The sequence below is a fragment of the Demequina sp. NBRC 110057 genome (assembly GCF_002090175.1).
Taxonomy (GTDB): domain Bacteria; phylum Actinomycetota; class Actinomycetes; order Actinomycetales; family Demequinaceae; genus Demequina.
Genome location: NZ_BBRN01000005.1, coordinates 394,073 through 509,415, shown reverse-complemented (window position 1 = coordinate 509,415; position 115,343 = coordinate 394,073). Strand labels below are relative to the sequence as shown.

The window sequence follows — 115,343 nt, the reverse complement described above, 5'->3', positions numbered from 1 at the left end:
ACGTGGTCACCGCCATCGACGAGGCAGGGAACGAGTCGGAGGCCTCGAACGAGGCCTCGGCCCTCATCGGTCTCGACACCGAGGCTCCCGCCGCACCCGCGGGTCTCGCGGGCGAGGCCGGCGACGACCTCGTCGAGCTGACCTGGGATGCGGTCACCGCCACGGACCTCGCCGGCTACCGCGTGTACCGCTCGCTCGAGACGGGGGCTCACACGGGAGATGTGGTCGTGTCGGGTGACGCGCTGCTGACCGAACCGTCCTACGAGGACACCGCTGTCGAGAACAACACCACGTACTTCTACCAGGTGGTCGCCGTCGACCACGCGGGGAACGAGTCAGTCCCGTCAACCGAGGTTGTCGTCACCCCGCGTGTGCCCAACACCACTGACATCAGCGTCGACTTCACCGAGACGAACGGTGTCCCCGTCGCGGGCTACGTGGCCGACTGGGGTCAGCCCTACGGCGCCCGGACCGGGGCCAACCAGGGCTCGGGCCTGACCTACGGCTGGGTCGACGCCGACGGCCACGAGCTGTCACTCGTGGGCAACGGTCGCGACCGTGCTCGGGCTGGCATCGACGCTCGCCTCGACTCGATGATCCACATGCAGTACGGCGACGTGGATGCCGGCAACGGCACCAACGGCGTGAAGACGCCGGGTGCGTGGGAGATCGCGGTGCCCGAGGGCCTCTACGAGGTGACATTCGCCGTGGGCGACCAGATGGGCTCGACCTCGTACGACTCGGTCCACACCGTGAACGTTGAGGGATCGGTTGCCATCGACTCCTTCCAGGCCACGGCTGCCAAGGAGTACGAGACGTACACGGCAACCGTGGGCGTCTGGGACGGCAAGCTCACGCTCGACGCGCTCGGCGGCTTCAACACCAAGCTTGCCTACGTGGACATCGAGGGTGTCGAGTTCGACCGCCCGCACATCGACGCGGTCAACCCACTGAACCGCGCCACCGACGCCGACATCACGGCAGGCGTCGCGGCAACCTTCGCCCGCGTCCACGCCGGTGGCGGCGTCGACGACACGACGATGCCCGGCAACGTGAAGGTCTACAACGCCGCGACCGGCGCCGAGATCCCCGGATCGGTCAACACCTCTGGCGGAAACGACACGATCAACTTCGACCCCAACGGCGAGTTCGCGCCCAACACCACCTACCGCTTCGTCGTGGGATCCGGGGTGAAGGACCTGTTCGGAAACTCGTTCGTGCCGTTCGAGTCCATCTTCACCACCGGCGCCGGCGTCATCGTGGGAGGCGACGAGTTCACCCCGCTCACCAATGTCGCCTTCGAGAAGGTCCAGATCACCCTCCCGGGGGTCAACAAGTATTGGGCGTCCTTCTCCTTCGGCCCCGATGACCGCCTCTATGGCACCACGATCGGCCAGGGCATCTGGCGCTTCGACGTGGACGAGGAGACGGGTGCCCTGTCGAACATGACGAGCCTGGGCTACCAGGGCTACGCGATGATCGGCCTCCTGTGGGACGAGTCCGCCACCGCCGACGACCTGAAGGTCTGGGTGACCAAGACCTCCGCCAACGTGGGCAATGAGCAGTCTCAGTTCATCAGCGCGATCAGCCTGCTGACCGGGCCCAACCTGCAGAACGAGAAGAAGGTCTTCACCGGCCTTCCCCGTTCGCAGTCCGACCACCTGACGAACTCGATGGTCTACGGGCCGAACGACGACATCTACGTCCTCCAGGGCTCCAACCAGGCCGCGGGCGACCTCGACAACTCGTGGGGTCAGCGTGGTGAGCAGCTGCTTACCGCGGCACTGCTCCACTTCGACCCCGACCACGCGCGCATCCAGGCGGCCATCACCGACCCGGAGGGTGACAACCCGCAGCTGGTCCAGACCGCTCCGTCGGGCAACGCCGCGGAGAACACGGCGAATGGCTACAACGCCGCGAACCCCTACAACCCGTGGGCCGCGAACGCGCCGCTGAAGATCTACGCAACCGGTATCCGCAACGCCTACGACCTCGTGTACCACTCCAACGGACACATCTACGTGGCGACCAACGGCACCGCGGGCGGTGGAAACAGCCCCGGCGTCAACTACAACGCGAGCACGGGCAAGTTCACCCGCGTCGCCGCCACCGGCATTCCGGGCTACAGCACGGTCAACGGCCAGGACGTCACCGCGGCGTGCGAGGCTCGCATGGACCGTGACCCCAGCTACGTGCCTCGGTCGGTGCCCGCCATCAGCAACCACCCGACCCAGCGCGACCACCTGTACGACGTGGTCGAGGGCGGCTACTACGGCCACCCGAACCCGACCCGCTGTGAGTTCGTGCTCCACGAGGGCAACGACCCCGCCAACCCGCCGCAGTGGGCCGGGCAGGGCGGCTCGAAGTACCCGTCCGGCACGCTGCCTGAGTCGCACTACAAGGGCGTCGCGTACGACTTCGAGTACAACAAGAGCCCCAACGGCACGCTCGAGTACAAGAGCAAGACCTTCGGCGGTCAGCTCGAGCACCGCATCGTCGTGGTGCGCTTCTCGAACAACAACGACCTGATCTTCCTGCAGGCCGACCCCACCACCGGAGAGATCCTGGGTGGTCAGACCGAGGTGGGCATCACCGGTGTGGCGAACAGCACCATCGGCGGCGTGGGCGGATTCAACGATCCTCTGGAGATCGTCGAGGACACCCGTAACGGCAACCTCTACATCAACCAGTACGACCGCAGCGGGTCGAACCAGGCCCTGTACCTGTTGAGGGTGCCCGCGAGCCAGCAGGCCGCCAAGGTGTCCACCAACAAGGACGAGCTGGTGTTCTCGGCCGTGACGAGCAACGGCGCGCTGGTCGACTCCACGGCCGCCCACCGCACCGATGCCGAGACGATCACGGTGACCAACCAGTCCACCGAGACGCAGCCGTTGTCCGCGACGATCAGCGGCGCCAACGCCGCCGAGTTCGCGGTCCAGGGCACCGTGCCCGCGACCCTCGCTCCGGGAGCATCGGCCACCTTCACGGTGCGCTTCACCCCGGGCACGACGGGCGGCCAGCGGACCGCGCAGCTCGTGGTCGCCGGCGGACAGTCCACCGTCACGGTGCCGCTTCACGGCCTCGCCATGGTCGGCATCCAGGGTGGCTACGAGCCGACGCTCGACCAGGTCCTCGGCACCCTCGGCTACGAGGTCAACGTCGGCTGGACCAACCTCGCCGGTGGCATGGACCCGGCGGCGAAGGGCGACGAGGTCCTCGAGCCGCTGTTCGTGAAGTCGGGCACCGGCCCGGTCACCTGGAAGCCGCTTGCGCAGTACGCGCCCGCGGACACGGTGAGCTTCGGCTGGTACACCGGTGACGGGGCGGCCGCGCAGCGCAACGGCCTGGGAGCCATGGACGGTACCAAGGGCGCCGGCTACCAGTCGCTGCTGCCGCCCGCGACGTCGGGCTCGACGCTGTCGTTCGACCCCGGCACGGGTGAGTTCGGCTTCTACTACTACTCGCCCTACTTCAACCGCTATGGCTTCACCGAGGACCGCCTCAACTCGCCTGCGGCGAGCGCGCACCGCGCCCGCATCTACCAGGCGGAGAACCGCAACGGCGTGAAGATCGCGAACACCTACATCCTCGCCTTCGAAGACGCGGACAACGGCGACTACCAGGACTACGTCTTCCTGGTCACCGGGGTGAAGCCCGTCACGGACACCGGCTCGGGAAGCGACGCCATTCGCGTCGACTTCACCACCGCCGCCGGCGATCTCGCTCCTGGCTACATCCGTGACTACGGCCAGGCCTTCGGCCCGCGCACCGGCGCCGACCAGGGTTCCGGCCTCACCTACGGTTGGAAGGACGTCACCACCGAGGACGACCTCGACATCTCGGTGGGTGGCACCACCCCCGGTAACGGCCGCGACCGTGGCACCAGCCAGAGCGACATGCGACTCGACAGCATCATGCACATGCAGCCCGAGTCGATCCCGGCCACGTTCAACGGCACCAAGGCTGACGCTTACTGGGAGATCCAGGTCCCCAACGGTGAGTACTCCGTCACGGTGGGAGCTGGAGACCCCGCGGTCAACAGCGACCCGGAGTCGCACGTGATTAACGCCGAGGGCGTGAACGTCATCGCGGCCTTCACCCCCACCGGTGTGGCGGGATCCGACACTCATCACCGGATCGCGACGAGGACGGTGGAGGTCACCGACGGTCACCTCACCATCGACGCCAACGGCGGTGTGAACACCAAGATCGGCTTCATCGACATCGTTCCGCTGGAGGTCACCGACCCCGGCGACGACGACCCGTCGGATGGCGCCCAGGTGAAGATCAACTTCCAGCCCGCCTCGGCCCCCGTGCCGGACGGCTGGACCGCCGAGACCGGCGGCGCCTTCTCCACCGAACGTGGTTACGGCTGGTTCAACGCCGCCAATGCCCAGCCCGTGGAGCGCAGCGCCGCCACCCGGTACCGCACCGCTGCAGTGGGCGGCATCGCCTACCCCACCGACGAGCGCCTCAAGACCTACGCGTTCATCGACAACTCCACGCAGCCGTCGTACACGAGCGGCTACTGGGAGTACGTGCTCCCGAATGGGACCTACGACGTCGCGGTCTCGGTCGGCGACGCGAACTACACCGACTCGACCCACGGCGTTCTGGTGGAGGGCCAGCCCATCATCAACGGCTTCGTGCCCACGACGGCGACGCCTTTCCAGACCGGGGTGCGCACCGTCACGGTCACCGATGGCCGCCTGACGGTGACGAACTCCGGCGACAACACCAAGATCAACTGGATCTCGATCGAGGGTGACGAGCTCGACCCGAGTGAGCCCACCACCACCGCGCAGTTCAGCTTCCGTCCCTCGACGGCGGCCGTTCCCGCGGGATGGACGGCGGACACCGGTGCGGCGTACAGCGCGCTGACCGGTCACGGCTGGCTCGTGAACGGCGCGCCGTACGACCGCTCCGCGATGACCCGCCTGCGCACCGCGCCGGCCTCGGACCCGCTGCGCCAGGGCCTGATCCTGATGCAGAACGTCACGACCACCGGATCGACCATCACGGACGGCACGGTGGGAACGTGGGAGTACGCGGTCGCGAACGGCACGTACACGGTCACCGCGTCCGTGGGTGACGGCGAGTACACCGACTCCGTGCACGGGCTCTCGGCCGAGGGCGAGCCGCTCGTCACCAACTTCACGCCGACGACCGGCACGCCGTTCACGAACGGCTCGGCGGAGGTCACCGTCACCGACGGCAAGCTGACGCTGGTGCCGACCGGCGTCAACACCAAGCTCAACTGGGTCACGGTGACCGGAACGGCGCTGAGCGCGCCGAGCGTGGTGGTGTCGGTCAACGGTGCCGGCGTCGACGACACCTACGAGGGTGGTGCCGCAACGGTGTCGGCCTCTGCGCTTGCCGCGAGCGACGCCTCCATCGAGTCGTTTACCTACTCGATCGACGGCGCGACCCCGGTCGACTACGACGAGCCCTTCGTTCTCGAGGCGGCGGGCGAGTACGAGGTCGAGTTCGTGGCGACCGACACCGAGGGGCGCGAGACCGTGAGGACCATCGCCTTCACGGTCCTCAACATCGGCGGCACCCTGACGTTCACCAACACTCAGATCCCGCACGAGACCGGCGGCGCACCGCTGCCCGGCCTGTACGACGATGTGGTGACACTGCACCGCATGAACAGCGGCACCACCAACGCCGCCGGCGACCTGCTGTACCGCTCGTACGACTCGGCGGTCGTGAACCTGACGAACACCGGAACCAAGGACCTGCGCATCACCAGCATGACCTTGGGCGGCGCTCAGGCCGGGCAGTTCGAGATCGTCAACGGGCCCGCCCTTCCCCTCGTGATCGAGCCGGGTGACACGGAGCCGCTGACCGTCAAGTTCATCGCGACCACCGGAAGCAAGGGCATCCGCACCGCAACCGTGACCCTCGCCTCGAGCGACACCACGAGCGCGAACAAGGTCATCCAGCTCCGCGGCGGGTACATGACGGCGCCCGAGGGCAACAACGAGCTCTCGCTCGAGCAGATCTTCCAGTTGTTCGGAAGCGCCACCACCTCCGGATCCGCGGGACTCGGCCTCGGCAACGGGTCGGAGATCCCCGGGGCCCCGATGGACGGCGACGAGATCCGCTCGGGCCTGTGGACCAAGCTCGACTCCTCCAAGCCCGTCCGCGCCGTGCAGCTGGCGGCGTTCCACGGCCAGGGGGGTGGCGAGAACTTCACCGCCGGCAACCTGTCCGCCTCCATGACCGGGCTCGACGCGCAGTCCATCTACCCCAAGACGGGTGGCGGCGGGCTGGTGCAGATCAACGGCACCCCGAACACCACCACCTTCGCGCTGAGCGCGAGTGGCAAGGCCACCAACCGCACCGACTACATGGCGGTGAAGATGTGGCCGGTCAAGGACGCCGAGGGCAACTCCATCCCCGGTGCCTGGTTCATGGGTCACGACTACGTGAGCTCGGGCGGCGGCCCCACCACGGGCGGCGGTTGCGGCAACGGAGCCACCAACTGTGACTTCCAGGACAACGTGTACCTGTACACGAACATCGTTCCCGTCGGCTCGTCGGACACCACGGCTCCGGCGGCGCCCGCGGCTCCCACCGGAACGGCGAACGCGACCGGGGTGAACCTCACCTGGGCCGCCTCTACCGACGCCGACCTCATCGGCTACCGGATCCAGCGCTCCACCTCGGCGACAGGTACCTTCACCACCGTGAGTGGTACGGGCATCGTCACCGCGACGACCTTCCGTGACACCACGGCGCCGCCGGCGACGTCGACCTACTACCGCGTGGTGGCTGTCGACGCGAGCGGCAATGCGACGCCTGGTGCCTCCGCGGTGGTCGACACGTCGTCGATCGAGGCGCCTCCCATCCGCATCAACGCGGGCGGTCCCACGGTCACGACCGGCGGAGCTACCTGGGTCGCCGACACCCCGTACCTGACCGGCTCGGGAACCAAGACGTACTCGAACGCCTCGGTCACGCAGATTGCCGGGACCACCGACGACGTGTTGTACCTCACGGAGCGCAGCACCAACGCCGACATGGGGACCATCAACTACGCGATTCCGGTCTCCGGAACGGGCAACTACCAGGTGACCCTCCACTTCGCGGAGATCTACTGGGGCGCCACCAACGGCGGTGCAGGCGGCACCGGCAAGCGCGTCTTCTCGGTGAACTTCGAGGGCGGGCCGACGGAGATCAGCAACCTGGACATCAACGCCCAGGTGTCGCCGATGACGGCCTACAAGACGCTCAACGAGGTGTGGGTCACCGACGGCACCCTGAACATCGCGCTGACCGCGTCGGTGAACCAGCCGAAGGTTTCCGCGATCGAGGTCATCAAGGCATCCTCGGGCACCACCACGCCGGTGGCGAACAACTTCACCTACACGACCATCGCGAACCAGCAGTACACGGTCTCCGAGGCGCAGGGCGAGATGGTGGGCGGCGCGCTCTACCAGTTCGGCGGCTTCGACTCCCAGGCGGGGGGCTTTACGCCCACCTCGCGGTCGTACAAGTACACGGTGGGCACCAACACCTGGTCGACCATCGCTCCGCTCCCGTTCCTGGCGGGTAACGGTGCGGCCGGAACTGGTGTCACCCACGCGGGCATCGCGACCGACGGTGAGGACATTTACCTCGCCGGCGGCTACATCTCGCAGACCGGGACATCGGGCCAGACCTTCGGCACCGTCGAGGTTTACAAGTACGACGTCTCGGCGAACTCATACTCGAGGCTTCCGAACCTTCCGCAGGTGCGGGCCTCGGGCGCGCTGGAGTACCTGGGCGGCAAGCTGCACTTCGTCTCGGGCACCAACCTCGCCCGCACCACTGAGCCCGTGGATCACTGGACGCTCGACCTCGCGGGAGGCGCGACGTCGTGGGTCTCCGCGGCACCGCTCCCCGAGGGGCGCAACCACCCTGGGTCCGCTGTCATCGGCGGGAAGCTCTACATCATCGGCGGCCAGACGGGGCACGACGGCCCGTCGGTCGCTCATGACGACGTCTTTATCTACGACCCCGCCACCAACGCGTGGTCCTCCTCGACCCCGATGCCTTACGCGGTCAACCACCACACCAGCTCGACCATCGTCCTCGACGGCCGCATCGTCGTCATCGGTGGCAAGCTCAACCACACCACCGACACGGCCATCGTGCAGGCGTTCAACCCGACGACCGCGACGTGGACCCAGCTGACGAGCATGCCCGCGCCTCGCTCCTCGGGCGTCGGCGGTGCGACGAGCAACGGCTTCATCTACACCGGCGGCGGCCCCGCCGGCGGCTGGCGGGCCACCGCCGTCGTCTAAGGTGCGTCGCCCCCCTGACGGCCGGCCGGTGCGGTCTACTCGCCGCCGATGACGTTCGTCGTGAGTTCCGCGACGGCGGCGTGGCCCTCAGCGGTGAGCCCGCCATCGGCGCCCACCAGGCCGGGGTGGGAGTCGATCTCGTCGCCAAGGTCGACGTAGATGGCGTCCACCGCGGCGGCGGCCTGCTCGACGGCGTCGTCCAGCACGGACACCGCGGCATCGGTCCCGAGCGCGAGGCCTGTGACGGCGTAGATGGTGGCGTCAGGGAAGGTCGAGCGCGCCTCGAGGTACGTCGCGCTCACCGCCGCGCGGATCTCGCCGGGAGTCGCGCCAAGGTCGTCGACGCCGCCGGAGACGACCACCACGTCGGGCTCGTCGGCCACCAGCGCCGGCAGTTGCTCCCGGTACGTCGCCATGCACACGCCCCGCTGGGTGTAGCCGGAGCCCTCGCAGCCCGCGTTGACCTCGGTCCAGCCCTGCGCATCGGACACCGCGTCTACCCATGACGGGGCCCCAGTGGGGGAGACGGCGGTCGCGGCGTCGCCGACAAAGACCGCGGTCGGGGGCTCCGGAGAGCATGCCGACAGCGACGATGCTGCTGCCATCGCCGCCACAAGAATCGCCACGCGCCTCATGTCACCCCTCAGTGACCAGTCTGTCCCCCTGAGTATCGGCAAGGGAAGGGGCGCGCCGCAGTTTTTTCTGTCGCCGATGCGGTGGCGGGCCGTTGTCCCCATCCTCCGTCCGCCCGTGTCGGTGCACGCGGGTAGGTTGGTCCGCATGACGGGCTTCTTCGTGGTGTTCGAGGGCGGCGATGGTGTGGGCAAGACCACGCAGATCGACCTGCTCGCGGCGCACCTGCGCGCGGCCGACCGGGACGTGACGGTCACCCGTGAGCCGGGCGGCACCGACCTCGGAGTCGAGCTCCGCCAGGCGGTGATGCACGGCAACCACGTCGCCCCCCGCGCGGAGGCGCTGCTGTACGCGGCCGACCGCGCTCACCACATCGCCACCAAGGTGCGGCCGGCGCTCGAGGCCGGCGGCATGGTCATCCAGGACCGCTACGTCGACTCCTCCGTGGTCTACCAGGGGGGAGCCCGCGGGCTCGGGGACGAGGTAGAGCGCATCTCGCGCTGGGCCACCGAGGGCCTGACCCCCCACCTCACCGTGGTGCTCGACATGGAGCCGCGCGCCGAACGCCTCAATCGCGACCTCGACCGCGTCGAACGCGAGACGGCGGCGCACCAGGCCCTGATCCGTCAGGCCTTCCTCGACCGCGCCGCCCTCGATCCCGGCCGCTACGCCGTGATCGACGCCGCCCGTTCCCGCCAGGAGGTTGCGGCCGATGTCGTGGCGGCCGTGGCCGCCTCGGTCGCCGAGGCCGGTCTCCCGCCCGTGCCGACGGCCCCGGCAGGCATCGAGCCGTGGGGGACGCCGTGAGCGTCTGGGACGAGCTTGTCGGCCAGCAGGAGTCCATCGCTCCGCTGCGCGCCGCCGCCGAGCGGCCCGAGGCGATGACACACGCGTGGCTCGTCACCGGTCCGCCCGGCTCGGGTCGGTCGGTCGCCGCGCGCGCCTTCGCCGCCGCACTGCAGTGCCTCGACCAGGGGTGCGGTCAGTGCCGCGCCTGCACCACGTCGCTGTCGGGCGTGCACGCGGACGTCACGGTGCTGGCCACGGAGAAGGTCGTCGTCGGGATCGACGAGGTGCGCGATCTCGTGGCGACGGCGCAGACCAGCCCCTCGGAGGGTCGCTGGCGCGTCATCATCGTGGAGGACGCCGACCGCATGGCCGAGCGCACCACCAACCTGCTGCTTAAGTCCATCGAGGAGCCTCCAGCGCGCACGGTGTGGGTGCTGTGCGCCCCGTCGGCGAACGACGTCCTGGTCACGATCCGCTCGCGCTCCCGCCACGTGGGCCTCAGGGTGCCCGACCCCGAGGACGTCGCACGCCTGCTCGTGGACCGCGACGGGATCGAGCCGGGCCTCGCGCGCGAGTGCGCGTACGCCGCGCAGAGCCACATCGGCGTCGCGCGCCGCCTCGCGCGGGACCCCGATGCCCGGGCCAGGCGCGAGCAGATCCTCGCCCTGGCGACCGAGATCAGGGGAGTGGGCGACGCCGTGCTCGCCGCAGCGGACCTCGTGGCCGTCGCGGAGGAGGACGCCAAGGCCGCCACCGAGGAGCGGGACGTCGCCGAGCGCAACGAGCTGCTGCGCACCCTCGGCGCCGACGACGGCGGAAGGCTTCCGCCCGCGCTGCGCAGCCAGGTCAAGCAGCTCGAGGAGGACCAGAAGCGTCGCGCCACCCGTCACAAGCGCGACGTCCTCGACCGCGCGCTCCTCGACCTCATGAGCCTGTACCGGGACGTCGCCGTGGTGCAGGTGGGGGCCGGCCAGCCGCTCGTGAACGAGTCGCACCGCGGGCACATCGAGCAGCTCGCGGCGCGCACCGCGCTCGCGGATACGCTGCGCTGCCTCGACGCGCTCGGCGAGGCGCGCAAGCGCCTGTCGGGCAACGTCGCGCCCATCCTCGCCATGGAGGCGATGGCCCTCGCGCTGCGTCCCCGGACCGCGGCCTAAGCGATGTGGGCGGCGCCGCGTAGGCTGGCCGCCATGAGATCCCCCCTCCGCGCCGCCGCCCTGCTCGCGGCGGGCGCCCTGCTGCTGTCCGCGTGCGTGCCAGACAAGACGCAGGTAAGCCCCACGGACGGCGTGTCGGACACGGGGGAGCCCACCGCATCGGCCACACCGAGTGACGGCGGCGAGGCCGCCGGCGTCTACGGCCAGCAGATCGACTGGAGCACCTGCGGCGAGCTCGAGTGCGCGACCATCCAGGTGCCGCTCGACTGGGACGAGCCCGATGGTGACACCGTCGACCTGGCGATCAACCGGTACCCGGCGGCGGACCAGGACTCGCGCATCGGCTCGCTGCTGATCAACCCCGGCGGCCCCGGCGGGTCCGGGCTGGACTTCACCGAGTCCTTCGTGACGACGGCGGGCGACGACCTGCTCGACTCGTACGACGTGGTCGGCTTCGACCCGCGCGGCGTGGGGGAGTCGACCCCCGTGGAGTGCGGCTCCGACGCCACCATCGACGACTACTACATGGCCGATGTCGTGATCGAGAGCCAGGACGACGTCGACGCTGAGGTGGCGCGCACCCAGGACTTCGCGGCCGGGTGCGAGGACGCGACCGGCGACTTCCTGACGGAGGTCGACACGGTGAGCGCCGCACGGGACATGGACCTGCTGCGCTCGCTGCTGGGTGACGAAGAGCTGTACTACATGGGCTTCTCGTACGGCACGCAGCTGGGGGCGACCTACGCCGAGCTGTACCCGGAGAACGTGGGGCGCATGGTGCTCGACGGCGCGCTGGACCTCACGCTGAGCGACGAGGACCTCACGCTGGGCCAGGCGGGTGGCTTTGAGAACGCGTACCGCAACTACCTCACGTGGTGCATCGCGCAAGGCGACTGTCCCCTCGGCGACACCGTCGAGGAGGGGCTCGAGGAGACCACTGCACTGCTCGACCGGGCGCTCGAGGAGCCGTTCTATACGGCGCAGACGTATGACCTCAACCGCAACCTGCTGCTGTACGGGATCATCGTGACGCTGTACTCGGAGGAGTCCTGGGGCTTCCTCACGCAGGGGTTCGAGGAGCTCGAGCAGCAGAGCACCGGCGCGATCATGTATCAGCTGGCGAACTTCTACTTCGACCGCGAGCCGTCGTCGGACAGCTACAGCGCCAACTCCACGTGGGCATTCACGGCGATCAACTGCGCCGATAGCGTGGACCGCGAGGCGACCACGTACGCGGACATCGAGGACTTCACCGCCGAGGCCGAGGAGGTGTCGCCCACGTTCGGTTGGTGGTTCGCCTCCGGCACCGGCTGCGACGGCTGGCCCGAGTCCGATGCCCAGACGGTGACGAGCCTCGACGAGGCCGCCGCCGGCGCTGCCGACAAGATCGTCGTGGTCGGCACGACCAACGACCCCGCCACCCCGTACGCGTGGGCGGAGGCGATGGCCGACCAGCTGGGCGCCCCGCTCCTGACCTACGAGGGCGAGGGCCACACCGCCTACGGCCGCTCCAACGCGTGCATCGTGGACAACGTCGACGGCTTCATGGTGGACGGCAACCTGCCGGATTCGGGAACTCGCTGCTGACCCGCTATCATGGTGGACCGCACCTCCTCGCGGGGGTGCACGCCGCCTTAGCTCAGTCGGCAGAGCGATTCACTCGTAATGAATAGGTCAAGGGTTCGATTCCCTTAGGCGGCTCGAAAAAGCCCCCGGTCACCGTCAGGTGCCCGGGGGCTTCGTCGTTGTCGAGTTCGCTACTCGGCTACGCGGGGCGTCGCTCTATGCTCTTGCCGTGATCCTCGGTGGCGCTGAAGTGCGCGTCTGGCGCGTGCAGTGGTGGGTCAGGCTTGTGCTGATCGCCTTCTGGGCGCTCATGGCCTGCCAGCTCTACTGGGACTACGGCTTCGTAGCCGCCGGCGAGATGGACCCAGCCGAGATCCGCGATGGTTGGTTGTTCGTCGTCGCCTTCGCGTTGGCGATCTGGGCGCTCACGTTCCGTCCGTATATCGCAGTTGAGCCGGACCGGGTGATCATCCAAGGCGCGCTCCGCCGCCGGGTGTTCGCGAAGACCGCGCTCGTCGAGGTGGCTCCGACCGCATGGGGCCTCCGCTTCGTGGACTCCGTGGGGTTGAGCTTCACGAGTTTCATCTGCCAGGACACGGGGGCGCGCAACGCGCCGCGGTGGCGCGATGTTGCGGAGGCGGCGCTTGGCGAGCGACCCGCACCTCGGCGCGGGCTGGACCCGCTCCCCAGCGTGTTTGCCGACGCTGCGTTCCGTGCGCGCCTTCTGGATGTGTCGTCCGATCTCGAGGAGACCAGCCTCGAAGAGGACGCCTCGGTCTGGCGCATGCGCCGCACCGCCACCGGGACCGCGCTGGAGCTCGAGGACTGGAGTGGGATGATCCTCGTCACCTTCGGAGACGGAGACCATGTGATCGAGGCGGTGGATGACGTCGAGCTGGCTCGACTGCTGGCGGCTTTCGGACGCGGTGAGCTCATGGCACGGTACTGGCGCTGGGGTGTGTTGAGCGGGTGCTTCCTCGTCGACGCGGAGGGATGGTCGCCACAAGCCTCGCGCAGCGAGACACGGTTCGACCGTTGGATTGAGCGCCGCCCGGCCTACAAGGTCGAGTCGGTGCCTGTTCGGTAGAGGCGTGCCGCAGTGCGATCAGGGCAGGAGATCGAGCATCTGGGGGTGGGGCTTCATGGCGTGGATGACGAGCTCGTCCCCCGCATCGAATGTCAGGACCACGATCTCGAGCAGGCGACACTGTGTGTCGAAGCCAAGGCGCAACTGCCGCGCGGGTGACTCGTCGTCGAGGTCCTCGATCCGGATTGACCACTCGGCCGCGCGGATGGCGTTTTCGGCAGTGATGCCGTGCTTGAGCGCGGACGGATGGGCTTCCACGCGTCGAGGGCGGTCAAAGCCTCGCGGATCAGATCCGCCCGCGTCTCTTGCTCGCGTGAGGCCTTCGCGTCGAGCGCGGCAAGCTCGTCTGGTGTCAACCGCAGCGCGATCACTTGCGAGGCCTCCGCACCGCGGCCGGGGCGGCCGCGGTCGCGCCTCTTGAGCGCGTCGACGTCGTAGCCGCGTTCCACCTCGGCGGCCCACGCCTCGATCTGCGCCTCCGTCACGGGAGCGCCAGTGACGGTCTCGTTGTCGGCCATGCGAAGATCGGCACACGAGAATTGAGCGGAGGCAAGTGGGCGAGGGTCCACTTGCCCGCCACTGACTCAGGAGTCGACGCGTGATGCATTCCAGGCATATGAACTGCCTCGAGCGACAACCGGTTCTCCGTGTGGCTCGGTGTTCCAAGGCCCTTGTCATGAATAGGTCAAGGGTCCGATTCCCTTAGGCGGCTCGAAAAAGCCCCCGGGGCTTCGTCGTTGTCGTGTGCGTCCTGCTAGTGGCGGCCGCGTGCTTCACCGCACTCAGCGACTCCCCGGGGCACGATAGCCTTCGCTAGGCTCGCTCCGGGGGGACTCGATGACCGAGCAGACGACCGCAGAAGACATCCAGCCGCGGACGGACCAGCCACGTCGGCAGTGGTGGCGTGCGCCGGCGGCCGTGGTCGCGGCCTTCGCGATCCTGTGGGGAGCGGCCTCGCTCACCACAGGTGGGTTCATTCTTTGGGGATTCGGCGGAATCGTCGGGCTGCCGCTCATTGCCGGTGCCCTCGTGGGCGCCGCGGCCCTGCTCGTCGTGGTCGGTGTGGCTCTCACGGGTCAGCGACGCATCGGCGGCAGCGTGGTCGCTGTCGGAGCGATGGCGGTGATGCTCGCGGCGGCAGTCACGCATTTTGGCGAGATCCCGATGCTGTGGTGGGCAACGGGCGGCGTCGACCTGGTCTATCCGCTCGTCGCCGCAGGCGCCGCGCTCGTATGGGGCGCCTGCGTCGGCGGGTGGCCGATGCGCGCCGCGGGTATCGCCGCGGGCCTCGCCATGGTGGTGGTCGCCGGCGCGGTCTTCGATATACGCGAGGAGCCCGATCCCGAGACCCTGCCGCCCACCAAGGAGGAGGCCCTCGCGAGGTACCTGGAGGAGCAGGCGGCGAACTGGTCCACCGACGTGCCGGGGGCGACCCTCGCGCAGGCCTCGGTCTACAACGGTCCGACCTCTGTCATCGTCACCGCCGAGGGTGGCGTGGTGGTGGTAAGGCAGGACTTCGACCCTCCCTCCGAGGAAAATGCGGACCGTTACCCGTGCTGGATGATCGCGGATCCGAACCCCGGCATCGTGGACCCGCACGACGGCAACAACACCCTGACGGCCGAGGACTACTCCGCGACCTGCGCCGTCGATGACGATGGAGCGCACCGCATCGACGGGCTGGGGTACAGCCGTCGCGAGGGCAGCGGATACCTCATCGTGACGTCGGAGTACGCGGACGTGGTGCACACATACGACGACGGGACCGTGTCCCCGGCGGGTGCGAAGCACGCGGGAACGCCGGACGAGGTCGCGGCTGTCCTGGAGGGGCTGCGGCCCATCAATGACGAGGAGCTGCGGCGCCTGTTCGAGGAGAACTGGGCCTTCTACGAAGCGAACCCCGAGCGGTGACGCGCGACCAGCCTTATTCGGCCACGCGCGCGCGGCGCCCGCCGAACTCCACCACGTCGCCGACGACGAGCTGGCGGCCGCGGCGCAGGTCCTCCTCGCCGTTCACGGTCACCTCGCCGTCGCGGATGCGCTCCTTGGCGATGCCGCCGGAATCCACCAGGCCCGCGAGCTGCAGGAACTGCCCCAGGCGGATACCCTCGCCACCGATGGAGACGTCGTCAATCGATCCAGAATTCGCCATGACCGCATGCTAACGGCGCGGCGCACCCTTCCGCCGCGCGGCGAGTCCGTGCCACGATGCGTCTGACGGGCACGGCGCCCGCGCGGAGGTGAGCCATGGACACCCGTTACGACCCCGGAGCCCTGACGCGCGCGAGCGCCGTCAGGGTCGCGGAATCCAACAAGGCCGGCACCTGGGACGCGGTGGAGGCCCTCGCGGTCCTCGCGATCTCCGCCCAGGGGACGCCCGATGCGGCGGTGCTGCTCGAGCGTGCGGCCGCCACCGCCGAGAAACTCAAGGCGGGCTCGTGGGAGTCGGTGCGAGCGCTCGCCTGGCTGTCCCGGGCGCAGACGGAGCTGCGGGGCTAGAGGCGCGCCAGGAACGCGAGCACGCGCTCCGTCATGAGCCCGGCCGCGTCCGGATCGAAGTCCGGCAGCGAGGAGTCGGCGAACAGGTGCTGGGTGCCCGGGTAGACAAACAACTCGGCGTCGGCCACCGCCGACGCGAGTTCACGCGCCGCGGGAAGGTCCTCGTCGAAGAACTCGTCGCCCTCCTTGCCGTGAATCTGCACGGGCACGCCCGCGGGCCACGCCTCCGAGTACTCGGCCACCGGCATGCACGAGTACAAGAGGAGCGCCCCGGCGGCGGGCCGGGTCTGCGCCAGCTCCTGCGCGATGGTGACGCCAAACGAGAAGCCGGCGTAGACGACGGGCCCGGCCGCGGCATCGGCCGCATGCCTGCCGCGATCGCGCACGGCCTCCAGCCCCACCTCGCGGGCGTAGCCGAAGCCCTCCTCGAGGGAGCCGAACACCCGGCCCTCGAACAGGTCGGGAGTCTCGACGCGGTGGCCCGCGGCGCGCAGGTCGTCGGCAAACGCGACGACGCCGTCGGTGAGGCCCTGGATGTGGTGGAAGAGGAGGACGCTTGCCATGCGGCCATCGTCGCCTCCCTCCCCACGCGGCGCAACCGCACGTACGCTGGCAGCATGAGCATCGGCCGCTCCCTCACCCGCACCGCGAAGACACTCGCCGCGACGCGCCACCCCGCCGGCTATCACGGCGCGTACCAGGGCGGACGGGGCTTCTTCGAGGGCTGGTACGTGAAGCTCGTGTCGGCGGACCGCGGCGCGCGGATCGCGGTCATCCCCGGCATCTTCCTGGGCGGCAAGGGCGGCGCCGACGAGGCCTTCGTGCAGGTCCTCGACGGTGTGACCGGCGAGTCCTGGTACGAGCAGTTCCCGGCCCCCGAGTTCCTGGCGGACTCGCGCCGCTTCGACGTAGCCATCGGCCGCCAGCGGTTCGGCGAGAGGGGCATCGACGTGGACCTCGCGGCCTCTGGCCTCGCCGGACGCGTCGACTTTACGAGCCCGCTGGACCCCTGGCCCGTGACCCTCGCCGAGCCGGGAATCATGGGGCGGTTCGGGTGGATGCCGGTCATGGAGTGCTATCACGGGCTGCTGTCGTTCGGCCACGAGCTCGCCGGCACCCTCACGCTCGGCGGTCGCGAGATGGACTTCACCGGCGGGAGCGGCTACCTCGAGAAGGACTGGGGCCGCGCCTTCCCCTCCGCGTACGTGTGGGCGCAAAGCAACCACTTCACGACGCCCGGCATGAGCCTGTCGGCCTCGATCGCGATCATCCCGTGGGGGCGCACGCGGTTCCGCGGGTTCATCGTGGGGCTACGCGTTCCCGATGCCGGGGGCGGGCCGGGCGAGCTACACCGCTTCGCGACCTACACCGGCGCCGAGTCCACCGCGCTCGAGATCGGCGACGAGACGGTGACGTGGAGCCTGCGCTCGCGGGACGGCGCGACGCTCAGCCTCGTCGCCGAGCGTCGCCGCGGCGGGCTGCTCCACGCGCCCGTCCGCACGCAGATGCATCGGCGGGTCGAGGAGACCCTCGACGCGCGTATTCACGTGCGGCTGGCCGATGCCGAGGGCAGGGTGATCGTCGAGGACACCGGCGAGGCGGCCGGGCTTGAGGTGCACGGCGAGCTGGCCAGGCTCGTCGCCATGCGCGGGCGGCGCTAGCACCGCCGGCGGGGCTACGCGGTAGTCGCCAGCTCGTGCAGGGCGTCGAGGTACTCGTCCGTCATCTCGGGGCACACCACGACGGCAAGTCCGGCGCCGGCCGCCGCGGGGGAGGCGGGGTCCGTACGCGAGGCGTCCGAGGCATCGGCCACCGCTGCAATTAGGTCCGCGCGCGTGCCCTCGGTGAGCGCGCGGCACATGTCGCGCGCAAAGTCGCGAGCGTCGTCGGAGCCGTAGCGCAGGAACGCGCCGCGCCTCACTGCCTCGGAGGAGTCCTCGCCGATGCTCGCGGGATCGTCGAGCGTGGCGGTGAGTGTGGCCTCGTCCTCGGAAACCTCGGGGGAAACCTCGAACGGCGCGTCGAGCTGCCAGCCCAGTTCCGTCTCGGCGACGGTCGACAGGGCCACGGCGGTGTCCTGGCTTCCCACCCGCTCGTGGAAGCTGCGGCCGATGTCCCCGGTGATGATCGCGGTGATCTCGCCCTGCGTCGCGGCGACGGTGGCCCAGAAGGCCCCCGACGGGCTCGAGGTGGCGGCCACGGGAGCGGTGGCCGGGCTCGAGGCGGAGGCCTGCGAGGTGTCCGCGTCCCCTCCCGCGGCGGTGCAGCCGGCGCACAGAAGTGCGGAGGCAAGCAGGGCGGGAAGAAGGCGTCGCATCGAGGTCCTTTCGGTCAGGGGCGTGTGATCAGGCACGCCTCGATGCGTCGGTGAGCGTCCATCGTCACATGGGCGGGCCGACTGCCAGGCCGTTTTCGGCATCGGCCGGGTTGCGGTTGCGTCACATTTCGGACACGGACCGGGACCAAGCGCCCGGGTTTGGGACCGGTCCCAATGGCATGGTGGAATGACACGTCGGACCCGAAGGAGGGCCCGCCCCCGCGCGGGGCCGCCCTCCGGGGCCGGCTTCGCGCCCGGCATACCCGAACCCCGGACGCCCGTGCGCGCCCCTGTACGAAAGGAAGGCAGCATGAGCGCCCCCACCTCATCGACCGCCTCCGCCACCCCGTCATCGTCGACGCTCGGAGCCTCGCTCAAGCGCGCCGTCTTCTGGAACTACGGCGGCCTGTACTTCTTCTACTTCGCCATCTGGCAGATCTTCTTCTCGTTCCACGGCCTGTGGTTCGACGAGAAGGGGATGAGCGGCAGCGACATCGGCCTCATCAACACCGTGATGGCCGTCACCGCCCTGTGCCTCCAGCCCCTGTACGGCTACCTTCAGGACCGCCTGGGGCTGAAGAAGCACCTTTTCTCGTTCGTCGTCCTGTGCGGCGCGATGGTCGGGCCGTTCTTCGCGTTCGCGTTCCCCCCGCTGATGGACTGGAACATGACCGGCGCCGCCGTCGTGGGCGGAATGTTCATGGCACTCGTGCTGCTCGCCGGCGTCTCCGTCGTCGAGGCTTACAACGAGCGCGCCTCCCGCGCCAACCACTTCGAGTACGGCCACGCGCGCCTGTTCGGCTCCATCGCCGGTGGAACCATCACCCTTGTCGCCGGCTGGATGTGGGCCAACGTCAACCCGGACAGCATCTGGTGGGCTGCCTCGTTCTGCGCGATCGTGCTCGGCGTCCTGCTCTTCGTCGCCAAGGTGCCGGAGGGTGCCAAGGACGCCGCGGCATCGGCCGACGGCCCCAGCGGCACCACCATCACCAAGGCGACCATCATGCGCCTGGTGACCGACCGTAGCTTCATCGGCTTCGTGGTGCTGATGTTCGGCACGGCGGCGCTGTATGACGTGTTCGACCAGCAGTTCTCGATCTACTTCGCGCAGCACGTCTCGCACGGCAACCCCGAGCAGCTGTTCTCCTACGTGGTGACCATCCAAATCTTCTCCGAGGCCGTGGTGATGCTGTTCGCGCCGTGGTTCATCAACAAGATCGGCGCCAAGCGCGGCCTGCAGTTGTTCGCCGCGATCCTCGTGGTGCGCGTCCTGGGCTCGGCCCTCGTCACCACCACCGAGGCGCTCATCGCCTGGAGGCTGCTGGCCGCCATCGAGATGCCGCTGATGCTCGTGTCCGTCATGAAGTACATCACCCGCGTCTTCGACGTGAGGATCTCCGCGACGGCCTACATGCTGGGCTTCGGAGTCGCGAAGTCGCTCGGTGTCGCGGCGTTCTCGCTGCCCTTCGGTGCGGCCTATGACTCGATCGGGTTCTCCAACACCTACCTGGTGATGACCGGCGTGATCGTGGTCGTGACCGTCATCGCGAGCTTCCTGATGCGCAACGACTTCGGACTGCGTGCCCCCGGGGAGGATGGCGAGATCGACCCGGCCGACGACTCCATGGCGGAGATCGACCCCGGCCTGAAGTCGGTCGCGGAGTCCACGCTGCGCCACTAACCCCTCGCACCCGTGCCGCGCCCGGCACGTCGCATCGATGGCGAGCGACGTTCCGGGCGCGGCGCTTGTGTGTCTGGGGTGGGTTGGGCTGGGCTGGGTGATCCGCGCGCCCTGGCTGCCCACTGCGGCGCACGCGCATGCGGGAACGCGCCCTGGCTGCCCGCTGCCGCACGCCCTCTGACCGGGCGTCTCAGTGGACGCTGAGGGCGCGATTGCGGGCGTGCGTGCATCATGGTGGGCGCTCGGGGTGCACAGTCGGTGCTCAGTCCGCCGGCCCACCCGCCCCACCCGCCCCACCCGGCCCGCCCGGCCCGCCCTCCGCACATCCTGGGACCCAGGTCACTTGGAAGTGAGGGTCCTGGTCGGTTAGGCTTTACAACGTTAGAAAAGTGGCGTCGCCGGCCAACCCGGCCGCGCGCGACCCGTGAGACTGAGGCAGCCATGACGAACCCGAGCATCCCGAGCCCCATCGTGCTGCAGCGCGCCGACCCGTGCGTCCTGCGCGTGGACGACCAGTACTACTTCACGGGATCGCACCCGCTGTACGACCGCATCGTGCTGCGCCGCGCCTCGAGCCTCGAGGACCTGCAGGCCGCCGACGAGGTCACCATCTGGACCAAGCATGAGGCCGGCCCGCAGTCGCACCTCATCTGGGCCCCCGAGATTCACCGCGTCAATGGCGCCTGGTACATCTACTACGCAGCCGCCCCCAACGGCGCGCCCAGCGCAGACGAGCCCGGCACCGCCGAGACCTTCAACCACCGCGTCTACTGCCTCGAGTGCACCGACGCCGACCCGCTCACGGGTACCTGGGTCGAGCGCGGCCAGGTCGACACCGGCTGGGAGTCGTTCGCGCTGGACGCCACCAGCTTTGTCCACGGCGGCGAGCAGTACCTGGTGTGGGCGCAGCAGGACCTCGCGATCGAGGGCAACTCCAACCTGTACATCGCCCGCATGGAGAACCCGTGGACGCTCGGCACCCCCGCGGTGCTGCTCACGCGCCCCGAGTTCGACTGGGAGTGCCAGGTCTTCTCCGTCAACGAGGGTGCCTCGGTGCTCATCCGCGACGGCCGCATCTTCCTCACCTACTCGGCCTCCGGCACGGGGATCGAGTACGCGATGGGCCTGCTCACGGCATCGGCCGATGCCGACCTCCTGGACCCCGCGTCCTGGCAGAAGTCGCCCGAGCCGGTCTTCACCTCGGACCCCTCGGTCGGCATCTACGGCCCGGGCCACAACTCGTTCACCGAGGACGCCGACGGCAACACCGTGCTCGTCTACCACGCCCGCACCTACACGACCATCGTGGGTGACCCGTTGTGGGAGCCCAACCGTCAGGCGTGCGCGCAGGTGCTGCCGTTCGTCGACGGCGAGCCCCAGTGGGGAACGCCCGCCCCGCTCCAGCGCCCGGCGCCCACGGCGACGGACGTGCTGCCGGCATCGGGCCTCCCGGAGGGTGACGCCGCGGCCTGATCGCGGACCGTTGAGCCCACGCTTGGGACGTATGTGACGGGTGGGGCTCCTGGGGGAACCGCACCCGTCACTCATGTCACATCAGCACCAGGCGTGGGCCACACGGACGCCCGCGCCACGCTCCCCTCGATGTGAACCAGTGCGCCCGGCGACACGCCGTCTCGGACGGCCGATGCGGTGGCCGGCCCGGCGTGTCGGGCCCGGATCCGGTTCACAGTGACTGGGGCAGAGGGCCAGGCAGGGCAGGGGGAGCTACGCCCCGAACGGGTCCGCCGTCATCGTGTACTTGGTCTGCAGGTACTCGTGGATGCCCTCGGCGCCGCCCTCGCGGCCCAGCCCGGACATCTTCCAGCCGCCGAAGGGCGCCGACGCGTTCGACACCACCCCCACGTTGAGTCCCATCATCCCGGTCTCGAGCGCCTCGATCATGCGCTGGCCGCGCGCCAGGGACCGCGTGTAGACGTAGGACACCAGGCCGTACTCGGTGTCGTTGGCCAGCGCGACCGCCTGGTCCTCCGTGTCGAACGTGGTGATGGCGAGCACGGGGCCAAAGATCTCCTCACGCATGAGGTCCGCGTCGGCGGGCACGTCCGCGAGGACGGTGGGCTCGAAGAACGTGCCCGGCCCCTCGATGCGCGACCCTCCGGTGAGAAGGCTGGCGCCGCGGTCCACGGCATCGGCCACCAGGGAGGCGGCCTTGTCGACGGCCTTGGCGTCGATGAGGGGGCCGATGCTCACGCCGTCTTCAGTACCCCGCCCGACCTTCATCTCGCGCACGCGCGCGGTCACCCGCTCAGCGAACTCCTCGGCGACGGACGAGTGCACGATGAACCTGTTGGCCGCCGTGCACGCCTGGCCGATGTTGCGGAACTTGGCCGCGATCGCGCCGTCCACGGCATCGTCGAGCGAGGCGTCGTCGAACACCACGAACGGCGCGTTGCCGCCCAGCTCCATCGACGTGCGCAGCACCCCGTCCGCGGCCTGCTGCATGAGCCTCACTCCCACGCCGGTGGAGCCCGTGAACGACAGCTTGCGCAGGCGCGGGTCCTCGAGGATGGGCGTGGAGACCTTCGACGACGACGCCGTGGTCAGCACGTTCACGACGCCCGCCGGGACCCCGGCCTCCTCGAGTAGCGCCGCGAAGGCGAGCGTGGTGAGCGGGGTGAGCGAGGCGGGCTTGATGATGACGGTGCAGCCGGCGGCGAGCGCGGGAGCGATCTTGCGGGTGGCCATCGCGAGCGGGAAGTTCCACGGCGTGATGAGGAAGCACGGGCCCACGGCGTGCTGCGACACGATGGTGCGGCCGGTGCCCTCGGGGTTGGCTCCGTAGCGGCCGGAGATGCGGGCGGCCTCCTCGGAGAACCAGCGCAGGAACTCGCCGCCGTACTTCACCTCGCCGCGCCCCTCGGCGAGCGGCTTGCCCATCTCGAGGGTCATCAGCAGCGCGAAGTCGTCGGCACGCTCGGTGAGCAGGTCGAAGGCCCGGCGCAGGATCTCGCCGCGTTCCCTGGCGGGGGTGCGGGACCAGGCCGGGAACGCATCGGCCGCGGCATCCATCGCCGCGCGCGCGTCATCGGCGGTGGCCGATGCGATGGTCGCCAGCCGCTCTCCCGTCGCCGGGTCCTCGACGTCCAGGGTGGCGCCGTCGGAGGCGTCGCGCCACTGGCCGCCAATGAGCAGCCCGGTGGGGACGGAGGCGATGAGGGTGGACTCGTCGGTCATGTCAGCTCCTTCGCTGGGGAGTCGAGGATGGGTCACGTGAGGCGTCAACGGTGAGCGGGTGCGGATCCATCCGCGCCCCCGCCCCCGCTCGCTGGCGCAAATGGGGACATTTGCGGCTCGAAAGGGCCGTTGGTGCCGCAAATGTCCCCATTTGCGCCACTGCGGGAGGGGGAGGGGGAGGCGGACGGAAAAGTTGACAGCGCCGTGAGCACGGCGAGGAGCGGGAGGAGTCGCACGCCGGGGGATCGCCCCGGCGGGAGTGCGCGACCCTGCGCGCTCACGGCGCTGCCGTGGGGGCGTCGAGCACGGCCATGAGGTCGCACTGCACCAGGCAGCCCCCGTCGAGTGAGGCGTGCATGGCCTGCCGCGCGGGCCGGCTCGACGAGTCGGGAAACATGGCGAGCCACTCACGGTTGAGGGCCTCGCGGTCGCGGTAGTCGGCGAGCCAGAACGTCATCTTCACGATGTCGTCCGTGGACCCGCCGGCGGCCGCCATGAGCGCGCGCACGTGACCGAACACCGCCGTCATCTGCGCGTCCAACCCCTGCGGCATCTCGCCGGACGCGGACCGCCCGGTGAGCACTCCCGAGCACAGCAGCGAGCCGATGCGCGAGGCGGCGGGGATGGGGTTGGCGTGCGAGAAGCCGGGCAGGTCGACGCTCACGCGGCGCGCCACGTCAGTCCTCCGTCACGGTGTCGTCGACCACCGTGTTCTCGATGAATCCGAGGCCCTCGACCTCGGCGCGCACCACGTCGCCCGGCTTCAGCCAGTTCTGGGTGGGGGCGCCGATGCCGGCGGGGGTGCCGGTCGCGATGATGTCGCCCGGCATGAGGGTCATGACGGTGGTGAGCTCGGCGATCTGGGCGCGGATGTCGTAGATCATGTCGTCGGTGCGGGCGCGCTGGCGCTCCTCGCCGTTGACGGACAGCGACAGCTCGAGGGCGTGGGGGTCCGGAACCTCGTCGGCCGTCGTGAGCCACGGGCCGACGGGTCCGTGGGTGTCGAACGACTTGCCGAGCGTGAAGGTGGGGGAGCGCTTGGCCAGCCAGTCGCGCACCGACACGTCGTTGGCGACCATGTAGCCGGCGACGACGCCCAGGGCATCGGCCTCGCTCACGTGACGGCACTCGCGGCCGATGACCACGGCGAGCTCCACCTCGTAGTCCAGCGCCGTCGACACCCGCGGGCGGACCACCTCGTCGAACGGCCCGGTGAGGCAGGACACCTGCTTGTTGAACCACAGCTGGTTGTCGGGGATGGGGATGCCGGCCTGGCGGGCCTCCTCGGCGTGGGCGGCGTAGTTCATGCCGATGCCGAGGTACTTCTGCGGGTCGTCGATGGGGGCGAGCAGGGTCACCGAAGACACGGGGCGGGACTCCCCGCGCGCCGCCTCGATCGAGGAGCGCAGCGCCTTGAGCCGCGGCAGGATGGCGCGCAGCGAGGTGCCGACGCCGGGCACGGCGGACACGTTGGTGATGCGGTCGCCGTCGACGCGGCCGATGCGGATGGGGCCGTCGCCGATGCGGTAGCGGGCAAGCTTCATGGGTTCAGTTCTCCTGGGTTGCGGGGGTGTGGGACTCGGAGGCGAGCTTCCCCCACACCTCTTCGCCGATGGGGGTCATCTGGAACGACAGGAACCGCCACCGGCCGTCGTCGTCGCGGCGCACCACCTGGGTGACCTGGCCGTTGACGGTGCGCTCCGTGCCGTCGGGGTTGCGCAGGCGGTTGGTGAGCGGGCCGGTCACGACGGCGACGTCGCCGATGACGCGGATCAGCAGCTCGCCGCGGGTCATGTCGAGGTAGGGGCTGCGCGTGAGCGCGTGCTCGATGAGCTGCTCCTTGGTGTGGGTCAGGCCGGGCGCATGAATGTGAATCAGCGCCTCGTCGTAGATGTCCCGCAGCGCTGCCTCGTCGAGGTGGAGCAGGGCCTGGCGGCGACGCTCCTCGAGCGCGAGGATCTCCCCGCGCGTCGCGTCGTCGGCGATGGTGACGTGGGTCATATGACTCCCTCGTAGCTTCCTCCGTCGAGGTGAAGGTTCTGGCCGGAGATGTAGCCGGCGCGCTCGGAGCACAGGAACGCGCACGCGTCCCCCAGCTCCTCGGGCCGGCCCAGGCGGCGCGCGGCGACGGTTCCCGCGATCCGCTCGTAGGCCTTGTCGACGCTGATCCCCTCGTGGCGCGCGCGGCGCTGGGCCATGAACGCGATCCGGGGCGTGTCGATCTTCTCGGGCAGCAGGTTGTTGACGGTCACGCCGTCGGCGGCGATCTCCTTGGAGATCGCCTTCGCCGCGGCGGTGAGCGCCGCCCGCGCCGACGCCGACAGGCCCATGTCAGGCGCGGGTGACGTCACCATCGCGGACGTGATGTTGACGATGCGCCCCCAGCGGCGTGCGCGCATGCCGGGCAGGTACGCCCGCATCAGCTCGATCGCCGGCACCAGGTTGGCATCGGCGGCGGCGTGGAGCGACGGCGCGTCCCACTCCTCGTAGCCGCCAGGGTGGGGGCCGGCGTTGTTGGTGACAAGGATGTCGGCCTCGGGCACGGCGGCCAGGATCGCCGCGCGCCCGGCGGTGGTGGTGAGGTCGCCCACCACCCACGCGACGGAAGCGTCGGGGACCGCGGCGACCACAGCATCGGCCGCACGGGAGAGCCGCCCCTCGTCACGCCCGTTGAGCGTGACGAGGGTGCCCTCGCGTGCGAGGGATACCGCGCACGCGAGGCCGAGGCCCTGCGAGGACGCCGCCACCATCGCGCGCCGTCCCCTGATCCCAAGGTCCATGACGTCCTTCCTACCGGCTCACGCGCTCGCGGGCTGGGTGGGGTGGGGCGATCCGGCGGGACGGAAGAAGCGCGCGTCCTCGCCGTCGAGCTCCCAGGTGCGGAAGCCGGTGGGCTCGCCTGCCTCGAAGCCGGGGCGGGGCTGGCCCACCATGGCGTGGTACTTCGAGAAAATCTCGTCGGCCTCCTCGAGGGGGAGGACGTCCTCGATGTCGGTGAACGGCTGGCAGTCGGTGCGGTCGCCCACCATGCGGCGAATGACCTCGTAGCCCTCGCCGCGGTGTGCCATCACCATGCCGTTGACGCGCGGCAGGCGCTCGTCCTGGAACTCCTTCAGGGCGGCGTCCACGTCGAGGATCGAGTTCAGCTTCTCGGCGATCACGCCGCCGTCCACGATCGCCTGGCAGGCGCCGTTGCCGCCGCGGGGGTACATCGCGTGCGCGGCGTCGCCGATCAGCACCACTCGGCCGTCGATCCAGTTCTCCAGCGGGTCGTGACGGATCAGCGGGAAGAGGTAGACCTCGCGGTTGTTGCGGAGCATCTCCTGGACGTCGAGGAAGGGGATCTTCACGGAGTCGAACAGCGGCACGATCTCGTCGACGTCGCCCGTGGCATTCCAGTCCTCGACCGTCTGGTCGCGCTCGCGCTCCACCACCCAGTTGACGAGGGTCTTGCCGGTGCCCTCGAAGTTCTCGGCGATGGGGTAGACAATCATCGACGCGATCTGCGGGGCCCCGATGTGCAGGATGGTGTGCCCGTCCGCGTACGGCTCCATGAGGGTGGTGCCGCGGTACATCGTGATGCCCGAGTAGTGCGGCTCGGCCTGCGTGGGGTGCATCTGCTTGCGGGCCAGCGACTTGATGCCGTCGGCGGCGATGAGCACGTCGGCGCGCTGGGTCTCGGTGGTGCCGTCCGCGAGGCGCAGGTCGAACTCGACGCCGCCGTCCACGTTGCGGTACCCGAGGAAGCGCGCGCCCTGCCGGACGGTGTCGGCGCCCATGCGCTCCACGACCTTGTCGAACAGCAGCATCTGCAGGTAGCCGCGGTGCACAAAGCGCTGCTCGTGCACGTAGCCCATGTGGACACCGCACAGCTCGGCGTAGATCTCCTGGCCGTGGTTGTTGTAGAAGATCGAGTGCTTGGCGTCGACGGAGATGTCCTTGAACTCGTCGTAGATGCCGAGCTCGATGAGTTCCTTGGTGCCGTACACCTTGACGTCGATGCCGACGCCGAGCGGGCGCAGCTCCTCGACGGTCTCGTAGATGCGCGGGCGGAAGCCCTTCTGGTGCAGGCGCAGGGCCGTGGCCAGTCCTGCGGGGCCAGCTCCGATGATGGCGATGTCCAGCATGGTTGTCCTTTCCGGGGATGAGATGCGGCCGATGCGACGGCCGGCTGACGTGGGTGGCGCGCCTACGGCGTCGCGACGAGCTCCGTGAGGAAGCGGTCCGCGGCGGCGCGGGCCCGGGCGGCGCTGACCGGGTGATACGCGATGACGTCGGGGTGGGGCGAGTGCGCGGCGCCGGGGCTGGTGAAGGCGTGGACGGTGTCCGCGTACAGATCGAGTTCCCAGTACAGGCCGGCGGCGCTCAGCGCTGTGGTGAGCGCGTCGCGCTGGGCTGCGGTCGCCATGGGGTCGTCGGCGCCGGTGGCGACGAGGACCTTGGCGCTGCTCGCGTAGTCCTCCCAGCCCTCGGCGAGGAGGTCGAGCCCGGCGTGGATGGCGATGGCGCCCACGAGGTCGCCCCCGGTGCGCAGGTGCTCGAGCACCCCGGAGCCTCCCACGCACCAGCCGATGGCGGCGACGTGCGTGGCGTCGGCCTCCGGCTGGGCCGTGAGGGCGGCCTGGGCGGCGCGGATGCGGCCCATCCAGTGCGTGCGGTCGGCGACGGCGGCGCCGATGAGCGGGCCGATCTCGTCCTCGGACCGGGGCTGCGTGCGGCCGCCCCAGACATCGGCAGCGAGCACGGCGAGGCCGTGGCTGTCCGCGAGGCGGCGGGCCTCGTCCTGCACCGCGGGGGTGAGTCCGAAGGCGTCGTGGATCAGCAGCAGCGCCGGCGCATCGGTGGCGCCGGCGGGGGCGGCGAGGAAGCCGCTCATGGCGGTTCCCTCGTGGGAGTAGTCGATATCGCGCTCGACGAGTGCGCCCATGCGTGTCTCCTCCGGGGAAAGAAGTCGCGGTCGCGCACCATCGCTCGACCTTGAGCCTGGCGATGAATGTAGCCCTAAATCGTATGCGATTTCAAGTGTGACGGTGAGGAAAGTGTGGCGACAGGGGTGAATCCTGCTGCCAGAAGGGGTTACAGTGAGCGCGGTGCACGTTCCGCGACGACGCGAGGAGGACAGCGAGGTGACGACACCCCCACTCCCCGTCAAATGGATCCACTTGGCTCGTTTAAGGGCCTTCGCGAGTCAGAATCGACCGCACCGGGCACCGCGGGTCGCCGCTCCCGCGCCGCGCACCCGCCGCCCCTTCGGCGGCGTGCACCCTGGGCGCTCACTCGCCCCGCCAGCCTGACCCCGGCATCGGCCGCCCCCGCGTCACCCGCGTGAGGCGCCGCACCCACCCGGCCGCAGCATCGGCCATCCAGGCGCGCCCGCGCGCGCCACACCCCACGTCAGAGCGAAAAACTTGGAGCGACCATGACCGTCGTCGACATCAACATCCACCACCTCCCCGAGGATCTGTTCGACAACGAGCAGACCCTGAACGGCTTCCTTTCGACCGCCCCGCGCGGGTTCGGCGAGATCGCCACCGTCAAGACCATGGAGGACGGGCGCCGCCAGCTCATCCTCGAGAAGCCCGCGGGCTACCAGAACCTCAACTACGTCGAGGGCGACTACAACGTCGACGCCAAGCTGGCCGCCATGGACGAGGCGGGCGTCGACTACGGCATCATGCGCGTGCCCGTGTGGCAGGAGTGGCTGCGCCTCGACACCTGCAAGGTGGTCAATGACAACGCGCACGAGATCGTGAAGCGCTCGGGCGGCCGCCTGTTCTCGACCGCGTGCGTCCCGCCGTGGGGCGGCAAGGAGAACATCGACGAGCTGAAGCGCTGCCTCGACAACGGCGCCGTGGCCGTTCAGCTCGCGTGCCACTACGGCCAGCTCTACCTCGACGACGAGGCCTTCGCCCCCTACCTCGACGCGATCAACGAGCTCAACGTGCCGGTGATCGTGCACCACACCCCGCTGCCCGTGGAGTGGCGCTCGGTCATCGACTACACGAACCTGCGGCGCGAGTACGGGCGCATCGTGGACCAGGCGACGGCCGTGGGGCGCGAGCTGTTCTCGGGAATGTTCGACCGCTGGCCCAACCTCAAGTTCACGCACACGATGTTCGGCGGCAACTGGTTCGCCAACACCGCGCTCATGACGCCGCATGCCACCCACAAGAAGGAGGCCATGCAGCGCCTCGACCCCACGGGCGGCGACGCGATCCGCAAGTACCTTGACGAGAACATCTTCTTCGACATGACCCACCCGCACTCGTGGGGCAAGGAGCAGGTGGAGGCGGCGATCCGCATTAACGGTGCCGACCACTTCATGTTCGGCTCGTCGTTCCCCGTCTTCTACTCGTGGATGAGCCAGGGCGTGGAGTTCCTCAAGAACGAGATCGAGGTCGACGACGAGACCCGCGAGAAGATCCTGTGGAAGAACGCCAAGGAGATGTTCAACCTGCCGATCTAGCGGAACGCGTGGCCCCCACTCCCTCCCCTGCGGCCTGTCGCACATGGCTACATTTGCGGCTCGTCCGTGCCTGGGGCGCCGCAAATGTGGCCATTTGCGGCGCCCCGGGGAGGGGTGAGTGAGGGAGTGGCGCGTCGGTGGGCCGATGCCGGGGCCGGCTGAGAATGCCGTGACCGGATCGTGACCCGCCACCCGGGCCAAAAGTCCTACACGATCTTGCGCGCGATCATGTAGTCCTATACGATTTCGAGCCACGAGGGAGCCGATTCAAAGCGGAATCGGCGAGGAGGTGTCGCATGACGCGAGGAGACCGGATCACAGCCCGGGCCGCGAGCGCCGTCGCATCCGAGGAGACCCTCGTGCCCCGCCCCCGCATCGTCGGGGGCGCCTCACCGGCCCCGCGAAAACGCGCCAGGGAGTGGCGCGCGGCCTCGCGACCGGATCAGGAGCCGGGTCACCGCTGACCGGGTCACGGACACCGGCCGCAGCCCCGACGGAGACCCCGCACGGGAGCGGCCCACGGCCACCACAGTCCCCGACGTTCGCCGGCGCAAGGAGGCGCCAGAACAATGAAGATGAACACTCGATTCGCGCGAACCGCCGCGCCGATCGCGGCGCTCACCCTGCTGCTCACCGCCTGCAGCGGAGATTCCGATGACGCCACGTCCGCGGACCCGTCCACCTCGAGCTCCAGCCAGTCCAGCGCGGCCGCGGCCGGCTCCGGCCAGGTCGCCGGCTCGGTCCTCACCGTGAACTGGGGCGGGTTCCCCGAGTCCTGGGCCCCGGGCGCCTCGATGGAGGCGGGCTTCATGCGCGTCCCCTACGAGAACCTCGTGGTGAAGGACGCCAACGGCGAGATCCAGCCCCACCTCGTCGCCAGCTGGGAGCAGGACGACGCGTCGCTGACCCTGACCCTGCGTGACGACGTCACCTTCCACGACGGCACCCCGTTCAACGCGGAGGCCGTGAAGGCGAACATCGAGTACGTGCGTGACACCCCCGGCGAGTACGCGGGCACGTTCTCCTCGATCGAGTCCATCGACGTGGTCGACGACGTCACTGTCACCCTCAACCTGTCCGAGCCCACGCCGTCGCTGCTGAACGCGATGACCACGCGTGCGCTTCCCATCGCCTCGCCGACCGCCATCGCGGACGGTTCCATCGCCACTACCCCGGTGGGTACCGGGCCGTGGAAGTACGACGAGGCGTCCTCGGTGGCCGGCACGCGCATGACGTTCTCGCCCAACGCCGACTACTGGGGCGACCTGCCGGGCTTCGAGACCGTCCAGGTGGTGGCCATCGATGACGACGCGGCCGCCGCGGCAGCGCTCGCCAACGGCGAGATCGACATCACCGACACCGAGACCACTCAGCTGTCCACGCTGGACTCGTCGGGCCACACGCCGTACCTGTCCTACCCGGCGCTGCGCAACAACCCCATCTTCTTCGACCGCGGCCCCGGCGGCATGTTCGAGGACGTGGAGGTGCGCCAGGCGTTCTGTTACGCCCTGGACACCGAGGTGCTCGCGGGCATCGAGTCCGACTGGAAGCCCATGACGCAGCACTTCGTCGAGGGCGAGTCCGGCTACAACGCGGACATCGTGGGCTACGAGAACGACACAGCGATGGCGCAGGAGCTCTACGACGCCGCCGGCACCCCGGCCGTCAACGCCGAGATGATGTCGACGGTGTTCAACACCACCCAGATGCAGCTCTACGCGGACCAGGTCAGCGAGATCGGCATGACGGTGACCGTCACGGAGGCGCCGCCGCCGCAGTACTTCTCCGAGTGGAACTCGGGCGCGTACCCGCTGGGCCTGGGCTCGAACGACGAGCAGACGGCCTACGACTGGTACAAGGCCTGGTTCGCGGCCGATGCCCCCGGTAACCCCTCGGGTGTCGAGTCCGACGAGCTCAAGGCGGCGGCCGATGCTGCCATCGCCGCGGGCACCTCTGACGAGGCCGACGCCCTGTGGGGCGAGGTCACGCAGATCATCTCCGACGAGGCCCTCACCTGCGCCCACGTGGCCGGCGAGGAGCTGGTCGCGTGGAACAGCGACACCGTGAGCGGTGCCGCTGCCCCCGCGGAGACCTGGGAGACCAACCTCATCAACTACCGCGACCTGCGCCCGGTCGAGTGACCCGACGCTAGCCGCACCGGGGGGTCGGCTCGCGCGGCACCGACGCCGCGCGGGCCGGCCCCGCACCCGTATCCCCCCCACCCCTACGACGACGTAAGGACGGACCACCTTGGGCAAGCTCGTCGCCTACCGGTTGCTCTTCACGCTTCCACAGCTGTTGATCGTCAGCCTCCTGGTGTTCTCCCTGACCTTCCTGGTCCCCGGCAGCCCCGCCGCCGCGATCCTGGGTCCCTCGGCCACGCCCGAGGCGATCGCCCAGATCGAGGCGCAGCTGGGGCTCGACCAGCCGTTCTTCACCCAGCTCGGTGAGTGGTTCGCCGGGGTGCTTCACGGCGACCTCGGCACCTCGATCCGCCTGGGCCTTCCCGTGACGGACCTGCTGTCCGAGCGGGTGGGCGCCACGCTGTCGCTGGTGCTGGGCGGCATGGTGGTCTCGCTCATCCTGGGTGTCTCGGCCGGCGTCTACACCGGCACCCGCCCGGGCACGCTCGCGGACCGCATCGTCACCGGCGGCACCGTCGTGGGCCTCGCGATCCCCGAATTCTGGATGGGCCTCATCCTGGTGTCGGTGTTCGCGATCCAGCTCGGCTGGGTCCCCATCGTCGCGTGGACCCCCATCACGGACGACCCGCTGCTGTGGCTGCGCGGCCTCATACTCCCCTCGCTCGCGCTGGGCATCACCGGAGGCGCGATGATCGCTCGCCAGACGCGCGCGGCGATGGTGAAGGCGATGGCCTCTCCCTACGTCGACACCCTCACGGCCGCTGGCGTGAAGCGCCGCACCATCGTGCTGCGCTACGGCATCAAGAACGCGCTGGTGCCGGTGCTCGCCTCCGCGGGCGTCACCTTCGCGATCCTCATCGGCGTGAGCTTCGTCATCGAGTCCGTGTTCTCCGTGCCGGGCGTGGGCGGGCTGATGCTCACCTCCGTCATCGGCCAGGACTTCCCGGTCGTGCAGGGAGTCGTGCTGGTCACGGCGATCATCGTGGTCGCCGTGAACCTGCTGCTCGACGTCTGTTACGGCCTGATCAACCCCCAAGCGAGGCCCCAGTGAGTACCTCCGTCACCGCCGTCACCGTCGGCGATCCCGCGGCCACGTCCGCCCCTGGCAAGCAGGCCAGCGGCGCCAGGCAGGCGCTTCACCGCCTGCGCCAGCAGCCGTCGACAGTCTTCGCGCTCGTCATCATCGCGATCGTGCTGGTGTGCGCGGTCTTCGCCCCGCTCATCGCCCCGTACGCGCCCGACGCCACCGACGTCACCGCGTCCATGTCCGGCCCCACGTCCGAGCACCTGCTGGGCGCCGACACCCTGGGCCGCGACCTGCTCAGCCAGCTCATCTACGGCGCCCGCACCGCGCTCATCGTCGCGGTCGGCTCCGTGGTGGTCGCGATGCTCATCGGCATCCCGATGGGCCTCATCCTGGGCTACAAGGGCGGCTGGTACGACCGGCTCGGCTCGCGCGTCATGGACATGGCCGATGCCCTTCCCGGCCTCATGGTTGGGTTCGTGGTGATCGCCATCCTGGGTCGCGGCATGACCACCCTGATCATCGCGATCGGCCTGGTGTTCTGCATGAACTTCGCCCGCATCGCCCGCGCCATCACGCTCGGCGAGCGCCAGAAGCTCTACGTCGACTCCGCCACCGTCGTGGGCCTCAGCACGAGCCAGATCATCTTCCGCCAGATCCTCCCCAACCTCGCCGGCCCCATGGCCGTGCAGGGGGCGGTGTTCCTCGGATCGGCCATCAAGCTCGAGGCGGCCCTGTCCTTCCTTGGCCTTGGCCTGTCCGACGACCAGCCCTCGTGGGGCGGCATGCTCCGCTTCGCCGCCGAGAACCAGGCGGACCACGGCTGGCTGGTCATCGCTCCCGGCCTCGCCATCGTCTTCACCGTCCTCGCGTTCAACCTCCTCGGCGACGGGCTCAACGACGCCCTCACCGGCCGCCGCCCCACCACGCTCAAGCGCTCGCTGCTGGGCAAGAAGGTGGTGATGGCCGATGCCGCCGTGGGCTCCCGTACGGAGGTCGCCTCGCGTACCGAGGCGAGCGAGCGTCCGGCCGATGCGGCGGCGAGCGGCACCGCCCAGCCCGCCCCGGCATCGGCCCTGCTCGATTTGCGCGACCTCACCGTGGTGGCCGACAGCCCCGACGGCGGCGTCACCACGCTGGTCCACGGCGCCAACCTGCACGTGGCCAAGGGCGAGATCCTGGGCATCCTGGGAGAGTCCGGCTCGGGCAAGTCGATGATCGCCAAGTCCGCCCTCGGCATGCTCCCTGCTGGGGTGCGGCTCGCGGGCGGCCAGGTGGTGCTCGATGGCGTCGACCTCGCGGCAGGCAGCCAGAAGGACCACCACGCGGTGCTCGGCGGCAAGCTGGGAGTCGTCTTCCAGAACCCTCAGGCCAACCTGTCGCCGGTCCACACCGTCGGCCGCCAGATGACCGAGGTGCTGCATGCCCACCACCAGATGTCCCGCGCGGCCGCCAAGGCCCGCGCCGCGGAGCTGCTTGACCTGGTGGGGGTGGACGACGCGACCCGTCGCCTGACCCAGTACCCCTGGCAGTTCTCGGGCGGCATGGCGCAGCGCGTGGCCATCGGCCTGGCCCTCGCGGGCGAGCCCGAGGTGCTCATCGCGGACGAGGCCACGAGCGCGCTGGACGTCACCACGCAGGCGCAGGTGCTCGACCTGCTCATGGATCTGCGCGAGCAGATGGGGATGTCGATCATCGCGATCACCCACGACCTCGGCGTCGCGGCGGAGATCTGCGACCGCGTCGCCGTCGTGTACCAGGGCGAGGTCGTCGAGACGGCGCCGGTCACGGACATCTTCGACCACCCGAGCCACGAGTACACCGCACGCCTGCTCGCCTCGCATCCCGCGGCCGGCGACCGCTCCGACCACTCCCTGGAGGTGTGACATGACCGCGCTACTCGAGGTCGAGAACCTGTCGATCTCCTACGAGGTGGGGGCCGGCTGGCGCAAGAAGTCGGTCACCGTCGTGGAGGACGTGTCCTTCACCATCGGCGCCGGCGAGACCTACGGCCTGGTGGGGGAGTCCGGCTCCGGCAAGTCCACCACCGGCAAGGCGGTGCTGCGCCTCGCGGACATCGCCTCCGGCACCGTGCGCTTCGACGGCACCGACATCTCCACGTTCGGCAAGCACACCCCGCTGTCGTACCGCTCGGACGTGCAGGCCGTCTTCCAGGACCCCATCGCGTCGCAGAACCCTCGCCACACCGTGGGACGCTCGGTGACGGACGCGCTGAAGCGCCACGGCATCGGCGATACGAAGAGCAGGCGGCGCGCCGCCGTCGAGGTGTTCGAGCAGGTGGGCCTGCGCGAGGGGCACCTTGACCGCTACCCGTCGCAGCTCTCGGGCGGCCAGCTGCAGCGCGTGTCGATCGCCCGCGCCGTGGCGCTCGAGCCGCGCCTGCTGGTGTGCGACGAGGCGCTGTCAGCGCTGGACCTGTCGACGCAGTCGCAGATCATCGACCTGCTGGAGCGGCTCCAGGAGGAGTCCGGCATGAGCTACCTGTTCATTGCGCACGACCTCGCGGTGGTCAAGCACATCTCCCACCGCATCGGCGTCCTGAAGAAGGGCCGCCTGGTGGAGCAAGGCGACGCCGAGCAGGTGTTCGGCAACCCGCAGCACGAGTACACCCGCGCGCTGCTCGCCGCGACCCCCGCCGCCCACCCTCGCGACCGCCGCCGTCCCGCGACCCTGGCCGCCTGATGGCGCGCGAGACCGCGGGTGAGGACCTCGACGGCTTCTTCACCTCGTCGCGCGTCGAGGCGCGGGATGAGGCGGTGGCGCTTGCCGAGTCCTACCGGGAGTTCGTCACCGACCCCGCCGACGCCGAGCTCGCCCAGTGGCGCGGCATGTCGTTCAGGGACTTCTCGGTGGCCAAGCGCTCGCTGTCGTTCGTGCAGGAGCTCCTCGCCGACTGGCGCGCGCTCTACGACGAGCCCTTCCGCGGCCTCACCGAGTCCGGCGAGGTGCGCCCCGAGGTGTGGGCCGATGCCATCGCCGCCGCCCGTACGGGAGGAGCGCCGGCCGCTGAGGCGGGTGCCGCATCGGCCGCCCAGGCGTTCCTGGGACAGCTGAGCCCCGCCCAGGTCGAGGCCGTCACCTACGACATGGACGCCCCCGAGTGGCGCGCGTGGTCCAACCCCGAGTTCGTCATCCACGAGGTAGGGCTTCGGCTCGAGGAGCTCTCGGCGGAGGCGACCGATGCGGCGCTCGCCGTGGTGCGCGAGTCGCTCAGCCCCGAGGGGGTGGCGCGCGTGGGTGAGGCCATGGCGCTCAATGGGTTCCTGGGGGATCTCACCGAGCTGCCGGGGATCATGAACGACCGCTCATACTGGTTCTCGATCTTCGGCGTGCCGGGCGAGGGGGACTGGGGCTGGCAGCTGTTCGGCCACCATGTGGACCTCAACTGCGTGTTCGCCGGCGGGCGGCAGGTGATCGCGCCGGCCTTCATCGGCGCGGAGCCGGCGCTGTCCGACGGGGCGCGTCCGGCGCTGTTCGAGGCGCGCGAGGAGCTGGCGCTGCGGCTGATGGGGTCGCTGTCTGAGGTGCAGAGGTCCGAGGCCGTGGTGTTCGCGTCCGTGCTGGACCCCGCGATGCCTCCTGGCCGCGTGCACCCCGCCGACGAGCGTCACGTGGCGGGAGCGTTCCGCGACAACCGTGTGGTGCCGTTCGAGGGGCTGGCGGTGGCGGCGCTCGACTCCGCTCAGGCCGGCTTGCTGCTCGCGATCGTCGAGGACTTCCTGCTGCTGCTCCCCGCGGACCAGCGAGGGCTCGCGCTCGCGGACGTGGAGCGCTGGTGGGGTCAGACGCACCTGTCCTGGTACGGCGCGACCGACGGCTCGCAGCTGTTCTACCTGCGGATTCACGGGCCGTCGATCATTGCCGAGCTTGACCACCATGCCGGCGTGTGGCTGAGCAACGAGGTGCCGCAGCGCTTCCACGTGCACACCACGCTGCGCCTGCCACACGGCGCCGACTACGGGAAGGCGTTCCGCGCCCGCTGACCCGCGCCTGCCCGCTCCGCCGGCCCCGCAAGCCCCTCACTTTGAACCAGTTTCGGCCCGACACGCCGGCGTTCCGGCCCGTTCAGCGTCCGGTCCCGGCGTGTCTCCCGGCGCACTGGTTCAAACTGTCCGGTGGGAGAGCCAGTCGAGCGTCGCGTCGAGCCCGCCGAACGTGTACAGGTGAGCGCTGACGTCCCCGTGCGCGGCGGGGTCGAGCCCCGCGACCAGCTGGTCGAGGAAGTCGTCCGGCCCCGCGGAGCCGAGCATCCCGCCCAGCTGTGCCCCGTACTTGCGCGCGAGTCCCGCCGCCGACGCGATGCCCAGGCGGCGCCCGAACGAGAGCAGCCGCGCCACTCCCATCGGCCCCGGCACTCCCACCCGGATGGGCAGGTGGATGCCGCGCTCGCGGACCACGGCGATCCAGGCGAGCACGGCATCGGCGTCGAAGGACACTTGCGTGACGATCGACCCGGCGATGCCCTGCGAGGCGAGCGCGCCTGACTTCGCGGCCAACGCCTCCCACAGGACGTCGTCGGGGATGTCCGGGTGTCCCTCGGTATAGCCGCCGATGCCCGCCTGGCGCACCCCGTGGCGCGCGAGCACGCCGGATTCGATCACCGCGAGCGCGCTCGCGTACGGCCCGGCCGGCGTGCGGGGGTCGCCGCCGATGACGAAGACGGACTCCTGCGCCGCAGCGTGGGCGAGCGCCGCCACTGTCGACTCCAGGTCCTCGCGTGACGCGAGCCGACGGGCGGACAGGTGCGGCACCGGCGTCAGCCCGTGGGTGACGAGCTCCGATGCCGTGGCGACGCGGTCGGCGGCGGTTTCCGTGCTGAGCGCGGTCACGTGGACGCGCGCGCCGCGCGGGAGGCGGGCCGCGGCATCGGCCACTCGCGGGAGGTCGGCCGCCGAGATCTCGAGCGAGAGGTCCGCGAGGACGGCGTCGTGGCCGGTCATCGGAACCTCCTTGGGCGGTGGTGGACGGCATCGGGCGCGCGAAATGCGCCCGCCCACTCTACGCAACGCCCCGGGAGTCACTGAGTGCGCGGATCCGTGCGGATCGCGGCACTCTGTGGCTCCCGGGGCGTGGCTGAAGCGGCAGCGCGGCCCTAAAACACCACCGTCTGCGACCCGTCGCGCACCACGCGGTCCTCGCAGTGCCACAGCACTGCGCGGGACAGCACGGCGCGCTCCACGTCGGCGCCGCGACGCTGCAGGTCGTCGGCGCTGTCGGCGTGGGTGACGCGCACCACGTCCTGCTCGATGATCGGCCCCTCGTCGAGGTCGGGCGTCACGTAGTGCGCGGTGGCGCCGATGAGCTTCACGCCGCGCTCCTTGGCCTTGCGGTACGGCCCCGCGCCGATGAACGCCGGCAGGAACGAGTGGTGAATGTTGATGACGGGCACGCCCAGGCGGTCCAGGAAGTCCTCGGACAGGATCTGCATGTAGCGCGCCAGCACCACGGCGTCGACGTTGCCGTCGAGCAGGCGCAGGATCTCCGCCTCGGCGGCCGACTTGTCCGGGCCCTTGACCGACGGCACGTGGACAAACGGCACGCCGAAGCCGCGCACGTCGTCGGCCACGTCGGCGTGGTTGGCGATGACCATCGGCACCGTCATGGGGATCTCGCCGCGGCGCTGGCGCCAGAGCAGATCCAGCAGGCAGTGGTCGGCCTTGGACGCGAGGATCGCGACGCGCTTGGGCTCGGAGCGCAGCGTGAGTCGCCACGTGAGCCCCAGCCCGTCGCGGATCTCCGCGTCCAGCCGCGCCTCGATGGCGGGCCGCTCCGCGCGCAGCCCCGGTAGGGACACGACGGTGCGCTGGTAGAAACGCCCGCCGTCCGGATCCGCCGAGTACTGGTCGAGCGTGAGGATGTTCGCGCCCATCGCGGACAGGATGGAGGAGATGGCCGCCACGAGCCCCGGGCGGTCGGGGCCGTCCACAAGCAGCACGGCCTCGTCGTCGACGGCCGATGCCGGGGCCGGCCTGGCGAGCGCCGGCGCGCTCATGCGTTGACCCGGTACTGCGTGCGGGCGTACTCGTCGTAGGGCGAGGGCTGCACGGTGGCGCGGATGCGCGGGAAGCCGAGGTCGGCTTCGGGCGCGGTGCCGGCGCCGGGGTGCTCGCCGAACACGATCTCCACCTGCGAGCCGGGCTCGGCCTGCCACTCGTCGACGAGCGACAGCGACAGCACCTTGCCCACGGGGCCGATGTTCGCGGTGTAGAACGTCACGCCCGCCAGGCCGTGGGCGTTCTCGATCCGGTAGCGGCCGTAGGACAGGAAGTAGTCGGGGTCGCCGCCGAAGGCGCGGCGCGCGTCCTCCGCGTCCCACTCGAGGGTCACGCGGGTGCGCTTGGGTGCGTCCTTCGCCGCGGCCAGGGCGTCGCGGCCGATGAAGTCGTGGCCCAGGTGGATGGACCGGCCGTAGCCCAGCTCCCACGGTGAGGCGTAGTAGTCCTCGATGCGCGGCGAGTAGAACGACCCGTGCATCGGCTTCTTGCCCTCGTAGGAGAACGCTGACTGCCACTCGCGGTAGCCGCGCAGCTCGGGGGCGGCGTAGATCGCGGGGGTCGGGGTGGGGATCCAGCCGGACTCGACGCCGTTGGTGAAGTACGCCATGCCTCCCACCTGCACCACGCCCAGGGCCTCGCCCGCGGCGAGCAGCGCGTCCTTCACGGCCTGGTAGTCGGCGAAGTCGCCGATGAGTTCGAAGCCCGCCTGGCCGGCCATGCCGTGACGCAGGGCACGCACCGGGCGGCCTGCGAGCTCCGTCATCTGCGAGTGGAAGAACCTCGTCTCGGGGAGGGCGCGTCCGTAGGCGCGCTCGATGAGGTCGAGCGCGTGCGGCCCCTGCACCTGGAAGCGGAAGAACCACGGGTCGCCCTCGCGGCGCACTGCCGAGTCGAGGTTGGTGGCGAGGTCGACGTCGTAGTGGCCCGCCTCTGCGTGATAGGTCACCCAGCTCTGAGCCGCGGGGACGCCGGACAGCACGTAGCGGTCCTCGGCCTCCTTGAGCAGGATGCCGTCGGTGATGATGTTCCCGTCGGGGGCGACGGGGATGAACTGCTTGGCCTGGCCGGTCGCAAAGCGGTCGTAGTTGTTGGCGCTCACGGCCTCGAGCAGGCGTCTCGCGTCGGAGCCGACGATGGTGGTGTCGGACATGTGGAACGACAGGTCGGAGATGGCGACGCCGGAGCGCCACGCCTCCTGCTCGGCGGCCCAGCCGACGAACTCGGACGGCACGACGGGCACCTTCCACGTCGCCTTCTCGCCGTGCCACACGAGGTCCACGGCGTTGCCCGCCGCGTCGATGGCCTGCTGGAGGCTCTGGGGCATGGGGTGGTTCATGGGGGGACTTCCTCTCATCGTTGAGTGGGGTACTGCGGGTGGCCGATGCGTCGGTGCGCCGGCCGTGGAGGGCTTCAGGCAGCGACGGGTCGCCTCTCGAGCCACGACGCCGTCGCGTCGAGGCCGCCAAAAGTAAAGAAGTGCAGGCGGACCTCGCCGTGGACGCCGTGGTCGATCCCGGCGGCGAGGTCCTCGATGAACGCGTCGGGTCCCGCGGTGCCCAGCAGGTTTCCTAGCGAGAAGCCGTACTTGCGGGCGAGCGTCGCGCTCGAGGCGACGCCGCAGCGACGCGCGAAGCCCAGCAGGCGCTTGACGCCGGCGGGCCCGGGCACACCCACGCGGATGGGGGCGTCGACGCCAGCGTCGCGCACGCGGCGGATCCAGGTCAGGACGGCGTCGGTGTCGAAGGAGAACTGGGTGGCGATCGCGGCGTTCATTCCCTGCTCCGCGATCAGCCGGGTCTTGAGCGTCAGGGCGTCCCAGAGGGCGGCGTCGTCGATGTCGGGGTGGCCCTCGGGGTAGCCGCCGATGCCCACCTCGCGCACGCCGGCGGCCGCCAGGTGTCCGGATGCGATGACCTGCGCCGCCTCCGAGTAGGGGCCGTGAGGCTGCGCGGGGTCGCCGCCGACCGCGAATACGCGGCGGTGCGTGCCCTGCGCGGCGAGGCCGTCGAGGAAGGAGGTGAGGTCGGCTTCGCTGAGGAGGCGCCGGGCCGAGATGTGCGGCACGGGGGTGAGGCCGTGGTCGGCCACGGCGCGCGCGGCGGCGAGCCTGTCCGCGGCGTCCTCGGTGCCCAGGTACGTGACGTTGACGCGCGTTCCGGCGGGGAAGCGGTCGGCCGTGGAGGCCAGGGCCGGGAGGTCCCGGGCGGTGATCTCGAACGAGTAGTCGTCGAGCGCAGCTTCGGTGCTGAGCATCGGGGCCTCCAGGGGTCCGGGGAGAGGTGGCGTCGTCGCCTCCCTTATTACAGTCAACTGAAATCATTTCTGTCAACTGTGACCTTTGCTGCGAGGTGTCCGGCATGATGGGTGCCCAGACGAGTCGGAGGGAGGCCGCGGTGACGCTGCCCGAGTGGGACGAGAGCCTCCCGTACGCCCTGTGGCGCGCCCACCAGGTGGTACAGCGCGTGGTGACTGCCGAGCTCGAGAGCGCTGGCGTGACGATCAACCAGATCGGCATCCTCGTCCACCTCGACAGCGAGGGCCCGCGCTCGGCCTCGGAGCTCGCGCGCCGGTTCCGCATCACCCCGCAGAGCGCTTCGACGGCGCTGCAGGTCATGGCCGCGCGCGGGTGGGTGGAGGCCTTCCCGCATCCGACGCACGGGCGGGTGGTGCTGCATCGGCCCACTGAGGACGGCGTCGAGGCCGCGCGGGACGCCCAGCAGCGGCTCGCCAGGGTCAACGCCCGCCTCGACGAACTCCTGGGCGAGGACCTTCGCGCGCAGCTGGTGGAGCGGCTCGAGGTCGTGGACCGCACGCTGGGCGGCCCACGCGACGACGAGCGCTAAGCGCCGCGCCGTCGCGCACAGCGCCCCGGGAGCCACTGAGGGCGGTGATCCGCACGGATCCGCGCACCCAGTGACTCCCGGAACGCAGGGGAGCGACTATGCGTGCGCCGCCTCGGCCTCGACGGTCTCCTCGAGCACCGTCGCCACGGACGGGCGCCGCTGCGAGCGGATCACCGTGAGCGCGAGGACGCACACGATCGCCGCCACGACGGCGCCCACCACGAGGGCCGAGTGGAAGCCGTCGAGGAAGGCATCCTGGGCGACCACGGCATCGGCCGCCGACAGGTCACCGGGCACGATGCCCTGGGCGAGGCCGTCCGCGGCCGTCTCGTCGAGTCCCAGGCCCGGCGCCGCGGAGGACACGGACGAGGACACCACCGCGGCGAACACCGCGGTGCCGAGCGCGCCGCCCAGCTGCAGCATGGTCGCCTGGAAGCCGCCCGCGACGCCCGCGAGATGCACGGGGGCGGAGCCCACGATCGAGTCCGCGGCCGACGTCATGGTGAAGCCCACGCCGAACGACAGGATGACGAACGCCACGGCCATGGCCCAGTAGGGCGAGTCGATGCCGGTGGTGAGCAGCGCCAGGAAGGACACGGTGATGAGGCCCATGCCGAGCGCCATCGTGAGACGCGTCCCGATGCGGCTGACCGCCACCGCTCCCAGCGGCGACGCGATGATGGACACGCCGGACAGCGGCAGCAGCATGATGCCGGTCTGAAGCCCCTCGTAGCCGCGCAGATTCATGAGGTACAGCGTGAGGAAGAACGTCACTCCCAGCAGGGTGAAGAAGTTGGTGCCAATCGCGAGCCCGCCCACGGAGAAGCCGGGCGAGCGGAACAGGCTGAGCGGCAGCAGCGGGTGCTCCACGCGGGCCTCGACCCCCACGAAGGCGGCGAGTAGCGCGAGGCCGGCCACGAAGGCGCCGATGGTCGCCGCGGAGCCCCAACCCCACGACTCCGCCTGGACGATGCCGACCAGGATGGCCGCGAGGCCCAGCGCGAGCAGCACCACGCCGGCGACGTCGAAGCGGCCCGTCGAGTGCTCGGCGACGGACTCGCGCAGCACCAGCGCGGACACCGCGACGCCGATCACGGCGATGGGCGCGTTGATGTAGAAGATGGATTCCCAGCCCAGGCCCGCGACGAGCGCGCCGCCCACGATGGGTCCCGCGGCGATCGCGACGGAGGACACTCCGCCCCAGATGCCGACCGCCATGCCGAACTTCTCGCGCGGGAAGGTGGCGCGCAGCAGCGCGAGGGTCTGCGGCATGAGCATCGCCGCGCTCGCTCCCTGCAGGGCGCGGAAGACGATGACGCCGGTGGCGGTTCCCACCAGGCCGATGGCCACCGAGGTCAGAGCGAAGGCGATCACGCCGGCGATGTAGGTGCGGCGGCGGCCGAACTTGTCGCCGATCTTGCCTCCCAGGATGAGGAACACCGCGAGGCCCAGCAGGTAGACGTTGGTGATCCACTGCAGCTCGGCAAAGGACGTGCCGAGCCCGGCGGAGATCGCGGGGTTGGCGATGGACACGACGGTCGCGTCGAGGCCCACCATGAACAGGCCAAAGGAGACGGCGATGAGGGTCGCCGTGGGATTGCCGCGCAGGGCGCGGGTGGGTGAGGACATGCGTCGCTCGCTTTCGCATTCGGAGGGGATGGCCGATGCGACGCGCGACGGGGCGGCCCTGGTCCGGTTCCTCGCGAGGAGCGCGTCGGAGCCAAGGACCGAAGTGACAGCGTGGGGACTGCACGGGCGGCGGGCCCTCGTGCCCGGCGCCCCCTTGTGTATGAAACCATACACTAGAGTCGGGTCATGGATGAGACCGCCGCGGACCTGGCCGATGCCGTGCTCGCCCTCGCGCAGCACCTCGAGATGCGCGGCCCCGCGAGCGGGCACGCGGTGCAGCTCACGCACACCGAGATCACCGTGATTCGCGAGATCCATCGGGAGCCCGGCGCCACCGCCACGCGGCTGGCGGCCATGACGGGCCTGCAGCGCTCCAACGTGTCCGCCGTCGCGCACGCCCTCGAGGAGCGCGACCTGCTGGAGCGCGTCTCGCCCCCGTCGGGCGGGCGCGGGGTCGGCTTCGCGCCCAGCGACCTTGCCCACGAGAACTACGCGCGGCTGCGCGCGCACTGGGCGGATCTGCTGCACGGCGCGCCTCCCGAGGTGCTCGCCGCGGCGGCCGAGGCGGGCCCCGCGCTCGCCGCCCTGTCGCGTTCGCTGCGCCGCTAGGCTCGCCCTCATGACCAAGAACACCGTTGTCCGCGGCGCCCACCTGGTGGGATCCATCAACCTTCCCGATGCCGAGACCGTGATGCGCACCACCGCCGCCGAGCTCGGCGCGCACCTGGAGCGCATCCCCGACGGTGAGGTGGGCGAGCGCTTCCACTGGGTCGCTTTCCAGCCCGACCGCATCGCGCGCACCGCCGGGCTCGGTCGCGAGGGTGACCAGCCGATCATGGTCGGCCCCCTCGACGTGCGGAAGGTCACAGTCCTCGACGGCACCGACCTCGAGACCCTGACCCTCGAGCCGCTGGGCTACGCCGAGGCCGCACTGTCCTCCTGGGAGACCTTCCAGCGCCTCCAGGCCGAGGGCGTCATCCCCGCCGCCACGCGCTTCCAGGTGTCGCTGCCCACGCCCGTCGGCGTCGTCGGCTCCATGGTCGCCAAGGACGACCGTGAGCGCTTCGAGCCCGTCTACGAGCGCGCGCTGTTCGCCGAGCTCGCCCAGATCCTCGCCGCCATCCCGCACGAGCGTCTCGCGGTCCAGTGGGACAACGCCCTCGAGTTCGGCTACCTCGAGGGAGCGGGCTACCGCGGCTCCACCGACCGCGGCTGGTTCGGCGACGACATCCTGGGCGCGCTGCGCGAGCGCGCCGTCCGCCAGGCCGCCCAGGTTCCCGACGCCGTCCAGCTGGGTTACCACCTTTGCTACGGCGACATCGGCGAGAAGCACTACGTGGAGCCCACGGACGCCGGCTTCCTCGCCGACTTCGCGCGCGGCCTTATCGACGCCGTCGAGCGCCGCATCGACTGGATCCACCTTCCCGTGCCGATCGAGCGTGACGACGAGGCCTACTTCGCCCCGCTCGCGAGCCTCGAGCTTCCCGCCGAGACCCGCCTCTACCTGGGCCTGGTGCACCGCCAGGACGGCACCGAGGGCGCGCGCCGGCGCATCGCCGCGGCCCAGTCGGCGGTGACGGGCTTCGGCATCGCCACCGAGTGCGGCATCGGCCGTGCGCCGGCCGATGCTGTGGCCGGCCTGTTTGCCATCCACGCCGAGGTGGCGGCGCCGCTGAGCTAGCGGCGCGGCCCGGCGAAGCCAGCGGCTGCCGGGGCGGCTACGCCTCGGCAGCCTCCGCGGCGCGCTTCTTGTCGTCCTCCATGACTGCCACGAGGTTGTTGACCTCGTGGCGGCGCGCGGCGGTCTCGATCATGTCGAAGTCGGCGCCGCCCTCGATGAGGTCGAGGATCGAGTCGTGCTCGGACAGCGACGCGAGCGCGCGCCCGGGCGCGTAGAAGAACGCCGAGCGGCGGATCAGCTCGAGCCGCGTCCACTCATGGTGGACAAGGGTGTTGAGGCGGTCGTCGTCGCAGCGCGAGCACAGGTGCTCGTGGAACTCGCGGTTGAGCTTGCCGAAGCGGACGGTGTCGAAGTTGGCAAGCGCGTCCCGCATCTGAGCGTTGAGGCTGCGGGCGTGGCCGATGTCCTCGGCCGTGAGCTTCTCCGCCGATAGCGCCGTCGCGAGTCCCTCGAGCCGCGCGAGCAGACGCATGGTGCGCTCCCACGAGTGAGTGTCGAAGGTCTTCACGAGCGCGCCGACGTTGGGGACGATGTCCACCCAGCCCTCGGCCTCGAGGCGACGCAGCGACTCGCGCCAGGGGACCGAAGAGATGCCGTGCTCGCGCGCCAACTGGTCGATCACCAGGCGGTATCCGGGCCCGTAGGTCCCGTCCATGATCTTCGCCTTGAGGATGTCGTACGCCTGGTCGGCCTTGCTCACGGCCACGCTGTGCCTCTTCTCTCGCCTCGTCCTTGAGGCGACCGTCGGGTCCCGGCGACCCTGCATCGGCCGCCGTCATGCCTGGCAGGGATCATATCGCAGATCGTGTGAGATCCGGGGGAGCGGCGGTCTCCAGCAGGCGGCCGATGCGCGCGTCGCCCTGCGATCCCGCGCGCGTCACGAGCAGGGCGGTGAGCGGCGTGGGGGCCGGGTCGAGGGGCCGGGTCGCCACCGCGAAGCGGCTGAGCGCCGTGGGGGTGGGGCTCGGCAGGATTCCCCAGGCGAGGCCGGTCTCGATCAGCGGCAGCGAGGTCTGGATGGTCTCGGCGGTGCGGACGCGGCCGGGGACGACGCCGTGGCGCTCGAGCGCTGCGTCGACCGCCTCGGGAAGGCTCGCGACGCCCGGCGCTCGGCGAGGCAGCACGAGCGTGCGGCCGGCGAACTCGCCCAGGGGGAGTGGCATCGGCGCCTCGGCCATGCCGGGGGGCAGGACGGCTACGAGGGGGATCTGGCGCCACGGCGTGACGGCGAACTCGTCGGCGTAGCGGGCGGCGAAGCGCGCGGCATCGGCCACCTGGATGGCGGCCACGTCGGCCTTGCGTTCGCGCAGCATGTCGAGGGCCGTCCACGGGGCGGGCGCGACGAGGTGGAGGTCCACCTCGGGGGCGGCGGCGGCGTGGCCGGCGATGAGTTCCGGGATGGGCCCCCACAGGAGAGTGGGCACGGCGGCGAGCGTCAGGGTGCCGGCTAGCCCGGCCTCGTAGCGGGAGAGGTCGGCGGCGATGTCGTCGACCTCGGCCAGGAGGCGGTGGGCGCGCTCCACGAGGGCGCGGCCGGCGTCGGTGGGTTCGACGCCGCGGCCGGAGCGATCCAGGAGGCGCACGCGGAGGTCGGCCTCGAGCTTGCGGATGGCGACCGAGAGTGGGGGCTGCGACATGTGCAGCGCGGCCGCGGCGGCGGTCAGCGAGCCGTGCTCGACGACGGCGACGAAGTAGCGAAGGTGGCGCAGTTCCACTGCGGTGCTCCTCTCGGCGGCGGTGCTCTCACGGCGAACCGTGAAGACGTTAACTTATAGCGAAAAACTATCGCAGCGCGAGCAAAGACGAAGTTCCGCATATGGAGTCCCGCGCCCACACTGGACCCAGAGATCACCGTCGATCAGCAAAGGAGCCAGTGATGACGCTGCCCGTGACCAACCATGACCCCGCCTTCGACATCACCCGCGCCTCCCACGTGCGCCTGGGGTGCACCGACCTCGAGGCGAGCCGCGATTTCTACCGCGACACCATCGGCCTGGTGGTCACCGAGGAGACCGACCACGCCATCTACCTGCGCGGCCTCGAGGAGTCGGCCCACCACTCGCTCGTGCTCGAGCGCAGCGGCGAGGCCAAGGCCCACCGCGTCGGCCTCAGGGTTCGCGAGGCGCAGGACGTCCTGAATGCCGAAAAGTACTTCAAGGCCGTGGGCGTGGAGCACGAGCGCGTCGAGCTGGAGCACCAGGGCCCCACCCTGTGGTTCCGCGACCCCGTCGGCACCCTTATGGAGATCACCTCCGAGATGAGCCTCGTGGAGCGCAAGATGGCCGCGTTCGACGAGTTCGTCGCCGGCGCCCCGCAGCGACTCGACCATTACCAGGTGGTCACCTACGACGTGCAGGAGGCGACCGACTTCTGGACCGGCCTGGGCATGCGCATGTCCGAGTACACCGCAAAGGACGGCACCGACGAGCTGTGGGGTTCGTGGATGGAGGTCAAGGGCAACACGCACGACCTCGTCTTCACCAACGGCCGCGGCCCACGCCTCCACCACTTCGCGTTCACGGTGCCCGACGCCACCCACCTCATCCACGCCGCCGACGTGGCCGGCGCCCGCGGCTTCGGCCAGGAGATCGACCGCGGCCCCGGCCGTCACGGCATCTCCAACGCCCTGTTCCTGTACCTGCGCGACCCCGACCAGCACCGCATCGAGCTGTTCACCACTCACTACCAGTTCATCGACCTCGAGGACGAGCCGATCCGCTGGGACGTGTCCAACCCGCGCCGCGCCCAGCAGTGGGGCATGCCCGCGAGCCGCCGCTGGTTCTTCGAGGCCAGCGAGTTCCCCGGCGAGAACGTGCTGGACCCGACCCTGACCGCCAACCCCGATACCCTCGAGGACTACCTGCAGCTCCACTAGGAGAGGCACGGAGAGGAAGCCATGACACCGACGTCCGCCTCGACCCCGGCATCGGCCACCCGCCTGCCAGGCCGGCTGCGCGAGAGCCTCCACGCCGCACCCACTGCGGCGCTGTCCACCGAGCTGCGCAAGCGCGGCCTCGAGCACACCGTCATCGAGGGGCTCACGGCCCTCAACCCCGGCGAGAAGCTGGTCGGCGTGGCCCGCACCCTCAGGTTCATCCCGCTGCGCGAGGACCTGTTCGCCGAGCACGCTGGCGGGTACAACGCTCAGAAGCGCCTGTTCGACTCGGTGGGCGAGGGCGAGGTCATCGTGATCGAGGCGCGCGGCGAGACCGGCTCGGGCACCCTGGGCGACATCCTCGCGATCCGCGCCAGGACCCGCGGGGCGGCCGGCATCGTCTCCGACGGCGGGGTGCGCGACTGGGACGCCGTCGCCGGCACCGGCCTGCCGGTCTACGCGGCGGGGCCGCATCCGTCCGTCCTGGGGCGCCGCCACGTCCCGTGGGACTTCGACGTGACCGTCGCGTGCGGCGGGGTCGCCATCCAGCCCGGCGACATCCTGGTGGGGGACGCCGATGGCGTGGTCGTCATCCCTCCCGGCCTCGCCCAAGAGGTGGCCGATGCAGCCCTCGCCCAGGAGGACAAGGACGCCTGGATCGCGGCGCGGGTGGCCGAGGGGCACCCCCTCGTGGGCCTGTTCCCCATGAACGAGGAGTGGAAGGCGCGCTACGCGCGCGAGGTCGACTCCAGCAGGGACGCCTCGGCGGCTGCAGGGGAGGGCGCGTGAGCCTCGACCCCGCCACCATCTCCTCGCTCGCCGCCGAACTCGCCGCAGCCGACCGCGAGCACGGCGTCATCGACCGCATCACCGCGCGCTACCCGGACGCGACGGTCGAGGACTCGTACGCGATCCAGCGCGTGTGGCGCGACCAGGGCCTGGCCGCCGGCCGCGTGATCGCGGGCCGCAAGATCGGCCTCACCTCGCGCGCCATGCAGGCAGCGACGGGCATCACTGAACCCGACTACGGGATCATGTTCGCGGACACCGTCGTCGCGAGCGGCGGGGAGATCCGCTCCGCCGAGTACTCGAACGTGCGCATTGAGGTCGAGCTCGCCTTCGTGCTCAAGGAGCCCCTCGAAGGGCCCGACTGCACCCTCGAGGACGTGCTGACCGCCACCGAGTACGTCACCCCCGCGCTCGAGGTCCTCAACAGCCACATCGCGCTCGAGGGCCGCACCATCGTCGACACCATCGCCGACAACGCCGCGTACGGCGCCATGGTGCTGGGCGACACCCGCGTCGCTCCCGGCGACGTGGACCTGCGCTGGGTGGCCGCGCTGCTCGCCCGCAACGGCGTCATCGAGGAGACCGGCGTCGCCGCCGGCGTCCTCGGCCACCCCGCCACGGGCGTCGCCTGGCTGGCCAACAAGATCCACCCGCACGGCGACCGCCTCGAGGCCGGCGAGACAATCCTCGCCGGCTCCTTCACGCGGCCCGTGTGGGTCCAGGCGGGCGACGAGGTGACCTGCGACTACGGAGACCTGGGAGTGATCACATGCAGCATCGTCTGAGCCCTACCCTGCGCGACCGCCTGGCAGCCACCGACCGCGCGCTCGCGGGCGTGTGGGTGTGCTCGGGCTCGCCGCTGGTGGCGGAGATCTGCGCCGGGTCGGGCGTGGATTGGCTGCTCATCGACATGGAGCACAGCCCCAACGGGCTCGAGTCCGTTCTCGCGCAGCTGCAGGCCGTGGCCGCGTACGACGTCACCCCCGTGGTGCGCGTGCCCAAGAACGACCCCGTCCTCATCAAGCAGGTGCTCGACCTCGGCGCGCAGAACCTCATGATCCCCATGGTCGGCTCAGCGGCGGAGGCTGCAGCGGCGGTGGCAGCGACGCGCTATCCGCCTGGGGGCATCCGCGGCGTGGGCTCCGCGCTCGCGCGCTCGGCGCGCTGGAATCGGGTGGAGGGGTATCTGGCCGATGCCGCCTCGCATATTTCTGTGGTGGTCCAGGTGGAGACGGCCGATGCCGTGGCCGCCGCCCGTGACATCGCCGCCGTCGAGGGCGTGGACGGCGTCTTCGTGGGGCCGTCCGACCTCGCCGCGTCGATGGGGCTGCTGGGCCAGCAGTCGCACCCCGACGTGGTCGCGGCGGTGCTGCGCGCGTTCGCCTCGGTGAGCGAGGCGGGCACCCCCGTGGGGGTCAACGCGTTCGTGCCGTCCCAGGCGCGCGAGTATGTCGAGGCCGGCGCGCGGTTCGTGCTGCACGCCGCCGACGTCGCGATCCTCGCCCGCGCCACCGAGGCCGTCGCTGCCGAGTGGGGCGAGCCCGAGGACCCGGCCGGGGCATCGGCCGAGCCGACAGCGTCGTACTAGTCGCGCTAGTCGCGCCGCCAGTGCGGCGTCACGGAGGCCGCGGGCACCGAGGTGACCTCGATGGGCGTCATCTGCACGGTGACGGCCAGCGGCAGGAAGAGCTCGTCGACCAATGCCTGCTGCAGGTCCTCGATGGCGGGTGGGTCGCCCTCGCCGATGAGCGCGACGGTCACCTCGGCGTCCTCGACGGTGATGGACTGCACGGCGATGGCCGAGTCCTCGCCCAGCCAGTCGTCGACGACGCTCTGGGCGCGGGCCTGCGTCTGCGCGGTGGCGAGCAGTCCCTGCGAGGTGAAGATGAGAGGCACGAGGATCACCGCGGCGAGGGCGACGAACGGGACCACCGTGGTGAGGATGCCGGGGGCGCGCCGAGCGAGGACGCTGGGGTGCGCGAATCCCGACAAGACGAACACCACGCACGCCGCGAGGACGATCGCCACGAAGTTGGTGAGGAACAGCACGAGTGCGCCCACCGCATCGTCCGCCCGCCCGCCTCCCAGGCAGATCCCGACGACCGCGAGCGGCGGCACCAACGCCACCGCGATCGCCACGCCGGCGATGCCCGAGGCGACCCGTCGGTCGACCGTGGCGAAGGCCCCCGCCGCTCCTGCCGCGAGGGCGATGAGCATGTCGAGCAGCGTGGGGTTCACCCGAGAGGTGATCTGAGAGTTGGTGTCGAAGGCGATGGCCACGGGAGCCCAGGCGGCCAGCGCATACGCGAGCCCCACGGCGACGCTGGCGCCGAGAACAACGTGAAGCGCCGAGTCCACGGCGCGGCGCCGCCACCCGTTGACGATCGCGCCGGCGAGCCCCAGGATGGGGGCCATGAGCGGCGCGACGAGCATGGCGCCGATGACCACGGCCGTCGAATCCGCCAGTACCGCGTACGTTGCGATGGCGACGGACAACACCAGCATCACCCACCAGGCGGCCCGCTTGGACAGGCGCTCGGGGGACTCAAAGTAGAGCGACTCGGCGAGCTCGGTACGGCGCTCGACGCCCACATCGGCCGTCCTGATGGAATCCCACAGCACGGCGGTGACGGGGGCGGTCGCCGGGTCCACGTCGGTGACGATCTCGCCCTCGACGCGGCGCAGGCTCCAGGTGATGAGCACCAGCCCGAAGACCACGGCGGCGACGGCCGTGGCGGCGATGGCCGTCGAGCTGACGGTGCGGGGCGCGATGACGCCCAGGGTGCCCACTGCCACGGCGGTGATGCCGCCGGTGACGCGCAGCCCGCGATGGGTCACGTGGCGGCGCACCAGCGCGGCGACGATGACGATGAGGCCGCGCACCACGACGTAGACCCCGGCCGCCATGATGACGAGCGCGAGCTCGATTCCTGCGCCATCCTCGACGAACACCGTGATGGTGCCGAGCGCGATCGCGAGGGCGAGCGTCGAGACGCCGCGAGCGATCGCGACCGCACGGTTGCGGGCACGCGCGAGGCGGCGGCGCCCCGTCAGCGCAAACCACAGCTCGGCGATGCCCGATGTCGCGACGGCCAGGCACACCACCACGCCGGCGGCGAGGGTCGAGACTCCCGGCATGACGAGCACGGCGACCCCGGCGATGGTCGCCACCAGGCCCTTGATGGCGACCGGATGCGCGAGGGCGGTGAGGCCTGTGCGGGCGCGCGCCCGCAGGGAGTCCTGCGCGAGTCGCCGGTCCGGCATCGGCCTCCCCCTCCGCTTGTGGCACATCGTATGGCGCGGGCTCGGCGGGCGCGCGATGAGGCATTTGTCGTGCTTTTCCGCGCCATTTTTGATCCCTTTCGCGAGGGCGATATGGCGGTAGTGTGTGAAAGTCAGGGTCGATCGTGAGGGGGATCGCTCGTGGTGCACACACACCGCCAGCCCATGCGCGGGGAAACGGGGTGGGCGAAAACCTACGAGCGGCGGCTTGCATGGACAGATGCCTTCGTCGTCACGCTCACCATGGTGATCGCGTACGGAGTTCGTTTCGGATGGGAACCACTCGTACCGGTGTCGGGCGACAATGCGCCGGCATATGTCCTGGTGATCTTCGTGATCGCGACGGTGTGGATCCTGCTCTTGGGGTGGATCCGTTCGCGAGACGCAGCGGTGCTGGGTCATGGTCCGCAGGAATTTCAAAGGGTGCTACAAGCCTCGTGGCTCACTTTTGCGTTCGTGGCAGTCGCCGGATTCCTGACCCAATGGCAGATCAGCCGGGGATATCTCCTCTTTGCGCTTCCCTTGGGGACGTGCGCTCTCGTCGTGTATCGCGCGGCATGGCGTTTTTTCATGCATGCCCAACGGGACCGGGGTGAGCTGCAGGCACAGTGCATCGTGGTGGGCCCGCCCGCGACGGCGCAGCAGATGGTGACACGCCTCCACGCGCAGCCGCGTGCCGGGTACGCCGTCATCGGAGTCTGTCTTTCGGGGGACGTCTTGGGACGTCGCGACGACCTCGAGGGCATCACCGTGCTGGGCCCGGCCGCGCAATCCGCGGAGGTTGCGAAGGCGGCGGGGGCCGAGTACGTCATCCTCGCGGGCACCGACGCGCTGTCGCTGCGTGAGACTCAGCATCTGGGTTGGCAACTCGAAGGCACGGGTATCGGGCTCGTGGTCGTGCCATCGATTTTGGACGTGGCCGGCCCCCGCGTCTCCTTCAGCCCTGTCCAAGGACTGCCGCTCATGCACGTCGACGCGCCTCGCTTTCGCGGCGGCCGATACGTCATGAAGGAGACCGTTGATCGTGTGTTGGCCTTCCTCTTTTTGACGGTGCTCGCGATACCTATGGGGGCTGTCGCCGTCCTCGTCAAGGCGACGAGTCCGGGACCGGTGCTCTTCAAGCAAGAACGCATCGGTCGCGATGGTCAACCGTTTTGGATGTACAAGTTCCGCTCGATGGTGCCCAATGCTGAGTCCCGCCTGGAGGAGGCCATGGGGGGCGAGGTGACGGTCTTTTACAAGAACGACGCGGACCCACGAGTGACGCCGTTTGGCCGGTTCATTCGCCGCTACTCGATTGACGAGTTGCCGCAGCTCGTCAATGCGTTGAAGGGTGATATGTCTATCGTGGGCCCACGTCCTCAGGTCGCGGCCGAAGTCGCCCAGTACGACGATGCTGCCTACCGGCGACTCTTGGTGAGGCCCGGCATCACAGGTCTGTGGCAGGTTTCCGGACGCTCGGCGCTTTCCTATGAGGAGTCGATCCGGCTCGATGCCTATTACGCCGAGAACTGGTCTATCGCCGGTGACGTGGTGATCATCTTCCGCACGGTGTGGGCGGTCCTTGCGGGCCGCGGCGCCTACTGAACCGTCGTGTGGATCGAAGTGACGGTGTAGCCGTGGGTGGCGTCGCTCATTAGTCTGAAGGGGTGCGCCGTGAGGGCGGCGCCGGCCTGGAGGGGAACATGCGCGGACGCCCACTGTGGGGCGCGGCACTCGTCGGAGTCGCCGCCCTGACCCTCGCCTCCTGCACGTCGGACACCGACCCCGCGCCGAGCGCCTCGTCCTCCGCCATTCCCAGCGTCACCGCCCCCGAGGTCTCGACGAGCCCCGACTCGGGCATCGCGTCCGTCGCGGTGACCAGCGAGATCGCCACGGCCCCGAGCGGCAGCCTTGACCTCTACGACGGCCCCGGCGGGACGCTCGCAGACACCATCGATGGGGCGGACGTCCTGTCCGCCCCCGATCAGACGCCGCTCGTCTTCCTGGTGAAGAAGCACGTCGACGACTGGCTCGAGGTGTACTTGCCGATCATGCCCAACGGCTCGACCGGCTGGGTTCCCGCGGCCGCCGTGGACATCGCGACCACCGACTTCCGCATCGAGGTCTCCCTCGACGACTACACGCTGACCCTCTTCGACGGGGCCGATGCGGTGGTCACCACCGAGGTCGGGGTCGGCCGCGAGGACCGCCCGACTCCGGGCGGCGTCTACTACGTGCGCGAGCTCTTGCAGCCGCCCAACCCCGATGGCCCGTATGGGCCGTATGCCTACGGGCTATCGGGGTACCAGCCGGTGCTCGATTCGTTCAAGGGCGGCGACCCGATCATCGGCATTCACGGGACCAACGAGCCCGAGTCTCTGGGCTCCGATGTCTCCTCCGGCTGCCTCCGCGTCGACAACGACGTGATCACCGAGATGGTCGTGGACTACGGGGTGCCGCTGGGCACCCCGGTGTATATCGCCGACGGCTCGGCCGCCGGCACCGCCGCCTGAGCCGCGTGGCTTCGCGCGCCCCACGCCATGCGCTAGCCCCGCACAAGGCGACGCCCGCCCGCGAGGCTGAGACTCGCGAGCGGGCGTCCTTCGGCTGAACGTGGGGGGAATCAGCCGGTGTAGGTGATGTCGTCGACCCGGGCCGCGGTGGGCGCCGGCGCCTCGGACACCACAGGGGGTGCGTCGAGAACCTGGGTGGTCACGGGTCCGGCGACGCAGGTCGCGGTGGGCGGCGGGTAGGCGACGGTGACGGAGAACGTCGGGTTGACGTCCGCCCTCACCGTGACGCCGTCACGGGTCCACCCGTAGTTGATGTTCGGGTCCTCAATCTCGACCCACTCGCCCGACTCGTCGAGTCGCCATCCGGGCCAGTTGGTCGCGGTGAAGGTCGACGAGTCGGTGGGATCCACCTCGACGCCCTCCTCGGTCGGCGTGACCTCGGCTCCCGGCCACAGCAGGTAGCCCTCGCCGAACGCCACCTCGACGATGTAGTCGAGCGAGTCGTCGTAGCCGGCGTCGCCGGGGTCCATGCCTTCGTTGTCGGGGTGGACCCAGCGGATGGTCACCGGTGTCGGGTCGTCGCGGTCGTAGTCGGCCTGGTCGTCGGGGTCGTTCAGCTGGACCGAGTAGCGGACCCACGGGGAGTCAGCCACGCAGACCGAGTTGATGACGGATCCCGCGAGGGTCGGCTCGGTGGGGGTGGGGCAGCCGTTGTTCTCCATCGACTCGTCCCACAGGATGTACGCGTCACGGTTGGCGTCGTACTCGGCCGCTGTGATCTCACCGGCCTCCCAGCCACCGTCGTCCGTGGCCTGGCAGATCTCCACGGGCGGGGGGCCATCGCACTCGGGGCTGGCGAGCGGGTAGGCGGCCTCGGTGGTGGTGGCCGGGTTGACCTGGATCAGCACCTCGACCCCGTCGCCCGAGCGGGTCCAGCCGTAGTTGTCGAGCCCCACGGACTGGTACGAGCCGTCGGCCAGGACCTCCCAGCCGGGCCAGCCGATGGCGTTGCCCTCGGAGTCGACCTCACCGCCGGGCCACAGCGTGTAGCCGGTCCAGGTGTGCACGCCATTGGCGTACGCGTAGGTGATGGTGGCGTACGGAGCCGTCGCGCTGGGGTCCTCGTAGGTCCCGCCGCCCTCCGGAGTCTGGAGCGGGATCTCGCGGACGTAGTCGGCGCCGCCATCGCCCTCGGTGTCGTTGGCGAAGGTCAGGGTCGCCGTCTCGGGGATGGTCACCTCGCCGTAGGGGTCGTTCAGCTGCACGGTGTAACCCAGGAAGGGCACGCCGTCCTCGCAGACCCCGGTCAGTACGGTGCCATCCACGTCGGCGCAGCCGGTGGGCTCGTCCACGGTGAACTCCGCCGTGTAGATTCCCAGCCCGCTCTCGACGGCCGATGCCTCGACGCCGCTCAGCTCGCTCGGCAGCCACTGTGCGACCACCCGGTACTGGCCGGCCTGGTCGACGCTGCCGCCGAAGGTGCCGCCGGCGCCGCGCGTGAGGATCTCGCCGATCTGCCCGAGGTCGGTCCAGGTCTCATCGTCGAGACGCTCGAGCCGGAACCCGACGCGCTCGTGAGCGGAGGACAACAGCACGTCGTAGCTGAAGGTGCCACCCTCCTCGGTGCAGATCTCCGAACTGTCTACGTCGATGTCCACCTCGGGGATCACCGGCTCGCAGTCGAACTGGCTCAGCAGGTAGTGCTGCCAGCCCTGCGTCCCGTCGAACGTGACCGGGAAACCGTAGAAGACCTCGTCGATCGCGTCGATGATGTCCTGGGCGTGCTCGCCGTGGTCACCCTCGAAGGCGAAGTCCCACTGCTCGGCCTCGTCGTTCCAGGTGGCGGTCCACGCGGTGGTGAGCATCTCCCAGGTGTCGTCGTCGATGGCGTGGCACAGGTCCACCTCGCCGGACGGCGTGAAGCAGGAGCGGGAGTCGCCCGTCCAAAGGGTGTGCTCACCCTCCGAGTACTCGCTGCTGGGGATGACAGCCATCTCGTAGGTGGGCTCCTCGCCATCCGTCATGACGCAGATGGGCGTCTGCTCGCAGTCGGAGTCCAGCAGTGCCTGGCCTCCGTCCCCGAGGTTCTGCCCGGGGTAGGAGATGACCGAGCCGTACTGGGTCACCGAGAACGGCGCCACGATGTCGTCGGGGTCGACGCCCGGGTCGAACGTGAGCACCCAGGCCCCGTCCTCCCACACGGCGCTCCACCCGACGGCTCCGAGCATCCAGCCGCCCTGGCCGTCGGCCGTGCAGACCTCGGTCGTGCCGGAGGCGTCGAAGCAGTCCTCGGGGTGGCCGGTCCACAGGGCGGGCCGCTCGGAGACGGGGAGCGCCTGGTAGTCGGCGACCTCCATGGAGCCTTCACCCCAGCCGCCCTCGGTCTCGACGCAGATCTCCATCGGCGGAGGCGCGCATGGCCCGGAGTTGGCGATCTTCACGATCCAGTGCTGCTGGTCGGGGTTCCAGATGGTGGTGTCGGAGGGGTCCTTGCCGGGAAGCCACGTCAGCTTGCCAGAGGAGCGGTGGGCGGCAAGCGTGGCGTGGTCTGTGGATCCCTCGATCTTGTAGCGATCGATCTGGCGCCACTGGTCCGCCTCGCACACCGGCTCGCCGCACGCCGGGTCGGCGAGGACGGCGTCGTAGCTGACGCCCTCGGCCAACCAGTACTGCGGGAAGTGGATGTCCCACACGGGCTTCTGGTAGCCGGCCACGAGCCCGGTGGAGTTCTCGATCTCCCAGCACACGAACACGTAGTAGTAGCAGTTGGTCACGGAGCCGGATTCGAATCGGATCTCGTAGCCCAGCGCCTCGGCGGCCGCGATCTCGTCGGCCGTGAAGTCGGCGCAGACCGGCGGCTCGCACAGCGAGTCGGCCACCACGGTGTAGTCGTCAACATCCTTCACGGGGATGTCGGTGAGCTTCTCGTAGCCGCCGCCCGACTTCTCCACGCAGATGTCGATGACGCGCGAGTCGCAGTCGACCTTGGGCCAGTCGTCGAAGTTATTCACCTGGAGGAAGGACACGCGGTAGTTGTCCTTGCCGTACCAGGCCTTGAACTGGCCAGTCTCGGTGAAGTCGACGGTGTGGCTGGTGCCCCACTGCGGCGTGGTGTTCGAGTCTTGGTGCCAGCTGAGCGACAGGGTGTCGCCCGTGGGCTGGCCCGAGGAGTCGAGTGCCGTCAGCGTCATGTTGATGTGCTGGCCGTCGAACCCGGCGGGCCAGTAGGCGGTGACGGTGGTGCAGGTCACCTCGCCGCGGGTCTCGCCACAGGTGGCGGGGTCGTAGAGCTTGTCCGACTGCGGGTTGAAGGTATCGGCGTTGATGGTCACCTTCTTGCCGTCGCGGCAAACGTCGACGGTGTTGTTTCCGTAGCAGTCGTCGGCAGGAACCTTGGTGACCTTGCCCGTCTCCCTCTTCTTCTCCGGGGACACCTTCACCCAGTCGCCGCCAGGATCGGTCACCGACCACTTGGTCTCGGAGCCGCCCTCGGTGGGGGCGACCTTCCACTGCGACTTCCTGTCGCCCCAGTCGGAGCCCTTCGGAGCTGCGGGCTCGGTGCCGTCGGTCGTCCAGGTGGAGGCCGTGGGGCCCGGGTAGTAGACGGTGTAGGTCTCGCCGTAGCGGTACGGGGCGGACTTGCCGCTCGGCCCGCCGTACACGGACAGGTTCACGGTGCCCGTGGGGGCGATGCCGTCGAAGCGCTCGGGTTGCTTGTGCTCGGGGAGCTCGTACCACGTGTTGGCGTCGCCCTTGACCCAGGTGTTGTCGCCCTCGACGTACCAACCCTTGAGCTCCTTGCCCTTCTTGAAGATCGCCTCCCAGCGGTACTCCTTGACGCCCTCGGTGCCCTCCCATTCGCGGATGTACTGGTACTCGTACTCCTTGACCTCGTCGTAGCAGACGGGCACGTCATCCTTGGGCAGGCAGTAGATCCAGTGGGACACGTCGGGGTAGCGGCCATTGGAGGTGTTGGGGGCGGAGGTGTAGGAGCCGCCGGCCTGCGCGTACTGGTAGTCGCGGTAGCCATCGTTGCCGCCCTTGACGACCAGTAGCGAGACGTCCTTGTCCAGCTGCACGGCCTTGCCGTCGGCCACCAGATGGCCCACGGCCGATGCCCCTCCTGGCGGATCGACCTTGGTGCAGGTGAGGCCGGGGTTGCGTTCCTCCCAGTAGCGAGTGTTGTTGGTGTTGCCCGGGTTACCGTCGTCCGCGACGGCCGCCGGAGCGGCCCACCCCACGAACGCCAAGCACACCACGGTGGCGACAGCCGCAATACGAGTCCTCAGCTTCATTGCTACCTCCCACGCCGCGGCTGGTACCCCCCTGGCACCCCTCAGCGCCGCGACGCATAACTCGACGGTAGTGAGATTTCTCACACCGTCAACTGGAACGTGTGACAGATGTGAAGGATGTGACAAGAGAATCGCCATGTGACGAAAGTCACACAACCGTGATCCTCGACGCCCACCTCGGGCGAGGGGCCCGGCTACGGGCCGGCACGCGCCACGCACACACGCCCGGGCGCACGGCCGCGCCTGAGGACGGTGGAACAATGGCGCGCGTGACCATCGCCCCGGAGATCGCCGACCTCGCCGCGCATCTCGACGCGCGCGTCGACGGAGAGGTGGACGCCTCAGCCCGCCGCCGCGCCGAGTATTCGACCGACGCCTCGAACTACCGGGTGCCTCCCCAGGTGGTGGTCTTCCCCCGCGACGCCGACGACCTCGCCGCCGCGCTCGCGGCCGCCCGCGACCTCGATGCCCCCGTCACGATGCGCGGCGGCGGCACCTCCGTTGCCGGCAACGGCATCGGCCCCGGCGTCGTCATCGACACCAGCCGCCACATGAACCGCGTCCTCGACCTCAACGTCGAGGAGCGCACGGCGCGCGTCCAGCCGGGCCTGGTCCTCAGCGAGCTGCAGAAGGCCGCCGCGCCCCACAACCTCAGGTTCGGCCCCGACCCGTCGACCACCAACCGTGCCACCCTCGGCGGGGTGATCGGCAACAACGCCTGCGGCCCCCACGCGGTGGCGCACGGCAAGACCAGCGACAACGTCATCGGCCTCGACGTCATCACCGGCGATGGCCGCCGCATCGCCGCCGGCCGCAAGGGCGTCAGCGCAGTCGACGGCCTCGACGACATCATCCGCGCCAACCTCGCGCTCATCCGCACCGAGTTCGGACGTTTCGAGCGCCAGGTGAGCGGCTACTCCCTCCAGCACCTGCTTCCCGAGCTGGGGGGCGACCTCGCCAAGTTCCTGGTGGGCACCGAGGGCACGCTCGCCACCACGCTCGAGGCGACGGTGCGGCTGGTCCCCATCGCCCCCATCCGCCTCACCGTCGCGTTCGGCTACGAGGACATGCCGGCGGCGGCCGATGCCGTGGTCCCCATCATGGCCCACAAGCCCCACGCGGTGGAGGGCCTCGACGCCCGCCTCATCGAGCGCATCAGGACGGCCAAGGGCGACCAGGCCATCCCGGCGCTGCCGCCGGGCGCCGGCTGGCTGTTCGTCGAGGTGGGAGCGGACACCGAGGAGGAGGCGCGCGCCATCCTCGCCGCCATCACGGCCGATGCCGGCACCACCTCCGTCCGCGACCTCGAGGATCCGAGGGAGGCGGCAAGCCTGTGGGCCATCCGTGCCGATGGCGCCGGCCTCGCCGGCCGCAGCGCGGACAACAAGGAGTGCTGGCCCGGCTGGGAGGACGCGGCCGTCCCGCCCGAGCACCTGGGCACCTACCTGCGCGAGTTCGACACGCTCATGGACAGCCACGGCGTCACCGGCCAGCCCTTCGGCCACTTCGGCGACGGCTGCATCCACGTCCGCCTGGACATCCCGCTGCAGGACGACGGCCGCCCCCTGCGCGCCTTCATGGAGGACGCCGCCGCGCTGGTGGCGCGCCACGGCGGCTCGCTGTCCGGCGAGCACGGCGACGGCCGAGCCCGCGGCGAACTCCTACACACGATGTATAGCGCCGAGGCCCTCGACGTGATGAGGCAGGTCAAGCGCCTGTTCGACCCGGCCGGCCACCTCAACCCCGGCATCGTCGTGGACCCCGCGCCGCTCGACGCTGACCTGCGCCGCCCCGCGGCCCCCGCGACACCGGCGACCACCGGCTTCGCCTTCGCGCACGACCACGGCGACCTCACCGAGGCGCTCCACCGCTGCACCGGCGTGGGCAAGTGCAGGGCCGATGCCATCGGCGGCGGCAGCGGCTTCATGTGCCCCAGCTACACGGCCACCAAGGACGAGAAGGACGTGACGCGCGGCCGCGCCCGTGTGCTGCAGGACGCGATCAACGGCACGCTCATCGGCGGGCTGAAGGCCCCCGAGGTGCGCGAGAGCCTCGACCTGTGCCTGAGCTGCAAGGCGTGCTCGTCTGACTGCCCCAGCGGCGTCGACATGGCCGCCTACAAGTCCGAGGCGCTGCACCGCACCTACAAGAACAGGCTGCGCCCGGTCACGCACTACTCGATCGGCTGGCTGCCGCGGTGGCTGAGGGCCATCGGCATCGCGCCGGGACTCGTCAACGCCGCCCTCAAGCCGCGCTGGATCCAGAAGACCGCCGTGTCCCTCGCGGGCATGGACACGCGCCGCACCCTGCCGCGCTTCTCCACCACTCCCTTCAGGAAGTCCGATGCCGCCAAGGCGAGGCGCGCCGCCTCGCCCGCCGGGGCATCGGCCGCCCGCACGGAGAACCGCGTGGTGCTGTGGGCGGACTCGTTCACGGACGGGCTGGACGCGCAGATCCCCGAGGCGATCGTGACGGTGCTCGAGGACGCCGGCTTCGACGTGGTCATCCCGGAGGCGAGCGCCTGCTGCGGCGTCACCTGGATCTCCACCGGTCAGCTCGACGCCGCGCGCCGCCGCCTCCAGGACCTCCTCACGGTGCTGGGGCCGTACGCGGTCAACGGCATCCCGATCATCGGGGTCGAGCCGTCCTGCACTGCCACCCTGCGCGGTGACCTCACCGAGCTCTTGCCCGATGACCCTCGCGCTCACGCGGTGGCGCGCGGCACGTTTTCCCTGGCCGAGGTGCTCACGGGGCGAGCGCCCGCCAAGCCACGTGAGGGGTGGAGCGTGCCGCGACTGGACGACGTCACGGCGGTGGTGCAGCCGCACTGCCACCAGTACTCGGTCACCGGCTTCGCCGCCGACCGGCAGCTGCTGAAGGACGCCGGCGCGACGGTCACGGAGACTGCGGGCTGTTGCGGACTTGCCGGCAACTGGGGAACGGAGAAGGGGCACTACGACACGTCCGTCGCGGTGGCCGAGAACTCCCTGCTTCCCGCGCTGCGCGAGGCCCCCGAGGGCGCGATCTACCTGGCCGACGGCATCAGCTGCCGCACCCAGGCAGAGGACCTGCACGGCACCCGCGGCCGCCATCTGGCAGAGCTGCTCGCCGAGCGGATCTAGGCGTGTCGAAGGCGTGGGTCCGCCGCTTCGCATGGCTCGGCGTGCTGGTCATCGCCGTCGCGGCAGCCGGGTGGCCGCTGTACGTGAGTCCCGGCTCGGACCAGCCCGCCGCCACGGACGTGGCCTACGTGATCGGCCCGCCCACCGACGCCCGCATGGAGATGGCACTCGCCATGCTTGAGGAGGGCCACACCTCCACGCTGATGGTGTCGCTCGACCCCGCGGCCACGGAGTACTCCCTGGCCCAGGCGGCCTGCGCGGGCGGCACCCCGTTCTCCGAATACACGGTCCTGTGCGACCGCCCCGAACCCTTCACCACACGCGGCGAGGCCGAGTGGCTCGCGAGCGAGGTCGCCGAGCACGACTGGACGTCGGCAGCGGTCATCACCTTCACCCCTCACCTGAAGCGCGCCGAGCTGTACGTGGAGCGCTGCTTCGGCGGTGACCTGGCCATGATCGACTCCGACGAGCCGCTCACGCCGTGGTACTGGGCGTACCAGTACGCCTATCAGACGGGCGCGTTCGTGAAGGCGGGGCTCGCGCTCGGCTGCTGATCCTCCCGGATGGTCGGCCCTTCATTCACCCTTCCCGACGGGGAAGGCTCCTGTTACAGTCGCCACGAAGGACGATGGCGTTCGTCAGGACTCGTGAATTTGAGGGGACATCATGAAGCTCCGCAAGACGCTTGTTGCGGCCGCAGTGGCCGTCACCGTAGGAGTCGCGCCCGCGACGACGGCTTCGGCCGCCACCGATTCGTATCCGAGTGCGGGCGATGTGCTCACGATTTCCGGAGCGTTCGTTCCCGGCGGCACCATTGGTGTCACCGTCAACGTCGATCGCATTCCGCAAGAGGTCATCGACTTTGTTCGCGACAATGGCGTCTACCTGCAGGTGACAGTGGGCTCCGGAGACGTGACCATCGCCGGGTCGTTTACGTCGGAGGTGAAGTCTGCGGCGGGGACGACGGTGAGTTTCAGTGCCACCTTGCCTGAGGCGGACACGTCGGTGTCAGGCTCGGTGAATTCCGCCGACGTTGTGCTCGATACGTTCGCCGCCGATATTTCCGGCGCAGCGTCAGTGCCCGTCGACGAGGCGGGAACCGATGGCGATGGAACCGCTCTTGACGACGGCCTCACGGCGACCGGGTTCGCTCACCCCGGCGTTGCCGCGGGTGCTGGGTTGCTGCTGGTCGCGGGAGCCGGAGCGGTGCTGGTGGCCGCGCGCCGGCGCGCGTAAGGGCCATCGCTCGACACGGGTAGGGCCGTAGGCTAGGGCGGTGCCTCACCGTGCCCGTCTCCTTATGGTTCTGACCGCGGCTGCCGCGCTCACTGCGTGTACCCAGTCGTCCGCTGCGGTCGATTTGCCGTCCGCTGCGGAATTCGAGACGCAGGTCCTCGACCAGGTGAACGCCTTGAGATTCGCCGAGAATGTGTCGTCCCTTGAGTTGAGCGACTGTCTCGTCGGCCACGCGCGTTCCCGCGCCGCGAGCCTGCCGGGCGCCACCGAGGTGCCGCAGGAGGACCTCCCTGCCGACTGCGGTGACTACGACTATGCCGGCGAGAACATCGCACGGTCGGACCAGAGCCCGTCGCAGGTGGTGGACATGTGGGCTGGGGAAGCGACGCAACAGCCTAATCTCGTCGATCCCGCATTCGTCGTCGCGGGGGTGGGATGCGTGCCGGTAGCCGCGGCCGACAACTCGCGCGTGGCGGAAGGCGATGAAGACGTGGCGGGAATGGCGTGTTCGATGATCTTCCAGGGATACAGTCCGTGACGAAGAGGGCGCTGCGAGGGTGCCTCGTGGCCGTGATCGTGGCGGCCTCGACGGCCTCATGTGCTGGTCAGGCGGCGGCCCCCCAGGCCTCGGAGGCAGGGACGTTTGCCCGCGAGCTGTTTGACGGCGCCAATGCCGAGCGCGTCGCTGGAGGCCTTGCGCCCCTCGAGTGGCAGGACTGCGTCGCGAGCGTGGCGGTCGAGCGCGCGGAAGCCGTGAGGGATTCCGGCACGCTAGAGCATCAACCTCTGCAGGCGCCGTGTGCGGCGAAGGCGATGGCCGGCGAGAACCTGTCGCTGTCCAGCGCCACGGCCGCAGAGGTGGTGGCGCGGTGGATGGAGTCGCCCGGGCACGAGGCGAACATCATGTCTGACGCCTACATCACTGGTGCGGTCGGTTGTGCCGCAGACGACTCCCGATGGGCCTGTTCGTGGCTGGGCCAGGGGCCGCCCGTTGATGCCGGTTGAGCGGACGTCAGTCCGCAACCCACGCGGAGATGGCACGCGCGCGTTCGGCGATGGCATCGTACGCATGGCGGTAGGCGTCTCGGCTCCCGCCGTAAGGATCGGGAATGTCGAGCACGGGCGCTCCTGCCAGCCGGGGGCGAAACGCCTCAAGCGCTAGGGGAATCGTCGCGAGTCGCGTCTCGAGCGAGGCGCCATCGAGCTCAGCGTTCGCCCGAGCAGCGCGCGCGATCTCGTCGAGCAAGAAGGTCCGACGGAGCACGCGCGGGAATTCACGGACGATGCGCCTCCGATGCTCAGCCGCCAAAGCGATCACCAGGTCCGCCTCCTCGACGTCCGAGAGCGACAGTTGTCGTGCGCGATGGTGGTCACCGTCCACTCCGTCAGCGCGAAGCAAACCGAGCAAGGTCACGGGTATCGGCTCCCCGATCAGCGCGTGCGTGCCGGCGCTCGAGACGCTCGCCACACCCTCCAGGTAGTGTCTGAGCAACAGAGCAGCGACGGGTGAACGGCAGAGATTGCCGGTGCACACGGCGACGATCTTGACCACGGTTCGGCCCCCTTGAGCGGCCCCGCGAAGGAGCAGGAGAATGGTGCCCAACCTAGTCGCTCGCGAGCCGCGTACCAAGAGCCCGCGTCGTCGATGGGTCGGGGCGGCCTTGGGGCTGGGCGTTGCCGTGATCATCGGGGTCACGGCGTACGACGGGTACCGTGCGGCCGTCGCGACGGCCGATCTTGAGGCTCGCGCGAGCGCGCTGTCCGATGCGGTCGAGGCGCGCGACGAGGGTTCGCTCCTCGAAGCCGTGGAGGGGTTGCAGGAATCGGCGCAGCAATTCGACGCTGCCGTCCACGGACCGCATTGGTGGGTCGCTGCTCGCGTGCCGTGGCTCGGTGACCAGGTCGTCCCGCTCCAGCGCGCATCCCAGGCGGTTCGCGCGATTGCCGACGATGCTGCGGTCCCACTCGTCGACGCCGGTGGGCTCGCGCTCCTCGAGTCGCCCGCGGTCGTCAACGGACGGGTCGACCCCGATGCCCTGGAGCCTTATCGTGACGTGCTTGCCGCCGCCGCCGCTGTGCTTGACGAGCAGGCCACCGTGCTGGCCGCGACCGAGCTCGACTCGACCCTGGCGAGGGTCCGGTTACCCTTCGAACGGTTATCGGGAGAGGTTTCCGAGGTCGCCAGCCTCGTCGATGCCGCCCACGCGACCGCCGAGGTGTTGCCCGCCGTGCTCGGAGGGGAGGGGCCGCGCCAATACGTGGTGATGATTCAGAACAACGCCGAGCCGCGCACGTCTGGTGGCATCCCCGGTGCAGTGATGGGGCTGACCGTCGACGACGGGCGTTTCTCCGTCGGCGAGTATGTGGCGGCCGCGAGCATGGCCGACACGTCACAGGACGTTGCCGCACTCACCGAGGACGAGAGGCGTATCTTTTCGGCGAGGATGGCGCGTTTCCCCCAGGACGTGAACTTTACCCCCGACTTTTCTCGTGCTGCGCAGTTGATGGCGGCGTTCTGGAAACGGGAGACGGGCGTGCAACCCGATGGGGTGGTCTCGGTTGATCCGGTCGCGCTCGAGTACATGCTCGCAGGAATGACTCCGTTCAGCATCGGAGACATCCAGATGTCGTCCGAGACCGTCGCGCGAGTGATGCTGAGCGAGGTGTACTGGCAGTACCCCACCAACGAGGGCTCGGATGCCTTCTTTGCGATGGCGGGGCGGGCGTTGTTCGACACGTTGATGTCGGGCGAGACCGCCGTCATCGATGGGGCGGCGCGCGCCGTCGGCGAGCAGCGCCTCCTCGTGTGGAGCGCGCACGAGGACGAGCAGGACATCCTTCGTGGGTTACCTCTCGCGGCATCGTGGCGCGACGAGCCCGATGCCTTGGGCGTCTTTATCAACGATGGTTCGGGCTCGAAGATCGGGTACTACCTCAGGAACGACGTATCGGTGTCAGAACTGGTGTGTGGTGACGGCGAGCTCTCGGGGCAAGACGTCACCATTCGCCTGTCCCACACCTACGACGGAGACGTGACGGAACTCCCGAAGTACGTCTCGGGAGCCGGCGAGTACGTGCCCGAGGGTGACATGCAGGTCAACGTCCTGGTCTACCCGCCAACGGGCCTCGTGCTGGCATCGGCACAGGAAGACGACGCCATGGCATCACTCAACAGCGAGAGTCACGATGGGCGCCTGGTCCTCTCCACGACGGTCACCTTGTCTCCAGGGGAGTCTGTCGTCCTGTCGTATGGCTTGACGGCGACGACTGCGGACCTGCGGCGCGGCGACGTTGTGGTGACTCCCGGGGCACATGCCGACACTCCCACGGTGCGCCGGGGCGTCTCTCAGGGGCGCTGCTGAGCGGCGCCGGAGTGCCGCGCTACGTCACCGACGCGTAGCCATAGCGGCCGTAGCCATGTGCATCCGGCCCCTTCGTCGGCAGCATGGTGAGGGCGATGCCTGACACCGGCGCACCGACGTTCTCGAGGGCGCCGAGCGCGCCCTCAAGTTGACGCATCTTTGTTCGTCCCGCAGCGCAGAGGACAAGCGTGCCTCCCGCGAGCCTGGCGAGTACTGCGGAGTCGGTGACCGGGAGGATGGGTGCACCGTCGAACAGCACCGCGTCATACTCCGCCTGCATGTGCTCGATGAGTTCGGCCATGGCCGTTGACCCTAAGAGTTCGGAAGGGTTCGGCGGAACGGCTCCCGCAGGGAGGAGATGGAGGTCGGTCCGACCCCACCGTTGCGTCGCGTCGGCCAGCGCGACGTGTCCGACAAGGACGTCGGTCAGGCCCAGGCCTCCCTCGATGCCCATGTACTCAGCCATGCGAGGTTTGCGAAGGTCCGCGCCCACCAACAGCACCCGCGCTCCAGCGTCAGCCAGCGCGATCGCGAGGTTCGCGGCGGTGGTGCTCTTGCCCTCGCCAGGCAGGGCGCTCGTCACGACAAAGGTTCGGTGGCGGCCGGCATCGAGAAACTGGAGATTCGAACGCATGGTGCGGAAACTCTCGGCGCGCGGGCTGTGCGGGTCGGCGCTGACGGCTAGAGGAACCTCCGACGCCTTCGCGTCGTAAACGATTCCCCCGACGACCGGCGCCGACGTCATCGACTCCACGTCGAATTCATTGTGGACTCGCGTGTCGAGCGCGCGCCGGGCGAGTGCGGTGCCGACTCCGAGCGATAGCCCGATGATGAAACCCACGGCGATATTCAAGGGCAGACGCGGCGATGTGGGTGAGTCCGGAACCGACGCTTCCTCGACCAGCGACAAACGGATGGGTGATTCGGCAGTCGAGTCGTTCGCCTCGATCTCCTCGACCAGCGCGATCAGCGAGCGCGCGGTCTCGGTAGCGAGTGATGCGGCAAAGGCCGGGTCTTCGTTCGTGGCCGTAATGTCGATCACTGACGTATTGATCGGCGCCGAGGCGAAAATCATCTCGCGCAATCCGCTGGTCGAGATGTCGATGCCGAGCGCCTCTGCGGTGGGTTGCAGCACCGCAGTCGTGTGAATCAGATCGATGTATGTCGCCACGCGTTGCGTGGTAAAGCTGTTTCCCTGTTGGAGGTCGGAGACGGAGTCCGTGTGGGAGGTCGAGACAAAGACCTTGGACGACGCCGTATATGTCGGCGTCGCAACGAGGCCGAACGTCACTCCCAAGGCGGTTCCGAGCACCGTGAATGCGACGATGATGATCCAGCTTTTGCGGAGTGCCTTGAGGTATTCCTGGATATCCACGCCGACACTCTCTCCCCTAAAGCGATTGGTGGACGCCATTGTGCCAGGCGACGGTGCGGCGTTCATGTGCATGACACGCGCCGCTGTCTGCGGCGTATGGCATTCCTGTGGCCTTACTCGAAGTCGCCGGAAGCGCACATTCGCCCTGGGCAGCGGGGATTCCGGACGTTAGTCTGAAACCGCAGTTTCCAGGTAGCCGGTTCCACCGCGGAGGGGGCGGAACTCGGAACGGTTCGAGGAGGAACGCCCTGTGCCACCGATGTCAGTGCTTCATGTGACGCGTGCGCATGGCGGCGGCGTGGCACGCGCGGTCGCCAATATTGTCGAGGCGACGCCGTGGGCCGAGCATCACTTGCTGTGGAGCGGGCCAGAGGAGCCTCCCGGAGTTTTCGCGGGCAGGGCCGCCCGGTTGGGCAACGGCCCGGTGCGTGCCGCACTCCAGGTCCGTCGAGCGGCGCGCGCCGCGAATCCGGATGTCGTGCACCTTCATTCGAGTCTCGCGGGCGCGGTCGGCCGCATCGCCTTATGGGGCACCGCCCGAGTCGTCGTCTACCAGCCGCACGGCTACGCGCATGAAGATGAGACTCGAGGGGTCGCTGCACGGCACGTCTACCGTATGGCGGAACGCATTCTGGCCCGCGTGGGGCGTGATCGGCAGGTGTGCGCCGTCGTCGGGAGGGCGGAGGCGGACGCCGCCGCACGGCTGGGCAATCGGAGCGTGGTCGTCGTGCCCAATGTCCCTACCGTGCCGATTCGCACGAACCCGCGCTCCGAGCTTGAGGACAGGACGACGGGCCGGCGGATCGTGATGATTGGCCGCATTGCTCCGCAGAAGGACCCGCAGTTCTTTGCGTCGGTCGCGCGAGCCACCCGGTGTCTGGTGGGGTCGGGCAGCACTCTTGAGTTTGTGTGGGTGGGAGACGGGGAACCGCGTCATCGCGAGGTGCTCGCGCACGCAGGCGTGCGGGTGACCGGATGGCTCAAGCCAGACGGAGTCCGGCGTGAACTTGACGCCGCGTCGGTGTATTTCCATTGCGCGGCGTTCGAGGGATATCCCATCGCTGTCCTTGATGCTCGCGCGCGTCGGGTGCCGGTGGTGGTGCGCGATATTAGGTGCTTCGCGTGGGAGACGATGACCAAGGTCCATTCAGTGGACGAGGCGGCACAGGCCATTGCTCGGGCTCTGGCGGAACCCGAAACCGTCGTCGGCGGCGGCGGGCACGTGCCGACTCGCGTCGAGCTCGACGAGGCACTTCGAAGGGCATATGGACGTGATGCGTAGTGACGCGATGACGCGCCGCTCATGGCGGCCGGTGGCGGCGAGCGGTCGCGGCGCCGCGCAGGTCCAAGGATTGTGGCTTGGCGGCCTGATGGTTCTTGCGGGATTCGCCATCGCGTTCGTGCTCGCCGGGCAGAACCTGCTCCCCGATCACTATTCGTTCGATGAGGTGAAGATTCAGGGCGTCGCTCAAGGCACTCAAAGTTATGCGCATGACCCTTCGTTTCAACGCGTGGGCGAGATCTACCGGTATGTGGGACTGGCGGACAGGCCGCTCCTTGCCGGGCTGCTGGGTTTTGTGGCCTTCGCTGTCGCGCTTTCCGTGGGATCGCAGTTCACCGCGCTGGGCGACCGGTTCTCTCTCTATCTCGTGATGCTGATGTGCGGCTGCGTCATCCTCGGCGCGGTGTACTTGGGGAGGTTCTCGAAGGATATTTTCGTGCTGCTCGTGGTGGTGTATCCACTCCTCGCGACGCGTCGCCACATGGCGAAGGGCGAGGTTGCTGTGATGGCCGCGCTCATGGCATATGCGGCCATCTTCCGCACCTATTGGTGGATGGTCGTTGCCGTTTACGCGCTCATTCGAGTCGCCTCCATCGTCTTCAAGGTGCGTCCCACGCTCACGTCGCTCGCCGTCATGCTTGTCGGCTTCGTGATCGCCGCGGTGTGGCTGTTTCCCCTTTTCCTGGGTGTCGAGGTCGAACATTTTCGTGAGCAGGTGAATCTCATGGATGTGCGCGCCGACACTGGATCACGCATCGACCCGATAGTCCCGGGCGACAATTTCGTCGCCGACGTGGCGAACCTCCTGCTGGTGGAGGTCAACCTGCAGTTCCCTGTCGTGCTGGCAATAGGGGGAGGCCTGTTGTACGTCGGCGTGGCAGGTTTCCTCACCGCGTTGTGGGTGGGGTTCTATCGTGCGGCGTTGACGACGTCGGGGAGGCGCGGCGTCGAGCCTGGCTTCGACCGCGCGGTCGCGTTGTGCCTCGCGTTCGTGCTCGTCCAGGGGATCTTTGAGCCCGATTACGGATCGGCCGTGCGGCATCTCGCACCCCTCCTGCCTCTGCTGCTTTATGTGGTGACAACGAGGCATCGGGACGTCGAGTTCGGGCGGCGCCGAACGCGGCGGCACGTGCGGATGCGTGACTCGCACGGTCGTTCTCCGAGCGGACGGCACTAGATGCCTGGTGGTGAGAGCGATGCTGGTGCCGGGCCCCTCTTCGTGGTGGTTCACTTGGGCCGCCACGGTGGTGGGCCGGCATTCTGTCTCGACCTGACCGCGGAGCTTGTCGCACTCATGGGGGCGCAGCACGTCGCGGTGTACGTGAACGCGGAGGCCGACAACGTCGATCGGTACGCAGACCTCGGCGTGCGGGTGGTGACTCAGCGAACGTATCGGTCGGCCGCGGGCGTGGTGGGCAACGGATGGCGGCTCGCTCAGATGTGGTGGCGGGTGCGGCGCCTCGCCCCGCCGGGGCGGCGCGTCGTCGTGATCAATGCGATGACGTCGATCTACCAATCCCTCGTGGTGCCGCTCGCCGTGAGGCGCGCGCATGAGTACGTCGTCGTGGTTCACGACGCGGTCGATCACCCCGGTAGCGGTCACCCCGTGGCGGCCGTCGGACAGCGCCTCGAGTATCGCCGCGCGGACCGTGCGCTCGTGCTGTCGCGGGCAGTGGCGCTGCAGTTGCAGGCGCAGGGCTTCTCGGCGCCCGTCGTGGTGGGTGCGCTCCCTCCGAGTTCAGTGCTGCGTGAGTCGACAGGAACGCGCGTGGCGGGGCGCCGCGCTCCAGGGCCGACTCCCGTGGTGGGGTTCTTTGGCCGGTTGGAGCAATACAAAGGCCTGTCGCAATTCCTTGCCTGTGCGCGCGAGGCTCATCGCATCGGCCTACCGTGGGAGTTCCGCATCGTCGGAAACGGACCCGAATCCCGGTGGGCCGACACGGCGCTGGGGCGACACGCACAGTGGCAGATCGGTTGGGTGGCGAACGCGGATCTTGCGCGGGTCTTGGAGGGCTTCGACGTGCTCTTGCTTCCCTACACGGAAGCGAGCCAGAGCGGGGTGATTCCGCTGGCTGCGGAGCTCGGCGTCCCCGTTGTCGTCACGCCTGTCGGCGGGCTCGTGGAGCAGGTCAGTGATCTCGCATGCGGGCGGGTCGCGACGAGTGGAGGACCGAGGGACCTCCTGGAGGAGGTGGGTGCAGTGTTGGACCTCGCGGCGAGGGACTCGATTCGCGCCTCGGCTCACGCTGCGATCGCCGCCACGCGGGCGCGCTGGCGCGAGGCAGTCAAGCGAGCAGTCACGGACACCCCGGAGCCGCAGTGAGAGCCGTCGCTGGGGTGGGGCTTGGAATAGGTTTCCTCGCTCAGGTCGTCACGTTCCTGGCAGGCGTACTGCCCGCGATACTCCGTCAGCCCGAGGTGCTCGTGTACCTCCTCGGGGTGACGGCGCCGGCGACCATCGCGCTCCATGTGACTTTGCTTGGCGCCGCGGTGCGGTTGCCGCTTGAGGCGGAAGGCGGCGCGGCACGACGCGCGGTACGTGCCGCGGTGACGGTGACCGGCGTGGCGATGATCGGGGTGCTCACTGTCGGTGCGGTGCTCGGTGTTGTCGGGCTCGGCGGTGTGGCGAGCTATCTGGTCGCCGTCGCCTCGTTGACGGGGGCCATGGGCGCGTTCCAATTGGCGATGACGGCTGGGGTCAGGGTGGGCGCCGTGACGGCAGTGATGTCCGGTCGCCTGGTGTACGCCCTCGTGCTCTTCGCGGGAACCCTCGTCGCATTGCTGACTGGGGCATCCATGGCGGTGTTTGCCGCCGTCGTCGTCGTGTCCTACCTGGTGGGGTCCGTGACTCTCCTCGCGGCAATACGAGGTGAAGTTCTGCGTGACGTCGAGGGCGCTGGTCACGGCGGTGTGCCACGAGCGGTCTCGCGGGTGGTGGTGTCGCAAGCGCTCTCGACGGTGAGTTCGCAGGTCGCCGCGATGGCGACCGCGGGCTTGGGTGTGTTTGCGGAGACGTGGGCGCTCGCTGTGAGGATGGCATCTGGCGCTCAAACCATTGGCGGTCAGGTCTTTGGTGTCGGCATCGATGCCGCGACCGCGACGTCGATGCGACGTCGCGGTGCCGGATCGGGGGACGTCTTTCGGCGTGCGGGGTTCGCGATGGTCGGCGTCCTCGCGATCTACGCGAGCACGCTGTCGCTCGTGCTGTGGTGGAACCGGGCTTCCGTTCCCGACACGACAGCGGCCGCCGTCATCATCGGGCTGTGCGTGTATCTGCCGACGCTCGTCGCGTTCTCTCCCATCGATCGCATGACCAGCATGATGGTGCCGTCGTCGCTGCGGATCGGGGTCGACGTCGCACGCGCTGGTGCGAGCATTCTGGTCCTGCTGCTCGCGCATGGCGTCGCCACTCTCGTGTGGTTGAGCGCGGTCTCTGCGGCGGCGCTCACGGCGTATGTCGCGCTGGTGATCGCGAGTACGCGACGTGCGCACGCGCTGGCACGGGTCGATGCGTTGGTGAGCACCGCATTGCGGTGGAACCCCGGACGGTAGCCGCCGCGGCCGCGAGGATGGAGCGTGCCGCGAGACGTGCCCAGGGTGGCTACAGGCTCACCTCGAACTCCGATATGAAAGCGTTGAGCTGCCCCGATTCCACCAAGAACCCGTCGTGGCCCACAGGGGAGTGGACCACCTTGACGCCGTTGGACCCGGCGAAGCCACGATCCAGCGCGATCGAGTTCTTGAGTGGATAGAGCCGGTCCGAGTCGACAGCCACCACGAGCGCCGGCCCGGTATAGCGCGCGAGCGCAGTCTCGACGCCGCCGCGTCCACGGCCCACGTCGTGAGACTGGATTGCCTGCGACAGACGCACATACGTATTGGCGTCGAAGCGCCGCGCAAGCTTGCGCGCGTGGTGCTGCAGATACGACTGGATGGCGAACAGTCCGCCTTTGCCGAGGGGGTCCGTGTCTCCCTGGTAGCGCCGTCCGAAACGGTCGGCGAGCTCGCCCTCGCTGCGGTAGTTGGTGTGCGCAATCATGCGGGCGATGCCGATGCCCACGTGGGGTCCGTCGCCGTCTGCAGCTCCGTAGTAGTCGCCGTCGCGGAACTTGGGGTCGGCCGTGATGGCCGCGAGTTGGGCCGTGGACCACGCGATCTGGTCGGCGGTGACGGCTGCGGTGGATCCCACGGGAGCGATGGCACCCACGCGCTCCGGCACCGTCACGGCCCACTCGATGGCGCGCATTCCGCCCATGGAGGGTCCGGCGATGAGCCGCCAGCGGTCGATTCCCAGGTGGTCGGCGAGGCGGATCTCCGCCGCGACCATGTCCCGCATCGTCACGTAGGGGAAGCGCGAACCCCAGGGCTGCCCATCCTCCGGGTGCGCCGAGGCAGGGCCGGTCGATCCCTGGCACCCGCCGATGACGTTCGCGGACACGATGAAGTGACGCTCGGGGTCGATCGGCTTGCCGGGCCCGACGAATGCATGCCACCAGCCGCCCGTGTGGTGGCCGGGCTCGGCGGGGCCGAACACGTGACTGTCGCCCGTCAGCGCGTGCGCAATATAGACGGCGTTATCGCGGGCGGCGTTGAGCTCGCCCCACGTCTCGTAGGCCATGGTGACGTGTGGCAACACGCCCATGGGGTCCGCCTCAAGCGGCAGGTCGCCCAGGGCGAAGAACTGGCGGTGGCCGGGGTGGTCGCCCTCGCGCCACGCGGCCGAGGCGGGGATCAAGACGCCCTCCCCCGGCCCCTGATCAGCGGCGTAGGCGTCCGATTCGATGCCGTCGTCATCCATGCTCGCCACCCTAGGGCACGCGGGCGCAGGCGCCACGACACTTCAGGATGCGGCGTCGGAAGCGTCACAGGGGGTTGGCGCGCCGTGGGACAGATGTTTATAGTGTGAGCGATTGCTTCGCATGTGACACATGTGACAGACGTGACGACTCAGGAAGCGAGAACGATGGCCCGCTACGCCGCCGCTCGCCGTTCGGCGCACCGCGCCGTGGTGCCCTTCGCCGTGATCGGCCTGACCATCACCGGCTTCAGCATCACCACCGGTGGCGCCGCCGTGGCCGACGACTACCCCGGCGAGGACCAGATCGCCGCTGCCCGCGACGCTGCCGACGGCGCCGCCGCATCGGTCGCCTCCCTTGACGCCGCCATCGCTTCACTTGAATCCGCGCTGCAGGACGCCGAGGTCGCCTCGATGACCGCGGCCGAGGACTACCAGGTGGCCCTCGACACCGCCGACACCGCGAAGTCGGAACTGGCCGAGGCCGAGAAGCGCGCAGACGACGCCGACGCCGCCCTCGCGCTCGCCCGCCGTGGCTTGGCCGGCTCCGCCATGCAGTCGTACAAGAACGCCGGTTCGATGGGCTCGCTCGAGGCGATCACCCAGGCCGATGGCTTCGACGACGTCATCTCCCGCACCGAGGCCGTCAACCAGGCCTCCGCGAAGGCGGACGTGACCGTCCAGGAGGTCTCGGCCGCCGAGCTGGTCGCCACCACCACCCGCGACTACGCCGACAAGGCCGCCGTCAAGGCCGCGGACGCCGAGAAGGCCGCGGCGGAAGCGCTCGACACCGCGAACGCCGCCAGGGCATCGGCCGACCAGGCAGTCTCCGACGCCGAGGTGGCGCGCGGCGCCGCCGTCACCAAGCTCGCCGAGCTGCGCGGAGTGACCGAGGACCTTGAGCAGGAGCGCCAAGACGGCCTGGCCGCCGAGCGCGCCGCCCGCGAGCAGGCGGCCTTCGAGGCCGAGCAGGAACGCCTGGCCGCGCAGGACTACGTGATCGAGGTGGACCACGAGGTGGGTGGGGACACGGACTCGTCGACCGGCGGCTCGAACTCGACGACCACGTCGACGCCGAAGCCGACCTCGACGTCGACCTCGAGCCCCAAGCCGACGTCATCCTCCAAGCCCACCAGCACGCCGAAGCCGACGACGACCTCCACGCCCAGGCCAACCGAGACGTCGGACCCCGAGCCGTCGGAGACCTCGACGCCGAAGCCGACGGAAACCTCGCAGCCGAAGCCCACCGAGACGGCAGAGCCCGAGCCCGAGACCCCGTCGCAGTCGTGGAGCTCCACGGCCGCGCAGGGGCGCAGCGCCGCCGCATGGGCGGTGACGAAGACCGGGGCGTCGTACCTCCTGGGTGGCACCGGCCCTGCCTACGACTGCTCGGGTCTCACGATGATGGCCTGGAGCCAGGCGGGCGAGTACATCACTCGATCGTCGCGCACCCAGTACAACAACGTTGCCCACGTTTCCTACTCGCAAATCCGCGCGGGCGACCTGGTCTTCTACAGCTCCAACGGCTCGGCCGGATCGATCTATCACGTCGCAATGTACATCGGCAATGGCCAGGTCATGGAGGCCACGACGCCGGGGCACACGGCGAAGGTCCGCTCGCTGTACGGCTGGGGCACCGCTCACCTGATGCCATACGTGGGTCGTCCGTAGGACACGCCTAGCGCCACGCAAAAGGCGCCGCTCCCCACGCGGGGGAGCGGCGCCTTTCGCGTCAGCTTAGAGAAATCAGTGGCCCGGCGGCGGCACCAGGGGATTCATGTGCTCGAACGAGGTGCCCTTGGCACGGTCGAACGAGGCCTGGATCTCCGCCTCGGCCTCCTCGCGGGACACCCAGTGGGCGCCCTCGACCGACTTCCCGGGCTCCAGGTCCTTGTAGACCTCGAAGAAGTGCTGGACCTCCAGGCGGTGGAAGTCGGAGACGTCGTTCAACTCGCGCCGCCACGTCTGACGCTGGTCGCCCGCGGGGACCGCGAGGACCTTGTCGTCACCGCCGGCCTCGTCGCGCATGCGGAACATGCCCAGCGCGCGGCAGCGGATCTGGCAGCCGGGGAACGTGGGTTCCTCGAGCAGCACCAGGACGTCGAGGGGGTCGCCATCCTCGCCCAGGGTGCCGTCGATGAAGCCGTAGTCGTCCGGGTAGCGGGTCGACGTGAAGAGCATGCGGTCCAGGCGGATGCGCCCGGTCTCGTGATCGACCTCGTACTTGTTGCGCGATCCCTTGGGGATCTCGATGGTGACGTCGAATTCCATGAAGAAGTCCTTGTGAGTCCTCGGTGACAATGCTGGGCACTAGTGTGGCCCATGAAAGGGGTGCCGCGTGCGCGCAAGGGTAGCAGTCGGGGCCGTCGTCGTGGCGGCCCTTCTTGGTGGATACGCCGTGGCCGATGCCGCCGACGTGGTCCCCGGCGTCCTCACCTCGGCGCCGGTGCCGCAGCCCCCCGCAGCGTTCCTGACGGCCGAGCCCGTCGCTGCCGCCTCCCCCTCGCCCGTCCCGGTGACGCCCGTGAGCGAGGACGCGCCCCTGCCCGCGGCGTCCGTGGTGCAGCAGCTGGCGCAGCGCGTGCGCGACGACGATCGCACCGGAGAGTCCACGAACGTGTCCGTGGTGGACCTGCTGACCGGCGAGGTCCTCGCCGACCTCGACGCAGCCGACACCCAGGTGCCCGCCTCCTCCACCAAGCTGCTCACCTCCGTCTCGGCCGTCGCCGACCTGGGCGCCGACTACCGCATGGTCACCTCCGTCACGTGGGACGCCTCGTCCCGCACGCTCACGCTCGTCGCCGGCGGTGACATGCTGCTGGCTGCCGATGCCGGCCACGGCGGCGACGGTGAGGACGCCAACGGCTGGGCGGGCCTCGGGGACCTAGCGGACGCTGTCCTGGCCGCCGTCCCCGACGCCGCATCGGACGCGGTGACGCTTGCCGTCGACGACTCCGCCTTCGAGGCGGAGCCGGTGAACCCGGAGTGGCCCGAGTACGCGTTGACCTCCGGCTACGTGGCGCCCGTGACAGGCCTCGCGGTGGACGCCGCACGGATGACGGACGACCACTACGCGCCGCGCTTCGACGATCCGTCGCTCGCCGCCGGCCAGGTCTTTGCCGCCCGCCTGGGCGAGCGTGGGGTGACCACCAGCGGGGACGTGACCCGTGCATCGGCCGTGGGGGACGAGGTCGCCTCCGTCGAGGGCGCGCCGCTGTCCGAGGTGGCCGCGCTGACGCTCTACGAATCCGACAACACCATCGCCGAGGTCACCGGGTTGGTGCATGCCCTCGAGGTGGGCCAGCCCACGACACCCCCGGGGGCGGCCATCGCCACGCGGGCGGGTCTCAGAGCCATCGGCGTCGACACCGAAGGAATGAAGCTCTACGACGGCGCCGGCTTTTCGGACAAGAACCGCATTGCGCCGGCGCAGCTGACTGCCACCCTGGTGGGCGCCTACGCGACCGAGGCCACCGAGGACATCCTCGACTGGCTACCCGTCGGCGCGCTCGAGGGAACCGTCCAGAACCGCTACGTCGACACCGCCGCCGCCGGGCAGATGCGCGCCAAGACCGGGTCGCTCACGGGCGTGAGCGCGCTCGCGGGCACGGTGCAGACCTCCGACGGCCGCCTCCTCGCCTTCGCGACCATGGCCGACGGCATGGAGTACAACCCCTTCGGCCCCCGCCAGACCTTCGACGAGATGGTGGTCTCCCTGGCAGAATGTGGCTGTGAGGGATAGGACTGCGGCGGTGTGCGCGAGCGTGAAGGCGTGACCGGGCCGCACCCCTCCGTCGCTGCCATCCGCAATGCCGTCCGCGAATCGCTGGACGGCTGCGACATCGGCACTCGTGTCTGGGTGGCCGTTTCCGGCGGGCCCGACTCCCTGGCTCTCGCCGCGGCCACCGGCTACGTGGGCCGCAAGGAGGGCTACCTCACCGGCGCGATCATCGTGGATCACGGGCTCCAGCCCGGCTCCGCCGAGGTCGCCGCGCGCGCCGCCGAGCAGGTCAAGCGCGCCGGCATCCACACTGTTTTTATTGAGCGCGTCACCGTGGGCCGCGACGGCGGGCTCGAGGCCGCCGCCCGCAACGCCAGGTACGCGGCGCTCGACAGGCGCATTGACGAGGTGGGCGGCCACCACCCGCACCTGCTGACCGGCCACACTATGGACGACCAGGCCGAGACCGTACTGCTGGCCCTTGCCAGGGGTTCTGGCGCGAGGGCGCTGTCCGGCATCCCAGCCAGGCGCGGCAGGATCGTGAGGCCCCTCCTGTCGCTGCGGCGTAAGGACACCGTCGCCGCGTGCCAGGCTCTGGGCCTCGACCCCTGGCACGACCCGTCCAACTCCGTCACCGACGGCCCCCGCCGCTCCGCGCTGCGCACGCAGGTGATGCCGGCGCTTGTCGAGGTACTGGGGCCCGGTGTGGTGTCGGGTCTCGCGCGCTCGGCAGCCCTGCTGCAGGCCGATGCCGACGAACTCGACCGCCAGGCCCGCTCCGCGCTCGGCTCCGCACCGTCCTCGCGCGACGAGCAGTGGCGCTGCGACATGCTCGCCGCCCTTCCCGACGCGATCCGCTCGCGCATGATCAAGATGCTCGCCGAGCACCGAGGCGCGGGGTCGCTGACCGCCGCACACGTCAACGCCGTAGATCAGCTCATCGTCGGCTACCGCGGTCAGGGCGCCGTCTCGCTCCCGGGCGGCTACGAGGCAAGGCGTGAATATGGCAGGCTGGTCATCACCCGTCCCCATACGCTCGGCGAGCGCTCCTAACCCCTCGCGCCGCCGCATCGGCCCTACTCCTTAAGGAAGCCCGTGGAACCCCAGTACGACATGGACGACTTCACCAAGGTCATCGTCACCGAGAACGAGATCCGTCGGAAGCTCGACGAGATCGCCACCCGCGTGCGCGAAGACTACGAGGGCAAGGAGCTGCTGCTCGTGGGCGTGCTGAAGGGCGCCGTGATGGTCATGGCCGACCTCGCGCGCCGCCTCCCCCCGCAGGTGCAGATGGACTGGATGGCAGTGTCGTCGTACGGGAGCGGCACCAAGTCGTCCGGCGTGGTCCGCATCCTCAAGGACCTCGACGCCGACCTCACCGGTCGCCACGTCCTCATCGTCGAGGACATCATTGACTCCGGCATCACCCTGCACTGGCTGCTGGGCAACCTGCGCTCGCGCGGTGCCGCGTCCGTCGAGGTTGCCGCACTGCTGCGCAAGCCCGACGCCGTCCAGGTGGACATCCCCGTGCGCTACCTGGGCTTCGACATCCCCAACGAGTTCGTGGTGGGCTACGGCCTCGACTACGCGGAGAACTACCGCACGCTGCCGTTTGTCGCGATCCTCAAGCCTGAGGTCTACGGGGACAACTAAGGCGCTGGGGTCCGCCCCCGCTCCGCCTCAGTGTGAACCAGTTCGGGCAGCGACACCCCGGCAGCGGGGCAGCTCCGAGCCCGATCGCCGGCGTGTCCCAATCGGAACTGGTTCAAAGTGCGGGGGAGGACACGGGCGGAATGGAGTACCCCACTAAGTTGGTAGAGTTTCGGCGACCGGGGAGGTGACCATGTCTGGATCCGACGCCGCGGCCGCGGGCGAGATCGCACGCGAGGCCGGCGAGGTGCTGCTCGAGGTCCGCGCCGGCTTTGACCCCGAGGTTGAGGGCAAGGCGCGCGGCAAGGCCGGCGACGCGAAGGCCCAGGAGCGCATCTCCGCCCTGCTCGGCTCCCGTTTTCCCTCCGACGCTGTCCTCTCGGAGGAGGCCCGCGACTCCGAGGAGCGCCTCACCGCCGACCGCGTGTGGATCATCGACCCCCTCGACGGCACCCGCGAATACTCCGAGGGCCGCGACGACTGGGCCGTCCACGTCGCCCTGTGGAGCAGGGGCGCCAGCCCGGCCGATGCATCGGCCGCCTCCGATGTCGCTCGCCCCGGCGAGCTCACCGCGGCCGCCGTCGCCATTCCGGGTGAGGACCTCGTCCTCGACACCGACTCCGTCGCGACGCTTCCCGCGCTCGCGGCCGATGCCCCGATCCGCCTGGCGGTGTCGCGCTCGCGCCCGCCGGCCGTCACCGAGGCGGTGCGCGAGGCCCTGGACGCTGACCTCATCCCGATGGGTTCGGCCGGCGTGAAGATCGCCGCCGTGGTGCGCGGACAGGTCGAGGCCTACGTCCACGCCGGTGGCCAATACCAGTGGGACTCCGCGGCGCCCGTGGCCATCGCCCGCGCCGCCGGCCTTCACTGCTCCCGCATCGACGGCAGCCCGCTTGTCTACAATGACGCCGATCCCTACTTGCCGGACCTGATCGTTTGCCGCCCCGAACTGGCGGATCGCATCCTCGAGGCAGTAGCCGCATACGCCGCAACGACTGGAGATGAGTCATGACCCAGCCCGCGTCCCTCGCGTTGAGCCAGCTCGACGCGCTCGAGGCGGAGGCCATTCACATCATTCGTGAAGTGGTCGCCCAGATGGAGCGCCCCGCGCTGCTGTTCTCGGGCGGTAAGGACTCCATCTGTCTGCTTCACCTCGCGATCAAGGCCTTCGCCCCCGCCCCCGTGCCGATGCCCGTGGTGCACATCGACACCGGCCAGAACTTCCCCGAGGTCATCGAGTACCGCGACCGCATCGTCGAGCAGTACGGGCTTACGCTCGTCGTCGGCTCCGTGCAGGACGCGATCGACGCCGGCAAGGTCAAGGAAGCCCCCGACGGCTCGCGCAACCGCATCCAGACGCCGGTCCTGCTCGAGACCATCGAGGACAATCGCTTCGATGCCTGTATGGGCGGTGCCCGCCGGGACGAGGAGAAGGCCCGCGCCAAGGAGCGCGTGTTCTCCTTCCGCGACGAGTTTGGTCAGTGGGACCCCCGCAACCAGCGTCCCGAGCTGTGGAGCCTGTACAACGGCAAGGTCCACCCGGGTGAGTCGATCCGCGTGTTCCCGCTGTCCAACTGGACCGAGCTGGACATCTGGGACTACATCCGTTCGCGCGACATCGAGGTTCCCTCGATTTACTACGCGCACGACCGCGAGGTGTTCCTGCGCGACGGCATGTGGATGGCCTCCAACGAGTGGGCCGTCCCGCCGGAGGGTGTCGAGACCCAGGTCCGCAAGGTGCGCTACCGCACCGTCGGCGACGCGACGCTGACCGCAGCCGTCGAGTCCGACGCGGACACCATCGACAAGATCATCGAGGAGACGGCGGCCACCCGCCTGACCGAGCGCGGTGCCACCCGCGGCGACGACCGAGTGTCCGAGGCCGCCATGGAGGACCGCAAGAAGGAGGGGTACTTCTAATGGACCTTCTGCGTTTCGCCACCGCCGGCTCCGTCGACGACGGAAAGTCGACCCTCATCGGCCGTCTTCTCTACGACTCCAAGTCGATCTTCGAGGACCAGCTCGAGTCCATCGAACTCGCGTCGAAGAACCGCGGCGCGGAGACCACCGACCTGGCACTCCTCACGGACGGACTGCGCGCCGAGCGTGAGCAGGGCATCACCATCGACGTGGCGTACCGGTACTTCGCTACCCCCAAGCGCAAGTTCATCATCGCGGACACCCCCGGCCACCAGCAGTACACGCGCAACATGGTGACCGGCGCCTCCACTGCAGATTTGGCGATCATCCTCGTGGACGCCCGCAAGGGCCTCACGGAGCAGTCGCGCCGCCACGCCACCATCTCCTCGCTGCTGCGCGTGCCCCACGTGGTGCTCGCGGTCAACAAGATGGACCTCGTGGACTGGTCCGAGGAGCGGTTCGACGAGATCTACCGCGAGTTCACGGACTTCGCCTCGAAGCTCGACATCCCGGACCTCACCGCGATCCCCGTGTCGGCGCTGCTGGGCGACAACATCGTTGACCGCTCCACCAACATGGACTGGTACCAGGGCACCTCGCTGCTGTACCACCTGGAGAACGTGCACATCGGCTCGGACCGCAACCTGCAGGACGTGCGCTTCCCCGTCCAGTACGTGGTGCGCCCGCAGACCGCCGAGCACCCCGACTACCGCGGCTTCGCCGGCCAGGTGGCCTCCGGCATCCTCAAGGTGGGTGACGAGGTCATGGCGCTGCCGTCGGGCCTGTCCACGCGCGTCGCCGCGATCGACGGCCCGAACGGCCCCGTTGACGCCGCCTACCCGCCCATGTCGGTGACGGTGCGCCTCGAGGACGAGATCGACCTGTCGCGCGGCGACATCCTGTGCCGCAAGGGCAATCACCCCGAACCCACGCAGGACATCGAGGCGACCGTCTGCTGGATGGACGCGACCCCGCTGACCGAGCGTCGCAAGGTGAGCATCCTCCACACCACGCGCATGGCGCGGGCGATGGTCAAGGAGATCGCCTACGAGCTCAACGTCAACACGCTTCACCGCGACCAGGACGTGCACGAGCTCGGCCTCAACAGCATCGGCCGTGTGAAGCTGCGTGTGACCACGCCCCTGCTGATTGACGACTATGCCGAGAACCGCATCACGGGATCGTTCATTCTGATCGACGAGGCGACCCACCGCACCGTCGGCGCCGGAGTGATCCGCCACTAGCGATGGAGTTCGGACTTCTCGTCGCGGCGCTCGGCATCGGGATCGTCGTCGGGCTGACGGGCATGGGCGGGGGCGCCCTCATGACACCCACGCTCGTGTTCTTCTTTGGCGTGCCGCCGGTCACTGCGGTGTCCTCGGACGTCGTGGCATCGGCCTTCATGAAGCCCGCCGGCTCGTGGGTGCACATCAAGAACGGCACCGTGAACTGGCAGCTGGTGAGGCTGCTGGTCTACGGCTCCGTGCCCGCGGCTTTCCTTGGGGTCGTCGCGGCCCAGTTCCTGATTGACCCCGAGGCGCTGCAGTCCTTCGTCAAGCACGCGCTGGGCGTGGTGCTCGTGATCGCCGCGCTCGGCCTCGCGGTACGGGCGTACCTGCGGTTACGGGAGCGCGCCATGGTGCGCGACGGGCGCGCCGCAGCCCTTCCCGTGGACCGGCCCGATGTCGTGGCTCGCCCTGTACCGACGATCATCGTCGGCGTGGTGGGCGGGCTCATGGTGGGCCTCACCTCGGTGGGTTCCGGATCGCTCATCATCATCGCGCTGATGGCGCTCTACCCGGCGCTCAAGGCGAACCAGCTGGTGGGTACCGACCTGGTGCAGGCGGTTCCGCTCGTCGTCGCGGCGGCCGCTGCACACCTCATGTTCGGGGATGTGGACTGGTCGGTGACGCTTCCCGTCATCATCGGCTCTATCCCCGGCACCTACATCGGCGCCCAACTGTCCTCGCGGATCTCGGGCGGCCTCGTGCGGCGCGCGCTGGTGTTCGTGCTCACGTTGTCGGGCCTGAAGATGATGGGGCTGTCCAACGTTGTCGCGTTCTCCGTCGTCGGGGCGGAGATCGTGCTGGGCACCCTCGCCTGGGCGTGGATCCGCCACAGCCTCGGATTCTCCTTCTTCACCTTCCAAGACCGGCAGGCGGATAAGGCGCTACAGCAGGACAAGGAGTCTCAGTGATGCACGGTGTGCGACTGTCCGCGCGACAGCTGAACGAGCTGGAGCTGCTCCGTGCCGGCGCCTACGGTGCGCAGGCCGGTTACTCGCTGCCGGCCGCTGGAGCGACCGCGGCATCGGCCGCTTCTTTGGGAAGCCACGTGGCGACGCTGAGAATCCCCGACATTGCCCCCGGCCGGGTGGTGACGCTGCTGGACTCGGAGGCCACGCCGGTGGCCTCCGTGGACGTCGTCGATCGCCGCACGTCCGCCGCTGGTACCTGGATTGCCGGTCCGGTCACGATGCTGCGCGAGCCGGCGCTGCCGCCGTTCCCGGAGCTGCGGCCGTCCGCCTTCTCGGACCTCGCCGAGGATGCCGTCCTTCTAATGGGGGCACGGGCGGGTCAGCTGGCGGGCACCGTGATCGTGATGGACGAGGGCGACCCTTCCGCGCTGTCCTCCACCGTCCGCTCGCTGCAGCGCGACGGGGTTGAGGTGCGGGTGCTCCCGCGTCCCGCCGCCGAGCACGTGACCGGCGAGGCGGAGCGTGAGCTCTTGGAGCACCTCGCGTCCGTGGTCTGTGCGTCCACCGTGGTGGTCAAGCGCGGCTCCGACCGCGCGCCCGGCGGGGGAGCGGTGGTGCTGTTCACCGGGCTGTCCGGGTCGGGCAAGTCGACCATCGCACGTCAGGTCACCCGTCGCCTGCGCTCCGAGGGCACGCAGCGCGTGACCCTGCTGGACGGCGACGAGGTGCGCGCCATGCTGTCGTCTGGCCTGGGGTTCTCGCGAGCGGACCGTGAACTCAATGTGCGCCGCATCGGCTGGGTGGCCTCGTTGGTGGCGTCGCACGGCGGTATGGCGGTGTGCGCCCCCATCGCGCCCTACGCGTCGATGCGTGCCGAGATGCGCGAGATGGCCGAGCGCGCCGGACGGTTTGTCCTCGTCCACGTCGCGACCCCGCTTGAGGTGTGCGAGGAGCGCGACCGCAAGGGGCTGTATGCGGCGGCGCGCCGGGGCGAGATCAAGGAGTTCACGGGCATCTCCGACCCGTACGAGGCTCCGGTCGATGCCGACGTGGTGGTGGGCACTGACGGGGAGTCTGTCGAAGAGTGCGCGGCGGCGGTCGTGCGCTACCTGACGGCGTCGTCGGGTGGCGACTACACGATCTAGTAGCGCGGGGCCCCGTACCGCTCAACACACGGCTGGTGCGCATGATGCGCGTGGGGCTCGTGTGTAACCTCACGCGTCACGTACGCCTCAACAGTCCCAGGTGTGTGTTGAGCGGCACGGCCTGACTCCGGCCGACCCCCGTCCCCAGCCCCCAGCGCACCCGGGCTGCATCCCCACTGCGACGCCAACGCGCTCTCCGACGCCCCGTGACCGATCACGCTGAGCCGATGGACCCGGTGCTCGCGCTCGTGCGTCTCGGTGGAGTGGCCCGCAGGAAGACGCTGCTCGACTGCGGGGTCACCCGCCGGGCCATCGATGCGGCGGTGCGCTCCGGGGACGTGCGACGCCCCATCACGGGCGTGTTGAGCTTGTCCAGCACACCCACCGAGGCCGAGTACGCGTGCTACTTCGGGGCGCGCATCACCTGCGTGAGTGCGGCCGACGCCCTCGACCTGCGACTGTGGGATTCGCCAGCTCACCTTCACCTCGAGATCCCCGCAGCGCGTGGAGGAACCACGGTGCCCTCCGCCGTGCGAGCGCCGGTGCGCATGCATCGCAGCCGCACGTACCGTCCGGGTTCGCGCGTCGTCACCGCAGCGCGAGCGATCGACGTGATGAGCAGGTGCGTCACGCCACTCGCGCAGCTGGTCACGCTCGACCACGCGCTGTCACGAGGCATCCTGACCAAGGATCACATCGCGGGCTTCACGATGACGGACCTCGTCACGCGTCGCTGGCTCGAGCACATGGCCGATGACGCCGCCGGCTCAGTGCCCGAGACCTGCGCACGTGTGGCCATGCGCGCGGCGGGGCTGACGGTCGAGTCGCAGGCGCCGCTCGGCCAGCGCCGGCGGGCGGACTTCCTGGTGGAGGGATTGCTGTACGTCGAGATTGACGGCAAGACCTATCACTCCGACGAGCGCCAGTTCGCCGAGGACCGCGCACGCGACAGAGCCATCGTCGCGGCGGGCCGCAACGTGATCAGGTTCACCTACGCCGATGCCGTCCACCACCCCGAGCGGCTCGTCGCAGACGTCAAAGCCGCGCTCACCGCCATCCGCGGCCGCTGAAGCCCAACAGCGCAGGCGAGTCGCGCATCGGCCGTCTGTACCGCTCAACACACGGCTGGTGCGCATGGTGCGCGTGGGGCCGATGCGCCCACACTCGCGCCGCTCCCGTCCCACCAGCCCCAGGTGTGTGTTGAGCGGTACACGCCGGGTGGGGAAAGCCCGTGCAAAGCCCTCAGCGAAACCCTTCACAGGCACCCCACGCACTCGCGTAGTCTCGTACCACCATGAAGAATGCCCTCAGTCTTCGCCGCATCATCCCGCTGATCATCCTGGCCGTCGTGCTGGGCTGGCTCGTGTCTGGCCTCTTCTCGCCGCGCGTCCAGCAGATCGACACCTCGCAGGGCCTCGCGCTGCTGAATGCGGACCTGGTGGACCAGGCGAAGATGGTCGACGGCGACCAGCGCGTCGAGCTGGTGCTGATCGAGGACTTCGCGGACAAGCTCCCGGACGATGCCCCCGAGGAGTGGGCTGATTACCAGGACCGCGTCGAGTTTTTCTATGTTGCGCCGCAGGGCGAGCAGGTGGTCGACGCGATCACCGACGCCGACCCCGCCGGTGGCTACGACTCCGAGGTCCCCCAGACGTCGATCTGGACCTCCATCCTCTTCACGTTCCTCCCGATCCTGCTGCTGGTGGGCCTGTTCTGGTTCCTCATGTCGAGCATGCAGGGCGGCGGGGGCGGCCGTCTCATGCAGTTCGGCAAGTCGAAGGCGTCCATGGTCACGCCCGACACCCCCACGGTGAAGTTCGACGACGTGGCTGGCGTGGACGAGGCAGTCGACGAGCTGCGCGAGATCCAGGAGTTCCTGGAAAGCCCCGCCAAGTTCCAGGCAGTGGGTGCCAAGATCCCCAAGGGCGTGCTGCTGTACGGCCCTCCCGGCACCGGTAAGACCCTCCTCGCGCGCGCCGTCGCCGGCGAGGCTGGCGTGCCGTTCTTCCACATCTCCGGCTCCGACTTCGTCGAGATGTTCGTCGGTGTCGGCGCGAGCCGCGTCCGCGACCTCTTCGAGCAGGCCAAGAAGAACGCCCCGGCGATCATCTTCGTCGACGAGATCGATGCCGTCGGTCGCCACCGCGGCGCCGGCATGGGCGGCGGTCACGACGAGCGCGAGCAGACCCTCAACCAGATGCTTGTCGAGATGGACGGCTTCGACGCCACCACCAACGTCATCATCATCGCGGCGACCAACCGCCCCGACATCCTCGACCCCGCGCTGCTGCGCCCGGGCCGCTTCGACCGCCAGGTGGGCGTCGACGGGCCCGACCTGAAGGGCCGCCTCAAGGTCCTCGAGGTGCACTCGAAGGGCAAGCCGATGGCGCCCGAGGTCGACCTCGAGGCCATCGCCCGTCGCACCCCCGGCTTCACCGGCGCCGACCTCGCAAACGTCCTCAACGAGGCAGCCCTGCTGACGGCCCGCAAGGACGGCCAGCTGATCGGCCCCGAGGAGCTCGACGAGGCTATCGACCGCGTCATCGCCGGCCCGCAGAAGCGCACCCGCGTGATGAACGACCACGACAAGACGGTGACCGCGTACCACGAGGGCGGTCACGCTCTCGTGGCGGCCGCGATGAACCACACCGACCCCGTCACGAAGGTCACGATCCTTCCGCGAGGCCGGGCGCTGGGCTACACGATGGTCATGCCGCAGGAGGACCGCTACTCGAAGACGCGCAACCAGCTGCTCGACAACCTCGCGTACGCGATGGGTGGCCGCGTGGCGGAGGAGCTCGTATTCGGCGACCCGTCGACCGGCGCGTCCAACGACATCAGCCAGGCGACCGACACCGCCCGTCAGATGGTGACCGAGTACGGCATGTCCACGGACATCGGTTCGGTGCGCCTGGCCGGCAGCTCCGGCGAGGTCTTCATGGGCCGCGACATGGGCCACGGCCGCGACTACTCCGAGTCCAACGCCGCGATCGTGGACCGCGAGGTCCGCACGCTCATGGACAACGCGATGGCCGAGGCCACGAAGGCGCTGCAGAACAACCGCGCCATCCTCGACCGCCTCGCCGAGGAGCTCCTGGAGAAGGAGACCCTCAACGAGACCGAGCTCGCCGCGCTGTTCGCCGACGTCAAGAAGGTCGCCAAGCGCAAGCACTGGGTGAGCGGCGAGTGGGCCCCCAAGACGGCCCCGCGCAAGAAGCCGGTCACGGCCCCCGCGCCCCCGCTCGAGGAGCCCAAGGACACCGTCGGCGAGGAGCCGGTCGACGTCACTGACAGCACGGCCGATGCCGCCGCCGAGCCACGTACCGACGGCACCCCCGGCACTGACCAGGCATGACGGTGGATCACGCGCGCGCGGAGGCCGCCGTCCGTGAGCTGCTGCTCGCGATCGGCGAGGACCCGGAGCGCGACGGGCTCAAGGACACCCCCGGCCGCGTCGCGCGCGCCTACGAGGAGTTCTTCGCCGGCCTGAACCACGACGCGGGCGAGATCCTCAGCACCGTCTTCGAGCTGGGCCACGAGGAGATGATCCTCGTCAAGGACATCGAGCTGTACTCGATGTGCGAGCACCACCTGGTGCCCTTCCACGGGGTCGCCCACGTGGCGTACATCCCGGGTGAGGACGGCCGCATCACCGGACTGAGTAAGTTGGCTCGCTTGGTGGAGATGTACGCGCGCCGCCCGCAGGTCCAGGAGCGCCTCACCACTCAGGTGGCCGATGCCCTGGTCAAGCACCTGGGTGCCCGTGGCGTCATTGTGGTGGTCGAGGCGGAGCACCTGTGCATGTCGATGCGCGGCATCCGCAAGCCCGGCTCCCGCACCGTCACGTCGGCGGTCCGCGGCATCATGCGCGACGGCGCCACGCGCGCGGAGGCGATGAGCCTCATCCTCGGGAGGTAATCCCATGACCCTCGTCATGGGGATCCTCAACGTCACCCCTGACAGCTTCAGCGACGGGGGGCGCTGGGACACGGCCGATGCCGCCATCGCCCAGGGCATTCGCCTCGCCGAACAGGGGGCGGACCTGGTGGACGTGGGCGGCGAGTCGACGCGGCCGGGCGCCCAGCGCGTGGAGCCCGACGAGGAGATCGCCCGCGTGGTGCCCGTGGTGCGGGCGCTGACCGAGCGCGGCATCGCGGTCTCGGTCGACACCATGCGCGCCGCGACGGCCGCCGCCTCGCTCGAGGCCGGCGCCACCCTCATCAACGACGTCTCCGGCGGCCTCGCCGACCCCGCCATGGTGGCGGTGGTGGCCGACGCCGGCTGCGACTACGTCGCCATGCACTGGCGCGCCCACTCGACCCAGATGGATGGCCTCGACCGCTACGACGACGTGGTCGCCGAGGTGCGCGACGAGCTCGCCGCGCGCGTCGACGCTCTCGCCGCCGCGGGCGTCGACCCGGCGCGGATCATCCTCGATCCCGGCCTCGGCTTCTCCAAGGTGGGGCCCTCCAACTGGCCGCTGCTGGCGGACATTCCCGGCTGGGCTGGCGACGCGCGCGTCCTCATCGGTGCGAGCCGCAAACGCTTCCTTGGTGCCGCCATCGAGCGGGAGGGGCGTGACGCATCGGCCGCCTCCAGGGACCACGCGACCACTGCCGTCACCACGCTCGCCGCGGAACGCGGCGCGTGGGCGGTCAGGGTGCACGATGCCGGGGCCGCGCGCGACGCCATCGCCGTGGTGTCCGCTTGGCAGAACGCCGATCACACGCAAGAGTGAGGACATGACTGTGCACATGCGCCCGTACGTCAAGGACGGCATCGAGCTGGACCAGATCTGCGTCGAGGGGATTCGCCTCGAGGGATTCCACGGCCTGTACCAGGCAGAACGGGAGACCGGGCAGCTCTTCTTCGCCGACGTGGTGGTGCACGTCAACACGCGCACCGCCGGCGCGAACGACGACCTCACGCGCTCGGTCAACTACTCGGCGGTGGCCGATGCTGTGGCGGACGTCCTGGGTGGCGAGCCGATCAATCTCATCGAGGCGGTGGCCGAGCGCATCGCGCGCGTGGTGCTGTCGCTCGAGAACGTCGAGTGTGTCGACGTCACCGTGCACAAGCCCCAGGCCCCGCTGCATGTGGAGTTCAAGGACGTCACCGTCACCATCCGCCGCGACCAGCGCGAGGGGTCGTTGTGGGCGGACAAGCGCATCGGCTCGTCGGCGGGGGAGTCGGACGACCCGCTCGACCCCGGTGCCGGTCCCGTGAACGACGGCATGGACGAGCGGCCGGGCCAGCCCCGCGGCGCCGTGGTGGCGCTCGGCGGCAACCTGGGTGAGGTCGAGCAGACCTTCCAGGCCGCGCTGAACGACCTTCACCGCATCCCCGGCGTCCGCGTGGTCGCCGTATCGCCGCTGGTGCGCTCGGTGCCCGAGGGTGGGCTCGCGCAGCCCGACTACCTCAACGGCGTCGCCCGCCTCGAGACCGCGCTGTCCCCGCGCGAGCTGCTGGGAGCGCTCATGGGCGTCGAGCTGGCCCACGGGCGCGAGCGCTCGGTGCCGAACGCCGCCCGCACTCTCGACCTCGACCTCATCCAGTACGACGGTGTGACGGGCGAGACGGAGGACCTTGTCCTTCCGCACCCGCGCGCGCACCTGCGTCGCTTCGTGCTTGAGCCCTGGGCCGCGCTCGAGCCGTCCGCTCGTCTCGAGCCGCACGGCGCGGTGGCCGACCTTGTCCGCCAGGCCGGCTTCGACGCCGCCACGCGCGTGGGCGACGGCTGGGCTCAGCCCGCCGGGGCATCGGCCGTCCCCACCACTCCGTAAGGGGCGCCGTGTCGCCACTGAACTGGCAGCGCCTCACCCTGGTGGGGCTCGTCGCGCTGGTGCTCGCGTGGCTCGTGTCGGCGTCGCTCGAGGGCTCGGGCACCACGCCGCCGCACGTGCCGTGGACCGCCGTCGCCTTCAGCCTCATCGCCGCCGTGTGCGCGTTGTGGTTCGGGTGGCAGGTGCGGCGCTTCCTCGCGGGCAAGAAGCCGGACCTGTCCGCCCTGCGCGCCGCACGCACCGTGGTGTTCGCGCAGGCCTGCTCGTACGCGGGAGCGGTGCTGACCGGCGCCTATGGCGGCTACGCGCTGGGGCTGCTCGACGACTGGTCGCACGGCCCGCGCCGCGAGGTCATCATCTCCGCACTGATCGCCGCGGGCGCCGCGCTGCTGTTGGTCATCGCCGGGCTGGTCTCGGAGCACTGGTGCAAGCACTCCGACGAGGACGACGACCGCGGCGAGGCCTCCCCGGCGTAGCGCCGGGCTCCAGTGCCTCCGCCCCCTCCGCCCCCTCCGCCACCCTCACTTTGAACCAGTAGGCGGGCCGACACGCCGTGCCAGCCACTGCATCGGCCCTCCGCACCGGCGTGTCGGGCCGCGAACCGGTTCAAAGTGTCGGAGGGGTGCCCCACACCCTCACGCGGCGTCGCGCGTCTCGCCCGCCATCATCAGCCCGATCTCCTGGGCGGTCGCCTCGCCGCGGGCCACCTCGCCCATGACGCGCCCCTCGAGCACCACGACGATGCGGTCGGACAGCGCCATCACCTCGTCGAGGTCCTCGGAGATCAGCAGGATCGCGGCACCCGCGCTGCGCTGCTCCAGCAGCCGCGCGTGGATGTACTCGGCCGCGCCGATGTCCACGCCGCGGGTGGGCTGCGCGACGAGCAGCACCTCGGCATCGGCGCTGAATTCGCGCGCGATGACCACCTTCTGGATGTTGCCGCCGGACAGGTGCCGGGTCTCGGTGTGGATCCCGGGCGTCTTCACCCGGTAGGACGCGACCAGCTCGCGCGAGTGAGCGTCGATCGCCCCAAAGTCCAGGAAGCCGCGCCGCGAGAACGGCGGCCGCGCGTGGTCCACCAGCATGAGGTTTTCGGCGACGGTGAACTCGCCGATCGCGCCGTCCTTCATGCGCTCTTCGGGGATATACGCGACCCCGTGGTCGCGCACCTGGCGCGGCCCGAGCCCCAGCAGGGGCCGCCCGTCGACAACAACCGCGCCAGAGGTCGCGCCCCGCAGCCCAAACACCGCATCGGCCAGCTCCCGCTGCCCGTTGCCGGAGACGCCGGCGATGCCCACAATCTCCCCGGCCCGCACGGTCAGCGACAGGTCGTCGACGGCGACGGTGCCGCGGTCGCCGGGCACGGTGAGCCCCTCGACGGTCAGTACAGGCGAGCCCGGCGACACCTCGGGAATCTCTCGCGTGAGCGACACGGGCCGCCCCACCATCATCTCGGCGAGCGCCTCGCGGCTGGTCTCCGAGGGGCGCGTGTGCCCTGACACCCGGCCGTCGCGCAGCACGGTGATCTCGTCGGAGATCTCCAGCACCTCTCCAAGCTTGTGCGAGATGAAGATCATTCCCACGCCATCGGCCCGCATCTGGCGCAGGGTGACGAACAGGTCGTCTACCTCGGGCGGCGTGAGGACAGCGGTGGGCTCGTCGAGCACTAGCAGGCGCGCGTCGCGATACAGCGCCTTGAGGATCTCCGCGCGCTGGCGCTCGCCCACGGACAGTTGCCACACCAGGGCGTCGGGGTCCACGGACAGGCCGTAGCGCTCGGAGACCTCGGCAAGCCGGCGCCGCACGGGCCGCATGTCGGCGAGGCCGCGCCTGCCGCCCATGCCGAGCGCCACGTTCTCGGCCACGGTCAGGGTGGGTACCAGCATGAAGTGCTGGTGGATCATGCCGATGCCCTTGGCGATCGCGTCGCTGGGCGAGGCGATCCCGGCGTCGTAGCCGTCGAGCAGGACGGAGCCCGCGTCGGGCCGGTACAGCCCGTACACGATCTTCATGAGCGTGGACTTGCCTGCCCCGTTCTCGCCGAGCAGGGTGACGATCTGGCCGGGCATGACCTTGAGGTCGATCCCGTCGTTCGCCACCACGCCGGGGAAGCGCTTGGTCACTCCCCGCAGCTCGAGCAGGGGCACGGCACCTGGGGTCCGCGCGGGCTCCGTCGTGCTCATCGGCTTACTCGATGCCCGTAGTCACGGAGCCGTCGGTGAGGCCGGCGATCGCCGTGTCGCCCAGCTCCTTGACGTCCGCGGGGAGGTCGAAGCCGTCGTTGTAGGCGATGGACAGGCCGCCGTTCTCGAGCGTCGCGGTGTAGACCTCGCCGCCAAGGTCGCCGCCCTCGATCGAGTCGAACAGCTCGCCGAGGAACGGGGTCCAGTCGTAGACCTGCGACGCGACCACGATGTCCGGGCCCAGCGAGGTCTGGTCGGACTGGGTGCCGAACCACGGCACTCCCGCCTCGACGGCGACGCCGGTGGCGCCCACGACCATCTGCGCGGAACCCGTGAGGACGTCCGCGCCGTTGCTGAGGTGCGCGGTGGCCGCCTCGCCCGCCAGCTTCACGTCGGAGAACGAGTCCGTGTAGGTCACGTTGGTCGCGATGGACGGGTCCTGGGCCGATGCCCCGGCCACGAAGCCGTCGACGTACAGTTTGGCGTCGCCCACCTCGACGGGGCCGATGACGCCGAGCGTGCCGGACTCCGACAGCGCCGCGGCCATCACGCCGAACGCGTAGCCGCCCTCGTCGGAGCGCACCGTGTACGACGACACGTTGGGGAGGTCGAAGGTGTCCGCCGCCGTGCCCCACGCGAAGGCGACGTCGGGGAACTCGGCCGCGATCTCCTGCACCGAGGAGCCGTACTGCGAGCCGTGAGCGAGCACCAGGTCGTAGCCGTCCTCGGCGTAGCCGCGGATCGCGGCGGCCGCGTCCTCGACCACGAACACCCCGTCCGTGACGTCGACGTCGAGCTCGCGCTCCTCGCCGATGGCGTTCAGCGAGTCGATCATCGACTGGGTGAAGGCGAGGTCGTTCGAGGCCGACGGGGCCACGACAGCGACCTTGAGGGGCTCTGCGTCGGCGCCGACGGCTGCCGCCGAGGACGAGGCCTCTGGCGTCTCCTCGTCGTCCGAGCCGGAGCTGCACGCGGTGGCGCCCAGCGCGACCGCCGTGGTGAGCGCCGCGAGGCGATAGATGTGCTTCATGTGTGTCTCCCTCTGTGGTGGTGAACCTGGTGGAACATCTGGTGCGGCCGATGCGGTGGTGGGGCTCCGTAGCCCGCCCGGCCCCGGCATCGGCCGCCTGGCTGGGCCGCGTGCGCCGGCCGCCTTAGGCGGCGCGGCTGAACGGCTGGGACAGTGCGGAGGGTGCCCGTGCCCGCCGGCTGACGGTGACGAGGACCACGATGGTGAGCAGTGCCGGCGCCATGGCCAGCAGGCTCGAGGCGGCGCCGGTGACGATGCCGACCGTCTTCAGCTGCAGCACCACGGCGGACACGACGCCGAACAGCAGCGCCCCGCTCATGACGCCCACGGCCTTCCAGGCCCCGAAGTAGACGAGGGCGACGGCGATGAAGCCCTGGCCCGCGGTGATGTTCTGCTGGAAGATGCCGGCCTCGAGGGCGATCGCGGCGCCGGCGAGGGCGGCGAGCGCGTTCGAGATGAGGATGGTGACGAGGCGGGTGCGGTTGACGCTGATGCCGAGCGTGTCGGCGGCCTCGGGGGTCTCGCCCACGGCGCGGATGTTGAGGCCGAAGGTGGTCTTGTTGATGACGAACCACACCACCGGCACCAGCAGGAAGGCCACGTAGACCAGCACGGTGTGGTTGAAGAACACCTCGCCGAGGATGGGGATGTCGCTGAGGAACGGGATGGGTGCGGACGGCAGCCCCTGGATGGGCAGCGGGGTGCCCACCAGCTTCTGGAACAGCAGGTCCGTGAAGCCCAGCCCGAACAGGTAGATGCCGATGCCGGAGATGCCCTGCTCGGCCTGCATCACCAGGGTGATGAACGCGTACAAGCCGCCCATGACCAGCCCGGCCGCCAGCGCGGCGGCGATGCCTGTCCCGATCTGCCCGGTCTGCAGCGTCGCGTAGTAGGCGGTGAAGGCGCCGATGAGCATGACGCCCTCGACGCCGAGGTTCAGCACGCCGCTGCGCTGACCGAGCGTCTCGCCGAGCGCCGCGAGCAGGAACGGCGCCGCGAAACGGATGCCTGCCGCGAGCGTCGCGACGATGATCGAGGTGGAGAAGAGGTCGTCCATCAGCGCTCCTCGGTCATGCGGTCGGCCCAGGCCTCGACCCGGGTGCGCAGCTTGAGGCTCGCGACGACGAAGATGACGATGATGCCGTTGAGCGCGATGATGAGCGCCGAGGGCACCTGCATGTCCCGCTGCATCTCGATGCCGCCGGTGAGCATGCCGCCAAAGAGGAACGAGGACAGGATCGAGAACAGCGGGTGAAGGCCGCCGAACAGCGCTGCCACGATCCCGTTGAAGCCCGCGCTCTGCGTGAAGGCGGCAGCGCCTCCCTCGCCGATGAGCCGATGCGACTGGCTGCCGAACACCAGCAGTGCCCCGGCCACGCCGGCGCAGGCCCCGGAGAAGGCCATGGCCTGCACGATGGACCTGGCGACCGGCATCCCCGCGTAGCGGGACGCATCGGGGTTGTGGCCCACGGCGCGCAGCCTCACGCCGAGCGTGCTGCGGAACAGCAGCAGGTAGCCCAGCACCGCGACGACGATCGCGATCACGACGCCCAGGTGCAGGCGGGTGTCGCCGGGGAGCATCGGCAGATCGGCGTTCTCTGACAGGCGCGCGGTCTGCTGGATGTGGCTGTCGCCCTCCTCCATCAGCAGATCCTGCAGCAGGAAGCTCAGCAGCTGGGCGGCGACGATATTAAGCATGATCGTCGAGAGGATCTCGGAGACGTTGTAGTACGCCTTGAGGGCTCCGGGGATCGCTCCCCAGATGCCTCCGCCCACCGCGCCGGCCAGGATGACCAGCGGCACCAGCAGGAGTGAGGGCAGGCCGGGCATCCACAGCGCGACGCAGGTCGCGGTGAGGGCGCCGACGATGATCTGCCCCTCGCCGCCGATGTTGATGACCCCGGCGCGGAAGGCGATGGTGATGCCGACCGCGACCAGCAGGATGGGCATCGACTTGATGGCGGTGTCCGCCAGCGCGTCGACCGAGCCGAACGCCCCCGTGAAGAGAGAGGCGTAGCCCTCGACGGGGTTGGCCCCCAGCGCGATGAGCATCACCGCGCCGATGACGAGGGCGGCGCCCGCGGCGAGCGCCGGCACTGCCAGCGCGGCGAGCGGGCGGACCAGGCGGCGCGGGACCGCCAGGCGTGGGCCGCGGGACGTGCGCGGTGGGTCTGGGGCGATCTGCTCGGGTGGTGCTGTCACGGCGAGCCCCCCTCTCTATCGGCCTATAGTCGGCGTCTGAACAGGGACGATGCTCGCAGTCGACGAATACCGCCGCGTGTCCGCTTGTTGTCGCGGACGTTAATTTCGTGACTGCGTCACCGCGCGCCCCCGCCTGGCACACTGGACGCCATGACCTGGTACGACCCCGACGGCGCCGACTGGACCTACGTCTCCACCAAGCTGATCCCCGCGCGGCTCATCACGTGGTGGCTCACGCTCGCACTGCCCCTTATCGGGCTCGTGGTGCTCGGCGTCCTCACCAGCCCGTGGGTGTTCACGGGCGCGGCTGCGCTGGTGCTCATCGGCGCGTGGGTGTCGTGGATCATCTACCGCCAGGTCACCGCGCATGCCTGGATCGAGCGCGACGAGGACCTCATCGTCAAGCGCGGCCGCCTGTGGCGCTCCGTCACCGTGGTGCCCTACGGCCGCATGCAGTACGTCGAGGTGGAGGCGGGGCCGCTCAACCGCGCGTTCGGCATCGCCAAGGTGCAACTGCACACCGCCTCTCCCGGCACCGACGCCTCCATCAGCGGCGTGCCCGAGGCCGAGGCGGCACGCCTGCGCGACCGCCTCTCGAGCCGCGGCGAGGCCCAGCTGGCGGGCCTGTGATGGACTCGCCCACGCCAGGGCCCGCGCCCGTCTATCGCGCCCCGCGCGAGTGGACGCGCCTGCATCCGGTCTCGCCGCTCATCGGCGGCTGGGCCGTCTTCGGCGTGGTCGCGTCCATCGCGCTGTACAACTACGCGCCCTCGTGGACCGGCCCCGACCCCGGCATCCAAGAGGCCGCGCACTGGCTGTGGCACTCGGTCCTGTGGGTCGTGGTGGGCGCGGTCATCCTCGTCGGCCTCGCCATGGGTTTCGGCTACCTGCAGTGGCGCGTGAGCGAGTATCGGCTGTCCGATGTCGCCGTCGAGCACCGCAAGGGCATCCTGTTCAAGCAGCACAAGCAGGCCCGCCTTGACCGCATCCAGGCGATCGACGTGGTGCAGCCGCTGCTGGCAAGGATCTTCGGTTTCGCGTCCCTCAAGATCGAGGTCGCCGGCGGCGAGAACTCCGGCATTGCCCTGGAGTACCTGCGCCTGGGCGACGCCGAGGCCATGCGCAACGAGCTCCTCGCGCTCGCGGCCGGCGTCAAGCGCGCCAAGGCCGAGGGCCGCGAGGCCACCGTGGACGCCGTCCTCACGGCCGATGCCGTCGCGGGGGCCGATGCCGCCGTCACCCCGGGTGACGGCTCAGCCATCCCCGGTGACGGCTCGGCCACCCTCGGCGACACCTCGCCGGGCGAGCCGGGAGACCAGGCCGCCTATGCATCGGCCGCCTCCCTGCGGGACCTCACCCGGGGGATGCCGCGCGGCGTCGCGGAGACCGCCGCGGCTCCCGAGCGCGAGGTGTTCGCGCTCGAGCTGGGCCGCCTGCTGCTGTCGATCGTGCTGTCGTGGCCGTTCCTGTGGATCTGCTCGCTGCCGGTGTGGATCGGCGTGGCGGTGTGGATCTTCCCCGTCGACATCAACCAGGTGGTGGCCGCCGCTGGCGCGTCGCTGTTCACGGTAGTGCCGGTGGTGTTCGGCCTGCTGGGCTACTTCTGGTCGCGCCTGACCACCGGCTACGGCTTCCGCGCGGCGATTTCGGAGGATGGGATTCGCCTGCGCCATGGCCTGCTCGAGACCCGCCGCCAGACCGTCCCGCCCGGCCGCGTGCAGGCCGTCCAGCTGCAGCAGTCGCTGCTGTGGCGACGCAAGGACTGGTGGCGCGTCACCATCAACGTGGCCGGATACCAGGACGATCAGGAGGCGGTCTCGACGCTGCTGCCCGTCGGCACGCGCCAGGAGGCGCTCACCGCGCTGTGGCTGGTGCTTCCCGACCTTGGCGACCCCGACCCCGCCGGCACCGTCTCGCTCGCGCTGTCCGGCACTGGTGCCGAGGGTGGCTTCACCGCCGCGACCACGCGCGCCCGCCTGTTCGACCCCCTGCAGTGGCGCCACCGCGGCGTGCGCGCCACCGACCGCGCACTGCTGATCCGGCGCGGCTGGCTGGTGCGCGACGTTTTCGTGGTGCCCCACGAGCGCACCCAGTCACTCGGACTCGAGCAGGGGCCGCTGCAGAAGGCGCGCGGCGTCGCGACCTTCACGGTGCACTCGACCAACGGGCCGGTGCGGCCCGTGGCGCAGCACCTCGACCTAGCCGACGCCGTTGCGCTCATGGAGGCGCAGGCCGTCCGCGCCGCGGAGGGACGCCGGCGCCAGACGCCCGAGCAGTGGATGACCGCCGTGGGCGTGAAGGAGGAGCAGTGACCAAACCCGGCCGCCTCAGCGTCGGCATCGTGGGAGCGGGGCGCGTGGGGGCGGTGCTCGGCGCTGCGCTGCGGCGCGCTGAGCATGACGTGGTCGCCGCGTCGGGGGTGTCCGAGGAGTCTCTCGCGCGCATCGACGCGCTGCTTCCCGGCGTCCCCGTGATGGATCCCGAGGCCGTCGTGCGCACCGCAGATCTGGTGCTGCTCACCGTGCCGGACGACTCGATCGCGGCCGTGTGTGCGGGACTTGCCTCCCTCGGCGCGTGGCGCGGCGGACAGATGGTGGTGCACACGTCCGGCCGGCTCGGCACGGAGGCGCTCGCGGACGCCCAGGGCGCCGGCGCCATGGCCCTCGCCATCCACCCGGCCATGACGTTCACGGGCACCTCGCTCGACCTCACCAGGATGACCGGCGCGGCCTTCGCGGTGTCCGGGCCCGCCCCGCTGCTGCCGATCGCCCAGGCGCTCGCGGTCGAGATGGGCGGAGAGCCATTCGTGCTCGACGACCGCGACCGTCCCGCGTATCACGCGGCGCTCGTCCACGGGGCGAATCACGTGGTGACGGCCGTGAGCCAGGCAGGCGGCATCCTCGCTCGTGTCGGCGTCGAGGAGCCGGGACGCGTGCTGGGACCGCTGGTGCACGCGTCGGTGGACGGCGCGCTCGGGGACGCCCCCGGGGCCGTCACCACGCTGACCGGCCCCGTGGTGCGCGGCGACGCCGGCACCGTAGCCGCCCACGTGGGCGCGCTGCGCGGTCAGGACGAGGCGCTCTTTTCCTACCGGGCCATGGCCAGGGCGACGGCCGACCTCGCGCTCTCCGGCGGGCGCATCGGCCCCGCGCAGTACGCCGACATCATCGCCGCGCTCGGCGCCGACGAGGACGGGCGCTAGGGCCTCCTTCCCCGCGCTGGAAGGAGGCTCGTGCCGGAATCAGCCCCGATCCCGGCACTGACCCCCTTGAGGGGCGTCGGGATACGCCCGGCGGGCGCGGGACAATGGACGCATGATCCTGACCAGGACCGCGGCCGAGCTGGCCGCCCTCCCGCGCGGCCGGCGCCGCGCGGTGGTGATGACGATGGGCGCGCTCCACGAGGGCCACCTGTCGCTGATTCGCCGCGCTCGCGAGCTGGGCGACCAGGTGGTCGTCACCATCTTCGTCAACCCCCTGCAGTTCGACGAGCAGGCCGACTACGACCGCTACCCCCGCACGCTCGAGGCCGACCTCGCCCTGCTGGAGCCGTTCGGCGTCGACGCCGTCTTCGCGCCCAGCGAGGCAGAGATGTACCCCGCGGGGGAGCCGACAGCGACGGTGAGCGCCGGCGTCATCGGCCGGGTGCTCGAGGGTGCCGCGCGCCCTGGTCACTTCGACGGTGTCGTGACCGTCGTGGCCAAGCTGCTGCACCTGACCGCGCCCGACGTCGCGGTGTTCGGCGCCAAGGACGCCCAGCAGGTCATCGCCGTGAACGCCCTGGTACGCGACCTGAACTTCCCTGTGGAGATCGCGACCGCGGCGACCGTCCGCGACGACGACGGCCTCGCGCGCTCGAGCCGTAACGTCTTTCTCAGCCCCGAGGAGCGGCACACCTCGCTCGGCCTCAGCCGCGCCCTGTTCGCTGCTCGCGACGCCGCCGAAGCCGGCCAGCCCCTGCCCGCCGTCATCGCGGCCGGGCGAGCCATCCTCGATGGCGACGACGGCATCGGCCTCGACTACTTCGCGGCGCTGAACCCGGCGGACGCGAGCGAGCTCGAGGGCGACTACCGTGGAGAGGTCGTGATCGCCGTCGCCGCCCGCGTCGGCGCCACCCGCCTCATCGACAACGTGACCACGCGCATCGGCTCCCCGAGCGCGGAAGGAGACTGGCGATGACCTCGCTGCAGCGCCCCATGATGATCTCGAAGATCCACCGGGCCACCGTGACCCAGGCTGACCTGCACTACGTGGGCTCGATCACCATCGACGCCACCCTGATGGAGCATGCCGACCTCCTGCCCGGCCAGCAGGTCGACGTCGTCGACGTCACCAACGGCGCCCGCCTCACCACCTACGCGATCCCCGGCGAGGCCGACGGCGGCGAGATCTGCATCAACGGCGCCGCCGCGCACCTGGTCAACCCGGGCGACCTCATCATCGTCATCGCGTACGGGATGCTGTCCGACGCGGAGGCGCGCACGTTCGAGCCCCACGTGGTGTTCGTGGACGGCGACAACCGCATCGTGTCCGAGTGCGACGACCCCGGCACGGTGCCCGAAGGCTCGGGACTCGAGCGCTCGGGCGTGCCGATCCACGGTTTCCGCGAAGAGGGCTGGGGCGCCTTCAAGCACTGACCGTCCTCACTGTGAACCAGTCCGCGCCGCGACACGCCGCTGCGGACGGCCGATGCGCGGGCTGGCTCGGCGTGTCGGCTCCCGCAGCGGTTCAAACGGTGGGGGAGCGCGCCGCTAGGTTGGGGCCATGACCTCCTTTGTGCGTCACCTCGCCGCGCCCGCGCCGGGTTGGACCATCACCGCGGACGTGATCGTGGTGGGCTCGGGCATCGCCGGCCTCACCGCCGCCCTCGAGTTGCGCACCAAAGTGGACCGCGTCCTGGTGGTCACCAAGGGCGTGCTGAGCTCGGGCTCGACGGTGTGGGCGCAGGGCGGCATCGCCGCGGCGCTCGACCCGGAGGACACCCCCGACGAGCACCTCGAGGACACCCTCGTCGCCGGCGCCGGCCTGTGTTCGCCCGATGCGGTGCGCACCCTCGTCACCGAGGGTCCGGACCGCGTGCGCGACCTCGTGGCCCGCGGCGCCCACTTCGACACCGGCCCCGACGGCGGCATCACCCTCTCGCGCGAGGGCGGCCACCACCGCGACAGGATCGCCCACGCGGGCGGCGACGCGACGGGTGCGGAGATCTCCCGCGCCCTCATCGCGCAGCTCGAGGCGGTGCGCAACGACCCCGGTATCGAGGTCATCGAGCACGCGATGGTGGTGGACCTCCTCACCGCCGCGCCCGACGGCGACGGCCGCCCGGGCCCGGTGTGCGGCGTCACGCTGCACATCATCGGCGAGGGCTCGCGCGACGGGGTCGGCGCCGCCCTGGCGAAGTCCGTGATCATGGCGACCGGCGGCATCGGCCAGGTGTTCCGCTCCTCGACTAACCCGGCAAGCTCCACCGGAGACGGCCTGGCCAGCGCCCTGCGCGCGGGCGCCGCTGTCGCCGACATCGAGTTCGTCCAGTTCCACCCCACCGTCCTGTGGCAGGGCGCCGGCGCCCGCGGCCAGCAGCCCCTCATCTCCGAGGCTGTGCGCGGCGAGGGCGCCTATTTGCTCAACGGCGCCGGCGAGCGCTTCATGGTCGCGCGCCACGAGATGGCCGAGCTTGCCCCGCGCGACGTGGTCTCCAAGGGGATCGTCGCCATGATGGAGGAGGAGGGAAGCGAGAACGTCTTCCTCGACTGCCGCCACCTGGGTTCGGGCTACCTCAGGGACCGTTTCCCCACCATCTGGGAGCGGCTCGCGGAGCGCGGCATCGACATGGCCCACGACCTCATCCCGGTGGCGCCAGCCCAGCACTATCACTCGGGCGGCATCCTCACCGACCTGCGCGGCCGCACCACCCAGCAGGGGCTCTACGCGATCGGCGAGGCGGCCTGCACCGGCGTGCACGGCGCCAACCGCCTTGCCTCCAACAGCCTGCTTGAGGGGCTCGTCTTCGGCGCGAGGGCGGCCGCCGATGCCGCCTCGACGGTGGCCGATGGCACGGTCACTCAGCGTGAGCCCGTGGACCGTCCGGGCCCGTCGGCCCTGGTACCCGCCACGATGCGGCCGCAGATTCAGTCCCTCGCGCACCGCGGCGCGGGTCCCGTGCGCGACGGCGCCGGGCTGGCGCGGGCGGGGGAGAAGCTCGCCGCGATCCGCGGCCGCTTCCACCACGACGGCGTGCCGGCCGGCCAGCCCCAGATCGCCGAATGGGAGACGTCGAACGTGCTCGCCAGCGCATCGGCCCTCGTAGCGGCCGCCGCCGCGCGCGAGGAGACCCGCGGCGGCCACCTGCGCACCGACTTCCCCGAGTCGGACGATGCCCGCTGGCGCGTCCGCCTCGCCACGCACCTCGACCCGGACGGTGACCTGCAGGTGCTGCGAGCGCCCCTCGCGCTGTGACCTAGGACCTCCGGGGGCGCACCGCGCGCCCGGCCGCGGCTACGCTAGTCGCCGTGAATCGCGAAGACATGGACGGCATCGTGCACCCCGAGGACCGTGACCAGACGCGTCCCCTGAGCGCCTCCTGGCTGGCAGGCGCCGTGGCGCAGGCGCTCGACGAGGACCTGGGCGACGAGCCGGGCCGCGACGTCACCACGCAGGCGACCATCGCCGCGACCGACCGCGTCTCGGGCCGCATCGTCATGCGCACCGAGGGCGTCCTCGCGGGCGCTCCGGTCATCAAGGAGACCCTCATCCAGGTCGCCGAGCGGCTCAGCCTTCCCCACCCGAGCGTCGAGCTTCACGCCGCCGACGGCGACCACCTCACGGCCGGCACTGCCGTCGCGACCATCGAGGGCCCCGGCCACGCGGTCCTCATCGCCGAGCGCACCATCCTCAACTTCCTGTCGCGCGCCACCGGCGTCGCGACGCACACCCGCCTGTGGGTCGATGTGCTCGACGGCACCGGCGCGCGCGTCCTCGACACCCGCAAGACCACCCCCGGCCTGCGCGAGCTGCAGAAGTACGCGGTGCGCATGGGCGGCGGCATCAACAAGCGCTTCGGCCTGTTCGACTGTGCCATGGTCAAGGACAACCACATCGTCGCGGCCGGCTCCATCACGGCGGCCGTCGAGGCCATCGGCCGCCGGTTCCCGCAGGTTCCCGTCCAGGTCGAGGTCGAGAACGAGGACCAGGCGCGCGAGGCCATCGCCGCCGGCGCCAGGTTCCTCATGCTCGACAACGTCGCCGTCGAGCCGCTGCGCGCGCTCGTCGAGGTCATCCGCGGGCTCGAGGACGAGGCCGGCCCCATCCGCCTCGAGGCCACCGGCGGGCTCACTCTCGCGACGGCCCGCGCGGTGGGCGAGACCGGCGTGGACTTCATGTCGGTGGGCGCGCTCACGCACTCGAGCCCCATCATCGACCTGGCGCTCGACCTCGACTGAGCCGGTCGGAGCCCGACTGGGCCCCCGCATCGGCCCGCGTCCCACCCCCACCTCGCCTTCCCTCCCGACAATCTGAACCAGTTTCGCCGCGCCACGCCGGGTCCAGTCGGCCGATGCGGTGGCGACCCCGGCGTGTCGGGTCCCGTTCCGGTTCAAAGTGAGGGGCGAGGAGTGCGCACGCGGGTCCCACTCGCGCGCCGGTAACCTAGAGGGCGTGACTGACGTGACTGACGCCCCCGTTGCCGACGACCTCCCCGAGCAGATGAAGGTTCGCCGCGCCAAGCGCGATCGCCTGATCGCCGAGGGCGGGCAGGCGTACCCGGTGTCCGTGGGGCGCACCCACGAGATCGCCGACGTGAAGGCCACCTATGCCGACCTCGAGGACGGCCAGGAGACCGAGGACGTCGTCGCCGTCGCCGGCCGCGTGGTGTTCGTGCGCAACACGGGCAAGCTGTGCTTCGCCTCCATCCAGGATGGCGCCGGCGAGCGCCTGCAGATCATGCTGAGCCTTGCCGAGGTGGGCGAGGACTCGCTTGCCGCCTTCAAGGCCGATGTCGACCTGGGCGACCACCTGTTCGCCAAGGGCCGCGCCATCAAGTCGCGCCGCGGCGAGGTGTCGGTGTTCGCGTCCGAGTGGGCCATCGCCGCGAAGGCGCTGCGCCCGCTGCCGGTGCTGCACAAGGAGCTGTCCGAGGAGTCCCGTGTGCGCCAGCGCTACGTGGACCTCATCGCCCGCCCTCTCGCGCGTGACACCGTCCGTCACCGCGCGGGCGTGATGCGGTCGCTGCGCGAGAGCCTGCATTCGCGGGGATTCATCGAGATCGAGACGCCGATGCTGCAGACGCAGCCCGGCGGCGCCGCCGCGCGTCCTTTCATTACGCACATGAATGCGTATGACATCGACCTTTACATGCGTATCGCCCCGGAACTGTTCCTCAAGCGTGCGGTGGTCGGAGGCGTGGAAAAGGTCTTCGAGATCAACCGCAACTTCCGTAATGAGGGTGCCGATTCCTCGCACTCGCCGGAATTCGCGATGATCGAGGCTTACGAGGCCTACGGCGATTACAACACCATGGCCACGCTCACGAAGGACATCATTCAGGGCGCCGCGAATGACGTGTTCGGCGGCACCGTCGTCACGCTCGCGGATGGCACCGAGTACGACCTGGGCGGCGACTGGGCCGAGCTCAGCATGTATGGCTCGCTGTCCGAGGCGCTGGGCGAGGAGGTCACCCCGGAGACCTCGGTCGAGCAGCTCCAGAAGTGGTGCGACGCCGTCGAGGTGTCGGTGGATCCCAAGCGCATCAACCACGGCAAGCTTGTCGAGGAGCTGTGGGAGCACTACTGGGGCGACAAGCTCCACGCCCCCACCTTCGTGCGCGACTTCCCCGTCGAGACGAGCCCGCTCACGCGTGATCACCGCTCGGTCGCGGGCGTCGTCGAGAAGTGGGACCTGTACGTGCGCGGCTTCGAGCTCGGCACGGCCTACTCGGAGCTCGTTGACCCCGTCATCCAGCGCGAACGCTTCGAGCAGCAGGCCCGCATGGCCGCGCAGGGCGACGACGAGGCGATGGTCCTCGATGAGGACTTCCTTACGGCCATGGAGTACGCGATGCCGCCGTCGGGCGGCATGGGTATGGGCATCGACCGCTTGCTGATGGCTCTCACCGGCCTCGGCATCCGCGAGACCATCACCTTCCCGCTCGTGAAGCCCGAGGGTGTCTGACATGTCCACGTGGCAGGCGGTCGCGGTCGGCATCATCCCGTCGATCGGCGTGGGGCTGCTGTTTTGGTTCGCCATGCGCGCCGTGGTGCGGGCGGACCGCAACGAGCGTCAGGCGCTCGCTCGCGAGGATGCGGCCGATGCCGCGGCGGCTGGGGACGCATCACCGACCGTCGATTCCCAGCGCTGAGAATACGCGGCGCTTATCGCGATATTTTCCCTCGACGGCCCCATTGGCGAAGACCAGCCTCATTTGATGTCGCTTTTTCTTGCGTGGAATAGTTGACGCGAGGATGTCCGTTATGTGACGCTTGGCAAACCTTCCATAGAAAAGGATTGCGAATGGCACAGAGGGTCAAGGTCGTACTCGTCGACGATATCGACGGCGGCGAGGCCAGCGAGACGGTCAGCTTCTCGCTTGATGGCGTTTCCTATGAGGTCGACCTTTCCGGCGATCACGCCAAGGAAATGCGTTCCGCATTCGAGCCGTGGACGTCCGTCGCTCGCAAGGTGTCGGCCCGTCGCGGCACCGCAGCCCGTGCGGGTTCTCCCCGCAAGGCCGGCGACACCGCGAAGATCCGCGCCTGGGCCAAGGACAACGGCTTCGACATCTCGGAGCGCGGACGCATCTCGACCGAGATCCGCGACGCCTACGCCGCGGCCAACTGAAAGATTCACCTCACTCGGCCCCGCCCCGGTCTTCGGGGCGGGGCCGCGTGCTTGATCAACGGAGCACTCGATGACCGCACGACTGTGGTGGGGCACCTACCCCGAGGCCGGCCTCGGCACCCCCACCGGTACCGGCGAGGGGCTGTGGACCCAGACCCCCGATGACGCCAGGCTCGCCCTCGCGATGGACGCGCCCTCGTGGCTCGTCGCGCACCCCAGCCTGCCGCTCGTCTATGCGGTCTCGGAGGCCGATGCCTCGGTCATCCACGCGATCGACGTGAGCGACCCGGACGCCCCGGTGATCGCCGCGTCGCTTCCCACGAGTGGAGCATCGGCGTGCCACGCGCTGCTCGCCGGGGGAGCGCTCACGCTGTACGTCGCCCACTACGTGTCGTCGGAGCTCGCGGTCATCCGCCTGGGCGAGGACGGGCTCTTCGAGGACGACGCCCCCGCACAGTCGTTCGCGCATGCGGGCACGGGCCCGAACGTGGCGCGTCAGGATGCCTCGCACGCCCACTTCGTGGCGTACGCGCCCGGCCGCCGCCACCTGCTGGTGTGCGACCTCGGTACCGACGAGCTGCGCCGCTACGCGATCCGGCCCGACGGGCTGCTGGACGACGAGGGCATCGCCGCCACGCTTCCCCCCGGCACCGGGCCGCGTCACCTCGCGGTGCGCGGCGAACTCATCTACGTGCTCGGCGAACTGTCGACGTCGGTGCTGACGCTGCGGTGGGACCATGCGGCGGGTGAGGCGGACCTCATCGCGCAGATCCCCGCGACGACAGCGGAGGCCCGCTCGGCGGAGGCCCGCGACTCGTCCGGCATCCTGCACGTGGAGCACGACGGCGGCGAGGCGCTGCTGGTCGGGGTGCGCGGCGCCGACGTCATCGCGGTCCACGACCTGTCGCCCGAGGGCGAGGCGCGCTACCGCGGCTCCTTCGACGCCGGCCACTGGCCGCGCCACTTCGCCGTCATCGGCGACCGCCTCCACGTGGGCTGCGAGCGCGGGCACGAGGTGCGCACCTACGCGCTCGCCGATGTCCTGGGCCTCGCGCCCGAGCCCGAGGTGGGCCTGGTGCAGGAGCTGCCCTTCGCATCGGCCCCGCTGCCGAGCCCCGCGTTCGTGATGCCGGCGTAGAATGCCGCTCCGCCCTTGCGCCTTATTTCGATCTATGTCTAAATAGACATAGATCGAAATAAGGAGAGTGTGTCATGGCCACCGCCACCCACCCCGAGCACGACAGTTGTGTGAGAACTGCCCTCGAGGCACACACCGTCGACCCCGCGCTCGCGCAGCGCGCCGCCGTACTCCTCAAGGCGGTCGCGGATCCGCTGCGGCTGCGCATGTTGGCCCTCATCGCCTCCGCTCCGGGCGGCGAGGCATGCGTGTGCGACGTCTCCGAACTCGCAGAGGTGAGCGGACCCACGGTTTCTCACCACCTCAAGACCCTGCGAGATGTGGGGCTTGTCACCTCCGAGCGGCGCGGCACGTGGATCTATTACCGCATCGCACCCGCGTTCGTGCCGGCCGTACGCGCGCTGCTGGAGACCGTGGTGCCGGCGAGCGCACCGCAGGAGCCCAGGCCAGATCTCGAGCTCGAGAGCGTCGACCGTGCGCTCGGTGAAGTGACAGGACGCCTCGCGGGATTGTTCCCCGACCTGGGGGAGCGGGCCGTCGAACGGGTGGTGCGGGAGTCCTACGCTTCCCTCGCTCGACGCGCGACCATCCGCCAGCACCTCGTGCCACTCACGCGCCGTTTCGCACACCAGCGCCTGGCCGACCTTCGCAAGGCCGATGCCCCCGCGGGCGCGCACCCGCCACAGGTGCTGTTCGTGTGCGTGCAGAACGCCGGGCGCTCGCAACTCGCCGCCGCGTTGGTGCATCAGTACGCGGGCGATGCGGTGGTGGTGCGCTCCGCCGGCTCGATGCCGGCAGCCGACGTCCACGACTCCGTGCGGGCACGCCTCGATGCGATGGGCGCGGGAGAGGCAGCCTTCCCCAAGCCGTTGACCGACGATGCGGTGCGGGCGTCTGACGTCGTCATCACGATGGGCTGCGGAGACGTGTGCCCCGTGTACCCGGGCAAGCGCTACGAGGATTGGAAGGTCGGTGATCCGGCTCTCGCGTCCGCGGCGGGCCTCGATGACATCGTCGCCGACATCGACGCCAGGGTGCGCGCGCTGCTCGACGAGATCCTGCCCGCCTGAGCCCTCGGTCCCGGCTCGTGCCAGGCGCATCGGCGCTACGCTGAAACCATGACGTACACACTGATCCTGCTCCGCCACGGCGAGAGCGACTGGAACTCCAAGAACCTGTTCACCGGCTGGGTGGACGTCGAGCTCAACGAGAAGGGTTGGGGCGAGGCCAAGCGCGGCGGCGAGCTGCTCAAGGCCGAGGGCTTCCTTCCCGACGTGGTGCACACCTCGCTGCTGCGCCGCGCGATCATGACCGCGAACCTCGCGCTCGACTCGGCCGACCGCCACTGGATCCCCGTGAAGCGTGACTGGCGTCTCAACGAGCGTCACTACGGCGACCTGCAGGGCAAGAACAAGGCCGAGACCCTCGAGCAGTTCGGCGAGGAGCAGTTCATGACGTGGCGTCGCTCGTACGACGTGCCGCCGCCCGTCATCTCGGCCGACAACAAGTTCGGCCAGGACGGCGACCCCCGCTACGCGGGCGAGCCGGTCCCGCAGACCGAGTGCCTGAAGGACGTCCTCGAGCGCGCGCTTCCCTACTGGGAGGGTGAGATCGTGCCCGACCTGAAGGCCGGCAAGACCGTCCTCGTGGCCGCGCACGGCAACTCGCTGCGCGCCATCATCAAGCACCTCGACGGCATCGCCGACGACGACATCGTGGGCGTCAACGTTCCCACGGGCATCCCGCTCGTCTACGAGTTGGATGAGGAGACCCTGAAGCCGGTCAAGGCCGGCGGCACCTACCTCGACGCGGACGCCGCTGCTGCCGCGATCCAGGCGGTCGCCAACCAGGGCAAGAAGTAAGGCTCGCCCGGGTCATCCGGGCAGCCGAGAGGTCGGTCACCCTCTCATTGGTGGCCGCGGGCGGGGCCTCCACCTTCGGGTGGGGCCCCGTTGCCGTGTCCCCGGGTGTGCGTCCCGACGCCTCCCTGGCAGGAGGCTGGTGCGAGTTTTCACGCTCGGAATGGCACCAGCCGCCTCGCAGCGCGCAGTAGCGGGCCAGCGGAACGCGGAAGGCCCCGGACCGCGTGGGTCCGGGGCCTTCCGATGACCGGGCTGGCGTGAGTGTGGCTTAGAACACCGCGCGCGATCCCGAGTGGTCGCCCGTGACCAAGTAGACGATCTGGCGGGAGACGGCGACGGCGTGGTCGCCGAAGCGCTCGAAGAAGCGCGCCAGTAGCGCGATGTCGAGGGTCTCCTGGACGGTGCCGTCGTAGCCGTCCGACAGCAGCGTCTTGTACGCCTGCGAGTGCAGCGCGTCGAGCGCGTCGTCGTCGGAGACGATGCCGGCGGCAGTGTTGAGGTCGCGCTTCTCCAGCAGAGTGACGAGTTCGTTGGCGGCGGTCTTCGCTGCCTCGGCCATGCCGGTGACGATCTCCTCCTGCCCCGCGTGCACCGCGGACTCGGGGAACGCGCGGCGCGCGGCCTCGGCGATGTGCTGGGCGAGGTCGCCCATGCGCTCCAGCGACGCGGAGATGCGCAGCGACGAGATGATGGTGCGCAGGTCGAGGCCCACGGGCTGCTGCTGAGCGATGAGCAGCACGCAGCGCTCGTCCACCGTGTTCTCGAGCTCGTCGAGCTTGATGTCGTCCGCGATGACCGCCTGGGCCAACTCGACGTTCTGGGTGAGGAGCGCCTCCGAGGCCCGCGTGATCGCGGACTCGACATGGCGGCTCATGGTGATGAGATCGTCGGCGAGGTCCGACATCTCGGCGTTGAACAGGGTGCGCATGACTCTCCTTCAGGCTTCGTGCGTCCGCCCCTAGTGTGGCACCCGCCCGCGCGTCGCAGGAAGGGGCGGCCGCGCCCCTCGGTGAACATCGGGTGACGGCCGGGAAACGTTGGGTGAACTCGACATCTGCTCGTTACTGTGACCCCATGACCTTGGAGACATGGCTGGCCCTCGCGGTCGGCGCACTCCTCGGCGCCGGGGCGTACGCGCTGTACCAGTGGCGCGAGGACCGCAAGGCGACCCAGGCCAACACATTGGTTCCCCACCGCACTCGTGAGGTCCTCGCGGCCCTGCACTCGGGTGCCATCCTGGTGCGCCGCGACCGGCGAGCCGCCTTCTCGAACACCCCCGCATCGGCCCTGGGAGTGACCCGCCCCGACGGCGCGCTGCACCCGGGCGTCGCCGACCTCGCGGAGGCCGCCTGGGCCGCCGATGCCGAGCGTGAGGACGACATCACCGTCAGCAGGGGAGTGCTGGGTGTGGACTCCGTCGTTCACGTGCGCGTCACCCCGCTGTCGGATGACCTGGCGCTCGCGGTCGCCAACGACGACACCGAGCGTCACGCCGCCGAGCTCACCCGCCGTGAGTTCGCGGTCAACGTCTCCCACGAGTTGAAGACGCCGGTGGGAGCGCTGTCGCTGCTGGCCGAGACCATCGAGGACAGCCCCGACGACTCGGTGATGGTGCGCCAGTTCGCCAAGAAGATCCGCAAGGAGTCGCGCCGGCTCACCAAGCTCATCCAGGAGATCATCGAGATCTCGCGGCTGCAGGGCGGCGAGTCGGTGGTGGACCACCACCTCATCGACTTCGCCGGCGTGGTCGAGGAGGTGTGCGAGGGCGCGGACATGCACGCGGAGGCCAAGCAGGTCTCCCTCGTCGCCGAGCTGCGCCAGCGCCCGTGGGTCATGGGCGACCACGACCTGCTCGTGATGGCAGTGCGCAACCTCGTCGACAACGCCATCAGCTACTCGGACGACGCCTCCCAGGTGACTGTGTCGCTCGACTCCAGCGAGGGCGCCGCCGTCCTCAAGGTGATCGACGCAGGCCTGGGCATCGCGCCCGAGGACCAGGAGCGGATCTTCGAGCGGTTCTACCGCGTGGACGCCGCGCGATCGCGCTCCACCGGGGGCACCGGCCTGGGGCTGTCCATCGTCAAGCACGTGGTGCTGCAGCACTCGGGCACCGTCGAACTGTGGTCGAAGCCGGGGGTCGGCTCGACCTTTACTATCCGCCTCACCGAATACACGGAGGAGCCATGAGCGAGGCCCGCATCCTCGTCGTCGAAGACGAGGAGTCCTACCGCGATTCCCTGAAGTACCTGCTGCGACGCGAAGGCTTCGAGGTGATCCTGGCCGCGGACGGCGTCCAGGGCGTCGAGGCCTTCACCCGCGACGGCGCCGACGTGGTGCTGCTCGACCTGATGCTGCCGCGCATGTCGGGGACCGAGGTGTTCCGCGAGATCCGCGAGAAGTCGAACGTGCCGATCATCATGGTGACGGCCAAGGACGACCAGGTCGACAAGATCATCGGCCTCGAGCTCGGCGCGGATGACTACGTCACCAAGCCGTACTCGGCCCGCGAGCTGGTGGCACGCATTCGTGCGGTGCTGCGCCGGCAGACCGCCGCCTCGGCCGACTTCCCCGACGAGCCCGAGCGCCTCACCGTCGCGGGGCTCACCCTCGATCCCGAGCGCCTCACGGTGACCCGCGGCGAGGATGCCCAGTCGCTGCCGCCCAAGGAGTTCTCCCTGCTTCACCTGCTCGCGCAAAACGCGGGCCGGGTGCTGCCCCGCCAGGTCATCATCGACCGCGTGTGGGGCGCCGACTACTTCGGCGACACCAAGACGCTCGACGTCCACATCAAGCGTCTGCGCGGCCGCATCGAGGAGGACCCCTCGCAGCCCGTGCTCATCCAGACCGTCCGCGGGGTGGGCTACACCTTCGAGGCCTGACCCGCCCTTTCTGCCGGCCGATGCCGGGGTGAAGCTGCGTACGCGGCGGCGCCCCGGCATCGGCCGTCTCTACATCACGAAACGGTCACGATGCCCTGCCGGGGCGGGCGGGTTAACCCAACGTTCACCCGGAGTTCAGTTTCGGCCCTTCGAGGCGTTACCTGGCGTCCCTACGTTGGACTCGTCCGGCAAGGGGCCGGAGCACATTGCAGATTTCCATCCATGTGAGGAACAAGACTGTGAAGATCGCATACCGCAGCGGTGCCGTCATCTCGGCCGCCGCGCTGACGTTCGCGCTGGCCGCCTGCTCGCCCTCGAACGAGACCAGCTCCGAGTCCGAGTCGCCCGCCGCTGACTCCTCGACCTCGACTTCGACCGACGCCGGCACCGAGACCGCCGCGCTGTCGGGCAACCTGCAGGGCGCCGGCGCCTCGTCGCAGGAGTCCGCGATGGACGCCTGGCGTGCAGGCTTCCAGGAGGCCAACCCCGACGTGACCGTGGGCTACGACCCGGTCGGCTCCGGCGGCGGCATCGAGCAGTTCCTCTCGGGCGCCGTGCCCTTCGCCGGCTCCGACGGCCTGCTCGAGGGCGAGGAGTACACGCAGGCGCAGGAGGTCTGCGGTGACGGTGGCGCGTACCACCTCCCCATGTACATCTCGCCCGTCGCGGTCATCTTCAACATCGAGGGCCTGACGTCGCTCAACTTGGACGCCGAGACCATCGCGAAGATCTTCGATGGCGTCATCACCTCGTGGGACGACCCGGCCATCGCCGACCAGAACCCCGACGCCGAGCTCCCCTCGGAGACCATCACCGTGGTCCACCGCTCGGACTCGTCCGGTACCTCGGAGAACTTCACCGACTACCTCGAGCAGGCCGGCAACGGCGCGTGGGGCTACGAGGCCTCGAAGGAGTTCCCCGAGACCTCCGCCCAGCGCGTGGGTGCCGACGGCACCTCGGCCGTGGTCGACAACGTCACCAACACCCCCAACGCCATCGGCTACGCCGACGCGTCGCGTGCCGGCTCGCTCGGCACCGTCGCCATCAAGGTGGGCGAGGAGTACGTGCCCTTCTCGCCGGAGGCCGCCGCGAACATCGTCGCCGCGTCGCCCCTGTCGGAGGAGGCCAACGGTGAGAACGACCTCGCTTACGCGATCGACCGCACCACGACCGACTCCTCGGCCTACCCGCTGACCCTGGTGTCGTACCACATCGTCTGCTCCTCCTACGAGGACGAGGCGACCCGCGACCTGGTCGTCGGCTTCGAGAAGTACGTCGCCTCGGACGAGGGCCAGGACACTGCCGCCTCGGCCGCCGGCTCGGCCCCGCTGACCGACGAGCTCCAGTCGCAGATCGACTCGATCCTCGACGGAATCGCCGCGGGCGCCTGATCCATCAGGCCCGCTAACGGTGGTGGGCCCGCCCGGCTAGGGTGGGCCCACCACTTGTTGCCATCACCCACGACGTTCACCTTGAGGGAGACCCGCGCGTGACTTCGAGCACCTCGACGCCTGAAGCCCAGGCACCGAGCGACTACGGCACCCACCCCGGTGCCTCCGCCAACCGCGTGTTCCGGTGGCTGTCCACCGGCGCCGGCGTGCTGATCCTCATCACGCTCGCCGCGGTCGCGACCTTCCTCCTCGTCGAGGCCTGGCCCGCGTTCACCATGAGCTCCGAGGAGCTCGGTGAGACGGTGTCGTTCATCAAGCCCGACCAGGGCCAGTCGCTGATGGAGATCATCGGCTACCTGATCTTCGGCACGCTGGTGATCTCGATCATCGCGCTGCTGATCGCGACCCCGGTGTCGATCGGCATCGCGCTGTTCATCTCGCACTACGCGCCCCGCCGCCTGGCGCAGGGCCTGGGCTACCTCATCGACCTGCTGGCGGCAGTGCCGTCCGTGGTCTACGGCCTGTGGGGCGTCGCCGTGCTGGTGCCGTTCCTCACGCCGTTCTATCAGTTCCTCGCGGACTACCTGGGCTTCATCCCTATCTTCGCGCCGCCGGAGTCCGGCGACATCTTCACGGGTCGCGTCGCCATGAGCGCCGGCATCGTCCTCGCCATCATGATCCTGCCGATCATCACCGCGGTCTCCCGCGAGGTGTTCCTGCAGACCCCCACGCTCCACGAGGAGGCGGCGCTCGCGATGGGCGCGACCCGTTGGGAGATGATCAAGATGGCCGTCTTCCCGTTCGGCCGTTCCGGCATGATCGGCGCCACGATGCTGGGTCTTGGCCGCGCGCTCGGCGAGACCATGGCAGTGCTGATGATCATCAGCCCAGGACTCACGTTCTCCGCGTCCATCCTGCAGCCCAACCAGCACAACACCATCGCCGCGTACATCGCGTTGCAGTTCCCCGAGGCGAACTCGATGGGTGTGAACTCGCTGATCGCGATGGGCCTCGCGCTGTTCGTGATCACGCTGCTCGTCAACATGCTCGCGCGCTGGATTGTGTCGCGCCGCAAGGACTTCTCGGGAGCGAACTGATGGCTATCCAGGCACCCTCCGCTTTCGGAGAGATCTCCGCGTCGCGCCGCAACAAGAACATGGCCATGACGGCCCTGATCTACGGCGCGTTCATCCTCGCCGTCATCCCGCTGGTGTGGCTGTGCGTCACCGTCGTTATCAAGGGCCTCGACAGGTTCATGATCTCGGACGCCGAGGGCCTCGACGGCGGCTTCAACCTCGAGTTCCTCAATCAGACGATGCGCGGCATCTTCGGTGGCGACGCCCCCTATGGAGGCATCAGCCACGCGATCGTCGGCACCCTGATGATGACGCTCGCGGCGACCGTCATCTCGGTCCCCGTGGGCCTGCTCACCGCCATCTACCTTGTCGAGTACGGCAAGGGCTGGCTGCAGAAGGCGATCACGTTCTTCGTGGACGTCATGACGGGCATCCCGTCCATCGTCGCCGGTCTGTTCGCCTACGCGCTGTTCGCGGTGCTGGTGGGGCCGGGAACCAAGCTCGGCATCGTCGGCGCGATCGCGCTGAGCGTGCTCATGATCCCGGTCGTGGTCCGCTCAAGCGAGGAGATGCTGCGCCTCGTCCCCAACGAGCTGCGCGAGGCCGCCTACGCCCTGGGTGTTCCCAAGTGGCTGACGGTCCTCAAGGTGGTGCTGCGCACCTCGATCGCCGGCATCACGACGGGTATCACGCTCTCCATCGCGCGTGTGGTCGGCGAGACCGCGCCGCTGCTGGTCGCTGTCGGCGTGGCCGATTCGCTCAACTGGAACCTCTTCGACGGCCGCATGATGAGCCTGCCGGTCTACATCATCTCCGAGTACGAGTCGGGCACCATCCCGTGCTCGGCCGATGACGCGGCCTGCATCGCGCAGATCCCCGAGTATCGCGCCTGGGCCGCCGCGCTCGTCCTGATCCTCATCGTCATGGCGCTGAACCTCATCGCCCGACTCATCGCCAAGTACTTCTCCCCCAAGTCCGGCCGCTAGAGCCAGAACCGGAGCCAGCAGTGTCTAAGCGCATCGACATCAACAACCTCAACGTCTACTACAGCGACTTCCTCGCGGTGGAGGACGTGTCCCTGTCGATCGAGCCCAAGTCGATCACGGCCTTCATCGGCCCGTCGGGCTGCGGCAAGTCCACGTTCCTGCGCACCCTCAACCGCATGCACGAGGTCATCCCCGGCGCGCGCGTCGAGGGCGAGGTGCTCATCGACGGCGTCAACCTCTACGGCGACAACGTCGACCCCGTGACCGTGCGCCGCCACGTGGGAATGGTGTTCCAGCGACCCAACCCGTTCCCTACGATGTCGATCGCGGAGAACGTGCTGGCCGGCTACCGCCTCAACAACAAGCGCGTGTCGAAGTCGCAGGCCGAGGACCTCGTCGAGGAGTCTCTGCGCGGCGCCA

At 69.8% G+C, this 115,343-nt stretch carries 98 protein-coding genes, 1 tRNA gene and 2 pseudogenes (2 of these 101 running past the window's edge); 70 read left to right on the top strand and 31 right to left on the bottom strand.

What is annotated here, in order from left to right:
- On the top strand, window positions 1–8,294 hold the 3' portion of the coding sequence (locus B7K26_RS10780; RefSeq protein WP_234998789.1) for a malectin domain-containing carbohydrate-binding protein. Its footprint begins 700 nt before the window's first position; 8,294 of the gene's 8,994 nt are visible here — the last part of the coding sequence; its start codon lies beyond the left edge, outside the window; its stop codon occupies window positions 8,292–8,294.
- A gap of 35 nt (window positions 8,295–8,329) precedes the next feature.
- On the opposite strand, the gene B7K26_RS10775 is transcribed toward B7K26_RS10780, so the two are convergent.
- The gene (locus B7K26_RS10775) at window positions 8,330–8,920 is read right to left on the bottom strand and encodes a GDSL-type esterase/lipase family protein (protein ID WP_159449677.1); all 591 of its coding nucleotides are present in this window, start codon (window positions 8,918–8,920) and stop codon (window positions 8,330–8,332) included.
- A gap of 154 nt (window positions 8,921–9,074) precedes the next feature.
- Here B7K26_RS10775 and tmk point away from each other — a divergent pair, with 154 nt between their 5' ends.
- From tmk to B7K26_RS10750, 5 genes are all read left to right on the top strand, one after another.
- Window positions 9,075–9,734, top strand: a complete 660-nt coding sequence (gene tmk / locus B7K26_RS10770; protein ID WP_084079176.1) for a dTMP kinase — start codon at window positions 9,075–9,077, stop codon at window positions 9,732–9,734.
- Window positions 9,731–10,873 (top strand): DNA polymerase III subunit delta', encoded by a 1,143-nt coding sequence (locus B7K26_RS10765; protein WP_084079220.1) that lies wholly within the window; start codon window positions 9,731–9,733, stop codon window positions 10,871–10,873. Before tmk ends, B7K26_RS10765 begins: the two co-directional genes overlap by 4 nt.
- A gap of 33 nt (window positions 10,874–10,906) precedes the next feature.
- Window positions 10,907–12,460 (top strand): alpha/beta hydrolase, encoded by a 1,554-nt coding sequence (locus B7K26_RS10760; RefSeq protein ID WP_234998788.1) that lies wholly within the window; start codon window positions 10,907–10,909, stop codon window positions 12,458–12,460.
- Window positions 12,461–12,501: 41 nt separating this feature from the next.
- A tRNA-Thr gene (locus B7K26_RS10755) sits at window positions 12,502–12,574 on the top strand.
- A 94-nt stretch (window positions 12,575–12,668) separates the two neighbouring features.
- Window positions 12,669–13,526 (top strand): hypothetical protein, encoded by an 858-nt coding sequence (locus tag B7K26_RS10750; RefSeq protein WP_143340658.1) that lies wholly within the window; start codon window positions 12,669–12,671, stop codon window positions 13,524–13,526.
- 18 nt (window positions 13,527–13,544) lie between these two features.
- Here B7K26_RS10750 and B7K26_RS10745 read toward each other — a convergent pair whose 3' ends face one another.
- Window positions 13,545–13,784, bottom strand: a complete 240-nt coding sequence (locus B7K26_RS10745) for a toxin (protein ID WP_084079173.1) — start codon at window positions 13,782–13,784, stop codon at window positions 13,545–13,547.
- Window positions 13,785–13,807: 23 nt separating this feature from the next.
- Window positions 13,808–14,044 (bottom strand): annotated as a pseudogene (locus B7K26_RS13140) (CopG family transcriptional regulator); the annotation flags it as partial.
- A gap of 319 nt (window positions 14,045–14,363) precedes the next feature.
- Here B7K26_RS13140 and B7K26_RS10735 point away from each other — a divergent pair.
- Window positions 14,364–15,437, top strand: coding sequence for a hypothetical protein (locus B7K26_RS10735; RefSeq protein WP_084079172.1), 1,074 nt, complete (start codon window positions 14,364–14,366; stop codon window positions 15,435–15,437).
- A gap of 13 nt (window positions 15,438–15,450) precedes the next feature.
- On the opposite strand, the gene B7K26_RS10730 is transcribed toward B7K26_RS10735, so the two are convergent.
- Window positions 15,451–15,678 carry an RNA-binding S4 domain-containing protein gene (locus B7K26_RS10730; RefSeq protein WP_084079171.1) on the bottom strand — a complete coding sequence of 76 codons (228 nt, stop codon included), beginning with the start codon at window positions 15,676–15,678 and terminating at the stop codon, window positions 15,451–15,453.
- Window positions 15,679–15,773: 95 nt separating this feature from the next.
- Between B7K26_RS10730 and B7K26_RS10725 the strand changes: the two genes are divergently transcribed.
- Window positions 15,774–16,025 (top strand): hypothetical protein, encoded by a 252-nt coding sequence (locus tag B7K26_RS10725; RefSeq protein ID WP_084079170.1) that lies wholly within the window; start codon window positions 15,774–15,776, stop codon window positions 16,023–16,025.
- Here the strand turns inward: B7K26_RS10725 and B7K26_RS10720 are convergent.
- Entirely contained in the window at window positions 16,022–16,588 is a 567-nt protein-coding gene (locus B7K26_RS10720; RefSeq protein ID WP_084079169.1) for a dienelactone hydrolase family protein, read from the bottom strand. The two genes, B7K26_RS10725 and B7K26_RS10720, sit on opposite strands and share 4 nt — an antisense overlap.
- Window positions 16,589–16,642: 54 nt before the next feature.
- On the opposite strand from B7K26_RS10720, the gene B7K26_RS10715 reads away from it, so the two are divergent.
- Entirely contained in the window at window positions 16,643–17,686 is a 1,044-nt protein-coding gene (locus tag B7K26_RS10715; RefSeq protein ID WP_084079168.1) for a tocopherol cyclase family protein, read from the top strand.
- Between the two features lie 14 nt (window positions 17,687–17,700).
- Here B7K26_RS10715 and B7K26_RS10710 read toward each other — a convergent pair whose 3' ends face one another.
- Window positions 17,701–18,342 (bottom strand): hypothetical protein, encoded by a 642-nt coding sequence (locus B7K26_RS10710; RefSeq protein WP_084079167.1) that lies wholly within the window; start codon window positions 18,340–18,342, stop codon window positions 17,701–17,703.
- 310 nt (window positions 18,343–18,652) lie between these two features.
- Here B7K26_RS10710 and B7K26_RS10705 point away from each other — a divergent pair, with 310 nt between their 5' ends.
- Window positions 18,653–20,023 (top strand): oligosaccharide MFS transporter, encoded by a 1,371-nt coding sequence (locus tag B7K26_RS10705; protein ID WP_084079166.1) that lies wholly within the window; start codon window positions 18,653–18,655, stop codon window positions 20,021–20,023.
- A gap of 441 nt (window positions 20,024–20,464) precedes the next feature.
- A complete protein-coding gene (locus tag B7K26_RS10700; RefSeq protein WP_084079165.1) occupies window positions 20,465–21,496 on the top strand; it encodes a family 43 glycosylhydrolase in 1,032 nt (343 codons plus the stop codon).
- Between the two features lie 252 nt (window positions 21,497–21,748).
- Here B7K26_RS10700 and B7K26_RS10695 read toward each other — a convergent pair whose 3' ends face one another.
- The 7 genes from B7K26_RS10695 to B7K26_RS10665 form a co-directional block, all read right to left on the bottom strand.
- Entirely contained in the window at window positions 21,749–23,218 is a 1,470-nt protein-coding gene (locus tag B7K26_RS10695; RefSeq protein WP_084079164.1) for an NAD-dependent succinate-semialdehyde dehydrogenase, read from the bottom strand.
- A 277-nt stretch (window positions 23,219–23,495) separates the two neighbouring features.
- Entirely contained in the window at window positions 23,496–23,882 is a 387-nt protein-coding gene (locus B7K26_RS10690; protein WP_234998787.1) for a RidA family protein, read from the bottom strand.
- A 13-nt stretch (window positions 23,883–23,895) separates the two neighbouring features.
- On the bottom strand, window positions 23,896–24,762 hold the full coding sequence (locus tag B7K26_RS10685; RefSeq protein ID WP_084079162.1) for a fumarylacetoacetate hydrolase family protein: 867 nt from the start codon (window positions 24,760–24,762) through the stop codon (window positions 23,896–23,898).
- Between the two features lie 4 nt (window positions 24,763–24,766).
- Window positions 24,767–25,219 carry a DUF4440 domain-containing protein gene (locus B7K26_RS10680; RefSeq protein WP_084079161.1) on the bottom strand — a complete coding sequence of 151 codons (453 nt, stop codon included), beginning with the start codon at window positions 25,217–25,219 and terminating at the stop codon, window positions 24,767–24,769.
- The gene (locus B7K26_RS10675; protein ID WP_084079160.1) at window positions 25,216–25,998 is read right to left on the bottom strand and encodes an SDR family oxidoreductase; all 783 of its coding nucleotides are present in this window, start codon (window positions 25,996–25,998) and stop codon (window positions 25,216–25,218) included. The genes B7K26_RS10680 and B7K26_RS10675 overlap by 4 nt, the downstream gene beginning before the upstream one ends.
- A gap of 18 nt (window positions 25,999–26,016) precedes the next feature.
- The gene (locus B7K26_RS10670; protein ID WP_084079159.1) at window positions 26,017–27,345 is read right to left on the bottom strand and encodes an FAD-dependent monooxygenase; all 1,329 of its coding nucleotides are present in this window, start codon (window positions 27,343–27,345) and stop codon (window positions 26,017–26,019) included.
- Between the two features lie 62 nt (window positions 27,346–27,407).
- The gene (locus B7K26_RS10665) at window positions 27,408–28,145 is read right to left on the bottom strand and encodes a dienelactone hydrolase family protein (RefSeq protein WP_084079158.1); all 738 of its coding nucleotides are present in this window, start codon (window positions 28,143–28,145) and stop codon (window positions 27,408–27,410) included.
- Window positions 28,146–28,637: 492 nt separating this feature from the next.
- Between B7K26_RS10665 and B7K26_RS10660 the strand changes: the two genes are divergently transcribed.
- The 6 genes from B7K26_RS10660 to B7K26_RS10635 all read left to right on the top strand — a co-directional run bounded on the left by B7K26_RS10660 (window position 28,638) and on the right by B7K26_RS10635 (window position 36,856).
- Complete coding sequence (locus B7K26_RS10660) at window positions 28,638–29,684, top strand: amidohydrolase family protein (RefSeq protein ID WP_084079157.1); 1,047 nt, start codon at window positions 28,638–28,640, stop codon at window positions 29,682–29,684.
- Between the two features lie 575 nt (window positions 29,685–30,259).
- Window positions 30,260–31,825, top strand: coding sequence for an ABC transporter substrate-binding protein (locus B7K26_RS10655; protein ID WP_143340656.1), 1,566 nt, complete (start codon window positions 30,260–30,262; stop codon window positions 31,823–31,825).
- Window positions 31,826–31,934: 109 nt separating this feature from the next.
- Entirely contained in the window at window positions 31,935–32,879 is a 945-nt protein-coding gene (locus B7K26_RS10650; protein ID WP_084079155.1) for an ABC transporter permease, read from the top strand.
- Window positions 32,876–34,738, top strand: a complete 1,863-nt coding sequence (locus B7K26_RS10645) for a dipeptide/oligopeptide/nickel ABC transporter permease/ATP-binding protein (RefSeq protein ID WP_159449676.1) — start codon at window positions 32,876–32,878, stop codon at window positions 34,736–34,738. The genes B7K26_RS10650 and B7K26_RS10645 overlap by 4 nt, the downstream gene beginning before the upstream one ends.
- Before the next feature lies 1 nt (window position 34,739).
- Entirely contained in the window at window positions 34,740–35,555 is an 816-nt protein-coding gene (locus B7K26_RS10640; protein WP_084079153.1) for an ABC transporter ATP-binding protein, read from the top strand.
- Complete coding sequence (locus tag B7K26_RS10635; RefSeq protein ID WP_084079152.1) at window positions 35,555–36,856, top strand: DUF3500 domain-containing protein; 1,302 nt, start codon at window positions 35,555–35,557, stop codon at window positions 36,854–36,856. Before B7K26_RS10640 ends, B7K26_RS10635 begins: the two co-directional genes overlap by 1 nt.
- Window positions 36,857–36,976: 120 nt before the next feature.
- Here B7K26_RS10635 and B7K26_RS10630 read toward each other — a convergent pair whose 3' ends face one another.
- From B7K26_RS10630 to B7K26_RS10615, 4 genes are all read right to left on the bottom strand, one after another.
- Window positions 36,977–37,813 carry a 5,10-methylenetetrahydrofolate reductase gene (locus tag B7K26_RS10630; protein ID WP_084079151.1) on the bottom strand — a complete coding sequence of 279 codons (837 nt, stop codon included), beginning with the start codon at window positions 37,811–37,813 and terminating at the stop codon, window positions 36,977–36,979.
- A 152-nt stretch (window positions 37,814–37,965) separates the two neighbouring features.
- Window positions 37,966–38,865: a formyltetrahydrofolate deformylase gene (gene purU / locus B7K26_RS10625; RefSeq protein WP_084079150.1), complete on the bottom strand. Its 900-nt coding sequence runs from the start codon at window positions 38,863–38,865 to the stop codon at window positions 37,966–37,968.
- A complete protein-coding gene (locus B7K26_RS10620) occupies window positions 38,862–40,205 on the bottom strand; it encodes an aminomethyltransferase family protein (protein ID WP_084079149.1) in 1,344 nt (447 codons plus the stop codon). The genes purU and B7K26_RS10620 overlap by 4 nt, the downstream gene beginning before the upstream one ends.
- Window positions 40,206–40,279: 74 nt before the next feature.
- The gene (locus B7K26_RS10615) at window positions 40,280–41,122 is read right to left on the bottom strand and encodes a methylenetetrahydrofolate reductase (protein WP_084079148.1); all 843 of its coding nucleotides are present in this window, start codon (window positions 41,120–41,122) and stop codon (window positions 40,280–40,282) included.
- A 140-nt stretch (window positions 41,123–41,262) separates the two neighbouring features.
- Here B7K26_RS10615 and B7K26_RS10610 point away from each other — a divergent pair, with 140 nt between their 5' ends.
- Entirely contained in the window at window positions 41,263–41,712 is a 450-nt protein-coding gene (locus B7K26_RS10610; RefSeq protein WP_159449675.1) for a MarR family winged helix-turn-helix transcriptional regulator, read from the top strand.
- Window positions 41,713–41,808: 96 nt separating this feature from the next.
- On the opposite strand, the gene B7K26_RS10605 is transcribed toward B7K26_RS10610, so the two are convergent.
- Window positions 41,809–43,341: an MFS transporter gene (locus B7K26_RS10605; protein ID WP_084079146.1), complete on the bottom strand. Its 1,533-nt coding sequence runs from the start codon at window positions 43,339–43,341 to the stop codon at window positions 41,809–41,811.
- Between the two features lie 186 nt (window positions 43,342–43,527).
- Between B7K26_RS10605 and B7K26_RS10600 the strand changes: the two genes are divergently transcribed.
- Entirely contained in the window at window positions 43,528–43,950 is a 423-nt protein-coding gene (locus B7K26_RS10600) for a MarR family winged helix-turn-helix transcriptional regulator (protein WP_084079145.1), read from the top strand.
- A gap of 10 nt (window positions 43,951–43,960) precedes the next feature.
- Entirely contained in the window at window positions 43,961–45,022 is a 1,062-nt protein-coding gene (locus tag B7K26_RS10595; protein WP_084079144.1) for a hypothetical protein, read from the top strand.
- Window positions 45,023–45,059: 37 nt separating this feature from the next.
- On the opposite strand, the gene B7K26_RS10590 is transcribed toward B7K26_RS10595, so the two are convergent.
- Together B7K26_RS10590 and B7K26_RS10585 are read right to left on the bottom strand one after the other, a co-directional pair.
- Window positions 45,060–45,728, bottom strand: a complete 669-nt coding sequence (locus B7K26_RS10590) for a GntR family transcriptional regulator (protein ID WP_234998786.1) — start codon at window positions 45,726–45,728, stop codon at window positions 45,060–45,062.
- Window positions 45,729–45,813: 85 nt separating this feature from the next.
- Window positions 45,814–46,737 carry a LysR family transcriptional regulator gene (locus B7K26_RS10585; RefSeq protein ID WP_084079142.1) on the bottom strand — a complete coding sequence of 308 codons (924 nt, stop codon included), beginning with the start codon at window positions 46,735–46,737 and terminating at the stop codon, window positions 45,814–45,816.
- Between the two features lie 161 nt (window positions 46,738–46,898).
- Here B7K26_RS10585 and hpaD point away from each other — a divergent pair, with 161 nt between their 5' ends.
- From hpaD to B7K26_RS10570, 4 genes and pseudogenes are all read left to right on the top strand, one after another.
- Window positions 46,899–47,897: a 3,4-dihydroxyphenylacetate 2,3-dioxygenase gene (gene hpaD / locus B7K26_RS13135; RefSeq protein WP_234998785.1), complete on the top strand. Its 999-nt coding sequence runs from the start codon at window positions 46,899–46,901 to the stop codon at window positions 47,895–47,897.
- Between the two features lie 24 nt (window positions 47,898–47,921).
- Window positions 47,922–48,686: pseudogene (locus B7K26_RS13130) on the top strand (hypothetical protein); the annotation flags it as partial.
- Window positions 48,683–49,471 carry a fumarylacetoacetate hydrolase family protein gene (locus B7K26_RS10575; RefSeq protein ID WP_084079141.1) on the top strand — a complete coding sequence of 263 codons (789 nt, stop codon included), beginning with the start codon at window positions 48,683–48,685 and terminating at the stop codon, window positions 49,469–49,471. The pseudogene B7K26_RS13130 and the gene B7K26_RS10575, both read left to right, overlap by 4 nt.
- Window positions 49,456–50,274 (top strand): HpcH/HpaI aldolase/citrate lyase family protein, encoded by an 819-nt coding sequence (locus tag B7K26_RS10570; protein ID WP_084079140.1) that lies wholly within the window; start codon window positions 49,456–49,458, stop codon window positions 50,272–50,274. Before B7K26_RS10575 ends, B7K26_RS10570 begins: the two co-directional genes overlap by 16 nt.
- Window positions 50,275–50,279: 5 nt before the next feature.
- Here the strand turns inward: B7K26_RS10570 and B7K26_RS10565 are convergent, their stop codons facing one another.
- On the bottom strand, window positions 50,280–51,950 hold the full coding sequence (locus B7K26_RS10565) for a DUF389 domain-containing protein (protein WP_084079139.1): 1,671 nt from the start codon (window positions 51,948–51,950) through the stop codon (window positions 50,280–50,282).
- Between the two features lie 159 nt (window positions 51,951–52,109).
- On the opposite strand from B7K26_RS10565, the gene B7K26_RS10560 reads away from it, so the two are divergent.
- Window positions 52,110–53,555 (top strand): sugar transferase, encoded by a 1,446-nt coding sequence (locus B7K26_RS10560; protein ID WP_084079138.1) that lies wholly within the window; start codon window positions 52,110–52,112, stop codon window positions 53,553–53,555.
- Between the two features lie 98 nt (window positions 53,556–53,653).
- Window positions 53,654–54,463 (top strand): L,D-transpeptidase, encoded by an 810-nt coding sequence (locus tag B7K26_RS10555; RefSeq protein WP_084079137.1) that lies wholly within the window; start codon window positions 53,654–53,656, stop codon window positions 54,461–54,463.
- 110 nt (window positions 54,464–54,573) lie between these two features.
- Here the strand turns inward: B7K26_RS10555 and B7K26_RS10550 are convergent, their stop codons facing one another.
- Window positions 54,574–58,758 carry a hypothetical protein gene (locus tag B7K26_RS10550; protein WP_084079136.1) on the bottom strand — a complete coding sequence of 1,395 codons (4,185 nt, stop codon included), beginning with the start codon at window positions 58,756–58,758 and terminating at the stop codon, window positions 54,574–54,576.
- A 260-nt stretch (window positions 58,759–59,018) separates the two neighbouring features.
- On the opposite strand from B7K26_RS10550, the gene B7K26_RS10545 reads away from it, so the two are divergent.
- The 5 genes from B7K26_RS10545 to B7K26_RS10525 all read left to right on the top strand — a co-directional run bounded on the left by B7K26_RS10545 (window position 59,019) and on the right by B7K26_RS10525 (window position 64,121).
- Window positions 59,019–61,880, top strand: a complete 2,862-nt coding sequence (locus tag B7K26_RS10545) for an FAD-binding and (Fe-S)-binding domain-containing protein (protein WP_084079135.1) — start codon at window positions 59,019–59,021, stop codon at window positions 61,878–61,880.
- Between the two features lie 2 nt (window positions 61,881–61,882).
- Entirely contained in the window at window positions 61,883–62,434 is a 552-nt protein-coding gene (locus B7K26_RS10540) for a hypothetical protein (protein ID WP_084079134.1), read from the top strand.
- A gap of 112 nt (window positions 62,435–62,546) precedes the next feature.
- Window positions 62,547–63,116 carry a hypothetical protein gene (locus tag B7K26_RS10535; protein WP_084079133.1) on the top strand — a complete coding sequence of 190 codons (570 nt, stop codon included), beginning with the start codon at window positions 62,547–62,549 and terminating at the stop codon, window positions 63,114–63,116.
- 64 nt (window positions 63,117–63,180) lie between these two features.
- Complete coding sequence (locus B7K26_RS10530; RefSeq protein WP_084079132.1) at window positions 63,181–63,654, top strand: CAP domain-containing protein; 474 nt, start codon at window positions 63,181–63,183, stop codon at window positions 63,652–63,654.
- Window positions 63,651–64,121 (top strand): CAP domain-containing protein, encoded by a 471-nt coding sequence (locus tag B7K26_RS10525; RefSeq protein ID WP_159449674.1) that lies wholly within the window; start codon window positions 63,651–63,653, stop codon window positions 64,119–64,121. Before B7K26_RS10530 ends, B7K26_RS10525 begins: the two co-directional genes overlap by 4 nt.
- 7 nt (window positions 64,122–64,128) lie before the next feature.
- Here the strand turns inward: B7K26_RS10525 and B7K26_RS10520 are convergent, their stop codons facing one another.
- Window positions 64,129–64,668: a low molecular weight phosphatase family protein gene (locus B7K26_RS10520; protein ID WP_159449673.1), complete on the bottom strand. Its 540-nt coding sequence runs from the start codon at window positions 64,666–64,668 to the stop codon at window positions 64,129–64,131.
- A gap of 40 nt (window positions 64,669–64,708) precedes the next feature.
- Here B7K26_RS10520 and B7K26_RS10515 point away from each other — a divergent pair, with 40 nt between their 5' ends.
- A complete protein-coding gene (locus tag B7K26_RS10515; protein WP_084079130.1) occupies window positions 64,709–66,478 on the top strand; it encodes a DUF4012 domain-containing protein in 1,770 nt (589 codons plus the stop codon).
- A 19-nt stretch (window positions 66,479–66,497) separates the two neighbouring features.
- Here the strand turns inward: B7K26_RS10515 and B7K26_RS10510 are convergent, their stop codons facing one another.
- Window positions 66,498–67,853, bottom strand: coding sequence for a polysaccharide biosynthesis tyrosine autokinase (locus B7K26_RS10510; protein WP_084079129.1), 1,356 nt, complete (start codon window positions 67,851–67,853; stop codon window positions 66,498–66,500).
- A 298-nt stretch (window positions 67,854–68,151) separates the two neighbouring features.
- On the opposite strand from B7K26_RS10510, the gene B7K26_RS10505 reads away from it, so the two are divergent.
- The 4 genes from B7K26_RS10505 (at window position 68,152) to B7K26_RS10490 (ending at window position 72,687) form a co-directional block, all read left to right on the top strand.
- A complete protein-coding gene (locus B7K26_RS10505; protein ID WP_159449672.1) occupies window positions 68,152–69,135 on the top strand; it encodes a glycosyltransferase in 984 nt (327 codons plus the stop codon).
- Window positions 69,119–70,312 (top strand): hypothetical protein, encoded by a 1,194-nt coding sequence (locus tag B7K26_RS10500; RefSeq protein ID WP_084079127.1) that lies wholly within the window; start codon window positions 69,119–69,121, stop codon window positions 70,310–70,312. The genes B7K26_RS10505 and B7K26_RS10500 overlap by 17 nt, the downstream gene beginning before the upstream one ends.
- A 117-nt stretch (window positions 70,313–70,429) precedes the next feature.
- Window positions 70,430–71,458, top strand: a complete 1,029-nt coding sequence (locus B7K26_RS10495) for a glycosyltransferase (protein WP_159449671.1) — start codon at window positions 70,430–70,432, stop codon at window positions 71,456–71,458.
- The gene (locus tag B7K26_RS10490) at window positions 71,455–72,687 is read left to right on the top strand and encodes a hypothetical protein (RefSeq protein WP_143340652.1); all 1,233 of its coding nucleotides are present in this window, start codon (window positions 71,455–71,457) and stop codon (window positions 72,685–72,687) included. Before B7K26_RS10495 ends, B7K26_RS10490 begins: the two co-directional genes overlap by 4 nt.
- Before the next feature lie 49 nt (window positions 72,688–72,736).
- On the opposite strand, the gene B7K26_RS10485 is transcribed toward B7K26_RS10490, so the two are convergent.
- Window positions 72,737–73,933 (bottom strand): homoserine O-acetyltransferase, encoded by a 1,197-nt coding sequence (locus B7K26_RS10485; RefSeq protein WP_084079124.1) that lies wholly within the window; start codon window positions 73,931–73,933, stop codon window positions 72,737–72,739.
- 165 nt (window positions 73,934–74,098) lie between these two features.
- On the opposite strand from B7K26_RS10485, the gene B7K26_RS10480 reads away from it, so the two are divergent.
- Complete coding sequence (locus B7K26_RS10480; RefSeq protein WP_084079123.1) at window positions 74,099–75,601, top strand: NlpC/P60 family protein; 1,503 nt, start codon at window positions 74,099–74,101, stop codon at window positions 75,599–75,601.
- Window positions 75,602–75,676: 75 nt separating this feature from the next.
- Here B7K26_RS10480 and B7K26_RS10475 read toward each other — a convergent pair whose 3' ends face one another.
- Window positions 75,677–76,201, bottom strand: coding sequence for an inorganic diphosphatase (locus tag B7K26_RS10475; RefSeq protein WP_084079122.1), 525 nt, complete (start codon window positions 76,199–76,201; stop codon window positions 75,677–75,679).
- A 67-nt stretch (window positions 76,202–76,268) separates the two neighbouring features.
- Between B7K26_RS10475 and dacB the strand changes: the two genes are divergently transcribed.
- From dacB to B7K26_RS10405, 14 genes are all read left to right on the top strand, one after another.
- Complete coding sequence (dacB, locus tag B7K26_RS10470) at window positions 76,269–77,672, top strand: D-alanyl-D-alanine carboxypeptidase/D-alanyl-D-alanine-endopeptidase (RefSeq protein WP_084079121.1); 1,404 nt, start codon at window positions 76,269–76,271, stop codon at window positions 77,670–77,672.
- 30 nt (window positions 77,673–77,702) lie between these two features.
- Complete coding sequence (tilS, locus tag B7K26_RS10465) at window positions 77,703–78,704, top strand: tRNA lysidine(34) synthetase TilS (RefSeq protein WP_084079218.1); 1,002 nt, start codon at window positions 77,703–77,705, stop codon at window positions 78,702–78,704.
- 60 nt (window positions 78,705–78,764) lie between these two features.
- On the top strand, window positions 78,765–79,304 hold the full coding sequence (gene hpt / locus B7K26_RS10460; protein ID WP_084079217.1) for a hypoxanthine phosphoribosyltransferase: 540 nt from the start codon (window positions 78,765–78,767) through the stop codon (window positions 79,302–79,304).
- Window positions 79,305–79,494: 190 nt separating this feature from the next.
- On the top strand, window positions 79,495–80,313 hold the full coding sequence (locus B7K26_RS10455) for a 3'(2'),5'-bisphosphate nucleotidase CysQ (protein ID WP_084079120.1): 819 nt from the start codon (window positions 79,495–79,497) through the stop codon (window positions 80,311–80,313).
- The gene (gene cysD / locus B7K26_RS10450) at window positions 80,310–81,221 is read left to right on the top strand and encodes a sulfate adenylyltransferase subunit CysD (protein WP_084079119.1); all 912 of its coding nucleotides are present in this window, start codon (window positions 80,310–80,312) and stop codon (window positions 81,219–81,221) included. The genes B7K26_RS10455 and cysD overlap by 4 nt, the downstream gene beginning before the upstream one ends.
- The gene (locus B7K26_RS10445; protein ID WP_084079118.1) at window positions 81,221–82,465 is read left to right on the top strand and encodes a sulfate adenylyltransferase subunit 1; all 1,245 of its coding nucleotides are present in this window, start codon (window positions 81,221–81,223) and stop codon (window positions 82,463–82,465) included. The genes cysD and B7K26_RS10445 overlap by 1 nt, the downstream gene beginning before the upstream one ends.
- A gap of 2 nt (window positions 82,466–82,467) precedes the next feature.
- Window positions 82,468–83,418, top strand: a complete 951-nt coding sequence (locus tag B7K26_RS10440) for a sulfite exporter TauE/SafE family protein (protein ID WP_084079117.1) — start codon at window positions 82,468–82,470, stop codon at window positions 83,416–83,418.
- Window positions 83,418–84,563: an adenylyl-sulfate kinase gene (gene cysC / locus B7K26_RS12860; protein WP_143340651.1), complete on the top strand. Its 1,146-nt coding sequence runs from the start codon at window positions 83,418–83,420 to the stop codon at window positions 84,561–84,563. The genes B7K26_RS10440 and cysC overlap by 1 nt, the downstream gene beginning before the upstream one ends.
- Window positions 84,564–84,769: 206 nt before the next feature.
- Complete coding sequence (locus tag B7K26_RS10430) at window positions 84,770–85,633, top strand: endonuclease domain-containing protein (protein WP_143340649.1); 864 nt, start codon at window positions 84,770–84,772, stop codon at window positions 85,631–85,633.
- 224 nt (window positions 85,634–85,857) lie between these two features.
- Window positions 85,858–87,918 (top strand): ATP-dependent zinc metalloprotease FtsH, encoded by a 2,061-nt coding sequence (gene ftsH, locus B7K26_RS10425; protein WP_084079115.1) that lies wholly within the window; start codon window positions 85,858–85,860, stop codon window positions 87,916–87,918.
- Window positions 87,915–88,481: a GTP cyclohydrolase I FolE gene (folE, locus tag B7K26_RS10420; protein ID WP_084079114.1), complete on the top strand. Its 567-nt coding sequence runs from the start codon at window positions 87,915–87,917 to the stop codon at window positions 88,479–88,481. The genes ftsH and folE overlap by 4 nt, the downstream gene beginning before the upstream one ends.
- 4 nt (window positions 88,482–88,485) lie before the next feature.
- Window positions 88,486–89,301 carry a dihydropteroate synthase gene (gene folP, locus B7K26_RS10415; protein WP_084079113.1) on the top strand — a complete coding sequence of 272 codons (816 nt, stop codon included), beginning with the start codon at window positions 88,486–88,488 and terminating at the stop codon, window positions 89,299–89,301.
- A 4-nt stretch (window positions 89,302–89,305) separates the two neighbouring features.
- Entirely contained in the window at window positions 89,306–90,346 is a 1,041-nt protein-coding gene (gene folK, locus B7K26_RS10410; RefSeq protein WP_084079112.1) for a 2-amino-4-hydroxy-6-hydroxymethyldihydropteridine diphosphokinase, read from the top strand.
- Window positions 90,347–90,354: 8 nt separating this feature from the next.
- Complete coding sequence (locus B7K26_RS10405) at window positions 90,355–90,822, top strand: DUF3180 domain-containing protein (RefSeq protein ID WP_159449670.1); 468 nt, start codon at window positions 90,355–90,357, stop codon at window positions 90,820–90,822.
- A 159-nt stretch (window positions 90,823–90,981) separates the two neighbouring features.
- Here the strand turns inward: B7K26_RS10405 and B7K26_RS10400 are convergent, their stop codons facing one another.
- From B7K26_RS10400 to B7K26_RS10385, 4 genes are all read right to left on the bottom strand, one after another.
- Complete coding sequence (locus tag B7K26_RS10400; RefSeq protein ID WP_084079110.1) at window positions 90,982–92,529, bottom strand: ABC transporter ATP-binding protein; 1,548 nt, start codon at window positions 92,527–92,529, stop codon at window positions 90,982–90,984.
- Between the two features lie 4 nt (window positions 92,530–92,533).
- Entirely contained in the window at window positions 92,534–93,559 is a 1,026-nt protein-coding gene (locus B7K26_RS10395) for a BMP family protein (protein WP_143340647.1), read from the bottom strand.
- 124 nt (window positions 93,560–93,683) lie between these two features.
- Entirely contained in the window at window positions 93,684–94,616 is a 933-nt protein-coding gene (locus tag B7K26_RS10390; protein WP_084079108.1) for an ABC transporter permease, read from the bottom strand.
- On the bottom strand, window positions 94,616–95,761 hold the full coding sequence (locus B7K26_RS10385) for an ABC transporter permease (protein WP_143340645.1): 1,146 nt from the start codon (window positions 95,759–95,761) through the stop codon (window positions 94,616–94,618). The genes B7K26_RS10390 and B7K26_RS10385 overlap by 1 nt, the downstream gene beginning before the upstream one ends.
- A gap of 150 nt (window positions 95,762–95,911) precedes the next feature.
- Between B7K26_RS10385 and B7K26_RS10380 the strand changes: the two genes are divergently transcribed.
- The 13 genes from B7K26_RS10380 to B7K26_RS10320 all read left to right on the top strand — a co-directional run bounded on the left by B7K26_RS10380 (window position 95,912) and on the right by B7K26_RS10320 (window position 108,591).
- Window positions 95,912–96,391: a PH domain-containing protein gene (locus B7K26_RS10380; RefSeq protein WP_084079106.1), complete on the top strand. Its 480-nt coding sequence runs from the start codon at window positions 95,912–95,914 to the stop codon at window positions 96,389–96,391.
- Window positions 96,391–98,073, top strand: a complete 1,683-nt coding sequence (locus tag B7K26_RS10375) for a PH domain-containing protein (RefSeq protein ID WP_084079105.1) — start codon at window positions 96,391–96,393, stop codon at window positions 98,071–98,073. Before B7K26_RS10380 ends, B7K26_RS10375 begins: the two co-directional genes overlap by 1 nt.
- Window positions 98,070–98,963 (top strand): Rossmann-like and DUF2520 domain-containing protein, encoded by an 894-nt coding sequence (locus tag B7K26_RS10370; RefSeq protein WP_084079104.1) that lies wholly within the window; start codon window positions 98,070–98,072, stop codon window positions 98,961–98,963. The genes B7K26_RS10375 and B7K26_RS10370 overlap by 4 nt, the downstream gene beginning before the upstream one ends.
- Window positions 98,964–99,075: 112 nt before the next feature.
- Window positions 99,076–99,939, top strand: coding sequence for a pantoate--beta-alanine ligase (panC, locus tag B7K26_RS10365; RefSeq protein WP_084079103.1), 864 nt, complete (start codon window positions 99,076–99,078; stop codon window positions 99,937–99,939).
- The gene (gene panD, locus B7K26_RS10360) at window positions 99,936–100,397 is read left to right on the top strand and encodes an aspartate 1-decarboxylase (protein ID WP_200811090.1); all 462 of its coding nucleotides are present in this window, start codon (window positions 99,936–99,938) and stop codon (window positions 100,395–100,397) included. The genes panC and panD overlap by 4 nt, the downstream gene beginning before the upstream one ends.
- 127 nt (window positions 100,398–100,524) lie before the next feature.
- The gene (locus tag B7K26_RS10355) at window positions 100,525–102,216 is read left to right on the top strand and encodes an L-aspartate oxidase (RefSeq protein ID WP_084079102.1); all 1,692 of its coding nucleotides are present in this window, start codon (window positions 100,525–100,527) and stop codon (window positions 102,214–102,216) included.
- A gap of 53 nt (window positions 102,217–102,269) precedes the next feature.
- Window positions 102,270–103,199 (top strand): carboxylating nicotinate-nucleotide diphosphorylase, encoded by a 930-nt coding sequence (gene nadC, locus B7K26_RS10350; protein ID WP_234998783.1) that lies wholly within the window; start codon window positions 102,270–102,272, stop codon window positions 103,197–103,199.
- 262 nt (window positions 103,200–103,461) lie between these two features.
- The gene (lysS, locus tag B7K26_RS10345) at window positions 103,462–104,925 is read left to right on the top strand and encodes a lysine--tRNA ligase (protein WP_084079215.1); all 1,464 of its coding nucleotides are present in this window, start codon (window positions 103,462–103,464) and stop codon (window positions 104,923–104,925) included.
- 1 nt (window position 104,926) lies between these two features.
- Entirely contained in the window at window positions 104,927–105,112 is a 186-nt protein-coding gene (locus tag B7K26_RS10340) for a hypothetical protein (protein ID WP_084079100.1), read from the top strand.
- A 152-nt stretch (window positions 105,113–105,264) separates the two neighbouring features.
- The gene (locus tag B7K26_RS10335) at window positions 105,265–105,591 is read left to right on the top strand and encodes an Lsr2 family protein (RefSeq protein ID WP_084079099.1); all 327 of its coding nucleotides are present in this window, start codon (window positions 105,265–105,267) and stop codon (window positions 105,589–105,591) included.
- 70 nt (window positions 105,592–105,661) lie between these two features.
- Window positions 105,662–106,729: a beta-propeller fold lactonase family protein gene (locus B7K26_RS10330; protein WP_084079098.1), complete on the top strand. Its 1,068-nt coding sequence runs from the start codon at window positions 105,662–105,664 to the stop codon at window positions 106,727–106,729.
- 74 nt (window positions 106,730–106,803) lie between these two features.
- The gene (locus B7K26_RS10325) at window positions 106,804–107,799 is read left to right on the top strand and encodes a metalloregulator ArsR/SmtB family transcription factor (protein ID WP_084079097.1); all 996 of its coding nucleotides are present in this window, start codon (window positions 106,804–106,806) and stop codon (window positions 107,797–107,799) included.
- A 48-nt stretch (window positions 107,800–107,847) separates the two neighbouring features.
- Window positions 107,848–108,591: a phosphoglyceromutase gene (locus tag B7K26_RS10320; protein ID WP_084079096.1), complete on the top strand. Its 744-nt coding sequence runs from the start codon at window positions 107,848–107,850 to the stop codon at window positions 108,589–108,591.
- Between the two features lie 268 nt (window positions 108,592–108,859).
- Here B7K26_RS10320 and phoU read toward each other — a convergent pair whose 3' ends face one another.
- Window positions 108,860–109,519 carry a phosphate signaling complex protein PhoU gene (phoU, locus tag B7K26_RS10315; protein WP_084079095.1) on the bottom strand — a complete coding sequence of 220 codons (660 nt, stop codon included), beginning with the start codon at window positions 109,517–109,519 and terminating at the stop codon, window positions 108,860–108,862.
- A 146-nt stretch (window positions 109,520–109,665) separates the two neighbouring features.
- Between phoU and B7K26_RS10310 the strand changes: the two genes are divergently transcribed.
- The 6 genes from B7K26_RS10310 to pstB form a co-directional block, all read left to right on the top strand.
- Window positions 109,666–110,778: a cell wall metabolism sensor histidine kinase WalK gene (locus B7K26_RS10310; protein WP_084079094.1), complete on the top strand. Its 1,113-nt coding sequence runs from the start codon at window positions 109,666–109,668 to the stop codon at window positions 110,776–110,778.
- Window positions 110,775–111,470: a response regulator transcription factor gene (locus B7K26_RS10305; RefSeq protein ID WP_084079093.1), complete on the top strand. Its 696-nt coding sequence runs from the start codon at window positions 110,775–110,777 to the stop codon at window positions 111,468–111,470. The genes B7K26_RS10310 and B7K26_RS10305 overlap by 4 nt, the downstream gene beginning before the upstream one ends.
- Window positions 111,471–111,709: 239 nt before the next feature.
- Window positions 111,710–112,861 carry a phosphate ABC transporter substrate-binding protein PstS gene (locus B7K26_RS10300; RefSeq protein ID WP_143340643.1) on the top strand — a complete coding sequence of 384 codons (1,152 nt, stop codon included), beginning with the start codon at window positions 111,710–111,712 and terminating at the stop codon, window positions 112,859–112,861.
- Window positions 112,862–112,959: 98 nt separating this feature from the next.
- On the top strand, window positions 112,960–113,958 hold the full coding sequence (pstC, locus tag B7K26_RS10295) for a phosphate ABC transporter permease subunit PstC (protein ID WP_084079091.1): 999 nt from the start codon (window positions 112,960–112,962) through the stop codon (window positions 113,956–113,958).
- Window positions 113,958–114,923 carry a phosphate ABC transporter permease PstA gene (pstA, locus tag B7K26_RS10290; RefSeq protein ID WP_084079090.1) on the top strand — a complete coding sequence of 322 codons (966 nt, stop codon included), beginning with the start codon at window positions 113,958–113,960 and terminating at the stop codon, window positions 114,921–114,923. Before pstC ends, pstA begins: the two co-directional genes overlap by 1 nt.
- A gap of 20 nt (window positions 114,924–114,943) precedes the next feature.
- Window positions 114,944–115,343, top strand: partial view of a phosphate ABC transporter ATP-binding protein PstB gene (gene pstB, locus B7K26_RS10285; protein ID WP_084079089.1) — the 5' portion only. 380 nt of this gene lie beyond the right edge of the window; only the first 400 of its 780 coding nucleotides appear in the window; it begins with the start codon at window positions 114,944–114,946; its stop codon lies beyond the right edge, outside the window.

What these genes read in the sequence shown, in the direction of transcription:
- phoU (WP_084079095.1), bottom strand. Translation starts at nt 109,519, where the DNA reads ATGCGCACCCTGTTCAACGCCGAGATGTCGGACCTCGCCGACGATCTC.
- B7K26_RS10615 (WP_084079148.1), bottom strand. Translation starts at nt 41,122, where the DNA reads ATGCTCAGCACCGAAGCTGCGCTCGACGACTACTCGTTCGAGATCACC.
- B7K26_RS10655 (WP_143340656.1), top strand. Translation starts at nt 30,260, where the DNA reads ATGAACACTCGATTCGCGCGAACCGCCGCGCCGATCGCGGCGCTCACC.
- hpaD (WP_234998785.1), top strand. Translation starts at nt 46,899, where the DNA reads ATGACGCTGCCCGTGACCAACCATGACCCCGCCTTCGACATCACCCGC.
- B7K26_RS10340 (WP_084079100.1), top strand. Translation starts at nt 104,927, where the DNA reads ATGTCCACGTGGCAGGCGGTCGCGGTCGGCATCATCCCGTCGATCGGC.
- B7K26_RS10330 (WP_084079098.1), top strand. Translation starts at nt 105,662, where the DNA reads ATGACCGCACGACTGTGGTGGGGCACCTACCCCGAGGCCGGCCTCGGC.
- B7K26_RS10390 (WP_084079108.1), bottom strand. Translation starts at nt 94,616, where the DNA reads ATGGACGACCTCTTCTCCACCTCGATCATCGTCGCGACGCTCGCGGCA.
- B7K26_RS10555 (WP_084079137.1), top strand. Translation starts at nt 53,654, where the DNA reads ATGCGCGGACGCCCACTGTGGGGCGCGGCACTCGTCGGAGTCGCCGCC.
- hpt (WP_084079217.1), top strand. Translation starts at nt 78,765, where the DNA reads ATGGACGACTTCACCAAGGTCATCGTCACCGAGAACGAGATCCGTCGG.
- B7K26_RS10310 (WP_084079094.1), top strand. Translation starts at nt 109,666, where the DNA reads ATGACCTTGGAGACATGGCTGGCCCTCGCGGTCGGCGCACTCCTCGGC.
- B7K26_RS10355 (WP_084079102.1), top strand. Translation starts at nt 100,525, where the DNA reads ATGACCTCCTTTGTGCGTCACCTCGCCGCGCCCGCGCCGGGTTGGACC.
- folP (WP_084079113.1), top strand. Translation starts at nt 88,486, where the DNA reads ATGACCCTCGTCATGGGGATCCTCAACGTCACCCCTGACAGCTTCAGC.
- B7K26_RS10700 (WP_084079165.1), top strand. Translation starts at nt 20,465, where the DNA reads ATGACGAACCCGAGCATCCCGAGCCCCATCGTGCTGCAGCGCGCCGAC.
- B7K26_RS10710 (WP_084079167.1), bottom strand. Translation starts at nt 18,342, where the DNA reads ATGCGACGCCTTCTTCCCGCCCTGCTTGCCTCCGCACTTCTGTGCGCC.
- B7K26_RS10665 (WP_084079158.1), bottom strand. Translation starts at nt 28,145, where the DNA reads ATGGGCGCACTCGTCGAGCGCGATATCGACTACTCCCACGAGGGAACC.
- B7K26_RS10375 (WP_084079105.1), top strand. Translation starts at nt 96,391, where the DNA reads ATGGACTCGCCCACGCCAGGGCCCGCGCCCGTCTATCGCGCCCCGCGC.
- cysD (WP_084079119.1), top strand. Translation starts at nt 80,310, where the DNA reads ATGACCCAGCCCGCGTCCCTCGCGTTGAGCCAGCTCGACGCGCTCGAG.
- panC (WP_084079103.1), top strand. Translation starts at nt 99,076, where the DNA reads ATGATCCTGACCAGGACCGCGGCCGAGCTGGCCGCCCTCCCGCGCGGC.
- B7K26_RS10605 (WP_084079146.1), bottom strand. Translation starts at nt 43,341, where the DNA reads ATGTCCTCACCCACCCGCGCCCTGCGCGGCAATCCCACGGCGACCCTC.
- B7K26_RS10675 (WP_084079160.1), bottom strand. Translation starts at nt 25,998, where the DNA reads ATGGACCTTGGGATCAGGGGACGGCGCGCGATGGTGGCGGCGTCCTCG.
- panD (WP_200811090.1), top strand. Translation starts at nt 99,936, where the DNA reads ATGACCTCGCTGCAGCGCCCCATGATGATCTCGAAGATCCACCGGGCC.
- B7K26_RS10760 (WP_234998788.1), top strand. Translation starts at nt 10,907, where the DNA reads ATGAGATCCCCCCTCCGCGCCGCCGCCCTGCTCGCGGCGGGCGCCCTG.
- B7K26_RS10595 (WP_084079144.1), top strand. Translation starts at nt 43,961, where the DNA reads ATGACCAAGAACACCGTTGTCCGCGGCGCCCACCTGGTGGGATCCATC.
- B7K26_RS10550 (WP_084079136.1), bottom strand. Translation starts at nt 58,758, where the DNA reads ATGAAGCTGAGGACTCGTATTGCGGCTGTCGCCACCGTGGTGTGCTTG.
- B7K26_RS10455 (WP_084079120.1), top strand. Translation starts at nt 79,495, where the DNA reads ATGTCTGGATCCGACGCCGCGGCCGCGGGCGAGATCGCACGCGAGGCC.
- B7K26_RS10440 (WP_084079117.1), top strand. Translation starts at nt 82,468, where the DNA reads ATGGAGTTCGGACTTCTCGTCGCGGCGCTCGGCATCGGGATCGTCGTC.
- B7K26_RS10545 (WP_084079135.1), top strand. Translation starts at nt 59,019, where the DNA reads ATGGCGCGCGTGACCATCGCCCCGGAGATCGCCGACCTCGCCGCGCAT.
- B7K26_RS10485 (WP_084079124.1), bottom strand. Translation starts at nt 73,933, where the DNA reads ATGGATGACGACGGCATCGAATCGGACGCCTACGCCGCTGATCAGGGG.
- B7K26_RS10535 (WP_084079133.1), top strand. Translation starts at nt 62,547, where the DNA reads ATGAAGCTCCGCAAGACGCTTGTTGCGGCCGCAGTGGCCGTCACCGTA.
- B7K26_RS10475 (WP_084079122.1), bottom strand. Translation starts at nt 76,201, where the DNA reads ATGGAATTCGACGTCACCATCGAGATCCCCAAGGGATCGCGCAACAAG.
- B7K26_RS10660 (WP_084079157.1), top strand. Translation starts at nt 28,638, where the DNA reads ATGACCGTCGTCGACATCAACATCCACCACCTCCCCGAGGATCTGTTC.
- B7K26_RS10500 (WP_084079127.1), top strand. Translation starts at nt 69,119, where the DNA reads ATGGACGTGATGCGTAGTGACGCGATGACGCGCCGCTCATGGCGGCCG.
- lysS (WP_084079215.1), top strand. Translation starts at nt 103,462, where the DNA reads ATGAAGGTTCGCCGCGCCAAGCGCGATCGCCTGATCGCCGAGGGCGGG.
- B7K26_RS10380 (WP_084079106.1), top strand. Translation starts at nt 95,912, where the DNA reads ATGACCTGGTACGACCCCGACGGCGCCGACTGGACCTACGTCTCCACC.
- B7K26_RS10395 (WP_143340647.1), bottom strand. Translation starts at nt 93,559, where the DNA reads ATGAAGCACATCTATCGCCTCGCGGCGCTCACCACGGCGGTCGCGCTG.
- B7K26_RS10530 (WP_084079132.1), top strand. Translation starts at nt 63,181, where the DNA reads ATGGTTCTGACCGCGGCTGCCGCGCTCACTGCGTGTACCCAGTCGTCC.
- B7K26_RS10445 (WP_084079118.1), top strand. Translation starts at nt 81,221, where the DNA reads ATGGACCTTCTGCGTTTCGCCACCGCCGGCTCCGTCGACGACGGAAAG.
- B7K26_RS10515 (WP_084079130.1), top strand. Translation starts at nt 64,709, where the DNA reads ATGGTGCCCAACCTAGTCGCTCGCGAGCCGCGTACCAAGAGCCCGCGT.
- B7K26_RS10735 (WP_084079172.1), top strand. Translation starts at nt 14,364, where the DNA reads ATGACCGAGCAGACGACCGCAGAAGACATCCAGCCGCGGACGGACCAG.
- ftsH (WP_084079115.1), top strand. Translation starts at nt 85,858, where the DNA reads ATGAAGAATGCCCTCAGTCTTCGCCGCATCATCCCGCTGATCATCCTG.
- B7K26_RS10720 (WP_084079169.1), bottom strand. Translation starts at nt 16,588, where the DNA reads ATGGCAAGCGTCCTCCTCTTCCACCACATCCAGGGCCTCACCGACGGC.
- B7K26_RS10600 (WP_084079145.1), top strand. Translation starts at nt 43,528, where the DNA reads ATGGATGAGACCGCCGCGGACCTGGCCGATGCCGTGCTCGCCCTCGCG.
- B7K26_RS10715 (WP_084079168.1), top strand. Translation starts at nt 16,643, where the DNA reads ATGAGCATCGGCCGCTCCCTCACCCGCACCGCGAAGACACTCGCCGCG.
- pstA (WP_084079090.1), top strand. Translation starts at nt 113,958, where the DNA reads ATGGCTATCCAGGCACCCTCCGCTTTCGGAGAGATCTCCGCGTCGCGC.
- B7K26_RS10570 (WP_084079140.1), top strand. Translation starts at nt 49,456, where the DNA reads ATGCAGCATCGTCTGAGCCCTACCCTGCGCGACCGCCTGGCAGCCACC.
- B7K26_RS10635 (WP_084079152.1), top strand. Translation starts at nt 35,555, where the DNA reads ATGGCGCGCGAGACCGCGGGTGAGGACCTCGACGGCTTCTTCACCTCG.
- B7K26_RS10685 (WP_084079162.1), bottom strand. Translation starts at nt 24,762, where the DNA reads ATGAAGCTTGCCCGCTACCGCATCGGCGACGGCCCCATCCGCATCGGC.
- folK (WP_084079112.1), top strand. Translation starts at nt 89,306, where the DNA reads ATGACTGTGCACATGCGCCCGTACGTCAAGGACGGCATCGAGCTGGAC.
- B7K26_RS10725 (WP_084079170.1), top strand. Translation starts at nt 15,774, where the DNA reads ATGGACACCCGTTACGACCCCGGAGCCCTGACGCGCGCGAGCGCCGTC.
- B7K26_RS10325 (WP_084079097.1), top strand. Translation starts at nt 106,804, where the DNA reads ATGGCCACCGCCACCCACCCCGAGCACGACAGTTGTGTGAGAACTGCC.
- B7K26_RS10695 (WP_084079164.1), bottom strand. Translation starts at nt 23,218, where the DNA reads ATGACCGACGAGTCCACCCTCATCGCCTCCGTCCCCACCGGGCTGCTC.
- B7K26_RS10480 (WP_084079123.1), top strand. Translation starts at nt 74,099, where the DNA reads ATGGCCCGCTACGCCGCCGCTCGCCGTTCGGCGCACCGCGCCGTGGTG.
- B7K26_RS10495 (WP_159449671.1), top strand. Translation starts at nt 70,430, where the DNA reads ATGGGGGCGCAGCACGTCGCGGTGTACGTGAACGCGGAGGCCGACAAC.
- B7K26_RS10680 (WP_084079161.1), bottom strand. Translation starts at nt 25,219, where the DNA reads ATGACCCACGTCACCATCGCCGACGACGCGACGCGCGGGGAGATCCTC.
- B7K26_RS10400 (WP_084079110.1), bottom strand. Translation starts at nt 92,529, where the DNA reads ATGAGCACGACGGAGCCCGCGCGGACCCCAGGTGCCGTGCCCCTGCTC.
- B7K26_RS10565 (WP_084079139.1), bottom strand. Translation starts at nt 51,950, where the DNA reads ATGCCGGACCGGCGACTCGCGCAGGACTCCCTGCGGGCGCGCGCCCGC.
- tmk (WP_084079176.1), top strand. Translation starts at nt 9,075, where the DNA reads ATGACGGGCTTCTTCGTGGTGTTCGAGGGCGGCGATGGTGTGGGCAAG.
- B7K26_RS10640 (WP_084079153.1), top strand. Translation starts at nt 34,740, where the DNA reads ATGACCGCGCTACTCGAGGTCGAGAACCTGTCGATCTCCTACGAGGTG.
- B7K26_RS10670 (WP_084079159.1), bottom strand. Translation starts at nt 27,345, where the DNA reads ATGCTGGACATCGCCATCATCGGAGCTGGCCCCGCAGGACTGGCCACG.
- B7K26_RS10620 (WP_084079149.1), bottom strand. Translation starts at nt 40,205, where the DNA reads ATGAACCACCCCATGCCCCAGAGCCTCCAGCAGGCCATCGACGCGGCG.
- B7K26_RS10320 (WP_084079096.1), top strand. Translation starts at nt 107,848, where the DNA reads ATGACGTACACACTGATCCTGCTCCGCCACGGCGAGAGCGACTGGAAC.
- folE (WP_084079114.1), top strand. Translation starts at nt 87,915, where the DNA reads ATGACGGTGGATCACGCGCGCGCGGAGGCCGCCGTCCGTGAGCTGCTG.
- B7K26_RS10730 (WP_084079171.1), bottom strand. Translation starts at nt 15,678, where the DNA reads ATGGCGAATTCTGGATCGATTGACGACGTCTCCATCGGTGGCGAGGGT.
- cysC (WP_143340651.1), top strand. Translation starts at nt 83,418, where the DNA reads ATGCACGGTGTGCGACTGTCCGCGCGACAGCTGAACGAGCTGGAGCTG.
- B7K26_RS10705 (WP_084079166.1), top strand. Translation starts at nt 18,653, where the DNA reads ATGAGCGCCCCCACCTCATCGACCGCCTCCGCCACCCCGTCATCGTCG.
- B7K26_RS10305 (WP_084079093.1), top strand. Translation starts at nt 110,775, where the DNA reads ATGAGCGAGGCCCGCATCCTCGTCGTCGAAGACGAGGAGTCCTACCGC.
- purU (WP_084079150.1), bottom strand. Translation starts at nt 38,865, where the DNA reads ATGAGCGCGCCGGCGCTCGCCAGGCCGGCCCCGGCATCGGCCGTCGAC.
- B7K26_RS10335 (WP_084079099.1), top strand. Translation starts at nt 105,265, where the DNA reads ATGGCACAGAGGGTCAAGGTCGTACTCGTCGACGATATCGACGGCGGC.
- B7K26_RS10630 (WP_084079151.1), bottom strand. Translation starts at nt 37,813, where the DNA reads ATGACCGGCCACGACGCCGTCCTCGCGGACCTCTCGCTCGAGATCTCG.